The 115,343-nt window shown below is 41.9% G+C and carries 115 protein-coding genes and 2 tRNA genes (2 of these 117 cut by a window edge); 49 read left to right on the top strand and 68 right to left on the bottom strand.

Annotated features, from left to right (window positions below; translation table 11 throughout):
- Window positions 1-258: the 3' portion of a phage integrase SAM-like domain and Arm DNA-binding domain-containing protein gene (locus tag GO816_RS05285; protein WP_394350656.1), read on the top strand. It extends 336 nt beyond the left edge of the window; the window shows 258 of its 594 coding nt (coding positions 337-594); its start codon lies off the left edge, out of view; the stop codon is at window positions 256-258.
- Window positions 259-276: 18 nt separating this feature from the next.
- Complete coding sequence (locus GO816_RS05280) at window positions 277-924, top strand: site-specific integrase (protein WP_157540317.1); 648 nt, start codon at window positions 277-279, stop codon at window positions 922-924.
- A 232-nt stretch (window positions 925-1,156) separates the two neighbouring features.
- Here GO816_RS05280 and GO816_RS05275 read toward each other — a convergent pair whose 3' ends face one another.
- Entirely contained in the window at window positions 1,157-1,729 is a 573-nt protein-coding gene (locus GO816_RS05275) for an amidohydrolase family protein (protein WP_198171421.1), read from the bottom strand.
- Between the two features lie 793 nt (window positions 1,730-2,522).
- On the opposite strand from GO816_RS05275, the gene GO816_RS05270 reads away from it, so the two are divergent.
- The 3 genes from GO816_RS05270 to GO816_RS05260 are packed head-to-tail and all read left to right on the top strand — an operon-like array spanning window position 2,523 to window position 7,106.
- The gene (locus GO816_RS05270; RefSeq protein ID WP_157540315.1) at window positions 2,523-3,152 is read left to right on the top strand and encodes a hypothetical protein; all 630 of its coding nucleotides are present in this window, start codon (window positions 2,523-2,525) and stop codon (window positions 3,150-3,152) included.
- Complete coding sequence (locus GO816_RS05265; protein ID WP_157540314.1) at window positions 3,149-5,179, top strand: hypothetical protein; 2,031 nt, start codon at window positions 3,149-3,151, stop codon at window positions 5,177-5,179. The genes GO816_RS05270 and GO816_RS05265 overlap by 4 nt, the downstream gene beginning before the upstream one ends.
- 10 nt (window positions 5,180-5,189) lie before the next feature.
- The gene (locus tag GO816_RS05260) at window positions 5,190-7,106 is read left to right on the top strand and encodes a hypothetical protein (protein WP_157540313.1); all 1,917 of its coding nucleotides are present in this window, start codon (window positions 5,190-5,192) and stop codon (window positions 7,104-7,106) included.
- A gap of 62 nt (window positions 7,107-7,168) precedes the next feature.
- Here the strand turns inward: GO816_RS05260 and GO816_RS05255 are convergent, their stop codons facing one another.
- The 17 genes from GO816_RS05255 to GO816_RS05175 form a co-directional block, all read right to left on the bottom strand.
- Window positions 7,169-7,459 (bottom strand): hypothetical protein, encoded by a 291-nt coding sequence (locus GO816_RS05255; protein WP_157540312.1) that lies wholly within the window; start codon window positions 7,457-7,459, stop codon window positions 7,169-7,171.
- Window positions 7,460-7,580: 121 nt separating this feature from the next.
- Window positions 7,581-8,042 (bottom strand): hypothetical protein, encoded by a 462-nt coding sequence (locus tag GO816_RS05250; protein ID WP_157540311.1) that lies wholly within the window; start codon window positions 8,040-8,042, stop codon window positions 7,581-7,583.
- Between the two features lie 185 nt (window positions 8,043-8,227).
- The gene (locus tag GO816_RS05245) at window positions 8,228-8,698 is read right to left on the bottom strand and encodes a Mov34/MPN/PAD-1 family protein (RefSeq protein WP_157540310.1); all 471 of its coding nucleotides are present in this window, start codon (window positions 8,696-8,698) and stop codon (window positions 8,228-8,230) included.
- Window positions 8,695-10,488, bottom strand: a complete 1,794-nt coding sequence (locus GO816_RS18945; RefSeq protein ID WP_157540309.1) for a ThiF family adenylyltransferase — start codon at window positions 10,486-10,488, stop codon at window positions 8,695-8,697. The genes GO816_RS05245 and GO816_RS18945 overlap by 4 nt, the downstream gene beginning before the upstream one ends.
- Before the next feature lie 13 nt (window positions 10,489-10,501).
- The gene (locus tag GO816_RS05235; protein WP_157540308.1) at window positions 10,502-10,849 is read right to left on the bottom strand and encodes a hypothetical protein; all 348 of its coding nucleotides are present in this window, start codon (window positions 10,847-10,849) and stop codon (window positions 10,502-10,504) included.
- Window positions 10,850-11,018: 169 nt separating this feature from the next.
- Window positions 11,019-12,389 (bottom strand): DUF4236 domain-containing protein, encoded by a 1,371-nt coding sequence (locus GO816_RS05230; RefSeq protein ID WP_157540307.1) that lies wholly within the window; start codon window positions 12,387-12,389, stop codon window positions 11,019-11,021.
- Window positions 12,390-12,529: 140 nt separating this feature from the next.
- Window positions 12,530-13,168 carry an OmpA family protein gene (locus GO816_RS05225; protein WP_157540306.1) on the bottom strand — a complete coding sequence of 213 codons (639 nt, stop codon included), beginning with the start codon at window positions 13,166-13,168 and terminating at the stop codon, window positions 12,530-12,532.
- Entirely contained in the window at window positions 13,168-14,733 is a 1,566-nt protein-coding gene (locus tag GO816_RS05220; RefSeq protein ID WP_157540305.1) for a hypothetical protein, read from the bottom strand. Before GO816_RS05220 ends, GO816_RS05225 begins: the two co-directional genes overlap by 1 nt.
- A gap of 1 nt (window position 14,734) precedes the next feature.
- Window positions 14,735-18,298, bottom strand: coding sequence for a hypothetical protein (locus GO816_RS05215; protein WP_157540304.1), 3,564 nt, complete (start codon window positions 18,296-18,298; stop codon window positions 14,735-14,737).
- Window positions 18,298-19,752 (bottom strand): hypothetical protein, encoded by a 1,455-nt coding sequence (locus tag GO816_RS05210; RefSeq protein WP_157540303.1) that lies wholly within the window; start codon window positions 19,750-19,752, stop codon window positions 18,298-18,300. Before GO816_RS05210 ends, GO816_RS05215 begins: the two co-directional genes overlap by 1 nt.
- 5 nt (window positions 19,753-19,757) lie before the next feature.
- Complete coding sequence (locus tag GO816_RS05205) at window positions 19,758-20,204, bottom strand: hypothetical protein (RefSeq protein WP_157540302.1); 447 nt, start codon at window positions 20,202-20,204, stop codon at window positions 19,758-19,760.
- A 7-nt stretch (window positions 20,205-20,211) separates the two neighbouring features.
- Window positions 20,212-21,507 (bottom strand): hypothetical protein, encoded by a 1,296-nt coding sequence (locus GO816_RS05200; protein WP_157540301.1) that lies wholly within the window; start codon window positions 21,505-21,507, stop codon window positions 20,212-20,214.
- A 93-nt stretch (window positions 21,508-21,600) separates the two neighbouring features.
- Entirely contained in the window at window positions 21,601-22,671 is a 1,071-nt protein-coding gene (locus GO816_RS05195; protein ID WP_157540300.1) for a type I restriction endonuclease, read from the bottom strand.
- A gap of 321 nt (window positions 22,672-22,992) precedes the next feature.
- Window positions 22,993-23,202: a hypothetical protein gene (locus GO816_RS05190; RefSeq protein ID WP_157540299.1), complete on the bottom strand. Its 210-nt coding sequence runs from the start codon at window positions 23,200-23,202 to the stop codon at window positions 22,993-22,995.
- A 521-nt stretch (window positions 23,203-23,723) separates the two neighbouring features.
- Window positions 23,724-24,389, bottom strand: a complete 666-nt coding sequence (locus GO816_RS05185; protein WP_157540298.1) for a response regulator — start codon at window positions 24,387-24,389, stop codon at window positions 23,724-23,726.
- Between the two features lie 12 nt (window positions 24,390-24,401).
- Window positions 24,402-26,075, bottom strand: a complete 1,674-nt coding sequence (locus tag GO816_RS05180) for a tetratricopeptide repeat-containing sensor histidine kinase (protein ID WP_198171420.1) — start codon at window positions 26,073-26,075, stop codon at window positions 24,402-24,404.
- A gap of 105 nt (window positions 26,076-26,180) precedes the next feature.
- Window positions 26,181-26,345 (bottom strand): hypothetical protein, encoded by a 165-nt coding sequence (locus tag GO816_RS05175; protein WP_157540296.1) that lies wholly within the window; start codon window positions 26,343-26,345, stop codon window positions 26,181-26,183.
- A 375-nt stretch (window positions 26,346-26,720) separates the two neighbouring features.
- On the opposite strand from GO816_RS05175, the gene GO816_RS05170 reads away from it, so the two are divergent.
- From GO816_RS05170 to GO816_RS05140, 7 genes are all read left to right on the top strand, one after another.
- Window positions 26,721-27,752: a hypothetical protein gene (locus GO816_RS05170; protein WP_157540295.1), complete on the top strand. Its 1,032-nt coding sequence runs from the start codon at window positions 26,721-26,723 to the stop codon at window positions 27,750-27,752.
- Between the two features lie 628 nt (window positions 27,753-28,380).
- Complete coding sequence (locus tag GO816_RS05165) at window positions 28,381-29,142, top strand: hypothetical protein (RefSeq protein WP_157540294.1); 762 nt, start codon at window positions 28,381-28,383, stop codon at window positions 29,140-29,142.
- Window positions 29,143-29,354: 212 nt separating this feature from the next.
- Window positions 29,355-29,624: a helix-turn-helix domain-containing protein gene (locus GO816_RS05160; RefSeq protein WP_317163592.1), complete on the top strand. Its 270-nt coding sequence runs from the start codon at window positions 29,355-29,357 to the stop codon at window positions 29,622-29,624.
- Window positions 29,621-29,938, top strand: coding sequence for a hypothetical protein (locus GO816_RS05155; RefSeq protein ID WP_157540293.1), 318 nt, complete (start codon window positions 29,621-29,623; stop codon window positions 29,936-29,938). The genes GO816_RS05160 and GO816_RS05155 overlap by 4 nt, the downstream gene beginning before the upstream one ends.
- Before the next feature lie 143 nt (window positions 29,939-30,081).
- Complete coding sequence (locus tag GO816_RS05150) at window positions 30,082-30,324, top strand: hypothetical protein (RefSeq protein ID WP_157540292.1); 243 nt, start codon at window positions 30,082-30,084, stop codon at window positions 30,322-30,324.
- Entirely contained in the window at window positions 30,318-30,887 is a 570-nt protein-coding gene (locus GO816_RS05145) for a BfmA/BtgA family mobilization protein (protein ID WP_317163591.1), read from the top strand. The genes GO816_RS05150 and GO816_RS05145 overlap by 7 nt, the downstream gene beginning before the upstream one ends.
- Before the next feature lie 50 nt (window positions 30,888-30,937).
- Window positions 30,938-31,882, top strand: a complete 945-nt coding sequence (locus GO816_RS05140; RefSeq protein ID WP_157540290.1) for a DUF5712 family protein — start codon at window positions 30,938-30,940, stop codon at window positions 31,880-31,882.
- Window positions 31,883-32,176: 294 nt separating this feature from the next.
- On the opposite strand, the gene GO816_RS05135 is transcribed toward GO816_RS05140, so the two are convergent.
- Window positions 32,177-33,295: an HNH endonuclease domain-containing protein gene (locus tag GO816_RS05135; RefSeq protein WP_157540289.1), complete on the bottom strand. Its 1,119-nt coding sequence runs from the start codon at window positions 33,293-33,295 to the stop codon at window positions 32,177-32,179.
- A 111-nt stretch (window positions 33,296-33,406) separates the two neighbouring features.
- Window positions 33,407-33,766, bottom strand: a complete 360-nt coding sequence (locus GO816_RS05130; RefSeq protein ID WP_157540288.1) for a helix-turn-helix domain-containing protein — start codon at window positions 33,764-33,766, stop codon at window positions 33,407-33,409.
- A 131-nt stretch (window positions 33,767-33,897) separates the two neighbouring features.
- Here GO816_RS05130 and GO816_RS05125 point away from each other — a divergent pair, with 131 nt between their 5' ends.
- The 10 genes from GO816_RS05125 (at window position 33,898) to GO816_RS05085 (ending at window position 41,949) form a co-directional block, all read left to right on the top strand.
- Window positions 33,898-34,728 carry a sigma-70 family RNA polymerase sigma factor gene (locus tag GO816_RS05125; protein ID WP_157540287.1) on the top strand — a complete coding sequence of 277 codons (831 nt, stop codon included), beginning with the start codon at window positions 33,898-33,900 and terminating at the stop codon, window positions 34,726-34,728.
- Window positions 34,728-35,804 (top strand): hypothetical protein, encoded by a 1,077-nt coding sequence (locus GO816_RS05120; RefSeq protein ID WP_157540286.1) that lies wholly within the window; start codon window positions 34,728-34,730, stop codon window positions 35,802-35,804. Before GO816_RS05125 ends, GO816_RS05120 begins: the two co-directional genes overlap by 1 nt.
- A 264-nt stretch (window positions 35,805-36,068) precedes the next feature.
- A complete protein-coding gene (locus GO816_RS05115) occupies window positions 36,069-36,317 on the top strand; it encodes a hypothetical protein (protein ID WP_157540285.1) in 249 nt (82 codons plus the stop codon).
- A 306-nt stretch (window positions 36,318-36,623) separates the two neighbouring features.
- The gene (locus GO816_RS05110) at window positions 36,624-37,292 is read left to right on the top strand and encodes a tyrosine-type recombinase/integrase (RefSeq protein WP_198171418.1); all 669 of its coding nucleotides are present in this window, start codon (window positions 36,624-36,626) and stop codon (window positions 37,290-37,292) included.
- 47 nt (window positions 37,293-37,339) lie between these two features.
- On the top strand, window positions 37,340-38,347 hold the full coding sequence (locus tag GO816_RS05105; protein ID WP_157540283.1) for a hypothetical protein: 1,008 nt from the start codon (window positions 37,340-37,342) through the stop codon (window positions 38,345-38,347).
- Between the two features lie 86 nt (window positions 38,348-38,433).
- Window positions 38,434-38,709, top strand: a complete 276-nt coding sequence (locus GO816_RS05100) for a helix-turn-helix domain-containing protein (RefSeq protein ID WP_157540282.1) — start codon at window positions 38,434-38,436, stop codon at window positions 38,707-38,709.
- A 38-nt stretch (window positions 38,710-38,747) separates the two neighbouring features.
- A complete protein-coding gene (locus GO816_RS05095) occupies window positions 38,748-39,968 on the top strand; it encodes a site-specific integrase (protein WP_157540281.1) in 1,221 nt (406 codons plus the stop codon).
- Between the two features lie 3 nt (window positions 39,969-39,971).
- Window positions 39,972-40,739 (top strand): metallophosphoesterase, encoded by a 768-nt coding sequence (locus GO816_RS05090; RefSeq protein WP_157540280.1) that lies wholly within the window; start codon window positions 39,972-39,974, stop codon window positions 40,737-40,739.
- 364 nt (window positions 40,740-41,103) lie between these two features.
- Window positions 41,104-41,265, top strand: a complete 162-nt coding sequence (locus GO816_RS18675; RefSeq protein ID WP_198171417.1) for a hypothetical protein — start codon at window positions 41,104-41,106, stop codon at window positions 41,263-41,265.
- 12 nt (window positions 41,266-41,277) lie between these two features.
- Window positions 41,278-41,949: a hypothetical protein gene (locus GO816_RS05085; RefSeq protein WP_157540279.1), complete on the top strand. Its 672-nt coding sequence runs from the start codon at window positions 41,278-41,280 to the stop codon at window positions 41,947-41,949.
- Between the two features lie 141 nt (window positions 41,950-42,090).
- Here GO816_RS05085 and GO816_RS05080 read toward each other — a convergent pair whose 3' ends face one another.
- Both GO816_RS05080 and GO816_RS05075 read right to left on the bottom strand, forming a co-directional pair.
- Window positions 42,091-43,308, bottom strand: coding sequence for a site-specific integrase (locus tag GO816_RS05080; RefSeq protein WP_157540278.1), 1,218 nt, complete (start codon window positions 43,306-43,308; stop codon window positions 42,091-42,093).
- A gap of 253 nt (window positions 43,309-43,561) precedes the next feature.
- Window positions 43,562-43,635: transfer RNA gene (locus GO816_RS05075), tRNA-Asp, on the bottom strand.
- 267 nt (window positions 43,636-43,902) lie between these two features.
- Between GO816_RS05075 and GO816_RS05070 the strand changes: the two genes are divergently transcribed.
- Window positions 43,903-44,664: a hypothetical protein gene (locus tag GO816_RS05070; RefSeq protein ID WP_157540277.1), complete on the top strand. Its 762-nt coding sequence runs from the start codon at window positions 43,903-43,905 to the stop codon at window positions 44,662-44,664.
- 15 nt (window positions 44,665-44,679) lie between these two features.
- Here the strand turns inward: GO816_RS05070 and GO816_RS05065 are convergent, their stop codons facing one another.
- Window positions 44,680-44,940, bottom strand: a complete 261-nt coding sequence (locus GO816_RS05065; RefSeq protein WP_157540276.1) for a hypothetical protein — start codon at window positions 44,938-44,940, stop codon at window positions 44,680-44,682.
- A 181-nt stretch (window positions 44,941-45,121) separates the two neighbouring features.
- On the opposite strand from GO816_RS05065, the gene GO816_RS05060 reads away from it, so the two are divergent.
- A complete protein-coding gene (locus tag GO816_RS05060) occupies window positions 45,122-45,868 on the top strand; it encodes a hypothetical protein (RefSeq protein ID WP_157540275.1) in 747 nt (248 codons plus the stop codon).
- 56 nt (window positions 45,869-45,924) lie between these two features.
- Here GO816_RS05060 and GO816_RS05055 read toward each other — a convergent pair whose 3' ends face one another.
- From GO816_RS05055 to GO816_RS05035, 5 genes are all read right to left on the bottom strand, one after another.
- Window positions 45,925-46,500, bottom strand: a complete 576-nt coding sequence (locus tag GO816_RS05055; protein WP_157540274.1) for a DUF1543 domain-containing protein — start codon at window positions 46,498-46,500, stop codon at window positions 45,925-45,927.
- 46 nt (window positions 46,501-46,546) lie between these two features.
- Window positions 46,547-47,002 (bottom strand): ferritin-like domain-containing protein, encoded by a 456-nt coding sequence (locus GO816_RS05050; RefSeq protein ID WP_157540273.1) that lies wholly within the window; start codon window positions 47,000-47,002, stop codon window positions 46,547-46,549.
- 29 nt (window positions 47,003-47,031) lie between these two features.
- On the bottom strand, window positions 47,032-48,747 hold the full coding sequence (locus tag GO816_RS05045) for an FAD/NAD(P)-binding protein (RefSeq protein WP_157540272.1): 1,716 nt from the start codon (window positions 48,745-48,747) through the stop codon (window positions 47,032-47,034).
- A gap of 111 nt (window positions 48,748-48,858) precedes the next feature.
- On the bottom strand, window positions 48,859-49,329 hold the full coding sequence (locus GO816_RS05040) for a hypothetical protein (RefSeq protein WP_157540271.1): 471 nt from the start codon (window positions 49,327-49,329) through the stop codon (window positions 48,859-48,861).
- 139 nt (window positions 49,330-49,468) lie between these two features.
- Window positions 49,469-50,518, bottom strand: coding sequence for a helix-turn-helix transcriptional regulator (locus GO816_RS05035; RefSeq protein ID WP_157540270.1), 1,050 nt, complete (start codon window positions 50,516-50,518; stop codon window positions 49,469-49,471).
- Between the two features lie 204 nt (window positions 50,519-50,722).
- Between GO816_RS05035 and GO816_RS05030 the strand changes: the two genes are divergently transcribed.
- Together GO816_RS05030 and GO816_RS05025 are read left to right on the top strand one after the other, a co-directional pair.
- Entirely contained in the window at window positions 50,723-52,177 is a 1,455-nt protein-coding gene (locus GO816_RS05030) for an RtcB family protein (protein WP_157540269.1), read from the top strand.
- Window positions 52,178-52,235: 58 nt separating this feature from the next.
- Window positions 52,236-53,660 (top strand): hypothetical protein, encoded by a 1,425-nt coding sequence (locus tag GO816_RS05025; RefSeq protein WP_157540268.1) that lies wholly within the window; start codon window positions 52,236-52,238, stop codon window positions 53,658-53,660.
- A gap of 620 nt (window positions 53,661-54,280) precedes the next feature.
- Here the strand turns inward: GO816_RS05025 and GO816_RS05020 are convergent.
- Complete coding sequence (locus GO816_RS05020) at window positions 54,281-54,721, bottom strand: hypothetical protein (protein WP_157540267.1); 441 nt, start codon at window positions 54,719-54,721, stop codon at window positions 54,281-54,283.
- Window positions 54,722-54,727: 6 nt separating this feature from the next.
- The gene (locus tag GO816_RS05015) at window positions 54,728-55,300 is read right to left on the bottom strand and encodes a Panacea domain-containing protein (protein ID WP_157540266.1); all 573 of its coding nucleotides are present in this window, start codon (window positions 55,298-55,300) and stop codon (window positions 54,728-54,730) included.
- A 367-nt stretch (window positions 55,301-55,667) separates the two neighbouring features.
- Here GO816_RS05015 and GO816_RS05010 point away from each other — a divergent pair, with 367 nt between their 5' ends.
- Window positions 55,668-57,254: a TROVE domain-containing protein gene (locus tag GO816_RS05010; RefSeq protein WP_157540265.1), complete on the top strand. Its 1,587-nt coding sequence runs from the start codon at window positions 55,668-55,670 to the stop codon at window positions 57,252-57,254.
- 947 nt (window positions 57,255-58,201) lie between these two features.
- Here GO816_RS05010 and GO816_RS05005 read toward each other — a convergent pair.
- From GO816_RS05005 to GO816_RS04995, 3 genes are all read right to left on the bottom strand, one after another.
- A tRNA-Asp gene (locus GO816_RS05005) sits at window positions 58,202-58,275 on the bottom strand.
- Between the two features lie 62 nt (window positions 58,276-58,337).
- Complete coding sequence (gene prfA / locus GO816_RS05000; RefSeq protein ID WP_157540264.1) at window positions 58,338-59,411, bottom strand: peptide chain release factor 1; 1,074 nt, start codon at window positions 59,409-59,411, stop codon at window positions 58,338-58,340.
- A gap of 252 nt (window positions 59,412-59,663) precedes the next feature.
- Window positions 59,664-60,068 (bottom strand): hypothetical protein, encoded by a 405-nt coding sequence (locus tag GO816_RS04995; RefSeq protein ID WP_157540263.1) that lies wholly within the window; start codon window positions 60,066-60,068, stop codon window positions 59,664-59,666.
- Window positions 60,069-60,203: 135 nt separating this feature from the next.
- Between GO816_RS04995 and ku the strand changes: the two genes are divergently transcribed.
- Both ku and ligD read left to right on the top strand, forming a co-directional pair.
- Window positions 60,204-60,968 (top strand): non-homologous end joining protein Ku, encoded by a 765-nt coding sequence (gene ku / locus GO816_RS04990; RefSeq protein ID WP_157540800.1) that lies wholly within the window; start codon window positions 60,204-60,206, stop codon window positions 60,966-60,968.
- Window positions 60,969-60,971: 3 nt separating this feature from the next.
- Complete coding sequence (gene ligD, locus GO816_RS04985; RefSeq protein WP_157540262.1) at window positions 60,972-63,524, top strand: DNA ligase D; 2,553 nt, start codon at window positions 60,972-60,974, stop codon at window positions 63,522-63,524.
- Window positions 63,525-63,554: 30 nt separating this feature from the next.
- Here ligD and hisS read toward each other — a convergent pair whose 3' ends face one another.
- Window positions 63,555-64,922 (bottom strand): histidine--tRNA ligase, encoded by a 1,368-nt coding sequence (hisS, locus tag GO816_RS04980; protein WP_157540261.1) that lies wholly within the window; start codon window positions 64,920-64,922, stop codon window positions 63,555-63,557.
- A 116-nt stretch (window positions 64,923-65,038) separates the two neighbouring features.
- On the opposite strand from hisS, the gene trmB reads away from it, so the two are divergent.
- Both trmB and GO816_RS04970 read left to right on the top strand, forming a co-directional pair.
- Window positions 65,039-65,689: a tRNA (guanosine(46)-N7)-methyltransferase TrmB gene (trmB, locus tag GO816_RS04975; RefSeq protein WP_317163589.1), complete on the top strand. Its 651-nt coding sequence runs from the start codon at window positions 65,039-65,041 to the stop codon at window positions 65,687-65,689.
- Window positions 65,690-65,692: 3 nt separating this feature from the next.
- Window positions 65,693-66,028: an MGMT family protein gene (locus GO816_RS04970; protein ID WP_157540260.1), complete on the top strand. Its 336-nt coding sequence runs from the start codon at window positions 65,693-65,695 to the stop codon at window positions 66,026-66,028.
- Between the two features lie 2 nt (window positions 66,029-66,030).
- Here the strand turns inward: GO816_RS04970 and GO816_RS04965 are convergent, their stop codons facing one another.
- Both GO816_RS04965 and GO816_RS04960 read right to left on the bottom strand, forming a co-directional pair.
- Window positions 66,031-67,248 carry a DUF3999 family protein gene (locus GO816_RS04965; RefSeq protein WP_157540259.1) on the bottom strand — a complete coding sequence of 406 codons (1,218 nt, stop codon included), beginning with the start codon at window positions 67,246-67,248 and terminating at the stop codon, window positions 66,031-66,033.
- A complete protein-coding gene (locus tag GO816_RS04960) occupies window positions 67,229-69,616 on the bottom strand; it encodes a DUF2339 domain-containing protein (RefSeq protein ID WP_157540258.1) in 2,388 nt (795 codons plus the stop codon). Before GO816_RS04960 ends, GO816_RS04965 begins: the two co-directional genes overlap by 20 nt.
- Window positions 69,617-69,730: 114 nt before the next feature.
- Between GO816_RS04960 and GO816_RS04955 the strand changes: the two genes are divergently transcribed.
- Together GO816_RS04955 and GO816_RS04950 are read left to right on the top strand one after the other, a co-directional pair.
- Window positions 69,731-70,216 carry a DinB family protein gene (locus tag GO816_RS04955; RefSeq protein WP_157540257.1) on the top strand — a complete coding sequence of 162 codons (486 nt, stop codon included), beginning with the start codon at window positions 69,731-69,733 and terminating at the stop codon, window positions 70,214-70,216.
- Complete coding sequence (locus tag GO816_RS04950; RefSeq protein WP_157540256.1) at window positions 70,206-70,577, top strand: CoA-binding protein; 372 nt, start codon at window positions 70,206-70,208, stop codon at window positions 70,575-70,577. Before GO816_RS04955 ends, GO816_RS04950 begins: the two co-directional genes overlap by 11 nt.
- Before the next feature lie 4 nt (window positions 70,578-70,581).
- On the opposite strand, the gene GO816_RS04945 is transcribed toward GO816_RS04950, so the two are convergent.
- From GO816_RS04945 to GO816_RS04935, 3 genes are read right to left on the bottom strand one after another with little or no spacing between them, the layout of a single operon-like run.
- Complete coding sequence (locus GO816_RS04945; protein ID WP_157540255.1) at window positions 70,582-72,225, bottom strand: response regulator; 1,644 nt, start codon at window positions 72,223-72,225, stop codon at window positions 70,582-70,584.
- Window positions 72,200-72,856 carry a hypothetical protein gene (locus GO816_RS04940; RefSeq protein WP_157540254.1) on the bottom strand — a complete coding sequence of 219 codons (657 nt, stop codon included), beginning with the start codon at window positions 72,854-72,856 and terminating at the stop codon, window positions 72,200-72,202. The genes GO816_RS04945 and GO816_RS04940 overlap by 26 nt, the downstream gene beginning before the upstream one ends.
- 16 nt (window positions 72,857-72,872) lie before the next feature.
- Entirely contained in the window at window positions 72,873-73,316 is a 444-nt protein-coding gene (locus GO816_RS04935; protein WP_157540253.1) for a hypothetical protein, read from the bottom strand.
- A 138-nt stretch (window positions 73,317-73,454) separates the two neighbouring features.
- Here GO816_RS04935 and GO816_RS04930 point away from each other — a divergent pair, with 138 nt between their 5' ends.
- Window positions 73,455-74,459, top strand: coding sequence for a tetratricopeptide repeat protein (locus tag GO816_RS04930; RefSeq protein WP_157540252.1), 1,005 nt, complete (start codon window positions 73,455-73,457; stop codon window positions 74,457-74,459).
- On the opposite strand, the gene GO816_RS04925 is transcribed toward GO816_RS04930, so the two are convergent.
- The 5 genes from GO816_RS04925 to mutY all read right to left on the bottom strand — a co-directional run bounded on the left by GO816_RS04925 (window position 74,456) and on the right by mutY (window position 78,919).
- A complete protein-coding gene (locus tag GO816_RS04925) occupies window positions 74,456-75,358 on the bottom strand; it encodes a transglutaminase-like domain-containing protein (RefSeq protein ID WP_232336497.1) in 903 nt (300 codons plus the stop codon). The genes GO816_RS04930 and GO816_RS04925 overlap by 4 nt on opposite strands.
- Window positions 75,298-76,050, bottom strand: a complete 753-nt coding sequence (locus GO816_RS04920) for a peptidase (protein WP_157540251.1) — start codon at window positions 76,048-76,050, stop codon at window positions 75,298-75,300. The genes GO816_RS04925 and GO816_RS04920 overlap by 61 nt, the downstream gene beginning before the upstream one ends.
- A 375-nt stretch (window positions 76,051-76,425) precedes the next feature.
- Window positions 76,426-77,274, bottom strand: coding sequence for an aldo/keto reductase (locus GO816_RS04915; protein ID WP_157540250.1), 849 nt, complete (start codon window positions 77,272-77,274; stop codon window positions 76,426-76,428).
- A gap of 148 nt (window positions 77,275-77,422) precedes the next feature.
- The gene (locus GO816_RS04910; RefSeq protein WP_157540249.1) at window positions 77,423-77,845 is read right to left on the bottom strand and encodes a single-stranded DNA-binding protein; all 423 of its coding nucleotides are present in this window, start codon (window positions 77,843-77,845) and stop codon (window positions 77,423-77,425) included.
- A gap of 3 nt (window positions 77,846-77,848) precedes the next feature.
- Entirely contained in the window at window positions 77,849-78,919 is a 1,071-nt protein-coding gene (mutY, locus tag GO816_RS04905) for an A/G-specific adenine glycosylase (protein ID WP_157540248.1), read from the bottom strand.
- Window positions 78,920-79,096: 177 nt separating this feature from the next.
- Between mutY and GO816_RS04900 the strand changes: the two genes are divergently transcribed.
- The 6 genes from GO816_RS04900 (at window position 79,097) to GO816_RS04875 (ending at window position 85,881) form a co-directional block, all read left to right on the top strand.
- On the top strand, window positions 79,097-79,399 hold the full coding sequence (locus tag GO816_RS04900) for an HU family DNA-binding protein (protein WP_157540247.1): 303 nt from the start codon (window positions 79,097-79,099) through the stop codon (window positions 79,397-79,399).
- Window positions 79,400-79,411: 12 nt separating this feature from the next.
- Window positions 79,412-80,329, top strand: a complete 918-nt coding sequence (locus tag GO816_RS04895) for a tetratricopeptide repeat protein (protein ID WP_157540246.1) — start codon at window positions 79,412-79,414, stop codon at window positions 80,327-80,329.
- A 234-nt stretch (window positions 80,330-80,563) separates the two neighbouring features.
- Complete coding sequence (locus GO816_RS04890) at window positions 80,564-82,114, top strand: Rne/Rng family ribonuclease (protein ID WP_157540245.1); 1,551 nt, start codon at window positions 80,564-80,566, stop codon at window positions 82,112-82,114.
- A gap of 166 nt (window positions 82,115-82,280) precedes the next feature.
- Entirely contained in the window at window positions 82,281-83,717 is a 1,437-nt protein-coding gene (gene radA / locus GO816_RS04885; RefSeq protein WP_157540244.1) for a DNA repair protein RadA, read from the top strand.
- 152 nt (window positions 83,718-83,869) lie between these two features.
- On the top strand, window positions 83,870-84,865 hold the full coding sequence (locus GO816_RS04880; protein ID WP_157540243.1) for a quinone oxidoreductase family protein: 996 nt from the start codon (window positions 83,870-83,872) through the stop codon (window positions 84,863-84,865).
- A 2-nt stretch (window positions 84,866-84,867) separates the two neighbouring features.
- On the top strand, window positions 84,868-85,881 hold the full coding sequence (locus GO816_RS04875) for a ferredoxin--NADP reductase (protein ID WP_157540242.1): 1,014 nt from the start codon (window positions 84,868-84,870) through the stop codon (window positions 85,879-85,881).
- A gap of 72 nt (window positions 85,882-85,953) precedes the next feature.
- Here GO816_RS04875 and rsgA read toward each other — a convergent pair whose 3' ends face one another.
- A complete protein-coding gene (gene rsgA / locus GO816_RS04870; protein WP_157540241.1) occupies window positions 85,954-86,874 on the bottom strand; it encodes a ribosome small subunit-dependent GTPase A in 921 nt (306 codons plus the stop codon).
- Between the two features lie 131 nt (window positions 86,875-87,005).
- Between rsgA and GO816_RS04865 the strand changes: the two genes are divergently transcribed.
- The gene (locus GO816_RS04865) at window positions 87,006-88,331 is read left to right on the top strand and encodes a M20/M25/M40 family metallo-hydrolase (protein WP_157540240.1); all 1,326 of its coding nucleotides are present in this window, start codon (window positions 87,006-87,008) and stop codon (window positions 88,329-88,331) included.
- A 42-nt stretch (window positions 88,332-88,373) separates the two neighbouring features.
- Here GO816_RS04865 and GO816_RS04860 read toward each other — a convergent pair whose 3' ends face one another.
- From GO816_RS04860 to fumC, 4 genes are read right to left on the bottom strand one after another with little or no spacing between them, the layout of a single operon-like run.
- On the bottom strand, window positions 88,374-88,808 hold the full coding sequence (locus GO816_RS04860) for a low molecular weight protein-tyrosine-phosphatase (protein ID WP_157540239.1): 435 nt from the start codon (window positions 88,806-88,808) through the stop codon (window positions 88,374-88,376).
- 26 nt (window positions 88,809-88,834) lie between these two features.
- Window positions 88,835-89,629: a S1/P1 nuclease gene (locus GO816_RS04855; RefSeq protein WP_157540238.1), complete on the bottom strand. Its 795-nt coding sequence runs from the start codon at window positions 89,627-89,629 to the stop codon at window positions 88,835-88,837.
- Window positions 89,630-89,632: 3 nt separating this feature from the next.
- Window positions 89,633-90,163, bottom strand: coding sequence for a fumarate hydratase (locus GO816_RS04850; protein WP_157540237.1), 531 nt, complete (start codon window positions 90,161-90,163; stop codon window positions 89,633-89,635).
- 50 nt (window positions 90,164-90,213) lie between these two features.
- Window positions 90,214-91,611 carry a class II fumarate hydratase gene (gene fumC, locus GO816_RS04845; RefSeq protein WP_157540236.1) on the bottom strand — a complete coding sequence of 466 codons (1,398 nt, stop codon included), beginning with the start codon at window positions 91,609-91,611 and terminating at the stop codon, window positions 90,214-90,216.
- 180 nt (window positions 91,612-91,791) lie between these two features.
- Between fumC and GO816_RS04840 the strand changes: the two genes are divergently transcribed.
- The 3 genes from GO816_RS04840 to GO816_RS04830 all read left to right on the top strand — a co-directional run bounded on the left by GO816_RS04840 (window position 91,792) and on the right by GO816_RS04830 (window position 93,845).
- Window positions 91,792-92,400 carry a Crp/Fnr family transcriptional regulator gene (locus GO816_RS04840; protein ID WP_157540235.1) on the top strand — a complete coding sequence of 203 codons (609 nt, stop codon included), beginning with the start codon at window positions 91,792-91,794 and terminating at the stop codon, window positions 92,398-92,400.
- Window positions 92,401-92,508: 108 nt separating this feature from the next.
- Entirely contained in the window at window positions 92,509-93,078 is a 570-nt protein-coding gene (locus GO816_RS04835; protein ID WP_198171416.1) for a hypothetical protein, read from the top strand.
- A 188-nt stretch (window positions 93,079-93,266) separates the two neighbouring features.
- Window positions 93,267-93,845: a hypothetical protein gene (locus GO816_RS04830; RefSeq protein ID WP_157540234.1), complete on the top strand. Its 579-nt coding sequence runs from the start codon at window positions 93,267-93,269 to the stop codon at window positions 93,843-93,845.
- A 70-nt stretch (window positions 93,846-93,915) separates the two neighbouring features.
- On the opposite strand, the gene GO816_RS04825 is transcribed toward GO816_RS04830, so the two are convergent.
- The 4 genes from GO816_RS04825 to GO816_RS04810 all read right to left on the bottom strand — a co-directional run bounded on the left by GO816_RS04825 (window position 93,916) and on the right by GO816_RS04810 (window position 97,757).
- Entirely contained in the window at window positions 93,916-95,577 is a 1,662-nt protein-coding gene (locus GO816_RS04825; protein ID WP_157540233.1) for a hypothetical protein, read from the bottom strand.
- A gap of 22 nt (window positions 95,578-95,599) precedes the next feature.
- Window positions 95,600-96,286 carry a hypothetical protein gene (locus tag GO816_RS04820; protein WP_232336496.1) on the bottom strand — a complete coding sequence of 229 codons (687 nt, stop codon included), beginning with the start codon at window positions 96,284-96,286 and terminating at the stop codon, window positions 95,600-95,602.
- A 200-nt stretch (window positions 96,287-96,486) separates the two neighbouring features.
- Window positions 96,487-96,987, bottom strand: coding sequence for a MarR family winged helix-turn-helix transcriptional regulator (locus GO816_RS04815; protein WP_157540232.1), 501 nt, complete (start codon window positions 96,985-96,987; stop codon window positions 96,487-96,489).
- A 104-nt stretch (window positions 96,988-97,091) separates the two neighbouring features.
- Entirely contained in the window at window positions 97,092-97,757 is a 666-nt protein-coding gene (locus GO816_RS04810; protein ID WP_157540231.1) for an HAD family hydrolase, read from the bottom strand.
- A gap of 121 nt (window positions 97,758-97,878) precedes the next feature.
- Between GO816_RS04810 and GO816_RS04805 the strand changes: the two genes are divergently transcribed.
- Window positions 97,879-98,340, top strand: coding sequence for a phosphatidylglycerophosphatase A family protein (locus GO816_RS04805; RefSeq protein ID WP_157540230.1), 462 nt, complete (start codon window positions 97,879-97,881; stop codon window positions 98,338-98,340).
- Here GO816_RS04805 and GO816_RS04800 read toward each other — a convergent pair.
- The 4 genes from GO816_RS04800 to GO816_RS04785 all read right to left on the bottom strand — a co-directional run bounded on the left by GO816_RS04800 (window position 98,333) and on the right by GO816_RS04785 (window position 102,137).
- The gene (locus GO816_RS04800; RefSeq protein ID WP_198171415.1) at window positions 98,333-98,707 is read right to left on the bottom strand and encodes a response regulator; all 375 of its coding nucleotides are present in this window, start codon (window positions 98,705-98,707) and stop codon (window positions 98,333-98,335) included. The genes GO816_RS04805 and GO816_RS04800 overlap by 8 nt on opposite strands.
- Before the next feature lie 345 nt (window positions 98,708-99,052).
- Entirely contained in the window at window positions 99,053-99,682 is a 630-nt protein-coding gene (locus tag GO816_RS04795; protein ID WP_157540228.1) for an NAD(P)H-dependent oxidoreductase, read from the bottom strand.
- Between the two features lie 88 nt (window positions 99,683-99,770).
- Window positions 99,771-100,388 (bottom strand): rhomboid family intramembrane serine protease, encoded by a 618-nt coding sequence (locus GO816_RS04790; protein WP_157540227.1) that lies wholly within the window; start codon window positions 100,386-100,388, stop codon window positions 99,771-99,773.
- Window positions 100,389-102,137: a M14 family zinc carboxypeptidase gene (locus tag GO816_RS04785; RefSeq protein ID WP_157540226.1), complete on the bottom strand. Its 1,749-nt coding sequence runs from the start codon at window positions 102,135-102,137 to the stop codon at window positions 100,389-100,391.
- Window positions 102,138-102,281: 144 nt separating this feature from the next.
- On the opposite strand from GO816_RS04785, the gene GO816_RS04780 reads away from it, so the two are divergent.
- The gene (locus tag GO816_RS04780; protein ID WP_157540225.1) at window positions 102,282-103,067 is read left to right on the top strand and encodes a DUF1835 domain-containing protein; all 786 of its coding nucleotides are present in this window, start codon (window positions 102,282-102,284) and stop codon (window positions 103,065-103,067) included.
- Between the two features lie 24 nt (window positions 103,068-103,091).
- Here the strand turns inward: GO816_RS04780 and GO816_RS04775 are convergent, their stop codons facing one another.
- The 4 genes from GO816_RS04775 to GO816_RS04760 are packed head-to-tail and all read right to left on the bottom strand — an operon-like array spanning window position 103,092 to window position 106,488.
- A complete protein-coding gene (locus GO816_RS04775) occupies window positions 103,092-103,607 on the bottom strand; it encodes a shikimate kinase (protein ID WP_157540224.1) in 516 nt (171 codons plus the stop codon).
- A gap of 32 nt (window positions 103,608-103,639) precedes the next feature.
- Window positions 103,640-104,701 (bottom strand): ABC transporter permease, encoded by a 1,062-nt coding sequence (locus tag GO816_RS04770; RefSeq protein WP_157540223.1) that lies wholly within the window; start codon window positions 104,699-104,701, stop codon window positions 103,640-103,642.
- Window positions 104,702-104,705: 4 nt separating this feature from the next.
- On the bottom strand, window positions 104,706-105,902 hold the full coding sequence (locus tag GO816_RS04765) for a BT_3928 family protein (RefSeq protein WP_157540222.1): 1,197 nt from the start codon (window positions 105,900-105,902) through the stop codon (window positions 104,706-104,708).
- 40 nt (window positions 105,903-105,942) lie between these two features.
- Entirely contained in the window at window positions 105,943-106,488 is a 546-nt protein-coding gene (locus GO816_RS04760) for a DUF1599 domain-containing protein (RefSeq protein ID WP_157540221.1), read from the bottom strand.
- A 59-nt stretch (window positions 106,489-106,547) separates the two neighbouring features.
- Here GO816_RS04760 and folP point away from each other — a divergent pair, with 59 nt between their 5' ends.
- Window positions 106,548-107,411, top strand: a complete 864-nt coding sequence (folP, locus tag GO816_RS04755; protein WP_157540220.1) for a dihydropteroate synthase — start codon at window positions 106,548-106,550, stop codon at window positions 107,409-107,411.
- Between the two features lie 162 nt (window positions 107,412-107,573).
- Here folP and GO816_RS04750 read toward each other — a convergent pair whose 3' ends face one another.
- The 7 genes from GO816_RS04750 to GO816_RS04720 all read right to left on the bottom strand — a co-directional run bounded on the left by GO816_RS04750 (window position 107,574) and on the right by GO816_RS04720 (window position 113,206).
- A complete protein-coding gene (locus GO816_RS04750; protein WP_157540219.1) occupies window positions 107,574-108,536 on the bottom strand; it encodes a hypothetical protein in 963 nt (320 codons plus the stop codon).
- A 9-nt stretch (window positions 108,537-108,545) separates the two neighbouring features.
- On the bottom strand, window positions 108,546-109,655 hold the full coding sequence (locus GO816_RS04745) for a toxic anion resistance protein (protein WP_232336495.1): 1,110 nt from the start codon (window positions 109,653-109,655) through the stop codon (window positions 108,546-108,548).
- A gap of 115 nt (window positions 109,656-109,770) precedes the next feature.
- Window positions 109,771-110,385: a TerD family protein gene (locus GO816_RS04740; protein ID WP_157540218.1), complete on the bottom strand. Its 615-nt coding sequence runs from the start codon at window positions 110,383-110,385 to the stop codon at window positions 109,771-109,773.
- 7 nt (window positions 110,386-110,392) lie between these two features.
- Entirely contained in the window at window positions 110,393-110,947 is a 555-nt protein-coding gene (locus tag GO816_RS04735; protein WP_157540217.1) for a TerD family protein, read from the bottom strand.
- On the bottom strand, window positions 110,937-111,785 hold the full coding sequence (locus GO816_RS04730) for a phosphoribosyltransferase family protein (RefSeq protein ID WP_157540216.1): 849 nt from the start codon (window positions 111,783-111,785) through the stop codon (window positions 110,937-110,939). The genes GO816_RS04735 and GO816_RS04730 overlap by 11 nt, the downstream gene beginning before the upstream one ends.
- Window positions 111,757-112,473 carry an HAD family hydrolase gene (locus tag GO816_RS04725; protein WP_157540215.1) on the bottom strand — a complete coding sequence of 239 codons (717 nt, stop codon included), beginning with the start codon at window positions 112,471-112,473 and terminating at the stop codon, window positions 111,757-111,759. The genes GO816_RS04730 and GO816_RS04725 overlap by 29 nt, the downstream gene beginning before the upstream one ends.
- Window positions 112,474-112,627: 154 nt before the next feature.
- A complete protein-coding gene (locus GO816_RS04720) occupies window positions 112,628-113,206 on the bottom strand; it encodes a porin family protein (protein WP_157540214.1) in 579 nt (192 codons plus the stop codon).
- Between the two features lie 115 nt (window positions 113,207-113,321).
- Here GO816_RS04720 and GO816_RS04715 point away from each other — a divergent pair, with 115 nt between their 5' ends.
- A complete protein-coding gene (locus GO816_RS04715) occupies window positions 113,322-113,537 on the top strand; it encodes a CsbD family protein (RefSeq protein WP_157540213.1) in 216 nt (71 codons plus the stop codon).
- An 88-nt stretch (window positions 113,538-113,625) separates the two neighbouring features.
- On the top strand, window positions 113,626-115,343 hold the 5' portion of the coding sequence (locus GO816_RS04710; RefSeq protein ID WP_157540212.1) for a S41 family peptidase. It continues 7 nt past the right edge of the window; 1,718 of the gene's 1,725 nt are visible here — the first part of the coding sequence; it begins with the start codon at window positions 113,626-113,628; its stop codon lies off the right edge, out of view.

The following is a 115,343-nucleotide window of genomic DNA, read 5'->3' as shown; positions in this document are numbered from 1 at the left end:
AAAATGTTATCAATGGCTTGGGACTATCAATTAAATTATATAATCGGTTTGATAGGAAAAGATTACTCTAAGGCCACGTTGCAAAAGTATCAGTCGGGTTATAAATCTTTAAAAGCCTTTCTTAAACTAAAGCTTCAGACAAATGATATACGCCTTGATCAGTTAGATCATCAATTCGTTAAAGATTATGAATACTACCTCAAGACAGATTACGGAGTAAAGAATAATACTGCAATCCAACTCATTAAAAAATTGTGAACAATTGTTCATATTTCCATGGATTTCGGTTGGATCTCAAAAGATCCTTTTATAGCCCATAGAATGAAGTCGACGGAAGTTCACCGGGATTATTTAACAGGTGAAGAGTTATCTCGATTGGCTCTAAAGCGATTTCCTAAAAAGTTGGCCTTGGTTCGTGATATATTTTTATTTAGCTGTTATACGGGCTTATCTTATGCGGATACTATAAAATTAAATGTGGATGATCAGGTTTCTGATAACGGTGAAACCTGGATCCAGACTCATCGCGTTAAAAATAACAATCGTGTACGTGTTCCCCTTCTTCCGCCGGCCAAGCTGCTTTTATCACATTATAAAACGCATCCACGTCGACCGGAAAATAAGTTGTTTCCTAATGTGACCAATCAAAAAGCAAATGCCTATCTGAAAGATATCGCAAAACAACTTGGCATCACAAAACATCTCACTTACCATTGCGCCAGACATACTTTTGCCACTACGGTAACACTTACGAATGGCATACCTATTGAGACCGTTGGGCAAATGTTAGGACATAAAAGCATTCGCTCTACTCAGCACTACGCGCGGGTAACCGATACGAAAGTTCAAAACGACATGCAGCAGATTAAAGCAAAATACAGTGAACACCTTTGGGGTTTGGAAGATTCTATAAATGAATTGTGACGAGGCGTCTTTATACTATAGTAGGAAAAACACAATGGTGTACGATTGTTTTTCAAGTTTTGGCTAACAATATTACGCCAAAACCTCTTTTATTCACTTTTACTTTTGGCATAATATAGCGATTGGTATTGCGTCAAAACGATATCATTTGTATCACATAGAAATGAAAAATTGATATAATCGAGCAGAAAGCGTGTCTAGCGCACGAATCGCAAGCCTTAGAAAAAGACAATCAAGTAAATTTATATACTTGAGAGTTATAATCAAGTTTTTTTATTATATCGAATGCTTTATTATGATTGGTTCTACCGCTGTTAGTGAGGTAACAATAAATATTAGCAAATTCGTTAAGGATATTAGTTGCAAAGATGCCGGTATCATCAGTTCCTACAACGATAGGAGGCAAAGGACAGCCTTCATTTTCCCATTCCAACCAATTCCATAAATGATAGCTAGAGTAATCATTGTGATGCCCTATTCTGACGTTGCTAGTGGGCAAAGTTTCGATAACTATCTGCTTTTTGTGCATATAGTTCAATACTTCCTTTTGCAATAATTCAAGTTCAAATGAATTAAATGTTTCTTCTGTGTTGATAGTAATAATCTTTTCGTAATTAACTCTCTGGAGGTTTAAATGATATAAGTATAAAGATTGATAAACGTCGTCCGATATTGACAAACCTTCTGCTTTTATTTGTTCCCACTCATCGATGTCAAATACACTCGTCAATTTTGCATCCTCGATATCATTTTTAAATAGTGTAATCGGACAATACTTTCGAGCTAACCAGGATTTTTTAATCACACCTATCGAATAATGTCTATTATAAACCTCCCAATAATAGTGTTGTATTATTTGAATCAACTCCAAAATTTTTCCTTTTAATGTGTGCGGATGAGTTTGTTTGAAACAAAAAAACCGCTTAAAATGTTGATTTTAAGCGGTTTCGGTTCTGAATGAACCTTTAAAAGCGGAATGGACGGGACACGAACCCGTCCAAATAATATCCTATTTATCAATATTTTACAGCTCTGCAGTTGTGGCAATTCCCGAATTTTCCACAGTTATTCTGCATTGATTTGATTCCTAATGACTTATACTAATATAGCACATTCAAACTATAGTAGCAAGATGTTTGAATTTTTATCCATATGATATTTAATGGATTACTGAGTCAATCTTATGGTTATTTAACGTCTAAGTTTGCATAAATTCTTGTCACATTATACAATGATATCGTAGCAGTTTTTTGGCTCTCCAATTGAACGTAGTAGTGAGTATTGATTATTTATTGCCACAGGGGTTTGGGCTCTCAAAACATGGCTTGCTTTGCACTTCTCCAACAAGGGTAATGTTCCGTTATCCTTTATTCATCCCAAGTGTGCATAATGCAAGAATCCTATCTTATTGAGCTTTCAAATAATTGAAGCCATCGTCTCCTAACCTTATTTCGAGCCAATTTATGGATGTAATGAAATGCAAGTTGGAACGTTTTCCAATCTGCTTATATCATATATAATTCTTCTTTTTAAAATGCTGTCTTTATATTAGTTAATTGTATTTTTAATAATACCTGCCTTTATCATTACTTTTATAAATGTCACAAACTACTACAGTTCAAGATGCTATACGCTTACTTTATATTTTAGTAAGAGGGTCTGATCGAATTTCAAACCATCCCGATGGGTATGTTGGCTTTTTTGATGGTAAAGCAAAGTTGCATGCGTTGGACTTTTGGGTTCGGTATCCTGATTTTCTCGCGTATGAACTACTTAATAAATATGAAGAGACTGGAGAAGATAAATATTTACTGAAAGCGGAAAATATCATCGATGATCAGGAACCCGATCTACGCTCAATTCCTATGATCCGTTACCGTTTCGGCGCATTCGAAAATCTGCACGAGTCATTGTCGCTTTTGGTGTCTAAGGGCTTGGTTTATCAGGATGGCGATAAATCTGATGAAACTATAAAAGCTTATTATTATTATATAACACCCTTGTCAGTTCAGTTGGTTGATGATGTTACCAAGGAATTTCCATCGCTGGGTTGGTATGACGAACGAGCGAAGCTCGTGAAAGAAATAGCTGGATCGCTAGGTGGTAGTGCATTAAAAGAGCGGCAGTATAAACATATGAGTTATGCGACCACGCAACTTGGTACGCAAATTCCCTCCATAAAGAACGAAGTAATTAACAGACTTAATGCCCTAAACCGTATAAAATGAGTAAGAAAACAACTACAGCAATTGAAAAGAAAAAGGTGGGATGGCTCGATAGTATTGCTGAGAAATCCGGTTATGATAAAAAAATTGTCGAACGGTTTCTTAAAAAATACAATATCAAACAAGCCCCTAACACCGGTACCCCAAAGCGAGTGAATTTTCTTGACGTATCTTTTTCAGGTCAAAAAAAAGGGGAATATACTAATGACTTCAAATTTGAATTTGCTAATCTGAAAGCTGGAGTTTGGGGCATACTCTCCGATAAAAATGGCAAAGGAAAAACAACAGCCTTAGAAGTAATTAAGTGGTTGTTTAAAGGTAAAGCGTCAGCTGATTTGCAGTCAGGGGTAAAGAGTTGGATTAACGAAGCCGCGTTAAAGTACAGTGTAGATGATAAAAAATATCTGTTAAGTATGAAACAGGGCGACAATTCGGTCACAGGGCAGATCGAATTGCTAAAAGGAGAAACAAAAAACAGTATTGTTTCTGAATTCAATAGCGAAGATGAAATGGCTGAGGTCATTTCTGATTTTTGGCTCAATGAACTTGGGCTCAACCAGATCGCCTCTTTTCGCCAGTCGAGTTCTGAGGTGGAAGCAGGTAAAGAAGTTGTGCATGGCTGGCCCGCATTGGCTGCGGCTCTTTTTATCGGAACCGATTACGGAGCATTGTTCGGTGATACGGCATTAAGCGGCTTACCGACGAGAATCCTAAATATGTTTCTGGGTTTGCCATGGATATCGACACATGCAGCACTTAAAGCATTGGACGGACAATTGAAAAGTGAAGCCCAAGTTGAAACCGTCTTTGAGGATCGCGATAAAGAAAACAGAAGACAACGTTTAGGAGAAATTCAAAGCGAATTAAAATTGAAGAGAGAAGATCTGGCTTCAAAACCGGCACCGCAATTCAATAGTGACGGCTACAATGATTTACAAAAACAATATAACGCAAATTACGCCTCAGAAAAAACAGCATATATTGAACTTGTAGATGAGGAGGAAAAGGCAGAGCTAGTCAATAAAGAATGGATTCTAGATAAGAAAAAGCTCAACGGGTTTTTAGAAGACAAAGCAGCTAATGCAGTATTTAAACGACTAAACCCGACCTGTTGCCCCCATTGTGAAAGCAAGATCACAACAGAACAACTTGAAAAAGAAAAGAATGAGCACACTTGCGCGATCTGTGATAAAAAAATGATTGACACTGATGACTCAGATGCCATTTTATCAGAACTGGAGGAATCTGTGCGAGCATCAGCCGCAATGTGCGACCTTATGAAAAATAGTGTCCGGGCAAAAAAACTAAGGCATGGTAATCTTACACAATCCATAGCTGACTTCAAAGCTGCAATGGATGAGTATGAACAAAACCTACAATCGGTCCGTGTAGCGCAAACCGAATTAGATAGTCTTAAACACGAGGTGACACGTCTCGAAATATTGGAGGAAGAATATAAAACCACAAGGACTGTTGAGCCAACTAAACCAGCCGTGATAGAGGATATCACAGAGAAATCAGCAGCGGAAGTTATCGACGAGAACAAGATTTTACAGACTGCTATAAAAATCACACATGCAAGATTCAAAGATCTTCAAGAAGAACTGTTACAGGATGTCAATGACAGAATCTTAGATTTTTGTAAAAAAGTAGGTCTAAGTCAATACCAATCCGTTGCATTAACGAGCAATCCCCATCTTAAAATCGATAAAGATGGCAGCCCAACTTCTTACTCTAATGTATCTAAGGGTGAGCAGCTACGATTAAAAGTTATCGTTACCATCGCTTTGATAGCTGTTGCAGAGGAACGCGGTCTTGGCCGACATCCTGGTTTTATGGTAATTGATTCTCCCGCCGCCCAAGAGGTAAATCCGGATGACCTTAATAACTTGATTAATGGGTTGGAAGACCTTTGTAAAGTTTTGCCTTCATTACAGATCATTATCGCTTCCGTCGCATCGCCGACTTTACTTGCTCATATCGACGATAAGCAACGGTTGCATGCACAGGGCGATGACTTTTTATGGTAGGTACATCCCGATGAAAGAAATCGAACAATTATTGATTAAATCATTGCAAGCTGGCGAATCAGTCAGCGTAGATGACCTTGGGGGCTTAAACACCTACCATGATTCGATAGATGTCATTGCGAACTCAAAAATGATGGATGAGTTTTTGAAAATATTATTGGAAGATATAACCATTTTTGATCAGGCCGCCGAATCACCTTTAATACAAGATATTGTGATCAGGAGCTTCGCCAACAATAATGACCCGGTGGCAATCAGGAATGCAATAGAAACGCTTTGTACGCAGCCGGGAAGGTTAGCATACACATTTGATACTCTTTTACATCGTGCCGGTGATGCTTCTGGTCAATCGTTGAACCGGGGTTACTTTTTGCTCGGCGCTTTCGAAATTGCGATCAGGAATAAGGCGAAACTGTATAGCCTGATAGGCTATTTGATAAGTGTTAAAACATCGGATGATCCTAGATACCTTAAATACGTTGCCAAAATCATTGGTGTCTGCTTTACGGATTTTCAAACTGAAGATCTTGTAGATAAATTGACCGAATTTGTTGCAGCAAAAGTTGGGGAAGATGACGCACTTTATGAATTAGGTATGTGTTTTCTCACCAAGGCACTTAACTCAGCAACTCAAACCCAGGCCATTTCAAATTTTGATTCGGCCATGAAATTATTCAAGCAAGCCAGCTTATACGGCAGGCACGACGCGGATGTCTATACAGCAGCGATTTTGACACTGAAAAAGTTCGTTGATCGGGAAACTATATCAAGATTGAAAGAGCAGGTGGAAGCCTTAAAACGAGCTCTTTCGATTTATAATGCCTGGGATAATTATAACCAACAGATACATTGGGTAGGCCTGCGTAATACCGAAATATTTTATTGGTATGAGATGGCGGACTATTTAACCACGTTACTCCAACATTTCACAACACCCGCGTGGCTTGAGCCAATCGTCGTTATCGAAAAGTACTTGGTCAAAATATACGATTGTAGTCGCACTATATTTAAAAAGGTTGCAACCGGCGGCCTTGAATTATTAACCAGGCCCATCATCAAGGCAAAGTTCATTGAACAACCGGAAAAGGTTTTCCTGTTAGAGCAATGGCTTAATCTTAATAAGGATAAAGAATTGGCCATCATTGCTCAACAATTACAAGCTGATATTGAAATTTACAAATCATCGTGGCAAACGGGAAATGGTGAGGGGGCAGTATCTGGATCTTTAGCGGATGCTGTCCCCTCGCTAGCTCAACTTCCAACTCATATTTTAACGGAATTTGAAAAGTTTGTTATGGCTTACACGGCAGATCAAACCACTGACGTTTCATTGATTTTGAAAAAGCAATTCAACGATCTGACTAACGGATTAAAGGCTGTTGGTACTTACAATTATCCAGAGATAAATAATGCATTCAACACAATCCTATTTTATTCCCTTAGGTTTTTAGAACTTCGCATGGATAACACAGTGGCCAATCATTCTAAAGCAAAATATTTATTTCAAACCAAGCCCTTTCCAAAAGAGGATGTGCTTCAAGCTGACTATTTTGAGTACATGCAACCAGTTATGTTGAAGGGTAAAATAAAAGTGGAAGAAATGGATGTCGCAGGTGGCCGTGCTGATGTCTATTTTGAGTATCTTTCTTTTAATTTTTGCACTGAAGTTAAAAGGGAATTTAAAGACACCTCTTTTGACGCATTAAAGGAAAAATACCTGGGTCAGGCTAAGGAATATCAAAATACATCCGCGAAAGTCGGCATTTTGCTGGTCCTAGATTTGTTGCCAAAACCTAACGGCATAGGCTCGTTGGAAAGTAATATCAAGTTGGAGATAGTTTCTACGACTAAAGACCCTGAACCTCGCGGAATTGTAATTATCAAAGTTCCGGCAAATCGCATTACGCCTAGCTCTATAGTCTTTTAATCACAAAAGTGAATTGACGTGACCACTTAAAATGAGATAATACATATCTTTTGGATGCTAATCTAAGTTCGAACTTTTTTCCATTCAAGCTCAGAAATCCTTAAAAGATCTTTTAGCATTTCGCGTTCCAAATTTCTTAAATGTTTATACTTAACCACAGCGTAACCATCATCCATCAAAATGACTTTACCATAATAATAATCCTCAGCGTAAGTCGCCGATTGATTTTCCCGGCTTGTTCGTGTAATGATTTGTTTTTTGACTTTATCCCCGACATTTAGGTTTTCCCTATCATCATTGAACTTAATAATAGGCTCAACCGTACAATCTTCACTAGCCGATAAACGAAACAAAAAAACGAATTAATAAATTCATTTTATAATTATCAGCGTAAAGAAATTGTAATCAGTAAAAGGGCTTGCTGATCTTGCGCCATTGACTCCATTCAATAAAAACTGCATCCGTTTGATCAAACTATTTATTTCTTGGGATCAAATGTTCTATTGAAAAGAAATATTGGTCTGCCGTGATCGGCTCTCTGGTTTCGTTATCAAGAACTCGCACAGGAACCCTGAATTTATCTCCGATTAACGCGCTTGATTCTTCTCCGGCTAAAAATTTGTCGGTCATATTTTCACTTAATGAGCGATCTTGATCGGGAGTTTGCATGAAGAATTGTTCGACCGTGATCGTGGCATTGGTCCTTCCTTTCATAAAATCGAGCATTGCATAAGTTTTTTTCTTCAGCTCTTCATCGGTATCAATACGATAGTAAGGGGAGATGTAAAGGGTCGCACCTCTTCTGACCAATGCTGCGTTGAATTCCTCAACAAATTTTTTGGCATCATCGTAATTTGATACGATGAAAGTCGACATGAAATGCACCAGCGCATCATAATGCGTATCAAGAAAGCGGACGTCGTAAGCAAATTCCATAAATAAATAATAATATTAAAGTTACCGATTTTGGCTGGATTTTGATTCCAATTTATCTTTGAAAACGTCGAGTTGCCCCGGTAGTGTCGCCTGGTGAGCAAAATCCATATTTTCTTTGATAAACCATTGAGTAGCGTCCTTTGAATAAAATCAGGCATATTAATTAGTTGCCTATAATAACCCGTTTAATAGAAAATTACTTCTGCCTTATAATATATTGCACTTTTGTTTGGTCTACACACTCCGTATACCCAAGCTTTAAACTCTTTTTTAGGTGGTGCGGCGATCAACATGATTGGATTCGGTAATCGAGCCTCCTTGTAAGCCGCAATCTTTCTTACAGTAGCTTTATCTTGGTTGCTTAAATATGGGTAAGAATTAGGATGAGTATGCCAATCACCAAGATAAGTTATTCTTTGACCTGACTCCTCATATTTACGAGCAATTTCTTTTTTGTGGAAAACCTGATCAGGATGGAAATTATAATGTCCGTGAACTGCCTTTGAACCAGGACCTATAACGTCGGTAATTACCATTGACAAGCTATTAGCTCGATAGCCTAAGATTACACCCCCGGTTTCCTTTGGCAGCCATCGGTTACCGTTTTCATAGACAAAATCTATAACCGTCCTTTTAATCCAAATTTTGTATCTCACTTTGTTTTTGTATTACAATATGGACATTGAGGGTGCTTCTTTAGTTGGTATGATAGCCAAGAAGGGAATTTAGGATTTCCAAAGTCATCTACTAGTGACAAAATTCCAACATCTGCGTTTAAATCGTGGTAGCCGCCGCCTTCACCACTGCATAAGATGCCTACAACCTGGCGTACACCGGAATTAACAATGTTCGCTAACTCGAAACTGGCTCCCATAAAGGAAATATCGCCGCAGCCTGCAGCTTGTATGTCTCCATCACGGTTTAATGGTGGTACTGGAATTGTACCATCAACTAGCGAATACTGAAAACACATCCAGCAACCTTCAGTAATGCCGGGTACAATACGTAAACATACGCCACCCCAAACACCTGGAGTGCCATAAACACAGACATATGGGATTTTTCGCTGTTGTGCTTCGAGCGATAAAAAATGATTCACACCAATTTCCGCAGTTGCATCGTAAATCAGCGAAGTATCCGCTAAGATTTCCTGTAATTTTTGCTGATCTGGTGTATCTTCACCTCCAACCTTATAAACATAAGGACGAACCTCTGTGAACGGGTAATTACTATAAATATGTTCTTTAAGTGCATCTGCTTTGTACATTCCTGCATAAGCAACACCTAATGGCCATCTGACCGTAGTACCTGCATTGACTATATCATTATCAACAATTTTTAATTCTTTTACACCGTTTCTGGCAAATTCCAGAACAGATGGTCCACCTAATGCACCCAAGCCAAACACCGTTACCTTTTTGTTCACCAAGGGCTTTAAGGAAGATATTCTGAAACTTAGTTCAGCATTATTGATCCTGTTCGCCTTTGCATAATAATAATACTTCTCATTAACAGATACGATTTTCTTATTGATTATCTTCCTAACTGGCATAATGTATATTATGACAAAAAGCCACCCCGACGCTTGTTTCCCCGGCAAATGTTCTTCTGGAAAGGTCAATGCTATAACATTCTCTATCTTATAACCATCTTTAAGAACTACTGGATTTTTGGGCTTAAGAAGCTTTTCATTTTGATTGTCAAGCAAACCCAAAAACCATTTAAAATCTTTCATAACCTCTACATTGGGTGGTCGTTCATTTAATCTATAAACGCCACCGGTTAAACGTGGAGGAAACGATTCAGCTACTCCTTCTGGCAACCGGTCCAGTAATTGCTGGTCAATATCAAAACTTTCCAGGACAGTCATTCGGGTTGGTACAGATCCCGTTGGTGGTATACCTACTCGCATTGTTCCCAATAACTCTACTGTCATTTGTCCAAATGGCATAGAATCAAATGGTTCAGGATTAAAGGTAACAGATGCGTTTAAAACGCTGCGATAGTATTCAGAGACAGGTTCTGCTTGCTCGCCCTGAATTGATTCCAAGATGTGAGGATCTGTAATTTCGCCTTCAGCAAGTACTTTGGGAATCTGATCGATCAGAAAGTCAGCAAGTGTTGTCTCGGGCAACCAATTATTGGTTGCCCTGTTCAAGAGACATAAATTTTTGTGTAGAACATGCTGGTGTCTCGGAAGATTGAGCTCTGGCGCATAAACTTCCGGTCTGAAATAGGGGTAATTAGTCGGAAAGTTAACAGCTAATGAAAGCGGTAAAAATTTTAAAGGAACGGTTATCTTGCTTTGCTCGCTTATGGCGAGTTTCAACTGTAAAATACCCTTAGCTTCAAGTGCTGTATTTATTTGAAAGTTAATATGTGCTTCTTGAAGAGCCTGTTGCTCTTGTGCCCACCTTTCTGGGTACTTGTTATACCATGTTTCCACTTCGAGTCGATAATTAACCTACGTTACGAGTATCAGGAGGTACAGGCGGATTTTTAGGACCGGGACCAGGGTTAGGCGGAGGTGTGCCGCCACCAGAATGGTCATCGTCCAATCCTAAGCGTTTCATCACACAAGCAACGAATGTTTTTCTTGGCCGGGGTGCGGCAACTGAGTTGCAGCATTGCTTTATCGCACTACGGACATCCTCTTTTGATACGTCAGGATGATTTCTGTGGATCTTATTAATCAAATAATCTGATTCCCATGATTCCTCACATGAAAAATAACGAGCATCTTCCCGCTTTTTTTTACGGTCATCGTATTCTGACCAGTCTTCGTTTAAAAGTTTTTCTGTTGACATTTGAATAATTTTTATATATTATCCAAAGTTATCGGTTTAATAGACGGCGATTTACGGGAACCCGTATTTGCAAATTATTATCTACTAAGGCGCACTTGATGATCACTTTTGATCTTTAGTTCCTCTTAATTACAATGAATCCATAATCTTTGAATGGGTATCAATCTGATCAGCTAATGATCATTTTACTTTGCAAGTTTCCTATTTGCATTAGAAAGCCTGCAAATGCATCCATTGCACCTTGTTTAGATGTTGTCAGCACCTCGTAAATACCTGTATTAGAAGTAATTTCATACTGCGAATAAGCACAGATAGGAATTTGCCGGTTGTTATTGAAGCGCCGGTCTGGCCCTCCTCGCTTATTGACATAGCGCCAAGTATGATCTACAATTTGCGCATCCCGTGGAACACTTTCATCTTCAATAAAGCGCGAGGAATAGCCCTCAATCTTTATGTTCTTATAAAAGACAGCTGCAAATATATTTCCTCGTTTCACCAGCAACCGTTCTGGTAAAAAATATAATTCCAGGTTATTTAGTTTAATGGAGGGAATGGCTACATTAGTCACAAAGTAAGGTAGCGGAGCTCGGTTGCTAGAAATACCCCGAATAAGCGTTCTTTTGATTAGCTGACTAGCGCCAGCATTCCTTTTTAAATCAGATGTATGTTGCTTGTTTAGATACTGCCAGATTCTGGCGGAATTAGATAATGTAGCAAAGTGGCTACTAAATTGGTTGTAAAGATTTTTGAATTTTTCGTCCATGTCGTAGTGAAGCTCCGTTTCAAACCGCTCTCTGTCCTTTTTCTTTAGCCAAATGATTAGAATAGTGAAAATGACAGTAATTCCAACTAACTCATAACCAATATATAGGTCAGAGAATGTTGTATGGGTCTTGATTACCTCATCATAATGCACGTGTTCAACTTCAGCAAAGCGACTGCCAATGTAACCTGTGGAGCCATTGACGATCACCTTCAACCATTTATGTTTGGCTGAGTCAGCAAGCTGAAAGCGCTCATCACTTGTGGCGGATCTCAAGACAGTGGATTTTGCAGTAGGTGCTTTACGAATATAAACGCCAACAGGAGAAGTAATCCTTACAAATGTACTGTCTGTTCTGGGCTGAGTGGTCACACTTTGGGTACTGAATGAGGTGAAAAGTAGTCCCACAAGTAATATGAACATTGGAAAGTAGCCAAACCAGCGAGCATATGAAATCAGTTTAGCTTTCTGCTCCAACTCAGCGATAAAGTTTCCGGAATCTGTATCGGTCAACTGTTCAATAGCTGCGGAGGAAATGTGGTGCACATCATTTGAAGAGTCTAGCATCAATTCTGTAGACGGCACATAGCCTGAACTATGCTGGGAAGATATTTTCCGTCGATAGCTTATACCATGACTATTGAGATTTACGTAGGTACCTTTATGGCCAAAGTTAACGCGCGCTCCTTGTACGCCAACCGAATAACTAATGCCACTTTTCGAGAAATTAATTCGAAAAGGCCCGGCACCAAATGATTTGCGATAAGACCAGCTCATAAAATTTAGATAAGATTATGTTATATTAATTATAAGTGATTAAAGTGTTCAGCTTATTAATTGCAGTACAGCCTATCTTCTTAACATTCCTATTCGTAAGCAAAGCATTTTTGAGTAATTAGCATCCCTAAGTCGACAAATTATATTTTAAACTTCGGTGCGATTTGTATGGTAAACCTCCGGTTATTGTGTTCGACCTTGTCACGTGACTTGCCAAAGTAGCCACTGCCGACGATCAATATCTCACAGTTATGCAGCCCGTTGAAGCCATAACCGTTCTGTTGCCAGAAATTCTTTAGCGCCAAAGCCCGCGAATAACTAAGCTGATAACCTCTGTTGGGATCCAATTTAGAATTCGGTATACCGTGCCATAAGACAATCTCCGCATGCCCTTCAACCACCAGGATATAATTGATATTTGGGTCTTTTGCCAATTGCCGCATTTTACCGAAAAGTGCCTGTCCGGCTTCGCGTAATTGCCGAAGTTGATCAGGTCGCAGGGTTGCAATGTCTGCGCTATTTGGGGCAAAGTTTACGTCTATCATCAACTGGTAACGGTTGTTGACCGGGTCCAGCCGGAAATAGCGCCGGTCCAGTTTCTTTAGCGCGCTGTCGATCTGCCGGATGCGGGCCATCTGCTCTGCATTCGCTCTTAATTCTGTCTCGATCCGGTTAAAGTTCAGGTAACTGAGTACAAAGAGCACCAGCATAATGACGAACAAACTTGTCATGAGGTCGACATAGCTGGGCCAGAAATGGCTGCGGTTACTATTTTCCATCAAACTGTCTCCCTTTTTCCGAACCACCTCTGCCAAAGACTACGTTTGCCGTTCACCGGCCTCTGATGGGCATCCGGTTGAACAGTATTTTTGGTTAAAGCTTCATCTTCAGTGTGGTTGCTGCCGGACACAGCTTGCTCTACCTGGATCCAATTCGATTTTGGATGAGTCAGTGCGGAACGAGGCGTCTCCATAGGCGTGTTATCATGGCCGTTTTGAAGAGGCTGTTTAATCTGTGCTAATGAATTGACCTCTTTGTGTAGTTTAGTGATGCCTTCATTGATCGGTTTTAGATAAGTGAGATTTTGCATGAGGTTTCCTTCTGCATTAAAATCAAATGCCTGCTCGAAATCGATCTCGATCTTCCGTTTAAGCTCTGCTATTCGCTCGGCAGCACCTTTCAGGTATTGCTGAACCTCTCCGTAAGACTTGGACGCATACTCATTGATTAGGGCTTCCTTACTGTTGATGGCCGCCAACTGCTGTCGCACCAAGTTGATCGTTTCGCTGCCCAACATTTCAGAGTGCTGTATCTCCCTACCCAAGCCGTTGATATTATCTTCGAAGGCCGATACGCGGTTCATCAGTGCACCCAGCTTTTCCATAAACAGGTTCGAATCTTTAATCTGGGTGTTCAATGCCTGGTGCTCCCTAATGAATTCGGATAACATCGGTCCGGTATCCTTTAACTTGTCCAATACTTTGATATTAGCTTTGGCGATGCCCTGGTAGTCCATTTGCCTCAGTTCCTGCAGGAACTCTATCTGTGAATGGGTGTTGCTGTTGATATCCTTGATCTGCTCTGACATGCTCGATAATGCCGTCTGGAGGTTTTGAACGTTACTTCCAAAGTTTTGATCAAATGCCTTTAAGTTGCCCGCAAATTTTTGATTGAAGTCTACGATGTTGCTCTTTAACATGCTTAACGCCGAATACAGATTATTATCCAGGTTCGGCAGAAGTTCGCTCTGAAGGAAATTATAGTAGTTATTCTTATTCCGGTTACGCACTAAAACAGCGGCTTTGAAATCAACCACATTACTGTAAGTTGTAAGCGCCAGACCCACAAAACTGGCTATCATTGCAATACCTACCCCCAGTAATAATCCATTGATAGCTTGCCCCAGTACGGCGCTTTGTGCCAGCTGATCGCTACCCTTCGTGATGATGTGGCCTAGTCCCATGATCACTCCGATGAACGTCCCCATCAGTCCCAGATACAACGGAGTGGTAATCGAAGATGCAATTTGAGTTTCGTGAGATTCCGAAATTCGTTCAGATATGCTTTTGATAATGTTGAAATCCGCCGAACCTTTGTTGTTACGGAGGTAGGCGTTTGTTGCTGCCACGATCTGCTGGAAATCAGCAGAGGAATGGTCATCAGCCGTCAACTGCTCTACCGTGGAACCCTGGTAATCCAGCAGGATCAGATGATCGTCTTTTCGCAGGCTGCCAGGATACAAGTTGCCAAGTTTCCAGATGTCCTGCCGGGTTGAAGCGAACGTTTTGAACTGCCAGTAAACGATCACCAGCAGGATCATGATTTCTAAAGTATTCCAACCCATATCAATCAAAAGCTATTTTAAGTCGTTCAGTTACCACCCATTGGTCTCCGTCCCTCCTGAGTTGTCCGGGTGTTACGGTCTTCATCTGAATGTGAGTAGGATCGTCGGGAAATTTTTCACAAAAACAAACCGCTTTTAGCAATGAATCGAAGGAGTTGTAGGCACGCAGATGTATTTTAGGGTCTTCTATGATTTCAAAACTCGCGGAGTCTGGCTGACTGGTAGAAATAGAAATTTTAAAATTACTGTTGATACTCGGTTGTTCTGTGAGTGATTTTACTGAAAATAAATTGTCGCCGGCAGCAGCATTGGCAAACTTGACGATTTTAGGGGTGTGTTCATCCAGTTGCTTTTTACCGAGACGACTGATTTCAAACAGGAGGCCAATCAGCGGATAAAAGAATAAGCTGTCCGATACCTCTTCATCGTATTCAATTTTTTCCTTCCGGATACCGTAGCCCAAATCAAAATTACTTGCGGAGCGTGAAGTTACGAACTGCAAAAGCGCAGGCAGGTTAACATCTATGTTAAGATGGGATTTAAAAGGGATAATGGTATTCAGTTCCTGGATGACTGCGAACAAATTAAGAATGTTCCGATTGACACTTTCCTTGATCTCAGGTAAACGTTCCTGGATATCACGGTATTTTTTGACCGACTCAATTCCTTGAAAATCCAGTTCGGTGCCAATGTATGTTTCCGGTGTGAAACTGATATGCTGGTCTTTAAATATCCCTCCGAAACAGGTGGCCTCTTTGCGGTTTTCCAAAGGCAGGATCACTTGCAGCTTTTTTGAGCTGTTTTGGTAGACTTTATTGATGACAAATCCCGCAACCGTTGCTAACAACTCCTCGTCGCCGATCAGGTCTATAAACTTACTTCCATTGCCGCTAAAGATGATACAGCTCGGTGAAGGATGATTTTTTTGTTTTAACCATTGCGCGGTATGATAGATCAACGCACAATAGTGGATCAGGTATAATATTTTATAGGCAGGGTTCTTCAATTCCTCGACCACATGAAGTTTGTCATCGTTCGCGATCCAGAAGTTCAGGATCTCCTCAGAAGACATTTTGGAAAAATACCGGCTATTATCAGCAATTACCTTATCGTTGGCTTGCGCTACGTTATTTTGCATCGCATCCAATATCCCTAAATAGATGCCATTTTCCTTCGCATCTTTCGTTAGTTGATTGTGCCCGTTTGACCATAGCACATTGCCCGCAAAGTTAAAAGAGGTACCGATCCTGGGTAGATCGTTAATGAATAACATGGCGTCCGTTGATCCACCGCCAATGTCCAAAGACAACACTGAAGAAGGGTCTTTAACACCCGCACGTTTACGGAGATAATAGTATGGAGCTTCCGACTCAAATACCATATTTGTCGGTTGGCTGCTTCCCAAAATATTTTTTGAGTGGCGGTTCCAAATTTCTTTATAAGCGTCCCGGGCTGCATTAGACATGCTTTGCGGTATGAACCAGCTTAATTGCGTTGCGGCCAATTCACCATCGTTCAAAATCGTTTTATAACGAATCAGGTAACAAAGTTCTTTGATGAAGGAATCAACGCGCGCCTTTGACCCTTTATCCTTAGAATTGGTAATATCCCACTTGATATTTGAGATAATTTCCTGGGTCATGGCCGCATTGGTATCCAGAACGGCTTTCTGATAAGCAAAGTGGATGTTAAGGTCGCTGAATAATTCAAATCGATTAATGTCCTTTTTTTGGAGTACAGCTGTACGGAAGGGCATGCCGAATACACTGTTCTTTTCTTTGAGTAGCACCGGTGGTACGAACTCCTGGTTGATCACACTGTCATTCAGCGCAAACAGGTTGGAATTTCTAAAGGTGGATAACACGGTCTGACCGCCAACCTGTTTCTGCGGTTTTTGCAACATCACCATTTGCGAATCTGATTCACTTATATCAAAAGGAACCGGTGTGGATTGCTTTTGGGTATCATCCGTATAGGCAATGAAAGTATTGGTCGTACCAAAGTCAACGGAATAGGCAAACGCCTTCCGGCCAGGTGCCTTTTCAACCCATTTAGGTATAATCAAACCGTTTACCTGGCCCAGGTCAAAACCCGAAGGGAAATTTAATTTGATAATATCAAAGCTGGTGTTGTTCAGCTCATAGTAAATCGTAGCTATAGCATCCGGGGATTCGAAGCGACGCCGTTCTGCCCGTTTGGCGTTGTACAGGTCAGCCTCGGCATTAATTTTTTCGAGTTCGCCATTAGCTATTTTATAAAAATCCATAGAAAAGGCGGCCGTGCGAAGCGTACCAATGTCTGCTGAGCCTCCGTCAATACCGAATAACACTTTGTGGTAGTTATTTACTGTGCCATCAATCTGGCCATTAGCATCTTTGAGGCGGACAAAAGGGAATATTCCTACCGTGAAATTCAGACGGTAATCCGTTTGAATTTCAACGATTTTTCCGTCGCGTTTATCACTTCTGGACGCCGTGTAAACCTTTGATTTACTGGGCGTTGCCAGGCCACCTTCGTAGACCACCTTTACACTATCAGGACCGATCAGTTCGTAAGTGATCAAATCCGCTATCTTTCGAAAGTTATCCTGGTTCAGGAAACTCTCCGCTATAGGCAACAGGAAATCGAAATCCCGTTCAGCATCATCTGACTTGTATTTGGCTGTATAAAACCGCGTATCGTCAATGCGATAATTGACCTTCACAATATGATCATTGAAAATATCAGCGGCCCCAGGATCGTTGTTGGCTTGGAAAAGCTTGTTGTTTATCTGGAAAGGTGTTCCGCCTTTCGAAGATACCGGTTTTACCTGCGAACGTCGGTGGGTATGCATATCTTCTATTCCTTCAGCTTTCAGGTACGCCCACATATATCTTGCACTTTCCCTCAAAGAAGGATTCTCAGAAAAGAAGTCTAACAGGTACTTTTTAAAAGCGTCATTTCTTGCCTTGAAAGGCCTGATCCTTTTGAAATATCCGATGTTGGTACTTGGATTAATGAGGTCAAAACCATTTTGATAACGCTCACTGACAAATTCCCCTTTTATTTTGTCGAGATTAGAACTGGTGAACATCAAGGACATCGGGGAGGACGCACCGATAACCATTCCATTGTATTTAATGATCGAAAATCCGTTAAAGTCAGGTGAAAAATCCTGATTCAGAAATAGTTTAAGCGTTTTGGCAAATGCCTTCCGACCTTCACTGTTGAGCTGCAGCCGCTGAAGGTCATCCGCACGCCATTGTTCGATAGTTAATGCAGCTCTTTGTGATTCGTGATATTGCCAGTTAAATACCAGCTCCAAAGCGTCTAAACAATCTGACACCAATTCTTTATAAGCATGAGAGGAGCGGTCTTTCTTCTCCACAATGTCCTTGCACACAAAATTGAAGGCGGTTTCAAAAATATGTAGGCGCGAGAAAGGGGAAGGTATGGAGTTCAGGGAATTAGCCGATTTAGCAGCTTTATCCAGGATACCGGTAATCGCAGCCTCACTCAACTTTTCCGTTGGGGACCAACCTGAGGCGAACTCGCCTGTAGCATCGAATATATTAAAGGGCTTCATCAGTTGGCTTGAATTTTGAATTTATCTTTATTTACTTTTTCTATGGCTTGCTGCGACAGTACGAGGTATCGGCTGAATTTGGATTTTTCCGCGATGTCCGATACAGTACTGCGAGAGGTTTCCATGCTGTTGATATAATTGGAACTGTCCAGCTTATTTTTCGTAAAGAAATTTATCTTCTCGTCGATGGTATTACCTACAATGAGTTTATGAAAGCGGTCGTCGGGAATATCAAGATTAAGCGGCGAGAACCGACGGTCATTTTCATTGAGTTCCGTCATCCACTTTTGAAAGAACCCATTGATAAACTTCTCCAATGCAACTACGGCATCTGATCGGAAAAACTGCGTATCGAATCCTCCATTCTTAATAAATGTGGCGTCGGTATGATCCTTAAAGCTTTGGTGTACGCTACCGAAAATGTAGAAGTTGACCATTTCCAGATAAATTTGATCACGGAGCTTATTTCCTATATTAAAAAAATGTATGGGCGAGCTGTTTTCACCTGGCGTATAATGAAAATATTGAGTTTGGTGTGGGGTTTTGTCAACTTGATGGCAAAAGTCTAAAATTGCCGAAGCCCCAATGAGTTCAATAAGATGCGCTTTGTTTTCTTGAAGCTTTTCATCATTTTTATAAGGCCTTGACTGTTCGTGCAGATCAGCGAGGTAGTATAATGCGTTTACGCCGGTGAGATGTTTCTCATAATAGGACAGCGCAGATTTGGTCTTCGTAAAAAAGCTGTTCGAATCGATATCACGATGCTCAGCATCATCTTCAGGGTCGGTCAATTTAAAATAAGGCATGACCGGCAAGGCACCGATCGGCGCGTTCTTGATATATTTGTTATCACTCTCGCGAAGGTTTTTGACGAGCAAAGGAAATCCAGCAGCTCCGGTACCACCGAAGATTGAGCTTACAATAAAGATCTGATCACCATCCGAGAAGATTTTTTCGAATGTCGTATACCAGGAAGCTTCGTCAAATTTGTTCAGTACTACGGAGCCGATATTAGGATTACCCTTAAAACCGACCGACAACGGTGTGTCAAGGTTTCTCTCGCTATACAACAACTCCATCAGATCCCTATTGATATCTCCTCTTTCTAAAAGATCAATGCCTAAGAAATGTCCGAAGGTATGGTCAATACGTTCATCGAAATCGAAGCCTTTCGTAAAGCCGTCTTTCACAATATCATTTAAGGAAAGTATCGGCGTTTTGAAGAATGCACGATCGGCCGGCCTGAAGTTAGGATATGCCTGTTGACGGATGTCTGCGTAAAGACTGATAAGTTCCCGACAATCTTTAAATTCCGGCAGGTCTTTATGTGGATCGATAAAAATGGGGACGATTTCAAAGCCATTGCTGTCGACACCGGTAGCTAACAGAAGAGTTAGCGCTTTAAGCACCCGTGACCCGGTACCGCCTATGCCGAAAATAAATAATCTTGCCATAATTTTTAAAATGGTGTTCTGTTTGCTACGGAGAATTTTTTAACAATTAGAGAAGTGCCGAAAAAAAGAGCTGCTGTGTATAAAGCGTTAATTATCCCTAGTCCAAGACAATATTTGAGCGTATGAAGACTGTGGAAACGGCTTACCGTGGCAACACTTGTCAGCGTGGTCAAGGTGAACGTCAATAGAGCGGCCGTTAATAACGTGTAGATCCAATATTTTAGTTTAAAACCAAAACCGCTACCGCCACGTTTGTTCAGCATGAAATAGTAATAGAATAGTGCCCCTGCTGCAATAAAGAGCAGGTAACACATAGCGTACAGGTACAAATCCTGGATGAAGATGTTCCTGACGACCGTGGCGTCTTCCTGTCCCTCACTTGCCCCGGCTATAAAGTGTCCCCAGGTTGTACCGGCGATCCATTGAAGAAAGCTATCGTATAATGTTTTCATAGGCAGTCTATAAAGAATTTTTAGTAATGAGTAATTTTAAGGGACGAACCAACAGCCAGGGTTCCGTTCCATAGGCATTGTCTAGACCATTCACCAGTTTCGAAAAACCAGTGGTCCGTTTTCGTAAAGGGTCATCTACATTATCGTTGATTTCCTTTATCCAGGCTTGCGAGTGCTTTTGGATATTGATTGAAAGGACATTATCATCCTGTGTTAGTTTTTCAACTTTAAGCTTGATCAAATGTGTAGCCCCGGTTGAAAAAATCAAATTTCTATCAGTCGTACTCTTGGCATCGGGTTTAAGTGACACACCAACAAGACTGACCTTCCCGCCCGGGCACTCGACTCTGAGGTGTTTTTTGAGGTAGGCTGGCTGTTGGTATGCAGGAGGAAATGCACTTAGATTAATAGCGACCGGGATTATCATTGGGTCTTCAGATCCGTCCCATTCTGAGTAACTATAATAGTTATGATCAACCTCGCACTTAGTTGCCATTGCAGAGGCCACGGGTGAAATGTATGGAAGAATTGAATAAACAGGGGCGGTTTCAGTTATCCCATGAGTGACTGATTCAAAAGCAGAAAGACCTAGCTTAATTCGCCTACTAACCTCGCTCACTAGATCAGGAGCTCCTATAATCCAGATGTAATATGGACTGTTAGGTTGCAAACCTGATCTTGTGCGAAAGTTAAATTCAGAAGAAAGTTTGATAATTTCAGACGCCCAGGGCTTTTTATAGAATCTGCTCCGTACATCAGTTGTAATCTGCGTCAACAAAGCCGGTGACTGATCCCCCGGTGAGAAGATAAGGTCTGAAATCAAAATTGAAACCGTTTTCTTATTCCAATTATGAGTTATGTTGTCTATTATTTGTGGAATGTCCGTTTGTTTACCAGCCTGAAATGATCCGGAATTTAGCAATTTCTGGAAAGTCGTCAGTTTGACTGGTTGCGAAGCTTGGTTCCTGGTAGCGGTTTGAAAAATCCGAAAGTCCAAACTTTTCTCATTACTCAGACGTGATGCAATATCCCATACCGTTGATTGGAACTGAGTCTGCTTTTTAGGTAGCATGAAGCCGAACATGCTTTGTGACGTTTCCAGGTACAGGTCAATGCGGTACTTTCCCGTAACCTTTTTTGCCGAAACAGCATTTAGGCAGCTACCCATCTGCGTATCACCGGAATTAATCTGAGTGCTTTTACATCCCCAAACACAGAGGATAAGTCCGATCAGCCACATTGCATAATACTTATATGGAAATGGCAGACAATTACAATTCGGTGTAGTATTGTGTCTTTTCATTAGATCTCTTTTGTCGATGGATGTTTGTCAATATAGTTGCGTTGAAGATTATGGCGCTATGCGGTTCATGATCCATGCATCAATTTATTGAGGCTACTCTAAGTAATTTTTTACAGCTAGATGCAATTGCTCTTTTAAGGCAAACAAACCCTCTAAATCTGTTATATCATGACGCGTAAAATTCTTGTCGGCTCCGGCAATGCCCACGCTCAGCTTTTTGGTGTTGAAGTAAAAGCGGCAGATCGGCTTGCGGTTGTTGTCGTCCAGCAGAATGGCGCAGTAAGACTGGGCATCCCGCATCACTATCCTTTTGGTATCTATCACCTCGGCCAAAATGGATTTGACCATCATATGCCCCATGATCTCTTCCGGTGTGGTGACGATCTTGTCGTCAGTTTCCGGTAATGCTACTCCAGCCTGGGTTGGCTTTTCCAGCATGGCTTCGGGTAGCGCGTCCACTTGTAGTACGGTCTTTAGCTTCTCATTAATGATGTCACTCACATATACCGCACAGGCCGTCTTGGTGATAGACTTGAACTGTTCCAATACTTTCTGTGTCATGGCACTTGGATAGACTTTTTTCGCAAAATACCGGACAAAATCGTCTGTAGGCTCCGAGAAGTCCTGGTGCAACAGATGCTTGATCTGGTTGAGGAACTTCAGTTCGCTGGCCGTATTGGTGATGTTGTCGACGTTGAAATAAGACTTATGGAATTTTTTAAGTTCCCCGATCTCATTTTCTTTGATATCCGTGATCTTAAATTCAAAGAATGGTTTATCATCCATTTTATTGGGTGTAACCAGGTCAGTGTAAAACCGATAGTCTACGCCGTTCGTCAGCAGGCTGAACTTGGCGTCTGTCGTATGAAAATAACGGAACAACTGAGAATTGTGAGGATTCAGGTCCTGTGTATAGTGTTTGCACTCGATCAGGAGGATAGGCTTACCTTCACTGATGATGGCATAATCTACTTTCTCTCCTTTTTTAATGCCAATGTCGGCCACGAATTCCGGGCTGACCTCGAAAGGATTGAATACGTCGTATCCCAACAGCTGTATGAACGGCATGATCAGCGCGTTCTTGGTCGCTTCTTCCGTTTGTATTTGCGGACAAAGCTTGTCGACACGTGCGGCGAACTGGAGAATGGAATCTTTGAAATCCATGAGTTGTAATTGGTTGGTTTATGGTAAAGGATTTAATACGTTATATTATCTATTTGATAAGTGGGAGTGCATCGTTATATTAAAATCTGCCTAAAAAGTCACTTAGGGGAAACGCCAGGCGGTCAATTGCCGGCTCCATTATTTTCGTATGCGTAAAAATTGACGCTCTTGTAAATAGTAGCCAGCCAAGTAAAGTGTCCATACTGAGGCCGGCTATGAAGGAAGCAAATAGTTCCATCGTGATCAGGTGTTAGGTATTAGTATTTTAAGGTTATACTTATTTATTCCGTTGATGACCTTACTCTTTTCGCTTAGGCTGATCTAGTCTTCCCATTTACATAAAGTTTTCCCGGTGGTTTTTGCATCCTTCACGGTGACCTTTTTGATGCGGTAGTTGCAGTTGCTTAATCCGCGGCAGGTTGAGGTCAGGTGATACTTCTTGGCATATTGACTATCACACACATACACCTTTGAAGTATCCGTGGCAACAGGCTTCAAGCCGACCAGCAAAAACAGGAACAGTGTTTTCATAATTTATCTGACTGGACAAAATAGCTGTGATGAAATATAGATCGCCAACCTCAATGATTTAACTAAAAACGGGTTGATGTATAATCTACTAAGTTTCATTTCGGATTTGCGCTAGCTCTTGTGACAGGTCGGGGAGCAATAAGCGCAGCCGTCTGCGCTGGGGTAATGCTTTTTGGCAGCGGCCACCGCCGTACTGCATGTATCATGGTATCCCAGATCAATCTTGCTGATCACCAGAGGCAAATAAAAACAGCCTTCCTTGTGAACTTCATGGTCACCTATGATCGGCTGCGAATTGGTATTGACGTAATATTTTGGCATAACAGCTTGTGTTTGAATATTCAAAGGTAAAACAGCTGTCGCAGTGTGGTTTACGGGAACCCGTAAACCTTTAAATTTATTATCGCGGTGAGATGAGCGTGGAAATCGCGTGCAATTGTTATTATTTACCAATACCTAAAAGCAGCCATACTCTATAAAGTTGCGGCCTTCAGGCGGGCTTTGATGCTGTACGAGGATAATTATAGAAGACCTGCATCTTTACAGCAAGCCACCAATTGCTCATTGTTAGTGAAGCCCAAAGATTCCCTCATGGTATTCAATTTCTTCTCTACGCTACTCAAACTGGAAGGGCGTATATTTATTTCTTCTAAAAGCGCAGGTATCTCTTTCTGTCGGAAACCTTTAGAAAGTAAAGTAATGAGCCTTAGATCGTAGTCGGTAAATTGATATACCGGCCCTTTTCTTGGAGAACCACTCAGTTGCGATGGCATATAAATGCGTCCCTCACAAAGCTTTCGGAGCGCATCAGTAAGTTCCTTTGAATCTTGCCTTCCTTTACACACATAACCGTTGATCTGCAATTCATCAAATAGCGGCCGAATGATTTCCGGCTTATGTTCTCCTGAAAAGATCAATACCTTTGTCCCGGGTTGTAGTGCACGAACCTTTTGTATGAGTTCTTTGCCATCTTTGATGGCAGATGAACGTCCTTCATCAACAAAGGACAAGTCTGTGACCAGCAGATCATAAGGTTTTCCGTTGCGCTGACCGATCTGAACGCGCGAGTAAGCCTCATCGCAGTCATATACGTAATCCGCATCGGTTTCTGAAAAGTCTTTAATGATTTTCCGTAAGGAAATGCTGGTCATCTGGTGATCTTCAGCGATCAGAACGCTTTTGAACATAAGGTAAAAGTATTAGGCAATGGGTATTGACATCGTAATAACCAATCCCGCCCCATTGTTACTGTCAAAAGTAATGGAACCATTCATCGTCTTTATACGGTTTCCCGTATTATTCAACCCATTTCCAAATTTCGTTGGTTGGGGAAGCCCTATCCCGTTATCCTGATACCGGATATGTAAGCGAACATGGTCACGCTGGAATCTAAGGACCACCCGGTCAGCATGGCTGTGTTTTTTCATATTGATAAGGAGCTCTAACAAGATATTCTTGATCTCGTTAAACGTGGAAACACCTATGGCATCCCAGGTGCTGGCCTCATTCCCGGCGGTGATGATCGTAATTTGGGGATTACTGAACGATGTCAGCATGTCGGTTATTTCACGATCGAAATCTTGATAGTTGAATTCTAATGAATGGTTATAGGAGATAGCCCGGGATTGTTTGTAAAGGATATCGATTCTTGTGGCCAGTATTTCCTTGTCCAGCTCTGGCTGATGTTCGATCTCCGCCATCACCTGGTAGAGACCGTTCGCCACTACATCGTGGATCTTTTTGGAAGTGCTGAGTTGGTAATCCTGCAATTCTTGTTTGGCTTTCGCTTCTGTCTCCACTTGTTTTCTGCGGGATCGTTGCGCAAAAATGATCCCCCCTGCGATCGCCATGGTCAGGATAATGAATATGACTGCCCATTGTTTGGTGATCTGATAGTTCTTCTCGGAGTTTTCTTTTTGTAGTCTGAGCTTGTCCGCTTTGTGTTTTTCCGTATTGTAGCGGATCAAAGCAAATTGATTTTTTGCTGCATTCCGCACAGTCTGTAAGCTATCATTTAGCTGATTGTAGCGAGCAAAGTATGCTTTCGTTAATTGACCCGGGCTAAGCTTGATCAACTTTTGTAGCGCTTCGAGCTGATCGTCGGCACTGTGCAGGCGCTGTGCTATAGCATACATACGATCTGCATAATTAAGCGCGGAGTCCGGCCTTGAATTCATATAGTAATCAGCCAAATGGGCATAGCTGGAGTTTTGGCCCCAGAGATCTTTTTCACGCTGCCGAATGGCCAGGGCTTGCCGCAACTCAGGGGCTGCAGGATAAGTATGATCACTGAGCCATTTGGTCGTTGCCATATTGGTAAGTATCCGCGCATAAACTTTAGCTGTCGTGCTCTTTGACCTGATAGCCTTTTGGTAAAGCTCCAGAGCCGGACCATATTCTTTTTTGTGCCGGTAAGCATTGGCCTGGTTATTTAAAATAGTAGGAATAAAAGTGGAGTCTTTGTTCGAGGAAAGCGCCTGATCGTAATAATCGATAGCATCAGTATAGTTTCTGAGCTTGGTAGAGGACATCCCCAGTTCATTGTAATTGTTTGCCAGATCATTCCGCCCCTCGGCATCCCGGGCATTCAAAAACTTTAGAGAAGAGGTAAGACTTTCCTGGCAACCAAAATAGTCTCCGGCATCAGTTTGCAACATCGCCATGGTCGTGTAAGCGAGCGCGACCTGCTGGCTATCCGGAGATTCCGTGACGACCCTATTAAAATAGTAAAATGCAGAGTCCTGATCGGTACTTAAAAAAGCGTAAGCTTTATCATAATTTCTATAATCGGAAGCAGGTAACGGAGTCCCTCCCTTCCGGCAGGAGGACATCGTCAGTAGGATACTGCTTATAATTATAAATATTAATTTCAAGAGGGGAAACTTTGTTCCGAAAATAATAAATACTAAGTAGAGAAACGGAACATTAGAAAATAAAGTAAGGCAAGTGTTACCTTGCCTTACTGGGTACATTGCGTACTAATTGCGAATAGGATGCGGCGGCGGCGGTGGTGGAAGGTGTCCATCATCTCCACCAGTATCTTCATCGCCTTGAGTGGTAATTATTGTTCCCGGACCGTGAGGTAAATTTGGAGGCACAGGACATCCTAAAGCCAATAATATGGCAACTAATATTTCTAACATTTTTTTACTTTTTAAAGGGTTGATTACTATTGCAGTCCACCACGGCTCTGTCCGTGCGCAGCGCTGCAAACCGGGCAAGCATTACTGCCTGCATGTTTTTGGGAAGTAGTGAGCGTTGATGGCAGAAGTGGTCTCCCGCTTCCCAAGCCGGGTTTCCGCTGCTGCGCTCGCTGCTCACTGTTGTTACCGGTTGAGTGCACAAACCCCGCTAGCTATCGAGGTGTCATCCGATGACGAAAGCAAAAGTAGGGTGACATAAACAGCTTTCTATCAAACGTTTCCGGTCTTTCCAATCATTCCGGTTGCGTTCCTACGGAAATCCGTAAACACCGGTTTAATTCCTAGATTACCTTTAAAAAATATTTAAATTTGTTGATGACCTTTGCCGAATATCAGTCACAAGTGCTGGAGCATTACCAGAAAGAGCAGGCGGCTGGCAGGCTTTTTTTTGCTTTTCCGCACCCTACACCCGCCAGGATCAAAGCCGGGTGCATACAAGTATTGGAGACTAGGTTCGAAAGAAAAGATGAATCTTTTTTACGATCCTATTTTAAAATGGGGAACAGCCAGGATTTCGGCCCTGCCGTCCGAAAATTCGATACGGACAAGTTCCGTCCACTGAATTCTTATTTAAGGGACCCTGCAAGAAATCCGGGCCCTGAACATATACAATTACTGGCCTGGCTGATCGATTTTCCGGATAGACCTTACAGATCTAGTTATGAGTTATTAGTTGAACCACCAGCCGAAGCCAAAACATCAGACATGTGCACGTCTTTAATTAATAGCGAGGTAAATGATGGGTCAGGCAACGACGCAACAGAGATCGCGCAACCAGTGGTTCACGAAGAAGAAAAAAAGGCCTACCAGGTTTTCGAACCGTCGGTGTCCGATGGAATTAGAGATATGGTTGACCGCACCAATGTTAGCCATCAAAAAAAGTCAGTTTGGACAAAAAAAGCACTGTATGCATTATATGCCACCCTGTTGTTTTCAGTTGTTAGCGTGTTTTGGTATGTAAATACTGCTAAAAGGCTTCCGCAAACCGGGATGGTTGTTCCTGTAATAGGACAAAAGGGGTGTGTTATTTGGACGGATGATCATTACGAGCCGGTATCCTGCAAGCAGGCGGTTAATGGTCTTGGCTCTTTTGGCTTAGATGAAAGCACGGTAAGGAATTTAAAGAGGATCACGCTACCTGATACCATTACCTCTAAAAGTGTAAGAAAAGTTTGGTATGTGAAGATTGACGGGCATTTGGAATATTATACCGCTGCCGGTTTTCATCCGGTTCACACCGAACGGCGTTTAAAGCTACTAACATCCTACATGTATAATAAATACCTTTTTCATTACGCCGACAAGACGGATCAGCAAGCTGGCTTTTTGAATTGGTTTAGAAATTAAGTGATGCGTATCTGCGTACGGGAGACGTTTGCTCTGCCTCGGTTGGGGTATATCTGGACTTGTGGTGCAATTGAAACACTCTTCGTTCTACTCGAAGTTGCTGTTCCGCGATTAGCGTATTTAATATGTAAGGTGCGGTCGTCAAAGTATGTCTGTCCAACTCTCTGATCGCCAGCTATGACGGCATTCATAATTTATCCTTTAGTGAAACAAAAAATACCTAACATAAAATTACTGATCCCGAACGGTGTACCTAAAGGAATTGCAGAAACTGATCATCGTAGTAGTTGGGAGAATATCAGCCAGTTCGACAGGGACAAAATGAAATAATTATTTAATAGGCATGAATCCAATGACCTTGCGGCCATGTTGGGTTTGATTTAGCCACTCGGTAAATATTCTACGCTTCAGATCCTCTCGTTGTGATCAAGTGTTTTAACTCTCCTTTAACTGCCCTTGATCTGCCATTAATGAGTATAGTTTACCCCTGTAAAGAAATCCACAACATTTTCTGATCAATTGGATTTTCGTCATCGGGGCCACAACTAGTATGTTCAACGCAAAATTGTTAGCCATCTACAATACTATTGTTTAGCCAAGTTGTTAACTTTAGGTTAAAGACCAACCTATGCGAGAACAATACTTCAAACACCGCGCGCCTTTAGATTTTAACAAAGACACCCATGATATCGGCCGACCTTTCTTTTGGAACAAAAAAGTCGAGGATAACCACTTTCTTAACCGGTTATATCGTAACGATGAGCAAGAGTTTGATACCTTGTATAAATACCACCTCCAGTTCTTTCTATCGAAGTATGATAACGCAACCGAACAGGAGTTTTTCAGATATGTTTGGGAGGTCATACAGGATGCCATTGCACAATTAAGACATAAGGACAGGTATGCCTCCGGCCATGCACGCCATTTTAAGGACAAGTTTCATCTTAACAGGTTTACCGAATACCTGCAAAGCATCGACGAATGGAACCTCGGCCGTACCCAGGCTGAAATTATTGCAGACAAGGAAGGGCAAATTAAAATACTTAAAGAAGAGAATCAACGTCTTAGGGACGAACGCAAAGAGGCTGAGAAATGGGAAACCGATTTTCCTATCAACATTGCCAGTGGCCATTTTCTAACGGTAGTCGACTTGTTTAAGAAAATAGCAGAACTGAAGGTCGACGACAAGGAATTGGTATTTTCTCAGATGCCCATCACCTGGGCGAAACTGATCTGCCGGTACTTTCAGGAAGACGGGGAACCTATCAAGTTCGACCGGGTACGGCGCTACTATCCACGTGACCCCAATAAACCAAGCGGCCGCTCATCTGCTATTCCCTTCGAAAACCAACACTTCAACATCATTCCCGCAAAAAGCAGGGCGATTTAAGCCGGGGCTTCATTTGTGTTTTTCTTTTGTAGGCAAACATCACTAATTGCCGCTATACCATTCAGCGCCCTCTTTTTAGCACTATGCTTTGCTTGCCGTTACCATAGCTTAGCCTATGGTAATCACAAATAGCGCTTCGCCCACACCTTTGTTTCCGTATCCCGCAAGGATGGGACAAGTAACAATTAAACGATTTAACGAAGGAGGCGATTGTGCAAGCAAGTGAATTGATCACCAAAGAGGACTTAAAGGAATTTAAAAGCGAGCTGTTAACAGCAATTGAAAAGCTCGTTCAACTAAACGGACAGGGCCAGTCCAAAAAATGGCTCAAAAGTAACGAGGTACGAAAGCTGCTCAAGATATCACCCGGTACCTTACAGAACCTGCGCATTAACGGGACACTGAGTTATACCCGTATCGGCAGCATCATGTATTACAAGCTGGAAGATATTAACAAGCTACTGGAAGGAGGCATGCAATGAGTACCAATGGTATTGCCGCCAGCGAGCTTGCCGGTTACAGCAAATTACTCAAACGTATGAGCACCGACGAACGGCTGAACGCGACTCATGTCGGCCTCTTCAGCGGTCTGTTCGTCCACTGGCAGCGCAACGGTTTCAAAAGCCCGTTCTCTGTCACAAGAAAGACGCTGATGGCGTTTAGCCGGATTGCTTCCATTGCTACTTATCACAAGTGTATCAAAGAGCTGGATGAGTACGGCTATATCCGCTACCAGCCTTCTTATCATCCTAAAAAAGGTAGCCAGGTTTACTGGCCTGCCGGGTGGATGGCATAGCTATCGGTTCAGTTACATAGGTATACCGGTAGATAGCTGCGTAGGTATATAGCTATGCTGCTGCATAGTTATACAGAGGGATAGTTACATAGGTAGGTATTAGATAGTGATGTATGGCTATATCGCTATTGAGTTAGATAGCTATGCAGATGCATAGCTACTTATGCTGCTTAAAGCAGCATCAAAAGCCAAGCGGCAAAGTGTCGCTCCGCGAAAGCGGGGGGAGCAAGCGGAAGTCGGGCGCACCCGACTTTTTCCGCTTGCCCTGCGGGGCTAAGGCTGTTTTACGTATACCTGCGGTATACTTTGCCCCCCGCCTAATATCAAAAATGAGGATTTACGTATACCTGGCGGTATACTGGACTAAGGAAACGGAGGAATGGTAATGGATCACACCGTTAAAGATGAGAATATCAAGAGTGTACGCTTTTCGGTAGATACGGATGAGAAACTGACGAAGCTGGCTTTAAAAAGAGGGATGAGTAAGCAGCAGTTCGTGGTGTGTATGGTAGACTATTTCTATAAGACTAAGAAAGATCCAAAGGACTTAAACGATGAACTGTTAAAGAATGCCATTAACCGGAAGACCGATAATATCATAGCTTTTATACGGACACAGGAGAACGATTTGTTGATCCCAACAAGAAAAGATACTGAATTGGTGCTCCGTAGCCTGCAAGAGATGGTGAAGTTTCTAAATGAGTACCTGATCGGTCATAACCAGACACAAGCCGATATTCTCAAAGAGCAAAGTGAATATTTGGCGGAGGTCTTTAGGTTGGTGAAAAGGCTTGTTGAAGCCGAACAGGATAAGGCAACGCTAAAAGCTAAGTTCCTTAAGCTGCTGGGGTACTACATCGAACACAGGGAGCAAATGAATATGATGACCAGCAAAGCGGAAAAGGATGCTTTGGTAGCACATGTACAGGAGCAGGTTCGTAACCTGTGATGGCAGGTCATAAAATTAGATTTAGTAGAAAACAGAAAGGTTAATGAGTAATGCACATCAATATCACAAAAAGCGAGACCGGCAATAATAAAGGAAGCAGCGGTCAATTGGTGGCCTACCTGGAAAAGGAGAACCGTTTGGTTCAGCCAAACATGAACAAGCTAACCAATGACTTTAAAGGAACCTTGCTACTACAGTTACAGCAGCCGGAGTATTGGTTCAACCACGAGCGTAAAGATATCCGGCCTTATGAGGTAAGGCAGGGTATCGATCAGAATGTGGCTAAGCTTTCCAGGGATGATGCCAAATTCTTTTTGGTCAATATCAGCCCCAGTGAAAAAGAGATATTACATCTGAAAGCCTTGTATGGCGAGCAAGGTGCAAGGGAACAACTCAAGGCCTATGCAAACGAGGTTATGCACAAATATGCAAAGAATTTTAAACGGGATAATATAAATGGCAACCAGGATCTGGTTTATTTCGGCAAGCTGGAGAATAACCGGTATTATACCTATAAAGACCTCGAAGTGCGGAAAGGCAAAGCCAAGAAGGGAGAACCCAAACCGGGCGAACAAATGCATGTGCAGGTCATTGTCAGCCGGAAGGATGCCAGTAACAGTATCAAGTTAAGTCCGCTCAATAACTCCAAAGGCAGCAATGCTGAGCATAGTAAGAAGGTCGGGCAATTCGACCGGGTTGCTTTTAAGCAGGTAACGGAACAAGTATTTGATAAGCTGTTTGGGTATGACCGGGCGGTAAGTGAATCATTCAATTATGCAAATGCTTTGAAGAACGGCAGCTATGAGGAAAAGCAGGATGCGCGGTTAGCGAATAAGCAAGATGTGGCCACGCGTCAGGGTCAACTATTCAGCCCGATTTCTTCGGGTAGTTTGTTAGGGGAACTATTACAGCCCATTTATATCGCACCTGAACCGGAGCCTAAAAAACGAAAGAAAAAGAAGGGTTACGGCTATGGTGGCGGACCGAGTAGATAGTAGTAGGAATGCAGCTGCGGCCAATGGTGAGATGCATCACGCGCGTTGCGCAGGGTGCATCCCGCCATCAGCCTCGCCGCCCTTGCAGGAATGAAACTCGCTTCGCTCGTAACATACCTGCTTTCGCCGGATGAAAAAAGGCACTGCACCGCTGACACAAAGGTAACACCGCAGGAAAGCCGTCAAGGGTAAACAAGCTCGGCTATCGCCTCGCCCTTGACAGCGTCCCTGCTTAGTGTTGAGTAGCTGTTTACGCAGTGCAATGCCTACGTATGCGCAGGGATAAAAAATCAATCAAACAGCTGGCATCCACTCATCGAAGCCTCGCGTATTGATCAGGTAATTGCAGCTGTTCTTTAGTTGGGAGATAGCATGTTCCTGCCAATTAGGGTCTTTACTATCGCCGGATAGAGCTACACGCAATTCCGTTTGAAACCGGTTCGGTTTTGCATGATCCAACATCGACCAATAATCTTTTATTAGCGATTGTTGATTTTCAATAAGATTTATTGAGGGAATCTTATCACGTTTCTGATTATTCAAACTCGGATGAACAGGCAGAAGGTTCCAAAGATCATTATTTTTCCAAACAGTAAAAGGAATGATGTGATCTATATCATAACGTGTTAATTTCTTACCGCTCCAAACACAATATACTGTTGTTCTGCTTTCTAATAGACTTTTATAAAAAGCTTTGGAGGCAGACACTTCCCTTTCAGTGATAGGGCTTTTAAGAACTTCGCCCAGAACTTGTGGAATGGAGAGATTTTTACCTGATGCCTGCACAGAAAACTCTGCCCATTTAAAAAGGATTGCATCCTGACCTCCGATGAAACTACCCAATACCCTGAAAGCGTCAAAATACTCAATGGGAATCGAAAAACTTCCAAAATTGTCAATAAGGTAATTGATGTCAAACGTTATTGAAGCTTTTTTGCCTTTAGTGGGTTGGTATTCATAAAGGCCATATTCTTGCCCGGTAACTGACTTACCAATATAACGCATCGGCATTTTGGTAATCGTTTGAGCGATTTGTTGCGTTAGCGTTATTAAAAAAAGCTGCTCAGCTATTTGGAATTTGCTCCCGATTAGGTTAGTATAAAACGCCGATAATCCGCCATTCCCTTTATATGCATCCGTAAGCGCTTTTAAATTCTTTCCAAACGCAATATCGGTAGAGCCATTTATTTGCGGTATTATCGTTTCAGATTCAACAATAGGATAATAGTACAGCAACCATTTCTCGATCAGCAAGCCTAATGGAATATGGGCGCGGCCATCATAGGTCTTAATGAATGGTGAGTTTTCATTAATAATATCAATAGTCCCTCTAAGCAATGCGAGTTTGTAGGTTGTTGATTTGCTATCACGCTCAATGATCCGGCTGATATTGGCGAAAGTCTTATGATCCATTTGGCTATAGTTCTATAGCACGGAGACATGTATCCGCTCTATTTCAGTGATACCATGCGGAAAACCGCGAAAAAATAATTTGACCATCTCTTAGGTATACAACCCTTGGGCTTATTGCTTGCCTTTCAGTAGCTCGATTTTTTCTTGCTCGCTTTTGAGGAGGCGTTCATAAAGTTCAACTATTTTGTCAATTGGGTTAAATTGATAATTGATTAAATAGCTTGTATCGTTAAACGTATTGCTTATATTAGTGAATACAGCTTCCTCACTAAAGTTTCTTATAGCTTCTGGGCTAAGTCCTAAGGCAGTCGCAATTTTTATTAAAGATTCGTCTTCAACATTTTCGCTCTGTTCAATCTTAGAAATTGCCTGTTGGCTGATTCCTAATTGAGCAGCTAACGCATCCTGTTTCATTCCTCTTAACTCCCGAATGCGGCTAATTTTTCTGCCAATATGTATCGTCTCTGCCATAAATCAAATATAATTAAAAATTCGCTGCGTTCCATACAACCTGCTTGGTTGTATTAAACAACCCTAATGTTGTGTTTTACAACCCGTTTGTGGTTCGCTACACGGTGTACCCGAGGTAATTTGCGATTGCAATGCCACCAATACAACAAAAACCGGTCAAATATAATCAAGCGTTTCATAAACACTTTACTATGTTTAAAGAAGCGCAGGAAACCGGTTTTGCCTTTTTTTACCGGGAATTATATTCCAGGTACTATATCATGGCATTGCGGATGGTGAAACAGGACATCGCAGCTACCTGTGTCGCACAGGAAGCTTTTTTGCGCCTGTGGCAACGCAGGGAAAGTATCAATAGCCTATCACATCTAACAGATTTTCTATATAGGCAGATTAAGCAAGCCGCCTATGATTACTACGCGCAATCATCCACGAAGTTTTACCGTGGCCTTATTCAGATCGATGGCATAGAACATGCGGCTGAATACTTACTGCCTGATGTTAGCACAACCTATCCATCAGACAATCTTCCTGCATCGGATGACGAAACCTACAATGAGTTGGAAGCGCAACGCACACAATTATATGCCGTTTTGCCCGATCTACCAGAAAAACAACAGCAGGTTGTTGGCCTGTTATTACGCTACAGCTTGGACTATGAGCGTGTTGCCTGGCACTTAGGCGGTGTTTCTTGTTATGTGGCCGCCAAACAAATTGAGAAGACCATTGCCCTACTCAAAAGCATATTGGTCAATGGCGCTAATCTTTCCGGCAACCAGATCGCTAAAAAACAACTGGTAATTAGCGGAGAGCTAACCGAGGAACAGGCTAATATTCTACGCTACCGATATGAATTAAGCTATAGCTTTCAAGAGATTGCTGAACTGATGAATATCCGGCAGGCTGAGGTACAACGTTCATTTGTTCAGGCCCATCAAAGGATGAGAAAGGAGAAAGCTGCCTGATGTATACGCAAAAGATCCAAATATTCATTGACCGCAATAATGAAGCGGAGGTTAAGGCGTACCAGGAAAAGCTATATAGCTGGCAAAAAATCGCATTCAAAGGCGCGAACTACATCTATACGCACCTTTTTTTGCAGGAACAAATAAAGGAAGTATTGTATATTAATGAAGGTACACGTGCCAAACTTTGCAGTATTAACGTTGATGAGGACGGGATATTAACGAGCTCACAAATGAACTCCACATACAGGTTATTGTCCGACCGGTTTATGGGTGAGATCCCTACGGATATATTAAATACATTGAATGGCCGGTTACACGTCACCTACCAGCAGGAGCGAAAACTCTACTATACAGGTGAGCGGTCATTGACTAACTTTAAACGTGATATCAATTTGCCTTTCAGCACCGTCAGCATAAAACGGTTCGACATGGCCGAGGACGGCAAAAATTTCCGGTTTAACTTGTTCGGGGTGCCGTTCATCACGTGGATAGGCAAAGGTTACGACAAGCGTGATTTCTTACGCGATGTATTCAGGGGAAAGACTAAAATATCCGGGTGCTTTTTGAAGCTGGACAAGACCAGGATATATTTATATGCTTCTTATAAACCAGAAGCGGCAGCTCATCCCTTAGATGAGGCCGTCATTGCCGAAGCCTCACTATCTCCTCAACAACCAATCACAGTAAAGATCGGTAACCAAAGTTTTGCTATCGGAAACAAAGAAGAGTTCTTTTACAGGAGGTTGGCTATACAAGGAGCTTATAAACGGGCGCAACAAAGCGTCAACTATAACCGCAGCGAAAACGGTATGAGACGGCAGCATAAGAATTTAGAACGCTTTAAAGGTTTGGAACACCGGTACTGCGAGCAGCAGACCCATAAATACAGCAAACGGCTGATCGATATTTGTGTCCGAAACGGTGCAGGAACCCTTTTATTGGTTGGTCAGGAAAATAAGGAGGCTACGGCAAAGGAAGATGCCCTACTGATCCGCAACTGGGGTTACCAAAGTTTAAAAGATAAAATTGCCTATAAGGCAGCTGCGGCAGGTATTATCCTGATCGTTGAATAAAAATTGAAAATTAGCAAATTGAATATAGGTAAGATAAGAGTTCAGTTAATAAATAGTGAGGCTGCCTGTACAGCCGTAGGGTGAGCAATGATTGTCTCACTAAACGCACCATGAGCTTCGGCTATGGTAAATGTATACAGTTCCGCCGGAGTGATCCTACCTAATATTGTTTGGGCATTACGATTACTTGAGCAAAGCGTTTTGTAGTTTCACATGGTTATGAATATTAAGGAACTTTTTTCAGCCCTTAATCTCAGCGATGAGATGGTTAGTCAAATATTTGAGGGTATTAACGATTATAACATTGGGAACCCATCGGCAAAAATGCGTAAGCTTCGTCCCGAAGACCACATTGATGTGATCAAGATGAGCCATATGCCGTTCATTGGAAAAGCATTAGCCCAAACACAAAACCGGCAGTTTCTGGACGATGAAAAGGAGCGGCCTTTAAATAATATGGTTTATGCCGCAATTTTCGCCTCCCTGGAACTAGAGAAATATTACCGTACTTAATACATGTTTGGAACCAACTATACATGACAACTTCTTCCTTTAACTTTTTAATCACCAAAAGGCGATCTATGCCCAATGAATGATATAGCTATAAACGACAAATCTACCGGCACACTATTCCGCCGGGCACTTGACAAAAAACTCACTTCCGGTATTAGTAGGCAACATCAGGATAGCCTTCGCTATGTTTACAACCACTTCATGACTTTTTTGGGTGATGAAGGGCGGGAGAAACCGCTCAAAAGCCTGACCACAGGGCAGATCGAGATCTTTCTTCAGCAATTCAATACTTCGGCCACGCATTACATGAACAAAAGACGTGACCTGAGTGTGCTTTTTAATACCGCTTGCAGGTTGATCGATAAAAACCTGATGACGATCAGGAAAACAGAGGTACGGCGCATTAAGGCCACCCTTCATTTGGCGTATGAAAGAGAGCAATTGCAACCCGTGCTTGATTTTTTGAAAGTGAACCATACCAACCTGTACCGCTGTGCACTGATGACCTACGGCTGTTTGCTCCGTCCGCATGAAGAAATACGCTTATTAACCAAAGGCCACTTTAAAATGAATAACACGGAGATTCACCTGGATGGTACGGAAAACAAGGGTGGCCGGGTAAGGACCGTTTTTGTGCCTGATTACGTGAGGGAGGAACTGGAGCCGGTATTAAATACTATTGGCAGGGATGACAACATTTTTAGCCTGAACAAAGAGCCATTTAATAACAGCTACTTCGCCAAGCAATGGTCCCGTGAAAAAAAGAAACTGCTAAGCCATGGGTTGATCTATCCCAAGCAAACGCTATACTCATTCCGGCATACAGCAGCCATTGATGTCTTTCGACGTACGAAGGATGTTTATATGGTGCAGAAGATCATGGGGCACTCTTCTGTGCTGGTCACGCTCAAATACCTGCGAAGCCTGGGCGAATTCAATACGGAGGAACTCAGATCAGTAGCACCGGTATTATGATCAGGTTAACACGTGAAGACCTGTACCAAATGGTTTGGGAATCGCCAATGACGGATATCGCTCAGAAATATACCATATCCGATGTGGGATTCAGAAAGCTCTGCATCAGGCTAAATATTCCCTTCCCTAAAAGTGGCGATTGGACGAAGATCAGGTCAGGTCATCTGGTGGAGCGTCCGGTGTTGCCTGTTAAGCATAAAGGAAAAGGCTATGCCGAACTGGAAGAGCGCCCAGCGGAGAAGTCTGTTAAACAAGTTTCGGAACTGGACTTGCTCATTAAGCAGATCAGTCGCGAAAAATTGCCTTTTAAAGTACCGGATAGATTGACAAGGCCCGACCCACTAATTGTTGCCGCCAAAGAAAGCTTAGCTAAGCTTACAGATATTAATCATCCAGGAATGGCTGTAACTGGAAAGGGTCAATTAGATATTCGGGTAACTACCGCGAATGTTGGCCGGGCACTTCGATTTATGGATACGCTGATCAAGTGTGTCAGGGCAAGAGGGCACATTTTTAAAGCTGAAAGCGATGGCAATTATGTGGTTATTCACAAATTGAGGCTTCGGGTAAATTTTCGAGAGCGCACCACACGAGTTAGGGTGCTCGATAAGCCTTACCAGGACTACGAATGGCAGCCAAACGGTAAACTGGTTTTTCGACTGGACAGCAGATTAAAAGCCGAATGGCAGGACTTGAAAACCCAGCTGTTGGAAGATCAGCTCCCGAAAGTGTTAGCCAAATTGGAGCTGGCGGCTAAACAGGAGGAGGCTTATTTGACCAATGCACAGGTATGGCAGCAAAACTGGGAACGGCAGCGAAAGGCGCAAGCGGAATGGGATGCAGAGCAGCGTAAGGAATTAGGAGATTTCAAGGAACTCGTTAGCCGCGCAAAGCAATGGAAGCTCGCTCAGTTACTCAGGGAGTATATCGCCACGGTTCGGGAGCCTGATAATGACTGGCTGGCTTGGGCAAAACAGAAAGCAAATTGGCTTGACCCGATTATCATGGCTGAAGATGAATGGATGAAATCAGTGAACCGAAATGATTTTCTATAGTGTTAGCTAATGGGCGTATTGTCGAAGAAGTGCCCATTCGGCCTCGCACAGCTTGTTATTATTAATGATACTAAACAGACTTATTAATGCAATTGGATGAATTATTAACAAAAAAGGATTTGCAGGATTTTAAAGCAGAACTCTTTGAATTATTGAAACCGATATTAGAAAACAAAAACCTCTATCAAAAGAAATGGCTAAAAACAAAAGATGTCAGGGAAATACTGAATATATCGAATAATACCCTTCAGAATCTTCGTGTTGAAGGAAAACTTGGTTATACAAAAATAGGCGGAATATTCTACTATAAGCCGGAAGATATCGATGCCATGTTGGCTAAGGCTGAAAAAAAAAGCCCATAGCAATTGTTGAAAAAGCCGGAGTCTACACCTTTGGAATCTTGTTTTATCTTAAGAAAAGAACAGGGGAAGACAAACCAAATATCCCGATTTACATGCGTATCACCATGGGCGGTCGGCGTACTGAGTGGTTCACTGGCCGACATTGCACAGAAAGTGAATGGGACGGGGGAGCAAAGCGGATCAAAGGCACAAAGGAATACGCTCGATCTATTAATAGCTGGCTCGACCTGCTGTATTCTAAAGCACATTCTTGCAGGCAGGAGCTTTATGCAACTGGTAAGGCATTTTCGCCAATGCACATTAAAAAAATGTTGGTTGGCGAAGAGCTTGAACCACCCAAAATGTTGTCTCATGCCTGGGACTACCACACCAACCAGATCGCAGGGCTTTTAGGCAAAGGTTTTACACCAGCGACCTTACAAAAGTATAAGTCGACTTATAGGGTCTTAAAAAAATTTCTATTGCTGAAAACCCAATCGGAAGATATCAGATTAGACGATATTGGCTTCCAATTGGTGAGAGATTTCGATTATTATTTAAAAGCTGATTATGGTGTGAAAATTAATACCGCAGTGCAGATGGTTAAGAAATTAAGAACGATTATGAAGGTTGCCAATGAGATCGGCTGGGCTAAGCGGAATCCCTTCGTAGCCTACCGGGCAAAGAAAGAGGAAGTTTTCCGGGAGTTCCTAACAACTGAGGAACTTCGCGATCTCACAATCAAAAAAGTAAAAAAGCGGTTGAATCTGACACGTGATCTTTTTCTATTTAGTTGTTATACAGGGTTATCCTACGCAGATATCATAAAGCTTAAGAGTGGTGATATTTTGAAAGGAGATGACGGAGGGATATGGCTTCAGACACACCGCGTGAAGAATAATAATCGGGTACGGCTGCCTTTGCTTGCACCCGCATTAAAGCTCATTAACCATTATAAAGATTTTCCCCGTTATCTGGATGAGGATTTTTTGCTCCCTAAGATCAGTAATGGAAGAGCAAATTTTTACCTTAAAGAGATCGCAAGATCAATGGGATGGACAAAGTGGTTGACTTTTCATTGTGCAAGACATACGTTTGCAACGACGGTAACCCTAACTAACGGCGTACCGATCGAAACTGTAGGACAAATGCTTGGTCATAAAAATATTCGCTCAACTCAGATCTATGCAAGGGTAACTGATACCAAGGTAAGTGTAGATATGAAATCATTAAAGAAAAAACATGCCGGTCAGGAGCTAGTATTAACCACTGAAGATTAATTTATGAAAATACAATTTGCATCCGACCTCCATTTGGAGTTTGCGGAGAACAAAACATTCATTGCGAAAAACCCACTCGAGCCAGCTGGTGATATATTAATCTTGGCCGGCGATATAATTCCGCTACGTGACATCGATCATTACAAAAGTTTCTTTGATCTTCTTTCGGACAGTTATAGCCATGTTTATTGGGTACCTGGGAACCATGAATACTATGGATTTGATATCGCTAACAAACGTGGCTCATTTCATGAAAAGATCCAAGCGAATATCAGTCTCCTTAACAACGAGGTGGTTTTATTGAATGGAACCCGTTTTTGCTTTACGACATTGTGGTCTAATGTTTCAAAAGAAAATGCCTTTTATATTGAACGGGGATTATCTGATTTTCACCAGATCAGGCTTGAAGGTAAAAGACTTACGATAGAGCTTTACAATCAAATGCATGCTGATGCTGTATCTTTTCTCGAAGCAGCATTTAACTGTAGTCTATTGAGCAATCAGAAAAGCATTGTCGTCTCACATCATGTACCGACCTTTCAGCATTATCCAAGCAAATACCGCGGTAGCGTTTTAAATGAAGCGTTTGCCACAGATATGGATAGGCTGATTGAATCGTCCGGTGCAGAATACTGGATCTATGGTCATAACCACGCTTTAACGCCGGAATTTAAAATTGGTAAAACTAAGCTGGTCACCAATCAGCTTGGCTATGTGTTGCAGAATGAGCACCGGAAATTTAATCAGGCTAAACTGCTTCACTTTGGGTGAAAATGCAAACATTAAAAGTATTTAGCAAGACGAACCCTAAAGCATGTATTCAGTTAGGATTATTTACCCTCACTTCATTACAGGTTTTTCAAATTTTTACCCTCACTATGTTACATGGCTAATATTCAAACTTAATAGGCGAGCCTTAGAAATCCATTTTAATATTACAGATGTTTAAACTAAGGAACTTTAATGTACTTTATTATGAGGGAAGTGTTTCTGGTAATTAAAATAAGAGAATAGGTCTTGCTGTTTCGTTTATACAAGTGATCATAGGATAGAAGATGCTAATTGTAAGGACAAAGATGTTGCATGTATAGAACCTAATGATTAGATTTGTGTTAATAGGAAAGAAAGAGATCCAATGAGTGATAAAGATATTGAATTACTTATTGAGTTAGCTAATGCTAAACTTGATAAAGGTGTTTCTGAACAAGAAGCATTGAACTCTTTTGTCAATGCAGGTATCATGGATAATGAGGGTGCTTATACCGAACCGTATAAGGAACTTGAGGAAATAGCCTAATAATACTCTCCTATGTATGACATCCGCCCCAATTTAGTTATTGGATTCCATGGATGTGACAAATCAATTGCGGATAAGCTTGTTGCTAATCAAGCTGTGATTGAAAAAAGCGAAAAGCCTTACGACTGGTTAGGACATGGAATGTACTTTTGGGAAAACAACCTAGAACGTGCATGGTTATGGGCCAAAGATAAAGAACAGAGGGGCCAGATTAAAGAAGCCTCCGTTGTTGGCGCTGTGTTGCAACTTGGCAACTGCTTGGATTTTCTTGACAGCAAGTATTTAAGTCTTCTTTCTGTTTATTATAAGTTGATGGTAGCTAATTTTGAAGCACTTAAGAAACCTATCCCTAAGAACAAGGACGTAAAGCAAGATGAGCATAAAGATAAACTTATCCGGGAATTGGACTGTGCGCTAATTGAATTCATGCATGAACAGATCTTTTCAGATTACCAGCAGGAGATCGTTGCCAACGGAGGATATACCAATGTAAAATTGTTCGATTCAACCCGTGGTGTGTTTACTGAAGGCGGGGAGGCGTTCCCTGGTTCCGCTATACAGATGAAGAGTCATATACAGATCTGCATAAGAAACTTTAATTCTATAAAGGGTTTCTTTTTACCCCGTGATGAAAAAGATTTTGTTACTGTTCTCAAAGAAGAATACGCCAGAAAAGCTGAATAATTATTGGTAAGTGGTCTATTGATTTTATTCATTCATGTGGTCAATATTTGCAATGTTTTGTCAGAAGTCGATGTAAGTATAAGAGAGCTTATACAAAATCGTCAACTACCAAGGATCTCTCGATAGTTGACGTAAGACAACTTAGCCTACAGCTAATTTCTTCCTTAATTGTTGCATATCAGAACTGATTTTATGATCCATGACCTTAGCGTAGATTTGTGTAGTTTTAATGCTGGTATGTCCCATCATCTTTGCCACGCTTTCAATAGGAACGCCGTTATTTAGCGTTACAGTAGTAGCAAAGGTGTGCCTTGCAATGTGAAAGGTCAAAGGCTTTTCAATTTTGCATAAATCAGCTATCTCTTTAAGATAAGCATTCATTTTTTGATTGCTCATTACTGGAAGCAGCGTGTCCTTAATTACGCACTGCGGATGATACTCATAGGTGTGAATAATTGATAGGGCAACCGGTAAAACTGGTATTCTGGAAAGCGTGTCTGTTTTCTGCCTGTTGGTATAAATCCACAAGTCGCCATCTACGCCCTTAATAAGTTCCGAACGTTTTAACTTATGGACGTCCACATAAGCCAGACCAGTATAACAGCAAAATACAAACATGTCTCTAACCGTATTTAGGCGCTCTATGCTGAATTTCTTTTTACTTAGCCTGCTAAGTTCCTCTTTGGTGAGAACTTCTCTGTGTACGGCCTTTTGTTTGGGCTTATAGTTGAGATAGGGATCGATGGTCAACCATCCGTTACCGAGGCAGATGCGCACGATCTTACCTAAATTTTTAAGGTACTTGATTGCTGAATTATTTCCGCATTTCCGAACGCTACGTAAATAGTATTCAAAATTATTTAAGAAAGCAAAGTTTACTTTGGTTACCGGTATATCTGAAACGTTATATTCTAGCTGAATAAAGTCTCTGACGTGCATCATGCAAGTTTCATAACGCTGTAACGTGCTTTTCTCAAATTCTTGTCCAACGAGGTTTTTCATCTTAGCATTGTGGTCTTCAAATACTACGAGTAATGTACGCGCCTTTTCAGCTTTACCAATAAATCGGTTCTTTAGTGTTTCAGCAGTGATCGTCTCATCAGATTCAGCCATTCTACGCTGAAGCTCCTGAATCTTAAATTGAATATTGTCTAAGTAAGCGTTTAAAGTTTTGGCGTCTGCCTTCGTCCCAGATGCTCTTCCAGTTACAACATCCCAACTTTTAGGATTACATTTTCGACTTACAGCGAACTCTGTGCGCTGGCCATCCACGGTTATGCGAAGATAAATGGGCATTTCTCCTGACGAATAATTTTTAGGCTTTCTCAGTGAGAAAAGCAGGGAGAGTGTGGTTCTCATGACTTTTGATCAATTAAAAGTTAAACAAATTTGATTAATTGATCATCAGGAATCAAGATGTTCAGTGTATGAACACGCTGTATATTAGCTCCTTGCAAGCTAATTCGGGAGTTCTTTTTGCAGACTTTGAATGACTCCCGAATTACTCGCATATACTATGTGATTTGCTGAATAATTTGGTATGCCTTTAAAATGAAAAACCCCTTAGATGGTGTCATCTAAGGGGTTTTTACTGTTTTTGATATTGAAAAAGCGGAATGGACGGGACTCGAACCCGCGACCCCATGCGTGACAGGCATGTATTCTAACCAGCTGAACTACCACTCCTCCCGTTTGGGACTGCAAATATAGAAATATATTATGCTCATGCAAGCAAGAAAATGTTTGATTTTAGAAAATTGATTTAACAGCTAAGTAGTAACGGAAATATATACCCTTTAATAAAAAGTGTAAACCGTTTAGTTAACTCAACAATGAAATTTAAGGTAGTTGATAGATGTATTTGAGTTCAAGATTGTAATACTACAAAGTTTAAAATCAAGGCTTAGATTAGATAAAGAGATTTTTAGCTAATTTCAATCATTGGTATAGCATATGATATCCCCTAAACCTGACGATTTCAAATTAATACTTTGCGTTTTTCGAGAAGGATTAGTTCGGCAACTTGTTCTTCTTGAAGATGTAAGATCATGGGCTGATCAAATTATCTTGAATACGGAAGAGCCAGATTATTTCTTTAAAGAATTATCTTTGGCTAATACTGAAAATGAAGTAATCCAACTATTAAATGTTTACGTTAGAGAGTTTGAAAATGCCATTTGTACTAGGGTATTGTTGGCATTACTATATCAAAAGTTAGTTGCTAATAATTTTCAGTTCCTCAATGAGATTGCATTACAACAGCTTGGAAGTTTAAACATTTACCGTCTTTTATCGCCTTTTGAGATAGACAGGATTGTGGAACTTGAATATTATGATGTTTATTATGGGAATGATATAACCCAGCTGCAGGTAGATATGATTGATTTTCTTACAAATTATGAGGCATTGAATTTAAACAACTTTGAGGAATGGAATCAAATAAATAATCAGATCGAAGCTGTCTTTAATACTAAACAAGATGAACAAGAATTAATCAACGCTTCCTTTGCGAAAGCTTGGGATGCTCAAAAACGAAAGACAAGAAATAAAAAGCGACTGAAAATTTCTTTTATTTTGATGAGCTATTTAGCTTTTGTAATAGTTGTTGCAGTAATGTTAAACGCATATTTAGCTAACGGATCTTCATTTCTTATCGGGTTTATAGTTTCAACCATCGCTATTTTAAGAAACATTATTGATGGACTTGACGACTAGTTTTTGATTGCAAAATTACCTGCCTGAAAGGAAGCCAACTGATTTGTGTTCCTTTATTTCCGTTGCAAAGCCTTCTAAAAAAAGCTGATCATTTACATACTTCACGCGTAGAGTATTCTCGTCTACCTTAAAGTTCTGAAGTTTGAGTTTCTCGTTAATGATATCTATTACTGCTTTTGTTGCAAATCTTTGGGTTATCTGCAGGTTTTCGTCAATTGCATTAAGCGTAACTTCGGTTACTTTGTATGAAAATCCAAGTATGTTCTTCTCACTCATATGTCTTACTTTATGTTTAACAAGGTAACTATAGTATGGCAGTTTAATATCAATTTTTTAGCCATTGTTTATAATTAAGCATCAACTTAAATTTTGCCGTTTATTAAATCTTATAAAAGACTCTTTTGGTTTAGTGTATAGCAATCTTTTTTTGGTTCATTTACTTATTTATCCTGCAAAAATGTTAAGAATCCTGTTTTTCATATTGTTTTGTGCCACTACAAACGCTTATGCCGGTTGGTATGAATGCTATAATTTCGAAGGCACCATTGGCAAGTTTCCAATAACACTATCTATGCAGGTGCGTAAAGGTTACTTTGGCGAGCCTGCTAAAAAGAAGTTTAACGTTATTGGCGTTTATAAGTATAACAAATACAATTCTCCAATCAGGCTGGAGGGTATATTTGATGAGCGTAGTAAGCAGGTAACGCTTTATGAGGTGTCTGGTAAAAGTTATTCTGCCGTACTGCAGTTTGTTTTTTCCGAAAAGCAATGCCCTGGCTCATGGCAAAATAAGGCAACCGTTAATAAATTGCGCGTGAGTTTAACGTTTGTGTCCAAGCTTTTGGATTTAGAACCTGAGCAAGTATTTTCTGGTGTCGATATACTACAAGCGCAGTCGCTGACACGGTTTTACTTTATAGCATGTTATAACAAGGTTAGCGGTGCTGACAAAGCGGTACTGAGTGAGTTGAAAATTTTCCAAAAAAATAACGGTAAGATATTTCAGGTTATTGATCTATCTAATGTTGAAGATGCTATAGGAAACATAATGACTATTATTTATGATAATTTAGAGGTTGTAGATGCAGAAAAGCAGAAAGTAGGACTATCGAGAAACGTAGGTAACGATCAAGCTCCTTTGATTATTGAGTGGAATGCTTCGTCCAAACGTTTTACGTTAGAGAAGTCTTCAATACATGAATAAGTGCTCGTAAAACTTTTTAAATTGACGGTTATAAACTACTTTGATAAGATCGTCGCTTATAATTTATCCAGTTTAAAATAACCTAAATGTATTTGATCATGTTGGCCATCTGCACACTTGCTAAGTACGATATCATACTTTGATCTGGTTTCGTCAGACAGTACATCGTCAACACGATAAACATCATCTACGTCGATGCCGTATTTTTCATCAATATGAGCACTGGCACTTTTTACACTTGCAATGCTGGCCTCTTTAAAAAAAGGAGTCATAGTTGATGTTTTAATAGCGCCTTTGCGGTCGTCTTGTACTGTAAGCAGCGTGTAGTGTTGCTCTTCCAGTTTACCGCTTTGATAGCCGCCTAAATTAACAAAGAATAGACGTTTGCTGCTTTCAGATGTCTTTACATCAGACTTGGCATTTACCGTAACCGAATAGCCATCAACGTGATTGATTTCACGCCAGCCATCAATGTGTAAGCTGCTCCCGGCCTCCGGCCAAAATTCAATCATTTGAGGCACCAGTTCCTGAAGCGACTTGGCAATTCCGAAGAAATAGTCATGCTGCTCAACTGTACGTTTTAAAGGCTTGGAGCCTAAAAGCACCATAAAAAGTTTAAGTGGTTCTTCCATATAAAAAAAGCTGCGTACTACCGCAGCTTTTTAAGTATTTTGTTATTTATTTAGAGGCATCTCTTAATCCTCTGATGGCATCATGTGCAGCATTAATATCTTGCGATTGTGCGGTTACTGTTTGTAACGCTTCGCCCGAAAGCTGGCCTTCAGTTAACGCAGTTTGATATGCTTTCTTAATTGCATCTTCGCCACGTTCAGCTTCTGAAAGGATGCTTGCACGGTCGCTGCCGCCAAATAATGATTTTACGTCAATCCATGCGCGGTGTAAGGTGCCGCTTACACTGTTGCCAGTTTCTGCTTCGCCACCACGTGCTGCTGTCAATGCAGTTAACTCTTGGCTAAACTTACGGCTTTGTGCCGAGTACTCCTGAAAAATGGCTTTTAAATCAATGTTCTCATCATTAATATCAGCAATAGCTTTTTCAAAACCAGCTACGCGGTCATTATTAATTTCAATAAGATCCTGTAATACGTCAATTGTTTTTTCTGTAGATTCCATAGGTATGTTTTTTTATTAGTTAACAGTAATTATGCCAATAGTGTTTTTACAATTGCTACTGATGCGGCCTCGCCAAAGTCCAAACCCGAATAATCAGGGTTGTAACCGCCAATAAATGGCACGGCCATTACGTATATACGCTCGTTGAGTGCGTTGTACTCGTCAACAGCCTGAAAGCTATCATTAATGGTAATACCCGGAACGGTTAGGTAATACCGCCCATCCCTGTCCACACCAACCTGGTCACCTTGTTTTTCCTGCTCTTGCTTTCCTTGCTGCTGATCTCTAAAGTATAGTTTAGCTCTGCTAACTGTTTTGCCATCTACCAGTCCTTTAAAGGGCAATTCATCAAACGACAAATGGGGCTGACCAATACAATCAACAAATGTTTGATAGTGTTCATGATGCTCACCCTGTTCATCAGTATAGTGATAAATGATGCCACCTGTATCTAATGCTTCAACCTTACTGTCATCACCAACCGACACTATATCGAGGTGCCCGGCCTGGTGCATGGCAAGCATTTCTGCAGCTGAGCTTTGAGGTACGTAAGCAATTACGACAGATATTAAAGGCATTAATTCACGTTTTAGACGAAGCATGTCTTCTGCTGAGAAGTATTTGGCCGGATAGTTCATTGCAAAGCTTAAAACGCCGAGCATTTCTTTCCAGTAAATAGATTCGCGACGCTTAATCGATCTGTCTGCTTCGGTGTATTCGGCTGCAAGCAACTTAAAAGCATCAACCCGTTCACGTAGCTCCATAACCTTGCCTACAAACCCTTCAATAGAGAGGTCTTTAATTTCTTCATAATAAGCCGGATCATTTTGTTGTACGCCGGCCTTAAAGTTTTTGTCAAAAACATAATCTAACGGCAGGAAACCGTCGTTTTCTGCTCTTACAGCTGCAATTTCATCTGCAGTAAGTATGGTGTCTTTACCCAGATGAGAATCTTCCAGGTGAAAGCGTAAGGCAGGTAACAAACCGTTGCGCGAGTGCATTTGAATTTTAAAGTCGGGCGAGTCGGCTTTAACCTTATACACAACTTTGCCACGCTCATCTTTATTAAAGGTTCCGTTATATCGGCCTAATGTGCGTATAGCATCAATTGCAGTTAATGATGACCCGCGAACCGCTACCGGATGATTAGCCTTAAAAGTTAATTTTGATGGGGGATAAGGCGAATCATAATAGCCCTCAATTTTACCTTCATGTTTTTTAGGCCACAAATGCCCGGTGCAAATAATTACTCTATCAAACTCAGCACCGCTATCCCCATTCAAGGTTACTGTTACTTTTTCATTTGCAGTGTTATCTGCTACGTCGGTTACTGTGCAGTTAAAGTGAACATTGGTTACTATGCCGGCCTCTTTAGCTTGTTGTTGCAGCAGCTTAAACTGATCGCCCAAATACTGCCCGAATAATAGGCGTGGTAGGGTTTTATACTCGTTAAACTGCTTTGGGTCAATACGAAATTTGTCGAGCGTATCTTTAGGTACAGTGCATATCCACTCGGCAACGAGTGTAACAATATCAGGTATTTCATTGCCTGATACGTTTGTTATATGTTCATCATTAGCGCCATCGGCACTGTAAGGCATGCCCGCACCTAACCGGCCACCTTTTTCAAAAATGTCAATTTCTATATTGCTTCTGCCTGATTCGACTAGTCGCTTGTAAATGAACAATGCACTTGGTCCGCCGCCCAATATTGCTATTTTTAAATGAGGTGTATGACGTGTCAATGGGTAGATATGTTGCTTTTTTTAATAGCAACCATATCTTAACTTTAAAAAATGCTCATTGTGTCGGGAAATTAATGGTTAAACATGTTTTACACCTACACGGAATGCGATTTATCTTTTGATGATGTATCCCGACCCGCTAGCTGCCAGTTCTGACCCATTATACAAAACGTTGTAGAGCGTTGTATAAGGGCAGTCTCCATTCACATTTTTTACCGAGTAAATGATGGCATCATCTGCGTGGTTTCCGGTTTTCATAATCAGCGTATCGCCGGTGCTTTGTATTTTTAACGGCACAAGGAATACTTTTACGTTCGCGTTGCCATACACGGTAGGGCGGATGGTATCTTTTCTATTAACATCGGCTTTACGGAAAAAGTAAAGGTCTTTAACCTGATACCGAGGTGTAGCAGAAAAAAACAGATTTTCTGATGTTGCAGCATCTACTATGTTTAGCGGCAACACCAATTGTGGTCTTGGTTCGCAGCCTATTACCGGTTCATCGGCTTCTTTAATACATGAAGAAACTGAAACTAAAATACCTGCAATTATAGTAAGGGTAAAAATGAAACTATGCCGCATGATACCTGCTTTAAGTTTGTTAAAGGTTACTTAAACCAATACGCGGACTTTTTATGAAACGTAACACATCATGCTCTTAAATATATTAAGAAATGAATATATAAGGAAGGGAGTGTTTACAGGAGAGCTACAGTTGCATTTACCTTGCCGTTTCTTCCGCCTCATCATCACGCTGCTCCTGTTTATATCCTTCCAAAGCTTTCCAAAACTGCTCCTTTATTTGTTTAACCAATATGCGCGGGCCTAACACCCGTATCTTAGCGCCAAAGCCTAACAGTTCACGCTCCAGTTCAAAATTTAAAATAACACGTATGCTGAATATTTTGCCGGTTTGATCCTCGCTCAGCAGCTTTTGCGTGTGGTGCAGGGGCTTGGTTATAATATAGGGCGCATTGTCTTTATCTATCCAAAAAACCACCTCACAGTCACGTTGATTAGGGGTTTTGGTTACACCTATAACATCGTTATAATAAGTGGTCAAGTCTAACTCGGTGTTCTCGCGGTAATCGTCAGCGTGTTCTTCAACGGTTTGTATACGATCTAAAGCCAGGGTAAGCAAAGGCGAATTACGCTGGTGTGATTGCCCCAGCACAAACCAGCGGTTACGATACTCTTTAAGCAAATAACCGCTGATGCAAAACGTACTGGGACCACGGGCCTTGAACGATTGATAGGTAACACACAGCGTTCGTTTAGCAACAATGGCTTTCCTAATTACCTCTAGCCACTCCAGGCCTTTTAAATTATCGTTCTTTTCAAAATCAATAACCGGGGCGCTGTGCGTTTTTTGGGTGTAAATTTTGTCTTCCAGTTTGCTTACCATTTCGTTAACGTCGGCAAAGTGACCAAAACCTTTAAACTGCTTTAACAAACCCGAAACCTCGCTCAGTACCTGCATATCCTGTTGATTTAGCGGGCTGTTGGTAATGCTGTACGTTTTATCGGTATAAGTGTAATACTTTTTATCAATTACTGCTATGGGCGCTTCGTAACCCAGCTTGTTGCTGCGCATCATTTCAATATCGGCCTGCACGGTACGGCGGCTTACGCCGGTATCAATACCTTGGTATTCATAAATGGCATCGCTGCATGCTTCAATCAAATCGTCCAGCGTCCACCTTCTTTTGCGATTTTGCAGGCACTGGTCAATGGTACGGTAACGGATGAGGGCATTGCGGTTAACAGGCATTCTTGATTTTGGATGTAGGAAGTTCGATTTCGGACTATTTTTTGATGAAATTATAAATTAATTTTTACTGCGCAAATACGCTGCGCAGTTGTTGTTTCTCTTTGTATTGTTGAAAGGCCAATAGCGTTTAAAACGCCCCCTCTCTCTTAAATTGGAGAGAGGGTTTCCAGCCCGGAGATTATAAATTCAATTATTGCTACAGATATGGAAAAGCATAAAATAAGCAACAACGAATTAAATGCATTAGGCATTGATGATGTAGAAATACTGGTAAACTTTAGCCGCGTGGCTAACGGTTTGCTAAAACACGGCGTAATGGCCAAGCCCGAAATACTGGCCAACTTAGAAGCCTTGATTAACGACCCTATGCCTTATGCCTTAAAGAAAGGCGGTAAGTTCAAAAACCTGGCCGAAGACGTAATAGCCCTGCGTAAAAAAGGGAAATTTATAAAGCAGGAGCGCACCAACTTTAAGCTGAAAGAAGAGATTGCCGATTTCCCGGTATGGGGATTGGAGCATATTGAAGTAGGTGCGCTGGCGCAGATGAAAACTGCGGTACAATTACCTATTGCTGTTGCCGGCGCACTGATGCCCGATGCGCACCAGGGCTATGGCTTGCCTATTGGCGGCGTTTTGGCTACTACGGCCAATACCATTATACCCTTTGCCGTAGGTGTTGATATTGCCTGCCGTATGTGTTTAAGCATTTTTGATTTACCTGCCGAAGCGGTGGATACTGAAACGGACAAGCTGAAAAACATATTGGTAGACAACACTTACTTTGGGATGGGCTGTACTACCAAATCTTACTTTGACAGTTCATTGTTTGATAGCAAAACCTGGAACGAAACCAAAGTTATTCGCTCGTTAAAAGATAAGGCTTATGCGCAGTTAGGCACCAGCGGAACCGGCAACCACTTTGTGGAATGGGGCGAACTGACTATTGCCGAAGGCGCTATGGCTGGCATCCCGGCAGGTAAATACCTGGCTTTGTTGTCACACTCTGGCTCGCGTGGTTTTGGTGGCAGCGTGGCCGACCATTACAGTAAGATAGCCATGACCAAAACCAAGCTGCCTACAGAAGCCAAGCATTTGGCCTGGTTAGACCTGGATAAAGACGAAGGACAAGAATACTGGATAGCCATGAACCTGGCCGGCGAGTATGCCAGCGCCAATCACCACGAAATCCACAATAAAATTGCCCGTGCTTTAGGCCTTAAACCCATGGCAATGGTAGAGAACCACCACAACTTTGCCTGGAAAGAGCAACTAGCCGATGGTACGGAGGTAATGGTACACCGTAAAGGTGCAACCCCGGCCGGCGAAGGTGTGTTGGGTATTATCCCCGGCAGCATGAGTACGCCCGGATTTTTGGTACGCGGTAGAGGTAATACCGAAAGTATTAATTCGGCCAGTCATGGTGCCGGAAGGGCCATGAGCCGTAGCGCCGCCTTTAAAAGGCTGGATAAAGCTTTGATAGCCGCCAACCTGGTTGATAAACGAATTACCCTCATGGGTAGCGACATGGACGAAGCCCCTATGGCCTACAAAGACATCCACGCCGTAATGGCCGCGCAGGAAAATTTGGTAGAGGTACTGGCCAGGTTTGAACCAAGAATTGTAAGGATGGCGGATGCAAGGGAGAAGCCGGAGGATTGAGGCTTTCAAAGTGATATTATTTAAATATTTTTATTAATTAATAATGATACATTATGTTATGGAAAATAAACCAGAAATAATAAAGCAAGCAAACTATGATTTACAACTTCGTGAATTTGAAGGTGGGCTTATAGATTTTTTAGAACAACACAATTTGCCATCAGATAATATATTTGTTAATGTACCGGAAAGAGTTAAAGTTTTTAAAAACCTTGAATCTGTGATTTCACAAATTGATCGCAAAGAAAAAGAGCAATCCTTGTATCTGTCAAAATTTATAGCCGGAGTAGCGTCTGGATTATTTGATGCGGCTTTAAACTATTTATGGGATGAAACAATTATTCAAATCCGAAAAAGAGTTGTTCAATATGATTTGGAATATTTCTACGATAATGCCGTTTCTGGAGATAAAAGAAAAAGACTCAGAGATGAAAGTGATCTTAATAAAGTTGATGATTATGATTTAATTAAAGGGGCTAAAGAAATTGGCCTTATATCGGAATTAGGAGCTAAGCATTTAGAATATATCAATTATATGCGAAATTGGGCAAGTGCTGCACATCCTAATCAGAACGCAATAACTGGTTTACAATTAATTTCGTGGCTCGAAACATGCGTAAATGAGGTTATCTCTTTACCAATATCAAATCAAACCACGAAAATCAAGCAACTCTTAGCTGGGATAAAAACAAGTAGTATATCTTCACAGGAAGCCCAAGAAATCGCAGTTTTCTTTACAAATTTAACACAAGAGCAAGTTAACAATCTGGTCTCTGGCTTCTTTGGTATTTACACTAAGCCTGATACTAATAGTCAAACGCTTCAAAACATTAATCGCCTACTTCCTCTGATTTGGAATAGAGTTGATGAAGATACAAGAGACACCTTTGGATTAAAATATGGAAATTTTGTTGCTGCAAATTACCAACATGAGAAGAAATTATCAAGAGAGTTTTTACAGATTGTTAATGGCGAAAGTTATATCCCTAATGATTTAAGAGGCGTCGAAATTGAAACATCAATTAACAATTTATTAACGGCACACAGGGGCATGAATAATTTTTATAATGAACCCTCATTTGCCAAACAATTACAACGTGTTGTTGGCGACCCTCCAAAACTACCTAAGCAAATAAGTAAAAAATACGTTCTTGCTTTAGTTGAAGTATTTATTACAAATGGCAACGGTATCACTATGGCAGCACAACCAATTTATATTTCTCTTTTATCACAATTGGATTCACATCAAGCAAATGTAGCAGTGTTATCGTTTAATGATTCTAAAGTGTCAGATAAGCTACAGCACAGCTTATGTGCAAGGAAATTCAGAGCAATGATCGAGCTTGTGAAACCAATAGTAACATCCCCTCCAGTAAAAGAATTGATTGAGAAGATTGAGAAATTTTCAAGTAATCTTGATAATTTGAAAAACGATAAATCTATAAAGAATTCTGTTGATAGCTTAAGGATTCTATTGAAATAATGTCAAACGGCTCAATTTCCTCTTTACTACTCTTAAACATAATGCAAGCACTGTCCTATCATTTACAATTAACCTTGAGAGTTAGCTAAAAAACTTAATCTAACTCTTAGGGTATTATACCGTAAAATGAAGTTAAAAAAATAAAAAAGGGGCAGAGCCCCATAAACTAATGTTTTATTATCTGGTGTATTTATGGACATTACTCCAAAGGGGGATATTGCTATCCTACCTTCAATTCATTCCCTTAACCTCTCGGTGAATTTTTATTATTGTCAATAAAATTCCTAATCCGTAGTAAACTACTTTTAGTAGGGTAATTGTAATTACCATTAGGACAAAAATAGAAAGTTTTTCCTCAAGGTGAAATTGAAAATAGCTATTAAGTGAATTTTATTATCTGCAATTTAACCATCATCCCCCTGATAGCGCAAGGATGCCGCATGTGCCCCGCTACCGCAAGGATACCGCTTATGGTCAAGTTATAGATTGACAAAGAAAACGCGATAATCTACAGGGGTTCAACCACAGGCGGGACGCTTGCGGGAGGTGAGGATTAAAGGGTGATCATTATGAGTATACTTATGTGCCAGCTAAGAGCAATGACTTCTTTATAGTGGTTGTTATAGATCAAAATCTGGAAATTGACCCAAGATAATTTCTTTATCATCCTCTTCAACAAGGACACTTATCGAAATTCCGTTTTTAACTTCATATTGTTCGGATTTTGTAGTCGTCCCGTAGAATGAAAATTTACTGTATGTAAAAAGTGAATTAAAATCATGGGTCTGCACATCATTACAATTAATGTATGTATCAGTTGTTAACTTATTATCTTCTGAAGGACGTATTCTTACCAAGGTCTCGTAAGGTAAACCGACTAACTCGAAATAGCGTTTTCTCTTCTCAAATTGAGAAGTACCACAAATTAAAAAAGCAGATTTGTCATCTTTATCACCTACATATAAATGCGGGTGAGGTTCTTGAGAGTTGATCTGTGGGTTAATGAAATAATAGATATTACCGATAACCAAACTTTCTACAAGCACATTAAGAGGTACCATAAAAGCTTAATACATGTTTTGGTAAACCTCTTTGCTCATAGCCAAGAGTTCTTCATTTTGAGATAATGTTCTATCACTATTCAATGGTAAAAACAAATCATCCGAAATTATTGGAAATGCCCTGTTCCGATCAGCAGTCAACTGTGATTCAAAGCGCTTCCATTCAGGGAACGTATGGGTGTAATCACTCAAATCGAACTCATTTAGATGTCCGTATTCATTGTAAACCTGCTCCAAAAGAGCAAGGTCCGTTTGTGAAAACACCTTACTCTCTAGTTCGCCTATTGAAGAAATATTATAACCTTCCGGCCTAGTTAAATACATATTAGAGTACTCAACTATATCATGCCCAAACCATTCTGATTTAAGGATAATATCTTTTGTCCTCGAAGGGACAGGCCCATTTTTCATTGCCACATAAGTATCATTAGTGATTGATCGTCCATATTTACGTAAGTGCAATTTATCAGCTAAATAAACTAATTTGCCAGCTTTCATGTAGTTGATAGTACCTCCTTCTTTTTGAGCAAAAAAAGTTACTGATTGCACTGACTTTTTAAATTTAAATGAATTTGACATAAAATGTGTTCACAATTGGGATTAATGGGGGTATCAAATATACTAAAAATTTTAGTAAACTACAAGTTATTAACAATATTAACTAGTAAAAGTTCTGCAAGTTACTCATTTCTAGTAGTATTCCTAATGTACGCCCTCCTTGCTGGCGTACGTGTCGCGTGTGCCTTTATCATAATAAGGTTCCCTACTAAATTCGGCAATTCGCAGTACCCTGAACGAAATTCGAACTCGTACAACTCAAAGAATCCGAATCTATCTTTGGTCTAGAAAAAATTTTAACTTTTTTTCAAAATTATTCACCTACGCAAATACACTGCGCAGTGCCACTATTTCTTTGTATCAACATAAAAGAAAAAGGAGGTTCACAATGAAATTCAACCTGTTAAGCAAATTCAAAAACCAGACCGTTAACCACGCAGGTGAAATAGCATATACGCTATCGCCCGAAATGGAGCTGTATACCGCCGTGGTTACCTGGAGCTTAAATGATTCCTTTTATGAAAAAGATGAGACGCGTTTAACACGCCTGCGCCAACTAATATATGCGTGTAAGCCCGAATTTGTGGGTAAGCTGGCCGTATATGCCCGTACCAAAATGCACATGCGTTCGGTACCACTGGTACTGGTAACTGAGTTAGCTGCGCTGCACTCGGGCGATAGCCTGGTTGCCCGGGTTGCCGATGGTGTAATCGGCCGTGCCGATGAAATTACCGAATTACTGGCCTGCTACGAAATGCTGAACAAGCGTACCGGCACTAAAAAGCTGAACCGCCTGAGCAAGCAATTGCAAAAAGGATTAAGCACAGCCTTTAACCGTTTTGACGAATATCAATTTGGTAAATACAACCGCGATGGCGCCATTAAACTGCGCGACGCCTTGTTTTTGGTGCACCCTAAAGCAAAAGACGAATTGCAGCAACTACTATTCAATAAAATAGTGAACGGAGACTTGCAAACGCCTTACACCTGGGAAACGGAGCTGTCGGCCTTAGGTCAGTTTAACTTTGATAGCAACGAGGCCAAGGTCATAGCGTTCCGCACCAAGTGGGAAGAACTGATAGACAGCGGCAAGCTGGGCTACATGGCCCTGCTGCGTAACCTGCGCAACATACAGGAGGCCGGTGTAAGCTACGCGCACTTTGAAAAAGTATGCGTCCGTTTAGCCGATGCCAATGAGGTGACTAAAGCAAAGCAGTTTCCGTTTCGTTATTTGGCTGCCTACCGCGAGCTGGTTAACCCCGCAGTTACCAAAGTTCCTGCGCAAAGCCTGGCAAAAAAACTAACTGCTTTAATTCACGGCGGCAATAAGGGTTATACCGGCGAACTGTTGAATGCATTGGAAAAAGCCGTACAGGCAAGTGCTGCCAACATTAAAGGTTTCGGTTATGAAACCCGCGTACTGCTAGCCTGCGACGTTTCTGGATCGATGCAAACACCGGTATCGGCTAAAAGCAAGGTATTGCTTTACGATGTGGGTTTGATGCTGGCCATGTTACTGCAAAGCCGCTGCAAAAATGTAGAAGTGGGTATGTTTGGTGATACATGGAAAACCATTGCTGTACCGCGTAATAACATTTTAGGTAACGTGCAGGAGTTTTATCGCCGCGAGGGCGAGGTGGGTTACAGCACCAATGGCTACCTGGTTATCAAAGACCTGTTACAGCGCAAGGTAAAAATGGACAAAGTGTTTATGTTTACTGATGCCCAGTTATGGAACAGTTCGTCAACCACCGGCGATTACATACAACCCTTGTGGTTACGCTACAAGGCAGAGGTATTGCCAAGTGCAAAGCTCTACCTGTTTGACCTGAAAGGTTACGGACAAGCGCCTTTGCAAATATTGCGCAATGATGTATACCTGATAGCCGGCTGGAGCGATAAGGTTTTTGAAGTGTTAGCTGCTTTAGAAAACGGAGGTTCGGCATTGGATGCTATCCATAATATAGAACTATAAACCAAGTATGAGGAAGCTAACGCCTCATATTTTAAAAAGAAATAAAAAACATAAGGATGCCGTAGAAACGGGTTACTTCGCTCACCATTTCAGGGGCTGGTCAGTATTGTTTAACTAAACTGTGGGTTCGAGTCCCAAGGCGTGCCCCGGTCCCGCGTTCGCCTGTTGCTCCTTATTACAAAGAAGGTGTCGTAAATAAGTCTTACTTCGCTTGGATCCGCGGCCGGGGCCTTGCTTACGGACGGATAGGAATGGCTTATTGCTTTTTACCCTTCTTTTAAAAAGAGGTGTCGTGAAAAATTATTATTTTGAGTCAGAACCTGAGATGCTCGTCAAATTCATTGGTGTATGGTTAAAAAAAAGTAGGGTGGAGTTAACTACTGAGGTAATTGCCCCTCTTACATATAAAAAAAGGTGTCGTAAATGAGTGTTACTTCGCTGTTAACGTCCAGGTCGCCGGTTCGAGTCCGGTCATTGGCTTAGGCCAGTGTAGCTCAGTTGGTAGAGCAGGAGCACCGCAAGGTGCATTTCACTTGTTGCCTGTTACCCTTTTTTAAGAGATTGAAAAGTTAAGGTGAGTTAAATATGCGCTACTTTGTCTCGCCGGTTCGATATCGGTCGTTGTAATCGAATAATAACTTCATTAGTTGCCTTCTGTCATTTAGCTTATAATGAGAGATGCCGTAGGCGGATGATACTTCGCAGGTTGAAAACATGTAGCAACACATGAACCCGGGTTCGAGTCCCGATACACATCTGCCGATTGTTGCTCTTTCACTTATAGTTTATGCTTTAGTTTAAAATGATCAAAAAATCTACATGGCAAATGGATAAACAAATCCATATAGCAGAATTCCCCTGATGATAAGAACCGACACCTTTGCGCACAAAAAAAGCGCCTAAATCATTGATTTAAGCGCTTTCGGTGTGCCTTGCGGCTCTTTTAGCGGAATGGACGGGACTCGAACCCGCGACCCCATGCGTGACAGGCATGTATTCTAACCAGCTGAACTACCACTCCTCCCGTTTGGGACTGCAAATATAGAAATCACATTTGCTTTGTGCAAGAACTTTTTTTAAAAATTATGCAACTGTTCCTTCTTTCAGTTTTTCGGCATTTTCAGCAAACTGTAATGATTCCATAATCTCTTGTAAATCACCGTTCATAACGTTTGGAAGGTTATAAATAGTTAATCCAATACGGTGCTCGGTAACACGGCCCTGTGGGTAATTATAGGTGCGAACCTTGGCCGAGCGGTCGCCGGTTGATACCATGGTTTTGCGTTTTTTCGACGTTTCTTCCAGGTGTTTTTGAAGTTCAACCTCGTAAATACGTGAGCGAAGTACCTGTAAAGCCTTGTCATAGTTTTTCAACTGCGACTTCTGATCCTGGCACTGCGCCACAATACCGGTAGGTATGTGGGTTAAACGCACCGCCGAGTAAGTGGTATTTACCGATTGCCCACCCGGACCAGACGCACAGAATAAATCTTTACGTATATCGCTTACCTTAAGGTCAATATCAAACTCGTCAGCCTCTGGTAGCACAACTACTGTTGCGGCCGATGTATGAACACGACCCTGCGTTTCCGTATCAGGCACACGCTGCACACGGTGCACGCCCGATTCATATTTCAGCGTACCGTAAGCATCCTCTGCATTTACGTTAAACACAATCTCTTTGTAGCCGCCCGATGTTCCCTCGGTAAAATCAACCAGTTCTGTTTTCCAGCCCATGCGCTCGCAATACCGCATGTACATGCGGTAAAGGTCGCCGGCAAAAAGAGCAGCCTCATCACCACCGGTGCCGCCACGTATCTCAACAATAGCAGGGCGCGCATCTTCCGGATCTTTCGGAATCAGCATTAAGCGTATTTCTTCTTCCTTCTCCTCGCGCTGTGTAATTAATTCGTCCAGTTCCATTTTAGCCATCTCACGAAACTCCTCGTCTTTTTCGGTAGCTAAAATTTCTTTGTTTGTATCAATGTTGCTCAGTATGTTTTTGTAAATTTTATACTGCTCAACAACGGCGGTAAGATCTTTATATTCCTTGTTAAGCTGGGCAAAGCGTTTCATATCAGCCATTGCATCCGGGCTGCTTAGTTCGTTCTCTACTGTTTGCCAGCGGTCACGTATCAGTTCTAATTTATCTAACATGATGTATTATCTCATTTTTTGAAGCCATTATTGCAACTGAGGGATAGCATAGCTTACCCTTAACCTGCAAATGATTGCTTGTTTAAGCGAAGGATTAATATTTACAAAGGCGTTATACGTTAGCCTTTAGTGTAACTGTTAAACCAATGCAAAAAAGTTTACAAAGGTACAAAATGCAGTTCATTAATCATGCAGTTACCTCAGGCTTAACCCGTAAGGCCAAAGTAAAATTGAAGGGGCAGTACGCGTGTACTACGAATTGGCAGCAAAGGCGGTAATAGTTTGATAGTTGCTCTTCATACTGTCGCAAAGCTCAAATACGTTTTGCAGGGCAACCTGCGCTGCTCCCTGGTTTCCCCAACGGCTCAGGCATCGTTCCCAAATAGTTGTAAAGTTGGTTATACTGGCAATTATTTGCACCACATATTGTACCGATGCTTCTGAGCTTTCAAACTCAATTTCATCCAGCACATGCAAATGCTTCATCAAATCGTATACTGAAAAAGGCAGGCGTTTATTAGCAATAACCCTTATGTTGGTTTCGGCAGCGTTAACCCTGGCATCGTATGATGATTCTATATCCACCTTTTGTGCTTCAATATAGGTGAGTACCATCTCTTTCAATGCGCTTTGTATTTGTTGTAACTGAGCATTCATACAGGTAAAGGCAAAGAGTAGTATAACTACAGTTGAAACGATATATTGTTGTATATCAACTTAAACATTCGTTTGTTGATGCAAAAACTCATTGAGCAGTTTAACGGTTATATATACCTAAACGCTGTTGTTATGATGAGGTCTATATGGAAAGGTTCAATTGGTTTCGGTTTGGTAAATATACCGGTAAAACTGTACTCCGCCGTGCAAAGCAGCTCTCTTGACCTGGATATGCTCGACGGGCGCGACCACGCCAAAATCCGTTTCTTGCGCGTTAATGAACATACACACAAGGAGGTGCCTTATGATAAAATTGTACGTGCTTACAAGCTTAACGATGATTATGTAGTGCTTGAGCAGCGCGACTTTGAAGATGCCAGTCCTGAGAAAACGAAGCTTATTGAAATAGAAAGTTTTGTGGAGGCGCAGGATATTAACCCTATGTACTACGAAACATCGTATTACGCCGAGCCCGATGCAAAAAACAGCAAAGCCTATAACCTACTGTTACAAGCCTTAAAAAAGACAGGCAAAGCCGGTTTTGGCCGCTTTGTGCTGCGTAATACCGAAAGCTTATGCATTATACACCCGGTAGAAAACGCTTTGGTGGTAAGTAAGATACGTTTTGCCCAGGAGTTGCGTAATACTGATGACCTTAAACTGCCTGATGCTAACGTAAGTAAAAAGGAGCTTGATATGGGACTTGCCCTCATAAAACAGTATACCGAAGATTTTAACGTATCGAAGTTTAAAGATGATTACACCGACGAACTTTTAAAAATTATTAAAGCCAAAGCTAAAGGCAAACGCCCAACCATTAAAAAGCTTAAAGTTGCCAAAACTAAAGGCGATGATTTATACGAACAGCTAATGCAAAGTCTTAACAAAAAAGGAGCTTAAGCCATGAGTTTAGAAAAGTATGAAGCCAAGCGTAACTTCAAAAAAACATCGGAGCCTAAGGGTGGTAAAAGCGATAATAAAGAACTGCGTTTTGTAGTGCAGCGGCATCATGCCTCGCATTTGCATTATGATTTCAGGCTTGAGTTAGATGGTGTGCTCAAAAGCTGGGCAGTGCCCAAAGGTCCTTCGCTAAACCCCGGTGATAAACGATTGGCTATGATGGTAGAGGATCATCCGTACGACTATCAGTACTTTGAAGGCATTATACCTAACGGTGAGTACGGCGCGGGTATAGTAATAACATTTGACCAGGGTACTTATGAGTCACTAGCCGAAAACCGTAGCGATGATGTGAAGGAGTTACACAAAGGATTGAAGGCGGGTAACTTAAAATTCAGGCTTAAAGGAAAAGTGTTAAACGGTGAATTTGCATTGGTAAAGTTACACAATGCCGATAAGGATGATGACAATTCATGGCTGCTCATAAAGCATAAAGATGAGTATGCCGTAACTAAAAAATTCAGCAGTGAAGATTTGATTCCTGAAAACATTAAGGAACTGAAAAATAACAAGGATGGTAAAGTAAAAAAACTGCCTAAGCATAAATTGCTGAATATTGACTTACCTAAAGCCCAGCCAGCAGCAAAAAAAAAGGAAAATAAGGTAGCAGGCAGTAATGCTGAAGAAAAGGACGTAACTGCCCGCAGGTATAAACCTATGCTGGCTAAACTCGAGCCAAAGATCTTCGACGACAAGAACTGGTTATACGAAATGAAGATAGACGGTTACCGTGCGCTGGGCTATACAGGTAAAGATGCCGCCCTTATATCACGTAACGGCATTGAATTTAATGGTAAATACGAAAAGGTTTTTGAAGACATTAAGGCTTTGCCAAAAGGCGCCGTGCTGGATGGTGAAATTGTATTGGAAGACAACAATGGCCGCAGCGTTTTTCAGGACCTGCAAAATTACGACAGCCAGAAAAACAAGCGCACACTTAAATACTATGTATTTGATTTATTGCGGCTGGATGGTCATGATTTGCGCGAACTGCCGTTGATAAAACGCAAGGAACTGTTGAAGGCTTTTGTTGATACCTTCCCTGATGATACTTCCATTTTTTATATGGAGCATACCGTAGGTAAGGGTAAAGACATGCTGATAAAAGCGCAAAAGCAAGGCTGGGAAGGCGTGATAGGTAAAGATACGCAGAGCGCATATGACGGTGGTCGCCGTTCTGACCGGTGGTTGAAGTTTAAGTTACAAAACTCGCAGGAGGCAGTTATTTGCGGGTTTACCGAGCCAAAGGGAAGCCGTAAGCATTTAGGCTCGCTGGTACTGGGTTTGCAGCAAGGGGAAGATTTAAGATACATTGGTAATTGCGGTACCGGTTTCAATACTGAAAGCTTGAAAGACTTATATGAAAAGCTTGAACCTTTAATTACCGATGAGCGACCCTTTGCCGACAAAATTAATTATCACGGCAAGGTTACCTGGGTAAAGCCCGAATTGGTGTGCGAAGTTTTTTATTCGGAGTGGACAGAAGACGGAAGCATGCGCCATCCGGTGTTTAAAGGTTTGCGTATGGACAAAGAAGCCGGCAACGTTTTACAGGAAACCCCCGACAAGCAACTGGCCGACGAAACTACCGTGACTTACGGCCGCAAAAAAGTTAAGTTAACTAACCAAAATAAGCTGTACTGGAAAAAGGAAGGCATAAGCAAAGGAGAGCTTTTAAACTATTACCGTGACATAGCACCTTATATGCTACCTTATCTTAAAAACAAAGCCTTATCAATGCGCAGGCAGCCTAACGGCATTGATGACCCTGGTTTTTTTCAAAAAGATGTGGATGAAACGCACCTGCCTTCGTGGATAAAAACCGAAAAGCTTTACTCGGAAAGTAATGATAAAAACATAAACTACATTGTTGGCCATGATGAGGCTACGTTATTATATGTAGTAAACTTAGGCAGCATAGAGATTAACCCATGGCTAAGCAGCTATCAAACACCCGATAAGCCTGATTATGTAGTAATTGATGTTGACCCGCACGACGTGCCTTTTACCGATGCCGTAGAGGTGGCCCTTAAAACCCGGGAAATATTTAAACGCATGAAGCTTGAAACGTTTATCAAAACATCAGGCTCAAAAGGACTGCATATTTACTGTTATCTGGGTGCTAAATACGATTATGATTTTGTAAAAATGTTTGCCGAGTATGCAGCAACGCTGGTGCATGCCGAGCTACCCGATATTACCAGCATAGAACGTAGTCCGGCTAAGCGGCCAAACAAAACCTATATTGATTTTTTGCAGAACCGCCGCGGACAAACCATTGCTGCGCCATATTCGGTACGGCCTAAACCTGGGGCAACGGTGTCAACGCCGCTGCACTGGGATGAAGTAAATGATAAGCTTTCTCTTGCTGATTATACTATTTACACCATGCCCGACAGGCTTAAAAACATTGACGACCCCTGGAAAGACATCCACAAAACCAAAGCTGATTTAAAGAAGGCGCTGGAATATTTAAAAGAGCAGGTAGAGGAGTGATGTTATTAATATACATCGCTGCTATTTGCTTTATTTTACGGCCTCTGATACCTGGGCAGCAGAAACTTTTTGCTGCTCGCCGGTTTGCATGTTTTTAAGCGTAATTTCTCCGCTTTGCACTTCATCGCTGCCTATAACCACTACATACGGTATGTTTTTATTATTGGCATAATCAAGCTGCTTTTTAATTTTGGCACCCGCAGGGTATAGTTCAGCATTAATACCGGCAGTGCGCAATTGCTGCAATAGCGGCAGCGCAAACGTTTCGGCCGAAATATCAAACGGGCAAATTAAAACTCGTGTGGTTTGGTTACTTGCTTCGGGGAAAAGCTTAAGTTCTTCTAATACGTCATATATACGGTCGGCGCCAAAAGAAATGCCTGCACCGGTTAATCCTTTAAGGCCAAACATGCCGGTAAGGTCATCATAACGGCCGCCGCCGCCAATGCTGCCCATAACGGTTTCATTAGTTTTAACCTCAAAAATTGCTCCTGTATAATAATTCAATCCGCGGGCAAGGGTAATATCAACTTCAACAGTGGCTTTAAGCAGCGTAAAGCTTTGCAGGTAACCAAATATTGTTTCCAATTCGGCAATACCCTTAAGCCCAGTTTCAGATGCCGAAAGAATGATTTTTAGTTTTTCCAGCTTTTCGGCATTGGCACCCTGTAGTAATATAACCGGTTGCAAACGGTCAACATCTTCCTGGGTAAATCCTTTGGTCAGTAACTCGCTTACCACACCTTCAAGTCCAATTTTATCAAGCTTATCAATGGCCACCGTCATGTCAACTATAAGCTCGGGCTTACCTATAATTTCGGCAATACCGGCCAGTATTTTACGGTTGTTAATTTTGATAGTAAAATCAGTTAGTCCAAGCTTGCTCAACACTTCATCATAAATCAAAATAAACTCGGCCTCATTTAATAACGAGTTTGATCCTACAACATCAGCATCGCACTGGTAAAACTCGCGGTAACGGCCTTTTTGCGGCCTGTCTGCGCGCCAAACCGGCTGCACCTGAAAGCGCTTAAAAGGGAAAGTAATTTCATTTTGGTGCTGCACTACATAGCGGGCAAAAGGCACGGTAAGGTCGTACCGCAGTGCTTTTTCTGATATATGATTAGTAAGCTTGGCATTAGTTGTTGCCAGCCACTCGGGTTGTGCTTTACTTAAATAATCGCCGCTGTTAAGAACTTTAAATATCAACCTGTCGCCCTCATCGCCATATTTTCCCATCAGCGTGGCCGAGTTTTCCATAGTTGGGGTTTCAATTTGCTGATAGCCAAATTTACGGAAAACTGATTTTATGGTGTCGAAAATATAATTGCGTTTTACCATTTCGGCCGGCGAGAAATCGCGCATGCCTTTAGGTACCGAGGGTTTAACAGAAGCCATGCGGCAAATGTAATAATTTTTAACATGCAGGCTGTTTTTACGTTTGGCAGGCTTTGCTGGCAATGCAATGTTTGCGCTTGTTATATTCTTTGTATTTTTGACGTTTTTAAACACAAGTGGGAAAAGATAAATTAAAACGTTTTGCCGAGGTTGACACATTCAGCAATGTGGTACAGTTAGATGCAGGTATTCCTTATAAAGGCAATTGGGCTGCTGAATTTTTTAAAAATAACCAGCCCGTAGTACTTGAGCTGGCCTGCGGTAAGGGCGAATACACCGTGAACCTTGCACAGTTATTTTCGCAAAAAAACTTTATTGGGGTAGATTACAAAGGTAACCGCATATGGCGGGGTGCCAAAACTGCGCTTGAAGAAGGTATTACCAACGTTGGCTTTTTGCGTATCCAGATAGAAAACCTTACTGATTTTTTTGCCCCCGGAGAGGTTGATGAAATATGGATTACCTTCCCTGATCCGCAGCCACAAATAAGCCGGGAAAAAAAGCGGTTAACCGCTCCTCGTTTCCTCGAAAAATACAAGCAGCTGCTTAAACCGGGAGGTTTTATTAACCTTAAAACTGATAACGACGGGCTGCATGCCTACACTGCCGAAAAAATAGAAGAGTTAGGCCTTAAGCTGCATGTAAAAACAGAGGACCTTTATCACTCCCCGTATGCAGATGAAGTGCTTAATATTAAAACTTACTACGAAAAGAAGTATTTAAAGGATAATAAGAACATCAACTACCTTAAATTTTCGTTTGATTAATATATGTGTGCCGCCGATGCAAACTTTAACAATCACGTTTTTGAGGTTGCCCGCCAGGTTCCGCCGGGAAGGGTAACTTCATACGGTGCCATTGCCCGTTTCTTGGGTGCGGGCAACTGGTCGCGCAAGGTGGGTAAGGCAATGGGATTGCTTGATGGTGTTACACCACCCGTTCCTTTTCAGCGGGTGGTAAACAGTCAGGGCCGCCTAACCGGTGACACGGGTGGCATTGAGCACCGCAAAGCCCTGCTGGCAGCGGAGGGTGTAATGGTAACCGGTGACAAGGTGCAAAACTTTAAAACCGTTTACTGGGACCCAGCCAACGAGCTTGATTACTAAAACTACTTATTGCCTTTACCAATTTCCCTCGTCATCTTCAAGGTTAACAGTAATAGTATAAGCAATGCGGCTGCACCTGCTACCCAAATAATCCAAACAGGAATTGTACTTTCCGGCTTTTTAGTACTGTTAATTGAACCGTAAGGTGTAATGTCACTATATCCCACGGCTGGCAGCACATGGTCAATGCTATCTGTGAAATATTGCAGGTCGTAACGCGGGGCAACTGCATTGGGGTTACCGGCAAGTAAGGTATACTTTACACCCTTTTCTAAATAAGCAACTATTGACTGTTGCAGTTGGTAAGCCTTTACTGCCTGTAATGTTAACGCTGGGTTGTCTTCGTTGTAAATTACTAACTCCAGTTTTCTACTTTTAGCTACAAAAAGCAAATCACCAGTATTGGCTGCACTCAGGTTCAACTCGCCAATCCATTCCCTGATTCTTCCGGTAATACTGTAAACCTGCACGCGACGATTGTAGTACTTTGCACCTTCGAACTTTAAGTTCAGTTTATCAACCCGGTAAGGCTTATCAAAATTAATACTTACATACGTAGTATCAGCACTGTTTTTTTGCGTGAAATGGGGGTTGGGCAATTGATCATATTGCGGCCTGCTTTGTTGTTTAAGATAAATGCCGGCCTGTAAAATGTATATGGGAGCTTCTTTCTTATCATTTACCTGTATTTTTATATACCGGTAAGTGCTTGCCGGAAAGTTGAGTAATTGCTCTGTAACGCCATCTTCTGCATTTGATGATGCATCTAGAAGCACATGCTCTTTAATAGCAAACCAGTTTTGCAAATCATCGCTTCCTAAAATGTTTATAGTACGGGTAACGGCAGTATTGCGAAGCTTAATCCACAATTGCCTGATACTTACTTTGGCCGTGTTTTCGGCAATGTAGCATGTTAAAGTATCGGGGCTGGGATTTTTTACTGCCGGTAATGTTTCGTAAGCAGTTTCTTCCTTTACCGGCAAACTATTCCCTGTTATATAGGGTACAGGTTTGCCACGTTCATCGCTTAGCCTAATGTCGGCCATATCTATACGGCACAGTGCCATCAAATTAGGGCCAATACCTATGGTATAAAACCGCGATGTATCAATAGTGGCCAGCTTGGCTTTATACTTATGTTGTTGCTGGGCCATTGCGGCAAAAGCATTTAGTAACAGCAGCAGTAGCCAGGCATATACTTTAACTTGTAGGTGTTTCATTATCGTCGGCAATGATCTTTTTAACTTTTTGATACATAAATGAAATAATGAGCAGCAATACGCCCAAACAGAAAAAGGCAGCTATTTTGCCCGCAGGCGGTATATTGCGTATATCAAAAATAAACAGCTTGAGCAATGTAATTGAAAACAGCGTAAGTGATATAACACGCAGGCTACGCAGTTTATGTCGCATACCCAGCCACATCAGTGCAAAAGAAATAAGTCCCCACAATACAGGCAGCCCGGTTTTAATATAAATTGTTTCAATATGGCTAATTGTTGTAGCCGGTGAGTAAAATATGCTGTTGCTTAACAAACACACCTCGAAACTTAAAAACAGCGTTATAGCAGCAGGCATTAACCATGTGGCAGCAGTGATAGCGCTTTCTTTCAACGTCTCACTAATAGATGTTGTAAGCCTGTAAAACATCATGCCGATGATAACAGCGCTTACCCAATGAGCCGCAAAATGTAGCCGCGATGCACGGTGATGTACCAACAAATCGGCTTGGGTGTAAAAGTAAGATGGTATGTTTAGCAAGTACACTACAATAGCAACCGTAAATATTATAAACCATACCGCCTTGCTTAAACTAACAAAGGCGGCCTTTCTCAATACCAGGTATAACAAACAAGCAAAGGCTGGCACATAAAGCATAAGGTATGTAGTGTTTAGCGATGTGTTACCATATCTGTTTAAAAACTGGTGGTTAATTTCAAGCAGGCCGCTCATAAACAATAGTATAATTGCCGCGTACTTGAAGTGGTTGTGATTTAGGCGCAAGCTGTAAATCTCGGGATGATCATCTTTGGCCATAAATATGCTTACCCCGTATGAGCCCAAAGCTGTAACCAGTGTAGTAATAAAGCCTTTATTAGCAATTACATTCAAGGTAAGCAGTGGTGATGAATATAAAAGAGACCAATCCAGCAACAGGCTAATGAGCATAGCTCCCCACAAAATGATTGAGGTTAGCCGCATAAGCTTGATGCCAGATTTTAGGTACAGCCAATACAACAATACGGTTTCGGCAGCCCAAAACATAGTAATATAATGTCCGTGCAACTGTATAGGGGCTGTAAGCGAAATAAAGGTTAACGTAATGCCAATAAGCAGGTAAAGCACATTGCTATCGGTTTTACGCAGTTTAAATAATATAAACGATAGCGCAAGATTCATAACTGCAAGGCTTGCCGAGAATAAGCCGCGCAGTTCTGCGTGTTGCATAGCAGTAAGCAAGTACAGCCCGGCAGCAAAGTACAAGGAAGTATTGATTAGCAAAATGCTGAAATCAACCCCTATGAAGGCTTTGTTTTCTTTAATGTTGTTAGCAACGTTTATTGCAAAAAACATTAGATACAAAACAGTGCAATACCAAAATGCAGCAACGTAAACTGTAGCAGGCATGGCTAACAATACAGCGCTGCAAATAATAACGGTTAGGGCAAATGATACAATGTTAAGTATACGCCAAAGCTTGTAATAGGCAATGGCGAGTAGCCCGGCGTTTAATATAATAAGGTAAATGAACAGCGCATGATAGTTGCCGCTGCCATTGCTAACCATAAACGGGCTGGCTAAACCGCCCACCAGCGCAATAACAGCCAGTTCCTGCCGGTTGTATAATAGAGATAGTACTACGGCAAAAACGGTAATTATAATAAGAATGATGAATGCTGCCGTTTGGTTAAAGAGGTGAAACTGATGGTAAGCCAGCGTTATAGTAAAGTAAAATACCGCCAGGCCTCCGCCTACAAGCACCGAGCTAAATGATTTAAAAGTGTTGCGTAGCCTATGCGCAATGCCTACAAGTATTGCACCGCACAATACGCCAATTCCAACGCGGCCTACCGGGCCAACCCAATTATTGTCAATAGCATATTTTACAAAGTAGCCAATAGCTAAAACCAATATGGCAATGCCAATTTTGTTGATGAGGTTTTCGCCAATAAATTTTTCAAGATCGGGGTGGCGTTCAAAAAAGGATGGTTTGGGTATACGCGGCTCTGCAACGGGCGGCTGAGGTTTTGGTTCTTGGTAAACAGGTGGCTCAATGCGAGGCGCAGGTATGCTTTCCTCCTTCGGTTTGTAAATTTCCTGAGGTGTTGTCTGCGGAAATATCGGCGTTTCCGGAACCTGAGGCTTAGGTTGAGGTGCAGGCACGGGCACGGGCTCTGGCGCCTTAACTTCAGGTTTTATTTCAGGAACCGGGGGTGGGGTATAAGGCCGGTCTATAAGTTGTTTAATTAAACGCTGTAATTCTACTACCTGAAAATGGAGCTGCTCAATTTTTAATTCGTAAGCGCGCTTTTGCGAAATTATGAGGTATATAATGAAGATGATAAGAACGGTATACAGAAATTCCATGTTTAGGATAGGTTTATTTATAAAGATAGGAAAGTTATTAAAGAGCTTATTGTTTTATTATTTTGCCTGTATAACAGTTGGTGTAATGTAACACCACATTTGCTTATTAAGAATATGAATATTGCCGGTAAACTGCAGCACCAATTAGAAACCGTTTTTGTTGGCCAGCCCTGGTACGGTACGCCCATTAGTACTATTGTAACCGAGGGTAGCTGGATGGCGGCCTTCAACAAGCCGCATGGCTCGGTGCATAGTATTGCTCACATTGTACTGCATATGACCACCTGGACAGAGGAAACCATCAGCCGGTTAAAAGGTAATGAGGCGCAGTTACCTCAGCGTGGCGACTGGCCGGAACCGGGAGAAGCATCTGAACAAAACTGGCAGCAATTGGTTATTGATTTAGATGAAGCCAACAGCAATTTAATTAAAACATTGCAGGCATTTCCTGATGAGAAATGGAATGATTTAATTAACGATAAACGCAATATGGGCGAACCCGTTACTACGTATAAAGACTTGGTTTATGGGCTTATTGAGCACCAGGTTTATCACGCCGGCCAAATTGCATTATTAAACCGTATTAACCATGCTTACTAGCCAAAAGAAAACACTCATATTAGGAGCCACGCCCGACTCTAGCCGTTACGCCTACCTTGCCGCCAACAGGCTGGTGCGCACCGGGCACCCCATAGTAAACGTGGGTATAAAAAAAGGGGAAGTAGCTGGTGTTGCCATTGAAAAGGCAGAAGAGATACATGCAGATATTGATACGATAACTTTGTACGTTGGTCCTCAAAATCAACCGCCATTATATGATTACATATTGGCTACCAACCCAAAGCGTATCATATTTAATCCGGGTACGGAAAATCCCGAATTGCGCAGTCTGGCCCGTGAACGCGGAATTGAAACACTATCGGCCTGTACGCTGGTTATGCTATCAACCGGAGACTATTAATAGTCTAAACCGGAATATTCTCTAATACCGACATCAGCGCTTCCAGCTTTATGGGCTTGGTTAAAAAGTTATTCATACCGGCATCATAGCATTCCTGCCTGTCTTCAACCATTGCATTGGCCGTCATGGCAACAATATGCGGTTGGTGCCTGTGGTGCTTACGTATATACCGCGTTGCTTCAAGCCCATCCATCTCCGGCATTTGCACGTCCATCAATACAACATCATAATGCGTTTGGGCCAATGCATCAACAGTCTCTTTTCCGTTACAGGCCAGGATAGGTGAGTAGCCAAGGCGTTTAAGCACCTTTAAAATAACCAACTGATTCATTTGGTTGTCTTCGGCTACTAGAATGCTTAAAGGGTGCAGAGCGGCAAATTCTTCTTTTAACAAGGCATCTGACTTACTAATGCCAGCATCTAAATGCGTTTGTTTAAAAGCTTTGAGCAGTTCGCGTATTAGATGGTTTTGCTTAACGGGTAGCGTTAAAACACCAAAAACAGGATAGTGCTGATTGGAAAGGATTTCAAAACCTGCTTTACTAAGCAATATGACCGCGGCATGTGGGTGTCGTGCGTTAACTAATGCAGCTAGCTTAATTTGATCAGGTTGCAGAAGCGAATAATCAATGATGAATAAGTCAATATTAGGAGCGCTGTAAAGGTCGCTTTGAGCTTGTGCGACACTTAATGCGGATATAACATTGAGACCGCACTTCATTAAACGTTGACTTAAAGCCTTATTAAATTGTTGATTAGGATAAATAACCTGCACGCTTTTACCGTTTAATACTGTAAGGTCAATGGCTTTATCAAGCTTGCGTGTAAATTGATACTCAATACTGAAACTGAAACATGAACCAACGTTTGGCTCACTTACCACTGTAATTTCACCACCCATAAGCTGCACCAGTTTTTTGCTGATGAGCAAGCCAAGCCCAGACCCACCGTACTTGCGGTAGGTAGCAGCATTGGCTTGGGTAAATTCTTCAAAAAGCTTGGGTAGGTTTTCGGTAGCAATACCAATTCCGGTATCGCTTACACTAAATTTTAGTTGTGGCCTTTCTTCCTGTTGCTGCCCCTGTGTTACCGTCAGCATAATTTGGCCCTCCCGGGTAAACTTTACAGCATTGCCAACCAGGTTTACCAATACTTGCCGCAAGCGTGAGCTATCAGCTACAATAAGTTCGGGTACTGTATCGTCCATTTCATAAAACAGCTCAACCGGTAGTTTGGAAAGCTTTGCTGCAAACAGGTCAAGCGCGTCTTCAATGCAGGTGCGAAGATTAAATTCGTGCAAATCAATCTCCATCCGCCCCGATTCTATTTTGGAGAAATCGAGTATATCATTAATAACGCTTAATAATGCTTCACCGCTTTGAATAATGGATTGGGTAAATTCGCGCTGCTCGGTGGTAAGTTCGGTTTCTTTAAGCAGGGCTGCCATGCCAAGCACGCCGTTCATTGGTGTGCGTATTTCATGACTCATGGTGGCCAGAAATACACTTTTTGCCTGGTTGGCTTTCTTTTGGCGCAGCGCATCAAGCTGCTTGCGATTCAAAACAATTAAAAAGCAAACAACAATGGTGAATGAACACATCATTGCTGTTATAACCAGTACCTCAATGTTGTCGCTTACTTCGTTCATTTAATATAGCAGCCAAAAAAAACAGGTACATAATTACAACCAGGATGGCATGCAAAATCCATATTGTTTTCTTTACATCTTTAGATACATGATGGCTTACCACGTTTGAAAAAATAAACTGGAATAACGAACTGCAGAAGTATATGAGAAAGCCGGCGGCAACAATCCTACCCGATGTAGTTATAAGGTCGGTGCGCTTAAAATCGCTTTGAACGGCAAGGTAAAGTATGCTTGCTACAATTACAAAGAGCGCCCCCAGCGGCCTTGTGTAGGTATTGAACTCGTAGATGCTCTGAAAAAATGAGAAATTAACAATACAAAGCAGCGGGAACGCTATTAAAATTACGTTAATCCATTTATTTGCACGCTCACTTTCAAAAGCATGTTTAAAATACCACATTAAGGTTACCACCTCTAATATGGTGTACACATGCAGGCCCGGCAAGTTGTTTATTTTAAAGCTAGCCAGGGTTATACCTATAATATTCATTATAAGGGCCATGCCCAGGTATAAAAGCAGCGTGCGCAGTGGTTTGTTAATTTGTTTATAGTAAAGCAGTCCGGCTCCTAAAGGTAATAGTGTGCTCGCAGGCACAACGTAAGTCATAAAAAAAAGCCAGAAAGCCTTCATAAACAAAAATCAATAGTTAAGGGTGCTCACCGCGGTACAACGGACTATCGATGTCGCAAAAATCAGGGCATGGCCTTGTATAGTCATATATACCTGAATCGTCAATACTGCCGTTTTCACCGTCGGTGCTGTTAGGCAAATATATAACATCTTTGCCGCATCGCTTGTCTTCGCATGATCTTACCATTACCATGCAAAAGGTAACAACATTCTTTTCAGCTTCGGCTTCAGTGCTGTCTAAGCTGAAATAAGCACGCGCGCCCACTACAGATGGATCTTTTAAGGCATCGGCCATAGCCAAAATATCAGCGCGAGACATGTAAACGGCCTTTGGCACCATGTTTTCATTGGTACCCTGCAAATTCACGTTCATAAATTCGCGCCAGTTGGTTGTGCGCCTGATAGCTTCCGAAACCGAGATTGCAACAGACGTTCTGGCTGTAAGGTCGGTGTTTTTCATAAAAATTGCTTAAGTGATAAATTTTTAACTTATTTTAATTTCAGCGATCAATGCGTACTTATACGGTAAGAAGTGCCTTAATAGTTATAACCTTATCCTTGATTTTACAAAAGATGTTGAATGTTAGCTTAGTGGAAAATGATTAAATCACTCAGAAATAGCCTGTTGCTGTTGTTGCTGCTGCCAGCCTTTTTTGCAGCAGCCCAAAATGTGCCCGATTTGCTTAGGGAGGCCTCCGACCTGCAGAAAAGCAAAAACTATGCGGCTGCCATTGAAAAATACAAAGCGGCCCTGGCTGTCGACCCGGCTAACGTTACAGCAAAGTATCAGCTGGCGTTTGCTTTAAATACCGCAGGCAGGGGAGCCGAAGCTTTACCTTATTTACAAGATGTGGTTAACGCCGCCCCAACGGCGCCTGTGCTATTGAGTTCTTATACGCTAATGGCGGGGATTTATGACCGTATTGGGCAGGCCGCCAAAGCAATAAGTGCTTACAAAACAGCTATTGAATTAGATTCGGCAAGCTATGATTTAAATTACGGCCTGGGTTTAACCTATTTCAGGAATAAGCAATATGTGGAGGCAGAACAACGTGCCGTAAATGCTCTAAGATTGAATGCGAGGCAGCCTGCCAGTTTAAGATTATACGGCCTGGTAACTTTTCATCAAAATGAACGAGCTCCCGCGTTGTTGAGCCTTTGCAATTTTTTATACCTCGACCCTAAAGGAAGCCGGGCTGATGAGGCCTACAGTAATATTCAAAGTATAATTCAAGGAGGCGTTTTAAAAACTGAACCGGGGCAAAAAGCACCGCAGCCAGGTGCAGAAGCATTGGCATTGAACCAGGCTATAACAAGTGCTGTTGCCGGGGTAGAAAGTAAAAAGCCATACAAATATGCCGAAAAGTTTTCCGATCAGCTTAAAGCTGTTTTTACTGCTGTAGGTGCCCTTGCGCAAAAGCAATCGGGTAATCGTTATTTCCGTACGCAGTTTGCTTTAACATATTATAAGCTCAGTCAATCTCCGCATATGCAGGCATTTGCCTTTTACATTAGTCAGGCAAATGATAAAAGAGCAGCAGCATGGGTTGCGGCCAATGCACAGCAGGTTGAAAGCATGGAAAAGTGGATGGCAGCGAATTAAAGATAGGTTAGGCCATGGCTATCATTTCCGTTGTAAAATACGGGCTCAAAGTTATCATCGGCCAATTGGCATGATGCTGATATTCCCATAAAGTTAACCTCGCCAAATATGCTGGCAATGGCGGCGTCTGCAGCATCACGCCCTGTTGCTATTTTAACCAAGCCATTAAGCGGTACAAGTCGCGTAGCGTCAAATATTATCCACTCGTTGCCAATAAAGGCTTCAAAGCACGCATGAAAATCCGGTGGGTTAAGCTGGTAGGCATAACCGGTAAAATACCTTGCCGGAATATCGAGTGCGCGACAAAGGGTTATGCCCAGGTGCGCAAAGTCGCGGCATACACCGGCAAGCTCGGCAACCGTATCATAAGCCGAGGTTTGTGAATTTGTTGAGCCGCTTAAGTACTCAACATTATCATGTATCCAGTTGGTAAGGGTTAATACCTTTTCAAAGGCATTATCAATTTTACCAAATTTGCTATGCGCAAAGCGGTACAATTTGTCTGACTGGCAATAGCGGCTTGGAAACAGGTATGGCAATACCGAAGCATCCATAGCAGCAACAGGCACATGGTTTAGCTGGTTACAAGGTGTTTGCTTAAACGAGGTATCAATTATTGCGCTGTAGCTGATATTAACCTTCGCCGGCTCGGGCACTTCAAGGCGTATAAAGCGGCTTTCATTATGTTGGGGTGCCAGTTCTTCAAACTTAAAATATGGCTCAACTGTAAAGTTTTCTTCAAGTACCGCCTGGGCCGGGGTACGCAGGGCATGTATGTTTAAAATAAACGTTGTTGGTGTAATAACCTCGTAGCCCAATGTGCCGGCAACCCTTAGCTTCATGCTTTCTTTCGTTTTTTTGATGTTTTGCTCATTTTCTCCAACACGGTATCCATCCATTGGTTTGGTATGTTTTTAAGCGCTGTTTTTAATTCCTTATCCCACCTGGCCGATACTGCTGCAAGATCGTTTTGTTCGTAGTGCTGTTCAACCATGTCAAAGCTACCGTTTTTATACAAAGCAACATCAATAGGAAAATCAACATCAGCAGCACTTATGCGTGTAGAATCAAAAGAAAGGAAGCCGGCTTTTAGGGCCAGTTTCATGCTGGTATTCTCATTAAGTATGCGGTTAAGTATGGCTTTGCCCTGTGCGGCGTTACCAATAATAACGTAGGGTGCCCCGTTACCCAGTTCAACCCAGTTACCCTCGGGGTAAAGCAAAAACAGCTTATGCTCTTCATCATCTTTCATTTGACCGCCAATTATGGTATTGAGGTTAAACTTAAAGCCCGATTTTTCCAGTGTTTCCCGGTCTTCCTCGCCTACACGTTTAACCTGCTCGCCAAAGGCATTCACTACTTTGTAAAGCTTGTTGTATTCATCAATATTGCCCTCCAGCAGTTCGTCAAAATAAACAATAGCTTTATCGCGTACAGAGCGAAGCCCGCTGGTCATGATAAACAATGAGCAATCGGGTTTTTGCAGCGTGGTTAATTTCTTCTTGATGGTAACATCTGTACCTGAGGTAATGCGTGTATCGGCAATGGCAACCAGCCCCTCTTTCACTTTAATGCCTAAGCAGTAAGTCATAACAAATAGTATTCAATCAGAGATTTCTGATACGTTAAGGTGGCAAAGTAGTGCAAATTAATGCGCTAATCAAAAAAATAAAGGGAAGCTTGATGATTTAAACGGGCAAAAAAAAAGAAGCACATGATAAACACTCGCTGCTATCTGTGCTCCTATACCTGTTGTTAACATGCTATTACTCCTAAAGGGATCTACTACTTCTATTTAGGAACACTATTAACTTAATTGCAAAAATGTAGCATGCCGCAGTTGTTCACAATACCCGATTCCGGTGATTTTATGCTATAACTTAAAGTGTTGACTTTTGATAGTATTAATGAACATAAAAAGGCCATTGCTTAGCAATGGCCTTTAATATTAACAGGTATTTTTTAACTATTGCTTTGATAAAGCTTCAAACTCATCATCACTTAAGGTGATGTTTGCGGCGGCGAGGTTTTCATGCAGGTGGGTTACAGATTTTGTACCCGGGATAAGCAATATATTGTCAGAACGCCTTAGCAGCCATGCCAATGCAATTTGCGCTGTGGTTGCTTCATGTTTTTGAGCAATATGCTGTATTCTTTCTGCCATTTTATCGGGGCCTGATGCAAGTGGGTACCATGGTATAAACGCCAGGCCTTGCTCTGCGGTGTAATCAAGTACATCTTCCCACTTACGCTCGCCCAGGTTGTACAGGTTTTGTACCGATACAATTGGAAGCAGTTTGCGTACGCGCTCAATTTGCTCAACATCAACCTCCGAAAGGCCAACGTATTTAATCTTACCCGCATCAACAGCTTCCATTACCGGCTTTAAGGTTTCCTCAACATCAACATTGGGGTCAATGCGGTGTAATTGCCATAGGTCAATAGTATCAACCATCAAACGTTCCAGGCTGCCTTCAATGTTTGACTTTATGTATTCGGCATTGCCATTTGGCACCCACTGGTTAGGGCCGGGGCGGTTGAAGCCACCCTTGGTAGCAATTACCAATCCTTGTTTATACGGATGCAAGGCATCGGCAATAAGGCTTTCGTTAAATTTAGGGCCATAAGCTTCGGCTGTATCAATGAAGTTTACGCCGCTTTCTACAGCTGTTTTCAGTACTTCAATAGCATTATCTCTATCGCTTACCTCGCCAAATACGCCGTTGCCGGTAAGTTGCATGGCACCGTAACCCAAACGGTTAATCTCAATATCGCCACCAATTTTATAAGTTAATGATTTTTCTGTTGCAGACATTTTGTTTGTGTTTTTTTATAACAACACAAACAGATTTTAAAAGTTCGGCAGGCCGCCGCTACAACTTAATTTATGTACTTAAGCTGACAAAAAGGTACAAAAAAAGCCCCTTGCAATACAAGAAGCTTACTATAAAATATCGTGAAATTTAAAACGGCAGGTTATCAGCCTCGCTGTTATGGTCATAACCGGCATCAGCATCTTCAGTGCGTACAGCCTGGCGGTTTTCATTGTCAAAGTCGCTTTTACGGCCTAGCAGCGTAAAGTTTTCGGCAACAATCTCTGTTGTGTATTTTTTAATGCCTGTTTTGTCTTCAAATGAGCGGGTACGTAACTTACCTTCAATGTAAACCAATTTGCCTTTTTGCAAATACTTAGCAGCAACATCGGCCAATCCACGCCACATTACTATATTGTGCCACTCCGTTTGTTCAATTTTGCGTCCGTCCTTACTAAAGGTCTCCGAGGTAGCCAGCGGAAAGCTAACAACCGATACATTGCCCTCCAGGTAACGTATCTCGGGATCCTTGCCTAAGTGCCCTACTAAAATTACTTTATTTATTCCAGACATGTTTTAGTTAGAAAAAAGAGAATTGTTTTCAAATTTAAAAAAATTAGTTAGAAATTTAAAAATGATTTTGGGAAGTGCGAGTTTATGAAGCTTTTCTATATCAACATAGAACCAATCCGGTTCAAAAAGCACCGGTTTGCTTTTAACTTTAACGAAACGTACAATTAACCTTTGGTGCGTGAGTACATGTTTTTGCAAGCCAAAGGCCTCTTCAATTTCCAGTTTAGGACCAAAATAAGCCTTCACTTGTGGCAATGTAACAATTTCATGGGTTTCTGGCAACGTCGGTGTTTCAACTAAAGGTAAATCGTAAAGACCTGTCCAAATGTCGTTGCCTGTTCGTTTATTCATCAAAATACGGTTGCCATCTGTTATTAAGAAATAGTTAAAAAAGCGCTCTTTTACTTTGACCGTTTTTAGCTTTACAGGCAGTTGTGTAGTTGCGTTAGTTTTAAAAGCCTCGCAGCCTAACCGCACCATACATATACCACAGGCAGGGTTTTTTGGCTTGCAAATTACTGCGCCAAATTCCATCATGGCCTGGTTGTGTAAGCCGGGTTGCTCTTTATTAAGTACTTCATCGGCAAGCTGCTGAAAAAGCTTTTTACCTTTTGTGCTGTTTATAGGTTCATCAATGCCAAAGTACCGGGCAAGTACGCGGTAAACGTTCCCATCAACAACAGCCCTGGCTTCATTTGCTGCGAATGATGATATTGCAGCTGCCGTATACTCGCCAATACCTTTAAGTTTTATGAGCTCCTGGTATGTATCAGGAAAGTTTCCTTTATACTCATCGCGCACAAGGCGTGCTGTTTTAAGCATATTGCGGCCACGCGAGTAATAGCCCAGTCCCTGCCAAAGCTTTAATATCTCATCTTCACTGGCGTTGGCAAAATCAGTTACTGTTGGGTAGGCTGCTAAAAAGCGGTTAAAGTAGGGTAAACCCTGTTCAACACGGGTTTGCTGAAGTATAACCTCAGACAGCCATATAATATAGGCGTTGGTTGTATGGCGCCACGGTAAATCGCGTTTATTTTCATGGTACCATTGTACCAGTTGATTTGCAAAATTCATGAAATTCAAAATTAAGCATAAGGCAGTTGCAATTGCTATTAGTAGTAGTAGTTTATATAGGTGTTATAACACATTGTAAAAAAAAGCACATTTATTTCAAACTTTCCAATTAAAGCCATACTTTTGCAACCCCAAAACAGTTAAGTATTTACATAAAATTATTAACAGAAAACAGATATGACTAAGGCGGAAATTATAGCTGAAATATCAACTAAGACCGGGATTGAGAAAGTTGATGTTCAGGAAACTGTTGAGGCGTTTTTTAAAGTAGTTAAATCGTCAATGGTAAGTGGCGAAAATGTATATGTTAGAGGCTTCGGTAGCTTTGTTGTTAAAAAGAGAGCTAAGAAAACTGCACGTAACATTTCAAAAAATACAGCTATCATTATACCTGAGCACTTTGTGCCCAGCTTCAAACCAGCAAAAACATTTGTTGAAAAAGTAAAAACAGGCAACAAAACTAAAACAGCAAAAGCTTAATACATTAAGTATATGAAAGCAAAACAAATAGTTACAATGGTGGCCGTTATTGCGGTTATGGGCTATTTGTATGCGCAGCCCGTAAAAGGGTTAATTAAGCCAAAAGAAGAACGCACCGCGCCGGGCAAAGCCGGACAGGACGAGCATGAAGGCCATGATCATGATCATGATCATGAAACTGCCGTGGTTGATGTAACTACCGTATCGCAACCTGCCAAAGCTGCCATTGGCGGCGAAGCTTCTGAAAAAATTACTGCAATGGAAGCCGAGCTTGTAAAAGCCTCGGCTCCGGCGCAAAAACAAAAATTACAATTAGAACTGGCTAAAGCATGGGATGCTGCACATCAGCAAGCTCCTGCTGCTTTTTATTATAAGGCACTCGCTCAAAGCAATAACAGCTTTGAAAACTGGGTAAACGCAGGTAACCGTTTTAACGATGCCTACAAGTTTACCCAAGATACTGCAGTACAACCGGCAATGGTTAAAAATGCTATTGAAGCATTTAAAGCAGCAAAAGCAATTAAACCGGCCGACCTGGAAGCACAAACCGGCTTAGGTATAGCTTATGTAAACCAAACCAGCCTGGGTATTACTGATGCTGAAGGCGGAAGCCCAATGCAAGGTATTACCTTGTTGCTTGATGTAGTAGCCAAAGAGCCTGACAACTGGAAAGCTAACCTGAACTTGGGTCAGTTTGCCATGAAATCGGGCCAGTACCAAAAAGCAGTTGACCGCTTTAGTAAAATGGTGGCAATGCCCGAAAGTGCGCAAAGAAGTAAGGTTGAGCCTTACTTTTACCTGGCCGAAAGCTATAAGCAGCTGGGCCGTAAAAAAGAAGCCATTGAGGCTTACCTTAAATGTAAGGAATTAATGGGCGACCCGACCATGGGCCAAACCATTGACAACTATATTAACGAATTAAAAAATTAACCCTTTAAAAAATTATTATTATGCCAAGCGGTAAAAAACGTAAAAGACATAAAATGGCTACTCACAAACGTAAAAAACGTTTAAGAAAAAACAGACATAAAAAGAAATAAGCCGTTACTACGGTGGTTTGCCTGCGGCTGCTTAAAGGTAGTGGCAGGCAATTTTTTTATTGAAGTTTTTATCCTCATATTGTACGCGGCTTTTTAGCCGCAATTTGAAGAAATGGAGTAGCAGTTGGTAAAAGAATTAATTATCGATTCATCCCCTAACGGGGCAACTATTGCCCTGTTACAGGATAAACAACTCGTTGAACTTCATAAAGAGCAAATAACTAACAATTATACTGTTGGTGACATTTACCTGGGCCGTGTTAAAAAAATTATGCCCGGGCTTAATGCTGCCTTTATTGATGTTGGATACGAGAAGGATGCTTTTTTGCACTACCTGGATTTAGGTCCGCAGGTGCAAAGCCTGCTCAAATTAACCAAACAGGTACGTGGGGGTAGTTACCAAACCAAGTTATTAGATGATTTAAAGCTGGAAGCCGATATTAATAAAGCGGGTAAAATATCCGAGGTGTTAACTAAAAACCAGCTTATACCGGTGCAAATTGCCAAAGAGCCTATATCAACAAAGGGCCCGAGGCTGAGTTCCGACCTGTCAATTGCCGGCCGCTATGTAGTGCTGGTGCCGTTTTCTGATGTAATCTCTATCTCAAAAAAGATAAAGAGTAATACAGAGCGTACGCGCCTGCGCAAAATTGTAGAAGGTATTAAACCGGCAAACTTTGGAGTAATTATCCGTACCGTATCAGAGGGTAAGGGTGTAACCGAAATGCAAAAAGACCTGCTTGATTTAATATCAAAGTGGGAATCTTTCATGACGCGTTTACCCGCAACAGAGCCTTCAAAAAAGGTATTAGGCGAAATAGACCGCACATCAACCTTGTTGCGCGATATATTGAACGCCGATTTTCAGCACATATACGTAAATGAAAACTCAATATTTGAGGAAGTAAAATCATACGTGCATGAAATATCGCCTGATTTAGAGAGCATTGTTCGCCTGCATAAGCACCGCGACCCTATATTTGAGCATTACGGCATTGAAAAGCAAATTAAATCGGCCTTCGGTAAAACCGTAAATCTGGCCGGTGGAGCTTATCTGGTAATAGAACACACTGAAGCCCTGCACGTTATTGACGTAAACAGCGGTAACCGCACGGCTAACAAAGAAAACCAGGAAGACAATGCCCTGCAGGTAAACAAAGAGGCTGCGCGCGAAATCGCCCGCCAGCTGCGCTTGCGCGATATGGGCGGTATTGTGGTTGTTGATTTTATTGACATGCACAAGCCAACCAACCGCAAAGATTTGTTTGACTACCTGCGCGAGCAAATGTCGCACGATAGGGCCAAGCATACCATTTTGCCGCCAAGCAAATTTGGTTTGGTGCAAATTACACGTCAGCGTGTAAGGCCCGAAATGAATATTGTAACCAGCGAGGTTTGCCCTAGCTGTCATGGTACTGGCACCATAAGGCCAACCGTTTTGCTGATGGATGATATTGAAAATAACTTCAATTACATTCTGGTAGAACAAAACGAAAAAGGTATTACGCTTTGTGTACACCCGTACATTGAAGCTTATATTAAAAAGGGCATTGTAAGCCGCCAAATGAAATGGTACTTCAAGTACGGACAATGGATTAAAGTAAAAAGTAACCCTTCTTACCAAATCACGGAGTTCCGCTTTATGAACGCCAAGGATGAGGAAATTAAATTATAAGTTCGAAAGCCGGTCGTTCGATTTCGGATTTCAGAAAACAAGAAAAGGCTTCATATTGAAGCCTTTTCTTGTTTAAGCCATTATCTTTTAAGCTAATATTATTAGTAAATTTATACCTTTACAAGTAAACCCGAAATCGAACATTCGACTTCCGAAATCAGAAAAAATGGCTAAAACCAAATCAGCATATTTTTGCCAAAGCTGTGGCTACGAATCGCCAAAATGGTTGGGTAAATGCCCGGCCTGCCAGCAATGGAATACTTTTGTAGAGGAAGTAATTGAAAAGCCTAATGCAGCTATTCCTGATTGGAAGGCACCCGGCAGTGGCTCAACCTCTATGCAGCGCGCAAACAAAGCCGTGCCTGTATCAAGCATTACGTTTACCGAAGAACACCGCATTTATACTCCTGATAAAGAACTTAACCGTGTTTTAGGTGGTGGCATTGTTCCTGGTTCACTGGTACTCATCGGCGGCGAGCCGGGTATCGGTAAATCAACACTGATGCTGCAACTGGCGTTGAGTATGCCTGCAGCTAAAATACTTTACGTATCGGGCGAGGAGAGCGACCGGCAAATTAAAATGAGGGCGGAACGGATTACCCCCCTGCCCCCTGAAGGGGGAATAAGCGGATACAGCGGCACAGGTTGCTTTGTGCTTACCGAAACCTCAACTCAAAATATTTTTAAGCAGATAGAGCAATTACAGCCTGATATGGTGATTGTGGATTCGATACAAACGCTTTACTCTGCGCATATTGAAAGCACGCCGGGCAGTGTATCGCAGGTGCGCGAGTGTACAGCTGAACTGCTAAGGTTTGCCAAAGAAAGCTCAACCCCTGTTTTCCTGATAGGCCACATTACCAAAGACGGTATGATAGCTGGCCCTAAAATACTCGAACATATGGTTGATACTGTGCTGCAATTTGAGGGAGACAGGCATCATGTATACCGAATTTTGCGCGCTATTAAAAACCGTTTTGGCTCAGCCTCGGAGCTGGGTATTTACGAAATGAAGGGTGCCGGCTTACGTGAGGTATCAAATCCATCAGAAATATTGCTTTCGCAGCGCGATGAGGCTTTAAGCGGCATAACCATTAGTGTAACACTAGAGGGCTTAAGGCCCATGCTTATTGAAACGCAGGCCTTGGTGAGCACATCGGCTTATGGTACGCCTCAACGTTCGGCTACGGGCTTTGATACGCGCCGTATGAACATGTTGTTGGCAGTGCTGGAAAAGCGTTGTGGTTTTCGCTTAGGCACGCAGGATGTTTTCTTAAATATCACGGGTGGCATTAAGGTGGAAGATCCTGCTATTGATCTGGGTTTGGCTGCGGCCATTATTTCTTCACATGAAGATATGCCTATATCCTCAAAAACCTGTTTTGCGGCAGAGCTGGGTCTTTCAGGAGAAGTACGTGCTGTAAACCGTGTTGAGCAACGTATTGCCGAAGCACAAAAACTAGGCTTTGAGCAAATATTTATATCAAAATATAACTTACCATCAGGTAAGGCCGACAAAAATCAGTTGGACTTATCACACTATAAAATTGAAATTAAAGCGGTAAGCCGTATTGAAGAGGTATTTGGCTTACTGTTTGGTTAAAGGGGAACTTTTTAACGTAGGGCCCATTTATGGGCCAGGCGACAGTAATGCCCCAAACTTATAAGCACTTTAAAAGTTAATTTAACAGCCGGCCTCGGCATTGCGCTGTTTATTGGTAACAGGGTATAAAACTTGGCCGAAGTTTAAATTTTATGAAAGCAATGGTATTAACGGGGCCTGATGAGCCTTTGGCATATAAAGACGTTGAAAAGCCGGTTTTAAAACAAAACGAGGTTTTAGTACAAATAAAAGCGGCGGCACTGAACCGTCGTGATTACTGGATAACTATAGGTAAATATGCAGGCATCAAGTACCCAACCATATTAGGGTCAGACGGTGCAGGCGTAGTGGTTGAGGCTGCAGACGAAGCCGGCAGGCAATGGCTCAACAAAGAAGTAATTATTAATCCCGGACATAACTGGGGTAACGATGATCAATACCAGGGAGCGGATTTTAAAATATTAGGTCTGCCTGATGATGGAACACTTGCAGAATATGTACGGGTGAATGTTGAATATCTTCATCCTAAGCCGGCTCACCTTACCTTTGAACATGCTGCAGCCATACCTTTAGCAGGTTTAACGGCGTACCGTGCATTGTTTACCAAGGGCGGTATAACAGCCGGTAGCAAAGTATTGGTTGTTGGAGCCGGTGCCGGTACGGGTACGTACGCGGTGCAATTTGCCGTTGCGGCTGGTTGCCAGGTATTTGTTACCTCTGGCTCGGGCGAAAAAATTGAACGCGCCCGGCAATTGGGTGCTGCGGCAGGTGTAAACTATAAAGCGCAAGACTGGGCCGAAGAGTTGAAGCATATGTGCGGTGGGTTCGACGTAGTAATTGACAGTGCCCTGGGTAAAGATTTTGCTAAAATACCCGAGCTAAGTAATCCGGGAGCGCGCATTGTGTTTTTTGGTGCAACTGCAGGATCAATACCTGAGCTTAATCCGCGTACGCTATTCTCCAAGCAAATACAACTATTAGGTACCATGATGGGCTCGCCCGATGATTTTAGCAATATGCTTGAATTCATTAACACGCACAAAATTGTTCCGGTAGTTGATGAGGTATTTCCATTGACACAAACGCAGCAGGCGGTAGAGAAAATGGGTAGCTCGTCTCAATTTGGTAAACTGGTAATAACCGTTTAACAATGCAGCTTAAGGTTGAGCATATAAAGCAGGAAACACCTGATACCCGCACATTTTATTTAAGCAATGTATCGGGCAACAAGGTAAACTACAAGGCGGGCCAATTTATAACGCTGGTTGTTAATCATCATGGCGAGGAGATACGGAGATCTTACTCTCTCAGTTCATCGCCTGATGAAGAACTGCTTTCTATAACCATTAAACGCATTCCAAACGGCGAAATAACACGCTACTTGCATACTTACAGCAAGCCGGGCGACGTTTGGAATGCTGTTGAACCGGCCGGCCGCTTTGTACTGCCTGATAATTTACAGGGGAAAACACTTTTTTACTTTGCGGCTGGCAGTGGCATTTCTCCTGTTTATGCGCACATCAAATACGTTTTAAATCATCAGCCTTCAAGTCGTATCATTGTTGTGTATAGTAACTTAACGCAGCAATCGGTCATTTTTAAAAACGAGCTGAATGAGTTAAGTGAACGTTACCCAAGCCAATTGACGGTAGTTAACCTAATAAGTGATGAAGGGAAACGACTTAACAATCTGGTAGTTGAAAAACTGGTAAAACAATACTTGCCACAAGGCTTTACCGAAATTGATTATTACCTGTGCGGTCCGTTTGCTTATATGCGTATGGTGCGCCTAACGCTGCTTTACATGGGCGTGGATGCCGAAAAAATTCACAAGGAAAACTATGTACTTGAAACGGTGCCGGTAAGCACCTCGGGCATTACGTTTGCGCCTCAAAAGCTGCGGATAAACTTTCAAGGCAAACTGCATGATTTGCAACAGGGCGAAAATCAAACCGTACTACAGGCTGCCCTGCAAAATAACCTGCATTTGCCATACAGCTGTGGCGCGGGTGTGTGTGCGGCATGTGCTGTAAAATGTACCCGCGGTAAGGTAACTGTTGTTAAAAACGAAGTGCTTACAGATGCTGAGCTAAGCCAGGGCTGGATACTCACTTGTACCGGATATGCCGTTACAGATGATGTAGAGCTTGACTTTGGGAGCTAAAGGCCGTAAAACGCTTATTACAGGCAAAATCAATGCTATAAAACTTAAGTGTGCGATTAACCTGTGCTGATCTTAGCTACGGGTATCATTGCCATGATATATGCTTAAATAGCTCTCGTATCTTGAAGGTTCAATCTCGCCGTTTTCTAAAGCTTCTAAAACTGCACAGCCCGGCTCATTTATGTGGCGGCAATTGTTAAAGCGGCAATCATGCATGCGCTGCCGCATCTCGGGAAAAAAGTGACTAAGCTCTTGTTGTTCAATGTCTATGATGCCTAACTCGCGTATACCCGGGGTGTCAATGATGTTTCCGCCTCCGGGCAGGTCATACATTTCGGCAAAAGTTGTAGTGTGCATACCCTTGTCGCTCCAGTCTGATATTTCAGTTGTGCGCAACTGCAAATCAGGGAGTATGGCATTCATTAAGCTTGATTTACCAACACCCGAGTGGCCCGAAAAGAGAGTGATTTTATCTTTAAGCAGGCTGGTTAAGTGTTGTATGTTAGTACCTTCAAGTGCCGAAACCTGGTGGCAGGGGTAGCCTAAGTTTTCGTACATGGCTTTATACTCAGCCAAAATTTCCAGGCCCTCGTCACTGAACATATCCAGCTTGTTAAAAACCAGTGATGCTGGTATGTCATATGCTTCGGCAGTAACTAAAAATCGATCAATAAAGCCCAGTGACGTACGTGGCGACGCCAGGGTAACCACCAAAAAAGCCTGATCAAGATTGGCCGCAATTATTTGTGCTTGCTTGCTAAGGTTAATTGATTTACGGATAATGTAATTACTACGATCATAAAGTTTGGTAATAACGCCTTGATCCTGATCAGGTTCAAGGTCAAAGTCTACCTTATCACCAACGGCAACCGGGTTGGTTGTAGTAAGCCCTTTAATACGGAATTTTCCTTTTATACGGCAGTCATAGCGTTTGCCATCGGCCGTTTGCACCTGGTACCAGCTGCCTGTTGATTTGGTTACAATTCCGTGCATAAGTAAAAATTCAAAGTTAACAGTTTACCGGCCTGTTGGCGGTAAAAACATAACAATGTTATTATAAAGCTGCTTTTTGATTTTTTAATTTATACTTTTCAATACAGTAACAGTACGCAACCACTCCATGCATGAAGAAACACTTACTTAAAACCATGTTTTTAATAGCTGCAACATTCAGCAGTCAATGCCTATTTGCACAGGAAGAAGAAACGCAAAAGCCCAATACAGCCGTTGCAACTAAAACCTACACCAGGCAAATTAATGATATTGCGGGTAAGCTGCTTGTGAAAAAAGCATTTCAAACCATAGTTGACTTGCAACCCGAAACGCTTAAAGATCATATACTGCTAACGGAAATACCTGCACCTCCTTTTAAAGAAATGGAACGTGCAAAGAAGTATGCCCAACTGCTAAAAATGGCAGGAGCCGACTCGGTTTGGATTGATAACGTTGGAAATGTGATAGCCAGGCGAAAGGGCAAAACCGGTAAAAAGGTAGTTGTACTGGAAGGCCACCTAGACACTGTTTTCCCTGAAGGTACAGATGTTAAGGTGAAGCATAAGGCCGATACACTATATGCTCCCGGCATTGCTGATGATACGCGCGCATTAGCCGTAGTACTTACGGTACTTAAAGCCATGGAGAAAAACAGCTTAGAAACTGAGGCTGATGTACTGTTTATAGGTGCTGTTGGTGAGGAAGGACCAGGCGATTTACGCGGGGTGAAAAATCTGTTCAGTGACAAAGGCCCTGGTAAAATTGATACCTATATTGCGGTGGATGGTACAGGTATGGATGGCATTGTTCATCGAGGCTTAGGATCGCACCGTTACCGCATTACTTATAAAGGGCCGGGTGGACACTCATCAGGTGCCTTTGGCATGGCAAATCCACATAATGCGCTGGCCCGGGCAATTCATTACTGGATAACTGATGCTGATAAACTGGTTAGGCAGCCCGGCGCCCGCTTAACTTATAACGTTGGCGTATTTGGGGGCGGTACATCGGTTAACTCAATTCCATTTGAATCATGGATGGATGTTGATATGCGCTCAGAAGACCCGGCAAGGGTGGCTGCAATTGATAAGCTTTTACAAGCCGCTGTAAAAAGAGCCTTAAATGAAGAAAATGCAATGAAGATGCGTGGTGCAGACCTCACATTAGACATAAAAATGACCGGAGACCGGCCATCGGGCGTTGAGGATGCAACAATTCCCTTTGTGCAGCGCGCAATTGCTGCAACCAGCTATTTTGGAGCATCGCCCATGTTGGCAGTAAGTTCAACTAATGCCAACATACCAATCTCAAAAGGGATCCCCGCAGTAACCATTGGTAGCGGAGGTAAATCGGGCGGAGCGCACGCCTTGGGCGAATGGTTTTTAGATGATAAAGGATACCAGGCAACACAACGTGCCTTGCTGTTATTACTTGCCGAAGCAGGATTAGCTAAATAAATTTTTAAACAAAAACGCCGGTTATTTAACCGGCGTTTTTTGTTAACTATATTCTTCAATTATTTTCTTACAACCGTCCTCTACCAGCTTGTAAACAGGGTCAAACGAGTTGTCATCATAGTAAGGGTCGGGCACCTCCTGCTTGTTTAATAACAAGCGCACCTTTGCCTTATCCAGGTCATTACGTGCAAGGCTTAAAACATCGTTTAAATTGTTTTTATCCATGGCAAGCAACAGGTCGAAGGTGTCAAAATCGCTTACGTTAAATTGGCGACAAACCTGCTTGCTTATATCTACTCCGTAACTTTTTGCAACCCTTACAGACCGGTAATCAGGGCATTGCCCAACATGCCAGCTGCCGGTTCCGGCCGAGTCAACCGTCCAATCAAGCCCTCGCTGCTGTACAAGATGCTGCATAATGCCCTCTGCCAATGGTGAGCGGCAAATGTTGCCAAGGCATATCATCAATATCTTCATGCTTTTATATACAGGTTGCGCAAAGACTAAGCAAATATTTGATTCAGCAAACCGGCTAAGTGTACACCGCCTTTAAGCAGTTGCTGGTTCAATATACCTACAAACTGAAAGTTATACTTGTAGCCTATCTTTTCATCACGCTGGGTACCGGCATATATTTTCTCGGCAATTTCCTTGCTGTCAAATAACCATTTGCTTATAGGCTCTTTTTGCCATTCGGTACGTTGCGCAACTGTAGTAAAATTAATGGCCGATGCATATTCGGTATAACTCAGGTTTTGAAACTCAATTAATTTGCTATCCCAAACCGAGTGCAGGTTTGATGGCTCGTTAAACCATTGCACTTTATAATCATTACCACCCTTATCATCGGTGTGAGCGGTATGCATAGGTTGATGCACATCTTCAACCACATGAATCAGCATACGCAGGTAAAGTAGTTTCTTCTCTTGCGGAAGCGACTTTTTCTTAAGCTCACCTATCATAAACTGCATTTTTGTATAAGCATCAACGCTGGTGTCCTGCTTTAAAAAAGATTGCAGTTCGGGGTAGTTAAACGGTTTATCGAAATCAATATAATGCCATGATGATAGGTAACTGTAAGATGGGTCTGACTTTATAAAATCGGCCCAGGTACTGGTCATGGCAATACTCTCGTTACCTAAAATAGCTTTTACCGCGGCCCGTGCTTTAGGAGTTAAATAGCTGGAAGCTATTTGGCCAACTATACGGTGCCCCTTATCGCCCCAGGCCATACTTTGCAGTGGAGCATAAATAATGGCGGCTCCAATCAATAGTTTTTTTAATAAATTAGTTTTCATGTTTTATAGTGGTTTGGGAACACAGTTTGTGCGTTTAACCAAGTGTAAAGTTACAGGCAAAACGCTTGATGTTGGCGTAAGCCTGAGTAACGTATCTGCTACGTTTTCAACTTTAAAATAAGCTTCGTAAACGCCTGATCTGAAGCAACCGCCAGGATTTTTAAGACTATAGTTTGGATTACAAAAGAAGCCTCTCATCCAAACCGTATCTTTTGTTTGCTGATAACGACCCTTTACATACTCTGTCCATTGGCCTTTGTTCATGCAGGTGTCGGTACCGTAGTTAACGCGGCTATGGGTTTGCATGGCCACAAAAAACGAATCGCAGGTAAACTTAAAGTTATATAAAGTATAAGTTACTAATTGGTTATTTACGGCTTCGGGTACTTGTTTCCATTCGCCCTGCATAGCATCGTTGCCACGGCCCTGCATGTTGGCATTAGGTGCGCAAGATGTGAGTGCTAAAAGCCAGCAGCTAAAAGCTACGAGTAACAATACGGGCAAAAAAGGATGAATAAAAGGCTTTTTTAGCATAAACAAAAAAAAGTCCCTCTCCATTTGGAGAGGGATTTTAAGGATAGCGTTTATTTTAAACTTCCGATCATATCTTCGGGGCGTACCCACTGGTCAAACTGTTCGTTGGTTAACAACTCAAGCTTAAGGGCAGCTTCGCGAAGTGATAAGCCTTCTTTTAATGCCGTTTTGGCAATTTTAGCTGCGTTGTCGTAACCAATGTGCGGGTTAAGCGCGGTTACCAGCATTAACGAATTTTCAAGGTGTTTTTTAATGCCCTCGTAGTTTGGCTCAATACCAACTGCGCAATGGTCATTGAATGACACGCAGGCATCACCAATTAAACGAGCCGATTGCAGGAAGTTTGCAGCCATAACCGGTTTAAATACGTTTAATTCGTAATGACCGTTTGAGCCGCCTATTGAAATGGCAACATCGTTACCCATAACTTGTGCAGCTACCATAGTAACAGCCTCATTTTGGGTAGGATTAACTTTACCAGGCATAATTGATGAGCCTGGCTCATTATCAGGAATATGAATTTCGCCAATACCTGAACGCGGACCAGAAGCCAGCATACGGATATCGTTAGCAATTTTCATTAAAGCTACTGCAATTTGTTTCAGTGCACCGTGGGTTTCCACAATAGCGTCATGAGCAGCCAATGCCTCAAATTTATTTTCGGCAGTAATGAATGGTAAGCCGGTAAATTGTGCAATGTACTCGGCAACTTTAACATCATAACCTTTAGGTGTGTTAATACCGGTACCAACGGCAGTACCACCCAAAGCAAGCTCTGAAAGGTGATCTAACGTGTTACGCAGTGCTTTTAAACCATGGTCTAATTGTGATACATAGCCTGAAAACTCCTGTCCTAAAGTTAGGGGAGTTGCATCCATTAAGTGCGTACGGCCAATTTTAACCACACTTTTAAAAGCTTCTGATTTTGCTTTTAAGGTATCGCGTAATTTTTCAATACCCGGAATGGTAACATCAATTAATATTTTATAAGCTGCAATGTGCATTGCAGTAGGGTAGGTATCGTTCGATGATTGTGACTTGTTTACATCATCATTCGGGTGAATAAAGGTTTTGCCTTCGCCCAGGGTGTTACCTTGTAAAACATGTGCACGGTTAGCAACAACCTCGTTAACGTTCATGTTGCTTTGGGTACCCGAACCGGTTTGCCATATTACTAATGGAAACTCACCTTCAAGTTTGTTATCTAAAATTTCGTCACAAACCTGGGCAATCAGGTCGCGTTTTTCGGCAGCTAATACGCCTAAATCGGTATTGGTGTAAGCAGCGGCCTTTTTAAGATAAGCGAAAGCAGCAATAATTTCTTTCGGCATCGAAGCTTCGGGGCCAATTTTAAAATTGTTGCGTGAACGCTCTGTTTGTGCGCCCCAGTATTTATCGGCCGGTACCTGTACCGCGCCCATGGTGTCATGTTCGGTTCTGAAATTCATAGTTTTTGCTATAATTTTTGCTGGGCAAAGTTAGGTATAAACCACAAAAATGACGAACGAAGAAAAAAGAGATTTTGGGCGTGTGTTGATGATGTTAGCAACCTACACTATACTGTAAAATATGCAGGAATGCCACGCCCATATAGTGCCGTAATACTATCTTAGTTTTTTGCCCGGCACATGAACAGCAAACACCAGTTTTTAAGAGATGTACTCATACCCTTTGCTGCCCTTACCGATAACGATGTAGCGGTAAGTTTAACCTATTGGCGCAGCCGCAAAATTGCCAAAGGCGAGTTTTTTAACATTCAGAACTTTGTATGTACCGATCTGGCGCTCATCGTTAGCGGGATATTCAGGGTTTATTTTATACATCCCGAAACGCAGGAAGAAAAGAACATGTACTTTTTTTCGGAGCAGCAGTTCCTGGTTTCGTTCCGTAGCTTTATTAACCAGTACCCGTGTTACTACTTTATTGAGGCATTGGAAGATGCGGAAATACTGTCCATCCATTACACCGATCTGCAATACCTTTACAGCACGCCAACCGGATGGCAAAAGTTTGGCCGCTTAATAGCCGAGCTGTTCTTCAACTACTCCCAATCGCGTACGGAAGAATTTTTATTTAACACCCCCGAAGAGCGCTACCTTAAAATGCTGAATGAGCATCCTGGTATTGTGAACCGGGTGGCAGCTTACCACATCTCATCGTATCTGGGCATAAAAAACCCATCGTTAACACGTATCAAAAAGCGCTTGCAGCAAAGCAATAGGGGGCTGGGCAGCTAAAATTATTTCAGGTTGACATAAATGCCGTTCAATTTTTCACTTAAGTGAAAATTTGCGGGTTTTTAAGTTTTCACCTTTGTGCATACAAAGATCACAAACGTTAAAACCATGTCAACTACAACAACAACATTACCCAATGCGCTGCCAACTGCACGTGCATTGCGCTCACTTTATTTTACCCGCACTATATTTTCAGTAATATGGGTTACGCTGGTAGCGCTGTTTGCTAAATCATCGCCGGGCCTTGCTACCGTGCTTTTAATAATTTATCCCGCCTGGGATGTGGTAGGCACGTTGCTGGATATCCGTGCCAATAAAAACGCGGGCATCAGCCTGTTGCCACAGTACATTAATACGGTAATAAGCATACTTACCACCATTGCTGTGGCTATTGCCATACAAAAAGGCGTTCCCGAAGCATTAATTGTATTTGGCGTATGGGCCATGCTTACCGGACTAATTCAATTGGTGCTGGGCATTAAGCGCAGACGGGTTTTGGGCGGGCAATGGCCTATGATCATAAGCGGCGGGCAATCGGTCTTGGCCGGGGTTTCCTTCATTGCCATGGCACATTCGCCAAACATGGGCATTGTAAATCTGGCGGGATATTCGGCCTTTGGGGCTTTTTACTACCTGCTGGCGGCAATCAGGCTAAACAGGACCAACACGGTGGAATAGATAAATGTTTAGCTATTCTATACAAGGTTGCCTTTCTTAAGGCAACCTTTGTTGTTTAAAACCAACTCGATCTATTTTGGCCGCAATGCTAAGGTATAACCCACCCCATTGAAATGCTAAAAAAAATAGCAAAAAACATTTTTGTTTTATGAAAATAGAATTATTTTAGCGCAAACAAATCACTTAAAATGAAAAAAATCTTTACCTTATTACTTATGGCCGGCTTGTTTTCATCTTGCGGCTCAAGCACTTCATCTTCTTCATTGTCAGATTCTATAACTGTCGACACCTCTGCTGTAATAGAGACGGATTTTTCGCAAGCAAAAGAAAAACCTGCCGAAAATACTTCAAAATGGACTTACAAAGAAGAAGAAGATAAAATGACGTCGAAGAAGAAGTATTTTGCAGACATTGAGGCAAATAATGAGCTTAATTTTGATTTTCCTTATGATGGAGGGTCTACAGGCAGCATTATGATACGCAAAAAAAATGGTGAAACCGATGTAATGCTTAGCATTTCGAAGGGACAATTTAATACAGGCGTTGATGGTACTTCCATTACGGTAAGATTTGATGATGATAAACCTGTTACTTTTGAATGTAGCGAAGCATCTGATAACAGTTCGGATTTACTTTTTATAAACAACACAAAAAAATTTATAAGCCGTTTAAAAAAATCTAAAAAGATGAATGTACAAGCTGAGTTTTACGAATCTGGTTTGCAGATAATGGAATTTACCACGGCTGGTTTTGTGTGGGCTCATTAATAAACATGATATGTAAACAAATAAAGCCGATGGTATCATCGGCTTTATTTGTTTACAACTATTTATAGGCTTAATTACAATCTGCCAGTACAAATTTAGCCTCAACCGTAATGGCATCAGCGGTTTGGTCGTAGTTAGCCGTTCCACTTAAGCCATCAACTGATGGAATATTGATACCCGCCGTTTTGTCAAGCTTAAATGAAGCAGAGTTATAATTTTTACCTGCAAAAGTAGTGCTGATGCTGTAAGTATGTCCGTTTATAAGGTTGGCCGATGATACACCATCAGTCATATAAATGTTAATGCTTTGGCCGGTTGTATTGTCTTTTAGCGTTAACCAGGTTGATGGCTGAGCTACTACCCGCTGATTGGTACAACGCGCGCTTATCTTAACTGTGGTTTGTACATAATCAATAACAGTTATGCCTGTAAGCGTTACATCAACAGATCCCTTGCCGCAAGCCTCAAAAAACGATGTTTCGCCTAACTTGTTAAGGCCGTTAGCTGTTTGTGCATATACTACAACTTTTAAGTTGCCGGCATCTGATGGAAAGTTGCTTAAAACGGCTTTAAAACCATTTCTTATGGAAGATGTAATGGCGCTTGCTACCGGCTGGTCATTTGCTGTAACCAGGCTTATTTGGTAATCACCGTTTATATCTTCGTCGGTATTTGGTATACGTACGTTTACATTTAAGTCAGAATTGCAATTGGTTGTGTACCAGTTTGCACTCCAGGCCGATAGATGGGTGATTGGAAAACTTACTGAAAGCTTGTTACTGCTGTTATAGGTAATTGTAGTATTGCTTTCATACTTCCACTGGCCGGTTTGCTCGTTAAGGCTCCAAACAGGTATGGCGTCGCCCGCTTTAACCGCTTTTTTTGTTTGCGGGTTTATAAGATCAGGGTTAATTTCCATGGTAACATTTACCGGCTTTGAAAAGGCTTTCACTGCAGTTGATCCTGCAGTCATGTCAATAGAAAGCAGTCCGGCGGTAACAAATGTTGCTCCGTTATTAACCGGCTGTCCGTTGGGGCCAATAGCATTAATCAAATCAAACCCACCAGGAAATGCAGCTGCCGCGTTTTCATTCCCCGTACCAAAGTAAACTATTTTTGATGATAGCTGAGAGGCGTTAATTGGGTTGTTATCGGCATCAAGTAATTTGGTGCCAGTGGTTATATTAATGCGGCTGGCTTCATCTACGCCATTGCCGGTTGGTGTGTTTATATTAATGGTAGCAGTAGTACCTGCTGTAACACTGTTTTCGCGGGTGATGGCGGTGGTGCCGTTTACCGGTTTGGCGTACTCAACTAATTTTATAACCGGCGCCGATGGAGTAGAGCTGGTTAACGATATAGTTTGCGATATAGGTGCATAGCCCGGCAAAGTAGCCGATATGCAAAAAGTAATAGGGTTGTTTTTAGTGGGTACTATTCCTTTTACCAAACTTAAAGGCAGGTAGCCTTTTAACGCAGTAAAATTTTTTCCGCCGCCATCAACCTGTAGGTATTGCGCTCCGGTACCGTTGACGGTTACCTTGAAGGCATCAGGCAGTTTAGTTGTGCTTGTTGTGTTGGCATTAACAAACTGCACCAGCATAGGTGTGGTTGATAGTGTGCCGGTATTTACAATAATGTCCAGATCGTCAATTGGCTTTTTACAGGCCTCAGCACCAATCAAAACAACACACGCAACGGCAACCAAAGCAGATTTGGTAAATAATTTCATAGTATAAATTTTATCAGGATTTTTAGCGTAAACGGAAATTGAAGTTCAGTTGAGCAACAGGCAGCCAGCGGTAACCTTTCATGTTGGCATTAAGTTGCGGCTCAAGTTTGTAGTTATCGGCCAGCATTTCGGTGCCGGTAACTTTTGATTTGGGTGATGACAAGTAGTATGTACCTAAATCAAGGTTTACATTGAAGCGGTTTTTAGGAAATCCTTTAAATAAACCAAGCCCAAGGTAAGGCGCAACACCCCGCCAGCTCATATCAATGTTAAGAGATCCTAAGTCGGCAGGAGTTAATTTATAGTTGCCTACCGAGTAAGTTCCGGTTGGCAGCACATTAATGTTGCCGTTGGCCTTAAACAGGTAGCCCGCGCCGGTTATCAGGCGTAACCCCTGAAGTTTTTTAAACGGAACAACATCAGCCCAAAGATGAACATTGGAGAACTTAACCGACAGGCTGTTATTTGAGTCAAACCCCGAGAAAGTGAAAATGTTATTGGCTTTTACAGGTATAAACGAGGCGCCGCCTCTTAGCGAAATGCGGCTGGTTAAACCGTAACGCAAATCGCCGCCAATGCCCTGCGTACCAGCTTGCAGCTGAAAAGAAATTTTATTGGCTGGGGCAACCGGTGCCACCGGTTGCGATTGAGCATGTACAAAGTAAGAGCAGCATGAAAGATATAAAGCAACAATAAAAATAATTTTCATTTGTAAAATGCAGTTAGTCAGTGGTTTGATTTTAAAAAACCCACTTATTTGGTGTTTTTAGGAATCTCTGACTTATACTGCTTTGCCGTTTAAATGGTTACAACCAACCGGACTTATTTGAAAATATATTACTTATAGCTTGAAGTTGTGACTTGCTGATAACAAAGATGAGCGTCAAATTGCGGGAACAAAATGTGTAACTATAATATCGGGGCTTGTATTGGCGGCTCTAAACGTGTTTTAATGCGCTCATACATGTTTTTTTCTTCCAGTGCTTTTTCTAATTGTGCTATGGTTACCAGTAAATTGTTATCAGCCTGGGTGAGCCAGTTCTCATTTTCAATTTTAATGGCCTCAAGTACCGGGGCAAGCTCCCGTAATAGCTTTTTTCCATTAGCCGACAGTGATACCAGGCGTTTCCTGCCGTCGGTTTTGTCTTTGTGGGCATTTATGAGCTTAGCGCTCAGCATTTGATCAACAAACTGCACTATGGCCGGGTGGGTAAGCTTAAGTTCTTCGGCAATATCAACTATTGACAGGGTTTTTCTCCGGTTAAGTAACTCAAGTACCAAAAACCACTTTGATTCAAAGTTAAGATTGAGCTCTTTGTAAATTTTATTTACATCGTGCGCCAAACGGTCGCTCAACCTTTTTAAACGCGTAGCCAAAGCCAGCTCCGCCAGTTCAGAGATAAGATCCATGTCAGTTAAATAGTGTAACCAATATACAATATATAATTGCTATACTAAACGCTTGGATGGTTTTTTTGGTGTAATACGGGCTACAATACTTACTATGCTTTTATTTAAGACAGCAGTTCAGAAAAAAAGCTGCCGTTAAAATCGGGCGAGTAATGGATGATGTTTGGCAGGTGCGTAAACTCATGTTGCTCATGCGTAGTGGTTAGTATAACCGCAGGCATTTGGGCGTTTAAAGCAGCTTCGGCACCTTTTGGTACATCTTCAAATACCAGGCAGTTAGTTGGGGCAATTTGCAGTTGTTGCGCTGCTTTCAAAAAGGTTTCGGGGTGAGGCTTGCTTAGCAAAACATCATCGGCGCTTACAATGGCTTTAAAGTAATGGCGTATGTTGAGGTTATCAAGTACAAAGTCAATATTAAAGGGAATAGCTGCCGAGGCTACCGCCATGGGAATATTGAGTTGATAAGCACGTTCCAAAAATTCGGCTAAGCCGGGCAGCAGGGCTAGTTGTGGCAGGTACTCCTGCTGGTATCGTTGTTCTTTAGCCAATGATAACTCAATTTTTTCGGCTTCGGTAAAACGCTGCGCGCCAAATACACGCTCTAAAACTTCGGGGTTTTTGCCATACATCTGCACTTTAACCTCATCCCAAGTAAAGTTGCCGCCAAGTTCCTCATTAAATATACGTTGCCAGGCTTTGGTATGGAAATCCATATCATTAATCATGGTTCCGTTCATATCAAATATCAGGGCGTGCGGTTTTCGTATCATGGGCGCAAATAGGGTAAAATGTTTAAATCAGCCAAAATAAGTTTAATCATTTACAAACGCATGGTGTGTAATGTTTATGGTGCTGCTAACACCTGGTTTTTTCTAACTTCGCAACATTAGTATGAACCTCAATAAAGTCATAGCCTCGTGGGGAGGCATAGGATATATTAAAGGTGGCGGCACCATTGCGGCCATAGTAACTTGCCTGCTTATTTATTTTGCAAACCAGCAGCTATTGTTGCAGCAGGTATGGGTATTACCTTTAGCTACGGTATTAATTACTTTATTGGGCATATACGTAGGCAACCAGGTTGAGCCCGACTGGGGTAAAGACAGCTACCGTGTTGTTATTGACGAAGTTGCCGGACAAATGGTTACCCTGCTTTTTATTCCGCTTACCACGCAGAATTTAATTATCGGCTTAATATTATTCAGGTTTTTTGACATGCTGAAGCCTTTGGGCATACGTAAAATGGAAGACCTGAAAGGAGGAACGGGAGTTATGATGGATGATGTATTAGCGGGTGTTTACGCCAATATAGTTTTGCAGGTAATAGTTTTTGCAATAGGCAGACTTAGTTAGCTATAAAGCGGTATTCTATTTTGTTAAGCAGCACCTGTGCATTTATGGGTTTCATTATAAAATCATCCGGGGAGCAATCGGCATTTTCGTAAAGCTTAACCAACGATTGCTTACTGCCAAGCACCGATATAACCGGTATTTTACTTGTTAAAGGAGCTGATTTTAAAGCTGCACAAATCATAGCTCCGTTTGAACCATGGCTTAAAGCGCCCAGTAAAATTAGGTGCGGATTGAATGCTGTAACTTCTTGAAAGATATATTCTGCTTCGGTTAAAGTTTGCACCTCATATCCATGCTGCATTAGCAGCGTGTATAATGATGATAATGTTTTGCGGTCATCTTCAACCACCAAAATTTTTTTAAACATGGTTTTAGTCATATATAGGTATTGGCAATTGATGTGCCATATGCATTAATGCCCTTTATGCAATATTTAACCATTAAGTAAATTCATGATGTATAAGGTTAACCTCACAAAGGGGAGTTGTTTCCACAACTATAGGTGATGTAATAAATAGCAGGTTAGGAACAAAAAAATGCCGGCCACCCCTGGCCGGCATTCACAACCTCAACTTTATTAAAAACACTAATGATTGTTCTGCCGGAGGTGGGAGTCAATTCTCCCCGCTATCTTATTTACACTCATCGATTTCATCCCCCATTCAGAACTCATCACTAACTTTGCCTCATTTTACTGAGGCCTCAATCACACTCATATTTTTATAAACAAGTCTGATGCCGATTTACGTACTTTAGGTAATTTGCTGTACTCGTCATCTTCTGCACGGTAACCAATTGCTGATATTACAGAGGTGGTTAAGCCAAGTTCTTTTAAACCTAAAATTTCATCAAACTTAGCCGGATCAAAGCCCTCCATCGGGCCGCTATCAACGTTTACTTCAGATGCAGCAGCCAATAAAACGCCAAGTGCTATATATGCTTGCTTATGCGCCCACACTAAACTTTCTTCGGCAGAAAGCGATGAAACTTTATTTAACAGCATGTCTTCAAAACCGGCAAGGGCCGAACGTTCCATATTGCGTATATGAGCAACTTGATCTACATACCGTTTCACATATTCCTCGTTTATATTGGTTTCTGCAGCAAACACAATCAGGTGTGAAGCGTCTGTAACCTGCGGCTGGTTATAAGCGGCTGCCTTAAGCTGCTGACGTATGGCTGCATCCTCTACCACAATAATTCTGTAGTGGTGTAAGCCATATGATGATGGTGCTAACTGTACGGTGTTTAGTATATAGTCTAAAGTATCCTGACTTATTTTTTTTGACGGATCAAATTTTTTGGTGGCGTACCGCCAAGCTAGAGCTTCTTTTAGTGCCATGATGTTTGATAATTAAGATTATACAAAAATATATGTTTAAACATTTAATAGTGTAATCTTAGTGTAACATCGCTGGTAAGTATATTGTTTAAAATGAAGCTCTTATCTGCTCAACAAAATTCAGTAGCACATCATGATAAAGCAAAACGGTGATCATAATACCGCTTAATGCTCCAAAAAAGTGTGCATCATGATTGATAGTGCCCCTTGCCTGACGCGAAGCATACACGCAATAAATAAGATAAAGCACCCCAAATAAAACGGCAGGTATACCAAACGGAATTGGGAAAACACCAATGCGGTTCATCGGGAAGAAGAGAATATAGCTGAATAGCACAGCACTTATTGCGCCCGAAGCGCCGAGGCTATGATAATTGTACGCTTCCTTAAACTTGCTAACCGTAGGCAAATCGCTTAAAATTAAGCTGCAAAAATACAGTAGTGCAAATTGCCAATGCCCAACAAGCGTTTCAAGGGTAGGGGCAAATATAAAATAAGACCACATATTGAACAGCAAGTGTGCCCAATCACGATGGATAAAGCCGCTGGTAACAAGGGTCCATACGCGCTGACCGCGGGCCACGCTGTAAGGGTGCAGCATAAACTCACCGTAAAGGCGCTCATTTGAAAAAGCCCATAAAGAAAGTGCAATAGTAATAATGAATATAAATGAGGCTACCGGAGCCGCTTGTAAGTATTGTTCCATTTATTGTAAATCGAGTTTGGTGTCGGTAAGTAAACGTGCAACAGGGTAACGCAGGTATGTGTTTTCGTAAAAAGGTGAGTTTTTATATACAAACTCCAACTGCGCCCCAGCGCTTTTGGCAAGTTGCGGGTTACGCTCCTTTTCCTTGTCCAGTTTTTGCTGTAATTCCGGGTGGGCTTTAAGGTATTGTGCGGCAATGTCTTCAAAAACGTAATCGGAGTAATGCTCTTTCTGGCTCAGCATCGAATCAAAAAAGTTCCAGGCAAAAAAAGAGTCAACAGCTTGCGGTTCCAATGTTTCTACAATATACCTGTTTATAGGCTGGTTTGTGTACACCACATAATCCCCCTCATAAAATTTAATCTTGTTATTGTTAACCACATTAAGCTGTACGCCGCTGTGCAGGTAATGGCCTTCATAAGGGCGCGGAACTGTTTTATAATCGGTTATATAATAAGTTTGTACGTTTAAGGTGGTATCGTGCTTTAAGCGCTTCATGGCAACCTTATTAAGTTTAAACAAATCAATTATTTTACCCCAGGCTTGCGGAACAACGTAGGCCACAGGCTTATCGGCTGTAAGTGTTGCTTTATAAGTATTGTAGTATTTAATGGTTTTTGTCCAAGGCTTAGCTCGGTCATAATACAAGCGCGGCAAACCACTGATGTCGCTGTTCTTATAACCCGCTTCGTAGCCTTTAAAGGTAATATTGTTAAACTTCTGCTCGTCTAAAGCCCAGGTTAGGGCAAAGGTTTTTTGCTGTGTTACCTGTTCATCGGCTTTGTGCTTAAGCTCACCAATTTGTTTGGCATCACGCTGGCAAACATCAATAAGGTGGTGCATAAATTCATAAGTGGCATAAACTTTTTTGTCGTAGGGTTTAAGCATATGCGTTTCGGTTACATAGCTTATAATATTATGCTGAACGGTGTGGCCGGTTGAAAAACGCGGCGTCTCTAAAAAGGCCACAATACCCGAATCGGGCGAGCGTTTTAAACTTTCAACGTACGGAATCATCTCATAACCGCTTTTCTCCATGCGTTTATAAAGTTTGGGAGATAACGTCTTGGCAGTGTATTCTGCCAGTATAGGGTGCTGCTTATCCTTTTGAGTTTCAATAAGCGTCATTACATATTGGTAGTCTGATCCATTGCTGGCGTGGTTATCTAAGAAAACTTCCGGCTGCCAGGTATTCAGTATCTGCAAAAAGGCAAGTGCGTTGCGGCTATCAGCTTTAATAAAATCGCGGTTAAGGTCAAGGTTGCGGTAGTTTCCCCTAAAACCATACGCCCTCGGTCCGTTTTGGCTCACACGAGATTGTCCACGGTTTAAGCTGCCGTCAATATTATACAGGGCAATAAAGCACACTACCACATCATTGGGCAATTGCTTTTTTTTAAGCATATCACGCACCAGCATCATACTGGCATCAATGCCTTCGGGCTCGCCCGGATGTATGCCGTTGTTTATAAGGATAACCCTTTTATTCTGTTGTTTGATTTTGGTTGGGTCAAAGTTGCCGTCTTTTGATAGCACTACCAGTGTTAAGGGTTTGCCGGCATCAGTACTGCCATAATTAAAAAGTTTTACCTGCTGCGGAAACTGCTTTACCAGTTTAGGGTAATGAGCCATAACCTCAGCATAAGTAGCTGTGGTATTTTTATCGGTACTTTGCTCAAATGGGGTTAACTGGGCGTGGGCTTTACCAAACAGCAAGGCCATGCTTAACAGGGGCAGCAGTTTTTTCATTGGTGGTAAATTTAATAGTTTTAATTAACGAGCGAGGGAGTGATGGTGTGAATGACCGAATTTAAAACATTCGCTGAACACAATTGCTATATATGGGAATAGGCAAATTAATTACTCTCTAATTCAGTAAATCACTTATTGCTCATGTCTCAGCTTCATATTCTTAACGGCGATGCCACCTTCCAAGAATTCAATGATACAGGTATTGACGGGGATGTTTTAGTTTGGCGTGAGGTGTTTTCTGAAGGACCGTTAGCTGTAAAGTTAGATGCAGATTTTTGGCATGAAAGACAAAAATTTACCGGTCTTACTTTTAATGATACGCCCGATGGTTACGAGCATAAGGTGCTGCATGAACTGGAAAAGTTAAATCAACCTTACACCGATATTACTCTGTGGTTTGACTTTGATTTGCATTGCCAGGTAAATATGCTTGGTGTAATGCAATTGCTTCAACAGCAAGTCGACCTATCGGGTCCGGAAATTTACCTTATTTGTCCTGATTGCTTCCCAGGAGTATCAAACTTCAGAGGAATGGGGCAACTGACCGGCAAGCAACTGGAAGTGTTATATGACAACCGCCTGCACCTTGGCGAATATGATTTTAAATTAGCTAGTGAAGCCTGGCGAGCTTACAATACTTTTAATGCCGACAAGTTAGACCGCTTTATTGATAGCACTCCATTTTGGGGTGGGCTTCATCAACTAAAATTTGCCCTTGAGGCACAGATGCGCAGGCTAGAGGTGAATGAACAAGGTTTAAATTATATTGAAGAAAAACTACTACTTATTTACCAAAATGGAGTAAACAACCAGGAGGCAATTTATGAAGCCTTTTGGCGCGATGAAGCAATTTATGGTATGGGTGATGCGGAGATTAATACTTACCTCAACCGTTTGCAACAAAGAGGGTTAATTAGGTTGGTTTAATTAGCTTCTTAAAGCAATAGGATGCTATAATTCAGTTTTTTCGGCAATCAATGCAGCTGCCCTTTCAGCTGTGAGGTTCAGGCCATCCGCTATTAGGTTTGCTTTTAGGTAGAATGCATTTCTTTCTTCCAGCTTCTCGGTAATAAATGCTAATAGCTCATCGCCATGTTTATCACGTAAAATGGGGCGGTCGTCTTTATTATTGCCTAAACGGCTTATTAATGCTTTTGGGTTAAGGTTTATATACAGCGTGGTACCATTCGCGTTCATCCACTCCATATTATCAAAAAAGCACGGCAGGCCGCCACCGGTTGATATTACTGCATTTTCGGGATAGGCGGTGCTTTTTAATATTTCTGATTCCGCCACGCGGAAAGCAGTTTCGCTAAAACTGGCAAAGTATTCGGCAATGGTCATACCGGCTTGCTCTTCCAGCACATGGTCCAGATCAATAAATTGATAATTTAGGCGGGTTGCCAGTTTGCGGCCAAGCGTGGTTTTGCCGCTGCCCATATAACCAATTAAAAAAATGCGTGCCATGTAAAAATTATTAAGCTGATTATGTGTGGCTGTTACGAGTTGAACTTTACACGTGGGTCAATCCACACATAAAGTAAATCAACCAAAATATTTATAACCACAAATATAAAAGCAATAAATAGTATAGAACCGATGATAACCGGAAAATCTGACATTTCGAGCGCATCAACCGTTACCTTGCCCAAGCCGTTATAACCAAATACATATTCTACAAAAAATGAACCTGCCAGCAGCGAAGCAAACCAGTTTGCAATAGCGGTAATAACCGGGTTTAAAGCATTGGGTAACGCGTGACGATAAACAATGGCGTTCCGACTCAATCCTTTTGCTTTTGCGGTGCGAATATAATCCTGAGCCAGCACTTCGAGCATTGAACTGCGTGTAAGCTGTACAATAATGGCAAGCGGGCGCAAGCCCAGCGTAACAGCCGGTAAAATTACATTGCTCCAGGTTAGTACTTCGCCTTTGAACGGATCGTAGCTGTACAAACTACCGGTCATGTTGAGGCCGGTATAGTGGCTCAATACAAAACCAAATAGCCAGGCTATTATTATACCCGCAAAAAATGATGGTGCCGAAATACCCAATACCGAAAAGCCTACGGCAAGGCGGTCTATCCATGTATTTTGATGCACGGCACTCAGCACGCCAAGTAACACCCCAAGTATAACCGCCATAGTCATAGCCAAAACGGCCAGTATCAACGTGTTTGGTATAACATCGAGCAATAGCTCACCAACCTCTTTATGGGTTTGGTATGACCGGCGCAGATATGGCCATTTTAGGGCAATTACATGTGTATTTGATACCGGGAACAACTGCACATAGCCATAACGTTCCCGCTCTTCAAGCGTGCGGGCGTGTAAGCCAACAGGTGATAGATCATTCAGATAATAGGCAAATTGAACCGGCAAGGGCTTATCCAGGCCAAATTCCTTACGCACTGCTTCGAGCGATTGTACATCGGCACGCTGCCCTTGGGTCATGCGGGCTGGGTCAACCGGTAAAATGTTGAACAGAAAAAATACTACTACCACAATGCCCAGCATTACTGCCGCACTATAACCAATTTTGCGGATGAGGTAGCGTAGCATTATTTTACTGTTTTTGCAGATATTTTTTTACCAGCGCATCGTAATCGGGCATCGTATGGTGGTGCCATTTGTTAATTACGGTGCCGTTTTTTAGCAGCATAATTCCAGGGTTGGCCCTCACCATGGTTTTTAAAGGCACGCCGTCAGCATGAAATATTTCAAACGCCAAACGATGCTTTTTGCTGAAAGCCTGAGCATCCGCAGGGGAGGCTGCTGTTAGCAGCACCGTGCGAATATTATAGTTTTGGGTAAGATTAATAGCCAAGGCATTCAGCCTGCCCAATGCTTCAACGTTAGTATGCCTTAAATCATAAGCCACAACCATAAGGTTATAAAACGGGTTGCTGAGCAATTCCTGCGTATAATCGTTGCCTTGCCCGTCTTGTATGCCCAGGTCGCGTATTTTGGGTTCGAAACCTTTTTTAACCAAGCGGCGTTCAGGGTCGCCTTGTACTTCCCAGCTGGCATCCTTCCAAATGCCGCTTTTAAGATATTCTTTGTCGCTAACGGTTTTTGTAGCGCCCGATTTTTTGTTTTTAAGCAGGTAGGTCAACTCAAATTCATCAGGCACAGCTCCTGGTGGAGTTTTCATCTCGTCAGGAATGTTGTTGCCAATTTTGTAGGGCAAAAAATCTATAACGGGTAAAAAATTGTAAGTATAAAAACCAACGCCTAGTGAAATAATAACGGCCGCAACTAACCACCGCACTTCGGCCTTATGGCTTACCAGCGGACGTATTTGATGGCGGTTAAAGAACAGCACCAACACCAAAACGAGCAAGGCCATATCCTTACCAAAGGATTCCCAGGGTGTAAGCGGAATAGCATCCCCAAAACAGCCGCAGGTTTGTACAACCTTAAAAAATGCAGAATAAAATGTAAGGAAGCCGAAAAAGATAATCAACAGCAGCAAGCCCCAAACAATTGCATTAACACGGATGCCTATAAGCAGCGCAAACCCCAGTATCATTTCCAGCGCACACAAAATTATTGACAGGCTTAGCGCAAGATCATTTAAAAAAGTTACATGAAATACTTCAAAATACTCCTCCAGCTTATAAGAAAAACCCAAAGGATCATTTGCCTTTATTAAGCCCGAAAAAATGAAGAGGAGGCCAACCAAGAGGCGGCAAAGCCATACCCCCCAGCCCCCTGAAGGGGGAGTAGAAGTTGATGTATATTGTTTAGATGCGGAGGTCATTATAAAAGGGAATATATTTAAGCGAGTCAACACTCCCCCTTCAGGGGGCTGGGTGGCTAAGTTTGATTAGTGCAAAAACAGAATAATTCAGCATGTCCTGGTAGTTAGCTTTTACGCCTTCTGATACTACCGTTTGGCCCTGGTTATCTTCTATTTGTTTAACACGCAATATTTTCATGAGTATTAAATCAGTAAGTGAGCTAATACGCATATCGCGCCAGGCCTCGCCATAATCATGATTTTTAGCAAACATCAGGTCGCGCGTTTCGTTCACGTATCTATCAAATAACTGGCTTACCTGCTCAACCGGAAGCTCATAGGGGGCATCGTCATTAAGTTCCAGCTGCATCATGGCAATAATACAGTAGTTAATAATGCCAATGTATTCGCCGGTAACATCATCACCTACTTTTGATACCTTTTTTTCCTCGAGGGTACGAATGCGCTGCGCTTTTATAAATATTTGATCGGTTATGGATGAAGGACGAAGAATGCGCCATGCAGTGCCGTAATCGCTTGTTTTTTTAATAAAAAGCGACCGGCAGTTATTTATAACAGCTTCGTATTCGGATGCGGTATTGCTCAAAACGGTAGAAATTAATTTTTGTAACGATATTTACACCCGGGCAGTTAAACCCGTAGTAAATGGCTAAAGATACAGTTTTTAATAAAAAGGCAACCATTAACGCAGGCGGCAGGCTTATTGATTTAAGCACACCGCAGGTTATGGGCATTATAAACCTAACGCCCGATTCTTTCTTTGAAGGCAGCAGGAAGCCTGACGTTGAATTGGCCGTGCAGCAAGCCGGTAAAATGCTTGCTGACGGGGCATTGATGCTGGATTTGGGGGCATATTCATCCCGTCCGGGCGCTGCAGATATTTCAGTTCAGGAGGAGCTTGACCGTTTACTGCCAGCCGTTTATGCAATTGTTAAGCAATACCCCGAGGCTGTACTTTCTATTGATACCTTTCGTGCTGAGGTTGCCGAAGCAGCCATCAAAGCAGGGGCACACATTATTAATGATATTGGCGGTGGCGATTTGGATGCTAATATGTTTGACACCGTTGCCCGCCTGCAAGTGCCTTATATTTTAATGCACATGAAAGGCACGCCGCAAACCATGGTACAGCAGGCGCAATACCGGGATGTATTTAGCGAAGTGTTTGACCATTTGGTTTTACGTTATGAAAAAATACGCGCGCTGGGCGTGCATGATGTAATACTTGATCCGGGCTTTGGCTTTGCCAAAACAGCCGAGCAGAGTTATGCGTTGATAAACCGTTTACAGGATTTTGATATGTTGGAATCGCCTGTGTTGGTGGGCATATCGCGTAAGCGTATGATTTATGGTTTACTGGGTGGTACTGCCGCCGATGCCTTGAACGGTACTACGGTTTTAAATACAATTGCCCTTACTAAAGGAGCTAATATTTTGCGTGTGCATGATGTGAAGGAGGCTGTAGAGGCGGTGAAGATTTGGGAAATGGCGAAGAAAAATTCTTTATAAACTATGTCGTTTCGACTATTAGGAGAAATCTTGTTAGAGCGGACATGCTTTGCAACACGAACAGGATCTCTCACTATCGTTCGAGATGACATGAGGGGACAGATAGCTTAAAAAGCTTTTAAAAAGTCTCCCCCTCCGAGGGCGGCTTAGAAGTGGCTTTTATCACATCAAATCTGTATTCAGCATAGCCTTTAGCACATTAGCCTGCGTATCAAAATTGCTCATGTTTTGCAGGAAGTTAATGTCGGAGATTTTTTTGTAGTGGTCGGCCAGTAAATTACGGATTTCGTTGGGTAAAAAAGTTTTGGTTATGGCTACGCTGCTGTGCAATTGGTCGTTACGGTTTTTTAACTCTTGTACCAGCGTATCGGGCTTATCAAGGGCAATGCTGTTATTAATATCCTGTATCTCGGCAGCATCGCACAATAAAAACAAGTTGCGCGACGGATAAAAGATGTAATAAATATCAGGTTCCTTAATGCGGAATACTTCTATAATTAAGCTTCCGCTTTTAAGCCCGCTGTAAAACTCGCTTTTAAAATCATATTTGCACAACAAGCCCATTAATTTGCGCTGAATTACAGCATGGGCATTAGTGTAAACCTCATTAGGCTCGTATTGAGTGAGTTTAGCCAGTACATCGGCTTCAACGGTTGGGTAAAAGCCCGAGGCAAAACGCGCGCTGAACGAGTTGATGTTTTTAGAAAACGGGTATTCGCTGCTATCGTGACTCAAAACCTCGTATAGCTTGCGTAACGAGTTATTAATTTTGAGAGCCTGCCGCTGTTTTTCTAAACGGTAATCGTTTTCTGAGTAGCTGGAAGCTTCCAAGCGTGTGATCATATCGGCGTTAACCTGTATTTCATCAAAAAGCAAACTTACGTTGCGCTCGTTGCTCTTTTTAATTTTACGAAGCAGTTCAATTACCGTATCAGTAAACTGCAAATGAAAAAGCTCGAGTTTGTTAACATCGAGCTCTGAATTGTTTTCAAACAGCTGATGGATAACCTGGCTCCTTACATATACTTTCATCACAATCTCATCGGCAAAAAATGCGGCAAGCAGGTGCAGCTTGCTTAGTGCCCGGGTAGATTCAATTAATATATTTCGCCTGTTCTCATCCATCAGCGTTTGTTAGCTGGCGTTGGTTACGCCCTTCTTAAGTTCTGTTTCAAGCGTGGCAAGCTCGGTGTTTAATACCTTGCGATTTTGAGCGCCTTGCTCATGTATTTGCTTAACCTCGTTAAGGGTTTCTATTAATGATTGGGTTGTGCGTTTCAATGTATCGATTGATACTACTGTTTTCTCGTTTTCGCGCGCAACATCAATACTGTTTTGTTTAAGCAGCTCGGCATTCTTTTGCAAAATGGTATTGGTAGTGTCCGATATTTTTTTCTGCATCTCCACGTTTTGCTTTTGGCGATGCAAGGCCACGGCAATAGTAAGCTGGTTTTTCCATACCGGTATGGTGGTAGTAACTATTGATTGGGCCTTTTCGGCAATTGATGTATTGTTGCTTTGCACCACGCGTATTTGCGCTAATGATTGCAGCATAATAAACCGCACCACTTTCATATCGGCCAGACGTTTGTCAAGTCGGTTCACAAAATCGCGCATATCGGCAATTTCGTAATCTTGATACGCTGCCGGGTTACCATCCATTACTGCCAGCTTTTCGCTTAGCTCCTGGTATTTGATCTGTCCGGCTATAATCAGCTCCTCCATTTGTTTAATGTAGCCTACATTGCTATCAAACATGGTTTGCAGCGAGGCATTATCTTTAATGGAGTTTACACGACCGGCTTTAATTTTATTGGTGATTTTATCGATATTGTTAACAACGGTGTCGTATTTCTGAAAAAGCTTTTTAGCATCAAATACCATTTTTTTAAGAAACGGTATACCGGCTATGAAACGACTGAACGCATTTTGATTCAGCTCATCAATATCAATATAATTAAGCTCGGTAAGCAGTTCGTTCACCAGTAAACCAACCTCGCCCGAGTTATATGTACGTACCGATGACAAGAACTGGTTACTGTACTTTTCCATTGAGCCTTGTATGTCGGCACCATAGTTTAATATGGAGTTTACATCGGCCGGGTTAAGGTCTTTGTTAACGCTCTCATATTTTTTAACGTCGTCGGTAGTGATTTGGTCAAGGTTTACGTTACCCTCTTTATCTATTTTATTACTAACCAAGCTCGTTTCAGGAACGGGTGGCAGGTTGTTTTCCATTTCCATAATATAGCCCCCTTTAATCTCCCCCGGGAGGGGAGACTTTTAAAAGTTGCGGGGATAAACTTTTTAAGTTATAAATTATAAAAAGCCCTCCCTCCCGGGGAGGGTTGGATGGGGCTTACAAATACTGCTGCATTACCGTATTTACGGTTTCCTGCAGTTTTTTGTCTTTAGTAGGCTCGCCAATGGCGTTAAACTTCCACTCGCCGTTACGTTTGTAAAATACGCCCATAACCATACTCACGTGACCGGCAAAACCTGGCCCGTTGGCAATATCATATTTAGCAAACACCTCGTTTACACGTGTAGGTGTACCTTCGTAAATTCGTATAGAGGCAAACGGAATTTTACCAAAATCATGTCCGCGGAAACTGTTGAGTACAAAAGCTACATATGTGGTGCTTTCATTAAGTTTCGACAGATCGAGCGTTATTACCTCGTTGTCAATACCATCGTCGCCGCCCATATCTCCGGTTAAATCGTCGCCGCTATGTTTAACCGAGCCGTTTTTTGATTTCAGGTTGCCAAAGTATACTACTTCTTCCAGTTGCTTGTTGGCGTTAAACAGGGCGCAGCTGCCGTCAAGGTCAACCGCTTCTTTGCTGCCGCCAATGCCAAACAGGCCTTTTTTTTCAATAGCACCCCAGTTAATGCCTACACATATATTTTGCAGCTTGCTACCATTGCTTTTTTCAAGACTAATGCGCTGCCCTTTTTCCAGATTAATTGCCATATTAGGTTTAGTTGTATTTATTTAAGTAATCCTGTAATCCGCCTTTCATACCTGCACCAACGGCTTCAAATTTCCACTCGTTGTTGCGCTTGTAAATACGGCCAAATTCAACGGCTGTTTCTATTGAAAAGTCTTCCTCTAGTTCGTATTTCAGCAAATCGGTGTTGGTATCGGCATCAAAAATGCGGATGAACGAGTTACGCACCTGCCCAAAATTCTGGCGGCGGCTTTCGGCCTCATGTATGGTAATCACGATGCATATCTCGGTAACGCGCGAATCTATTTTCGACAGGTCAATTTTAATTTGCTCGTCGTCGCCATCGCCTGCGCCGGTAAGGTTGTCGCCGGTATGCTCAACAGCTCCATCCGGAGAAGTAGTATTGTTGTAAAACACAAAAAATTCATCGGCTAATATTTTTTTGTTATCGCCCATGATAAAAACAGAGGCATCCAAATCAAATGCTGACCCTGTGGAAGAACTGTTGGTATCCCAGCCTAAGCCAACAACAAATTTTGGTGCGTTGATGGTTTCGCGCTGTCCTTTTTGCAAGTTAATTGCCATGGTGTACTAATTTTGTTTCGTGATCTAATAAAAGGTTTCTTAAGTAATTCAAATTTATAGAATAATTATCCATAGTGTGATAACCATTTCCTAAAGCCATATCATATAACTGATTTATGAAAGCTTTGCTTTGATATTCTATAAAAATGCAAAAATCTTTATGGTCATAATTGAGTATGTACTTTACAATACGCGTATTAACAATAAAATGGCCGCCGTTAATAACGCGGTCTAAGTCAAAAATGGTTTTGACCTCATGGTAGTTGAGGTAATTTTCAATGGTTGGCGGAATATCCATGTTAACCAACTCGGCAAAATAAAGCATGTAGGTTTCATTATGCAAATTGTACTCCCTGATCATTTTTGAAATCATGCGCTCATGGCTGCCGGTTATCTTTATATCATCTAAAAATATGAGCACCTTACCGGTTAAAAAACCGGCATCTATATGAAATGAGTCGTTACTAATGAGGCTCATGCGCTGCTCGGCATCTAAAGCGCCATAATCTTCTTTGTAAGTTATAGTGCGATGCACTTTAGCTTCTTGCACCACAGGTATGCCGTTTTGAGCCAGCCACCGGTTAAGCCTGAACACAAAATGATTTTTAAGGGCAAACGTTGCAGTAGGGATGAAAGAGTACGGACTTGATATAACTACCAATTGTTGCGTAGGTGGGTTTTTGCTCAATACGTCTTGTATAAAACCATCGGCCAGGGCGGTACCGTAGCGTGCGGCAACGGCATCATCACCATATTTAAAACGGCTGTAATCAGCGGCATCGAAGCCAAAATTTGTACTGCTGTGTATTTTATGAAGGGAATAAATGCGATGGTTCATGGTTGGATAAAGATGTGATAGATTTTTGGTTGGAATTAATAAGTATGGCGTTTAAGCCCATCGCCTCGGCACCGGCAATGTCGGCAATAGGGTTGTCGCCTATGTGTACTATATCTTTTAAGGTTATAGATGTATTTAAAATAGCAGCCTGATCAATCATCAATTGAAAAAACTTTGGATTAGGTTTGGAAATGCCTAACTCATCAGAGTATAAATGAAAATCAATATACTGGCTAATACCCAGCTGTTGCAGTATCTGCCGCAGTGTACTGCCTTTAATAAAGCCTGTGTTACTTAAAATATTAATTGATGCTCCACTATCTTTTATAGCCGCCAATACTGCTACCGTATTATCACAATATACTTTCGGCAAATTTTCAAATAATAGCGCCTCCATTCTTTGGTAAAGTTCATCGGTGTTGATGCTATGCAGATTTATCTGGTTGTTATGCATTTGGCTTATTACCATGAGGTACATCTCGTCGGCATCAATATTTTTACCCGTACGCTCATTAATGCAATTGCACATTACATCAACTTGCCTGAAAATAGCTTCAACCTCTGAAAGCGTTTTTTGCAATGAATTATAGTTCTCGTAAAAATACAGGCTCCGGCGTTGTTTAAACAACGGATTTGACTTGATGAGCGTTAACCAAAGGTCAAACGAGTAATGCTTATAGTGCGGCATAAGACCTGTATTTTCGTAGCAGATAAATTATGGTAAGGTAAATATAAAATTGTAATGAGCAATATCAAAAGCCGCTCACGGCTAAAAAAGGCTGTAAAACAATAAGGCCGCCTGCAAAAGCAGGCGGCCTTATTGTTTATATAAAACTTGCTAATTACAGAATTTTAAAGCCAATGCTTAAGGCCCATAAATTTGCACGCTGACCGTAGCGCTCGTTAATTTTGGTTAAGCCACCTTCGTATCGTAAATCGGCAGTTATGTTGCCAATATCAATACCGCCGCCAACCTGGAAACCCAGGGTGCTGTTTTTGTATTCGCCAAAATCGGCAATAACTGAATTTACCTTGTTGTTTTCGCTTAGATTATAAGAATAAACTGGTCCGGCCATTGCCCGTACGTTCAATGAGCCTACTGATACCAATTTACGGCCAATAAGTACAGGCACGTTAAGTGTGGTAAAGGTTACCTTTCCGCTGGCTGATGCGCTGTTGCCGCCAGTACTGCCCTCAAACTTACCACCGCGGCTACCAAGGTAAAGCTCGGGTTGTAAATACCAGCTGTTTCCTACACGTGCAAATAATCCTGCCTGGTAACCCGCTACTGATGATTCGCTAATATTGTCGGTATTTATTTTAGAGAAATTTATACCCCCTTTGATACCTAAGGTTGCCTGTGCCTTGGCACCTGCAACAGTAAAAGCCAATATGGCTAAGCTTAAAATGTACTTTTTCATAAGTTTTGTTTTGTTTAGTAATGAGTTAAGATGCGTTTAACCAGTAAAAGTTTAATAGTAAACTGAATTTTTGACGAAACCGTCTTGGATGCTCTTTTTTTATATTTTTGTGATTATGGCATCAATAAACATAAGTAACAAAGATTGGCCGCGCGTTAAAATTAAACTTAAGCGCAAATATAATCATCTCACTGATGAAGACCTGCAGTATAACGAAGGCCAGGAAGATAAATTGATAAATACCCTTGCAGAGCGTGTAAACCGCAATACCGAATATGTATTGTTTACATTGAAGAAAGCTTTGGTTAACATTGACAATAATCGCCTGTAACAAAATTTTTTACTCTTCGTTTAAAACCGCGGGGCATACTTATGCCTTTACTGATATATCGCCTTATAAAGCAGTGATTTGAAGGAAAATGAGTGTTAGAAATTTATACCGTAAAGCAGGGATGGGGATTGGAGCAGCTGCTTTGGCTGTTGGCTTGTGGAGCTTTAGTGATGATTTATTCCAGATTTCAAAAAATCTGGATGTATTTGCTTCGGTATATAAAGAGGTAAATTTAAATTACGTTGATGATATAAATTCGGCTAAAATGGTTAAAACCGGTGTTGATGCCATGCTTAGCGGTTTAGATCCTTACACCGAGTTTGTGCCCGAATCAGAAATTGAAGATTACAAGCTTCATTATGTAAGCACCCAATACGGTGGCATAGGCACCAGTATTTTTACACGCAATGGTAAGGTGTATGTATCTGAAGTTTTTGAAGGCTTTCCGGCTCAAAAGGCTGATATACGCCCCGGCGACCAAATTGTTAAAATAAACGATATTGAATTAACCAGCCGTAACAATGAACAGGTAAGCCAGCTACTTAAAGGCAGTAAGGGAGCCGGTATAAAGATTCAACTCAAACGTGGTGATGCCCCTGCGTTTGAAAAAAGCCTGGTACGCGAAGAAATAAAGCAACCCAATGTATCATACTACGGCATTGTAGATGGTAATATTGGATATATAAAACTCGACAAATTTCTTGAAAACTCTGCCGATGAGGTTACCAACGCACTTACTAACTTAAAGAAAAGCAACCCTACGGGTATTGTGCTTGATTTGCGCTCTAATGGCGGTGGTATTTTGCAGGAGGCCGTTAAAATAGTGAACCTGTTTGTACAAAAAGATGTTGAGGTGGTTTCGCAAAAAGGCAAAATACGCGAAAAGAACTTTACCTATCGTACCGTTACCCAGCCGGTTGAAGGCAACTTGCCGCTGGTAGTGTTGGTAAACGGGCGGTCGGCATCGGCGTCTGAAATTGTTGCAGGTGCCCTGCAGGATCTTGACCGCGCTGTTGTTATAGGGCAGCGCAGCTATGGTAAAGGGCTTGTGCAGCAAACGTTTAGCCTGCCATATAGCAGCCTGGTTAAAATTACTATTGCTAAATACTTTATCCCATCGGGCAGATGTGTTCAGGCTCTTGATTATGCCCACCGTAAAGATGACGGCAGCGTAGTGAAAATGGCCGATTCATCGTTACACGAATTCAAAACCCGTTCAGGAAGATCAGTTTATGATGGTAGCGGTGTTTTCCCTGATGTGCCTGTAAAGCAAGAACGCTTTGCCGATGTTACGCAAACACTAATAAGCAAACTGTTAATTTATGATTACGCTAATGATTACAGGGCGGGTCATCAAAAAATTCCGGCAGCAAAAGCATTTACTTTAACTGATGCTGAGTATGCTGACTTCGTGAAATACCTGTCAAGTAAAAACTATACTTACAGCACAGCCAGCGAAAAGATACTTACTGCGCTAAAAACAGAAGCTGCAAAAGACAAGCAATATGCCGAACTACAGCCCGAGCTTGAAGCACTGCGCAATAAGCTATCAAGCACTAAAAAGAATGATTTGCAGGTACACAAAACCGAGATAAAGCAGGTTTTGGAGAATGAAATAGCTGCGCGTTATTATTATGAGAAAGGCAGGTATGAAGCCAATTTCAAATACGACAAGGAGATGGCGCAGGCAGTAAAAACATTGCAAGACCGTCCCTTATTAGCATCAATATTAAAAGGCGAAGGCAATTACCGTATAATTGGTAAACCACAAACCACATTGGCGGCAGCCAGGTTAGATGGCGACGC

This window comes from Mucilaginibacter aquatilis (assembly GCF_009755275.1).
In the GTDB taxonomy this organism is placed as follows: Bacteria; Bacteroidota; Bacteroidia; order Sphingobacteriales; family Sphingobacteriaceae; genus Mucilaginibacter; species Mucilaginibacter aquatilis.
This window is presented reverse-complemented; position numbering and strand designations above follow the sequence as displayed.

Bases quoted from the DNA above. Each gene is read 5' to 3' on its own strand.
- GO816_RS05040 (WP_157540271.1), bottom strand. From the start codon at position 49,329: ATGCGGCATAGTTTCATTTTTACCCTTACTATAATTGCAGGTATTTTA.
- GO816_RS05025 (WP_157540268.1), top strand. From the start codon at position 52,236: ATGGAAAATAAACCAGAAATAATAAAGCAAGCAAACTATGATTTACAA.
- GO816_RS05225 (WP_157540306.1), bottom strand. From the start codon at position 13,168: ATGGAAAATAGTAACCGCAGCCATTTCTGGCCCAGCTATGTCGACCTC.
- GO816_RS04865 (WP_157540240.1), top strand. From the start codon at position 87,006: ATGAAGAAACACTTACTTAAAACCATGTTTTTAATAGCTGCAACATTC.
- GO816_RS05185 (WP_157540298.1), bottom strand. From the start codon at position 24,389: ATGTTCAAAAGCGTTCTGATCGCTGAAGATCACCAGATGACCAGCATT.
- GO816_RS05200 (WP_157540301.1), bottom strand. From the start codon at position 21,507: ATGAAAAGACACAATACTACACCGAATTGTAATTGTCTGCCATTTCCA.
- GO816_RS05110 (WP_198171418.1), top strand. From the start codon at position 36,624: ATGAACAAAAGACGTGACCTGAGTGTGCTTTTTAATACCGCTTGCAGG.
- GO816_RS05190 (WP_157540299.1), bottom strand. From the start codon at position 23,202: ATGAAAACACTGTTCCTGTTTTTGCTGGTCGGCTTGAAGCCTGTTGCC.
- GO816_RS04925 (WP_232336497.1), bottom strand. From the start codon at position 75,358: ATGGATGGATACCGTGTTGGAGAAAATGAGCAAAACATCAAAAAAACG.
- GO816_RS04810 (WP_157540231.1), bottom strand. From the start codon at position 97,757: ATGATACGAAAACCGCACGCCCTGATATTTGATATGAACGGAACCATG.
- GO816_RS04725 (WP_157540215.1), bottom strand. From the start codon at position 112,473: ATGCCGCACTATAAGCATTACTCGTTTGACCTTTGGTTAACGCTCATC.
- GO816_RS04910 (WP_157540249.1), bottom strand. From the start codon at position 77,845: ATGTCTGGAATAAATAAAGTAATTTTAGTAGGGCACTTAGGCAAGGAT.
- mutY (WP_157540248.1), bottom strand. From the start codon at position 78,919: ATGAATTTTGCAAATCAACTGGTACAATGGTACCATGAAAATAAACGC.
- GO816_RS05070 (WP_157540277.1), top strand. From the start codon at position 43,903: ATGATATCCCCTAAACCTGACGATTTCAAATTAATACTTTGCGTTTTT.
- GO816_RS05030 (WP_157540269.1), top strand. From the start codon at position 50,723: ATGGAAAAGCATAAAATAAGCAACAACGAATTAAATGCATTAGGCATT.
- GO816_RS05175 (WP_157540296.1), bottom strand. From the start codon at position 26,345: ATGTTAGAAATATTAGTTGCCATATTATTGGCTTTAGGATGTCCTGTG.
- GO816_RS04880 (WP_157540243.1), top strand. From the start codon at position 83,870: ATGAAAGCAATGGTATTAACGGGGCCTGATGAGCCTTTGGCATATAAA.
- ligD (WP_157540262.1), top strand. From the start codon at position 60,972: ATGAGTTTAGAAAAGTATGAAGCCAAGCGTAACTTCAAAAAAACATCG.
- GO816_RS05235 (WP_157540308.1), bottom strand. From the start codon at position 10,849: ATGTCAACAGAAAAACTTTTAAACGAAGACTGGTCAGAATACGATGAC.
- GO816_RS04820 (WP_232336496.1), bottom strand. From the start codon at position 96,286: ATGAAAATTATTTTTATTGTTGCTTTATATCTTTCATGCTGCTCTTAC.
- GO816_RS04805 (WP_157540230.1), top strand. From the start codon at position 97,879: ATGAACCTCAATAAAGTCATAGCCTCGTGGGGAGGCATAGGATATATT.
- GO816_RS05210 (WP_157540303.1), bottom strand. From the start codon at position 19,752: ATGGCAAGATTATTTATTTTCGGCATAGGCGGTACCGGGTCACGGGTG.
- rsgA (WP_157540241.1), bottom strand. From the start codon at position 86,874: ATGCACGGAATTGTAACCAAATCAACAGGCAGCTGGTACCAGGTGCAA.
- GO816_RS04900 (WP_157540247.1), top strand. From the start codon at position 79,097: ATGACTAAGGCGGAAATTATAGCTGAAATATCAACTAAGACCGGGATT.
- GO816_RS05130 (WP_157540288.1), bottom strand. From the start codon at position 33,766: ATGGCAGAGACGATACATATTGGCAGAAAAATTAGCCGCATTCGGGAG.
- GO816_RS05080 (WP_157540278.1), bottom strand. From the start codon at position 43,308: ATGAGAACCACACTCTCCCTGCTTTTCTCACTGAGAAAGCCTAAAAAT.
- GO816_RS05250 (WP_157540311.1), bottom strand. From the start codon at position 8,042: ATGGAATTTGCTTACGACGTCCGCTTTCTTGATACGCATTATGATGCG.
- ku (WP_157540800.1), top strand. From the start codon at position 60,204: ATGAGGTCTATATGGAAAGGTTCAATTGGTTTCGGTTTGGTAAATATA.
- GO816_RS05035 (WP_157540270.1), bottom strand. From the start codon at position 50,518: ATGCCTGTTAACCGCAATGCCCTCATCCGTTACCGTACCATTGACCAG.
- GO816_RS04785 (WP_157540226.1), bottom strand. From the start codon at position 102,137: ATGAAAAAACTGCTGCCCCTGTTAAGCATGGCCTTGCTGTTTGGTAAA.
- radA (WP_157540244.1), top strand. From the start codon at position 82,281: ATGGCTAAAACCAAATCAGCATATTTTTGCCAAAGCTGTGGCTACGAA.
- GO816_RS05195 (WP_157540300.1), bottom strand. From the start codon at position 22,671: ATGGATTTCAAAGATTCCATTCTCCAGTTCGCCGCACGTGTCGACAAG.
- GO816_RS05215 (WP_157540304.1), bottom strand. From the start codon at position 18,298: ATGAAGCCCTTTAATATATTCGATGCTACAGGCGAGTTCGCCTCAGGT.
- GO816_RS05105 (WP_157540283.1), top strand. From the start codon at position 37,340: ATGACGGATATCGCTCAGAAATATACCATATCCGATGTGGGATTCAGA.
- GO816_RS04955 (WP_157540257.1), top strand. From the start codon at position 69,731: ATGAATATTGCCGGTAAACTGCAGCACCAATTAGAAACCGTTTTTGTT.
- GO816_RS05145 (WP_317163591.1), top strand. From the start codon at position 30,318: ATGGTAATGGATCACACCGTTAAAGATGAGAATATCAAGAGTGTACGC.
- GO816_RS04740 (WP_157540218.1), bottom strand. From the start codon at position 110,385: ATGGCAATTAATCTGGAAAAAGGGCAGCGCATTAGTCTTGAAAAAAGC.
- GO816_RS04930 (WP_157540252.1), top strand. From the start codon at position 73,455: ATGATTAAATCACTCAGAAATAGCCTGTTGCTGTTGTTGCTGCTGCCA.
- GO816_RS05085 (WP_157540279.1), top strand. From the start codon at position 41,278: ATGTATGACATCCGCCCCAATTTAGTTATTGGATTCCATGGATGTGAC.
- GO816_RS04860 (WP_157540239.1), bottom strand. From the start codon at position 88,808: ATGAAGATATTGATGATATGCCTTGGCAACATTTGCCGCTCACCATTG.
- GO816_RS05170 (WP_157540295.1), top strand. From the start codon at position 26,721: ATGACCTTTGCCGAATATCAGTCACAAGTGCTGGAGCATTACCAGAAA.
- GO816_RS04735 (WP_157540217.1), bottom strand. From the start codon at position 110,947: ATGGCAATTAACTTGCAAAAAGGACAGCGCGAAACCATCAACGCACCA.
- GO816_RS04945 (WP_157540255.1), bottom strand. From the start codon at position 72,225: ATGAACGAAGTAAGCGACAACATTGAGGTACTGGTTATAACAGCAATG.
- GO816_RS05010 (WP_157540265.1), top strand. From the start codon at position 55,668: ATGAAATTCAACCTGTTAAGCAAATTCAAAAACCAGACCGTTAACCAC.
- GO816_RS04825 (WP_157540233.1), bottom strand. From the start codon at position 95,577: ATGAAATTATTTACCAAATCTGCTTTGGTTGCCGTTGCGTGTGTTGTT.
- GO816_RS04855 (WP_157540238.1), bottom strand. From the start codon at position 89,629: ATGAAAACTAATTTATTAAAAAAACTATTGATTGGAGCCGCCATTATT.
- GO816_RS04920 (WP_157540251.1), bottom strand. From the start codon at position 76,050: ATGACTTACTGCTTAGGCATTAAAGTGAAAGAGGGGCTGGTTGCCATT.
- GO816_RS05270 (WP_157540315.1), top strand. From the start codon at position 2,523: ATGTCACAAACTACTACAGTTCAAGATGCTATACGCTTACTTTATATT.
- fumC (WP_157540236.1), bottom strand. From the start codon at position 91,611: ATGAATTTCAGAACCGAACATGACACCATGGGCGCGGTACAGGTACCG.
- GO816_RS04795 (WP_157540228.1), bottom strand. From the start codon at position 99,682: ATGGCACTAAAAGAAGCTCTAGCTTGGCGGTACGCCACCAAAAAATTT.
- GO816_RS05090 (WP_157540280.1), top strand. From the start codon at position 39,972: ATGAAAATACAATTTGCATCCGACCTCCATTTGGAGTTTGCGGAGAAC.
- GO816_RS05015 (WP_157540266.1), bottom strand. From the start codon at position 55,300: ATGTCAAATTCATTTAAATTTAAAAAGTCAGTGCAATCAGTAACTTTT.
- GO816_RS05100 (WP_157540282.1), top strand. From the start codon at position 38,434: ATGCAATTGGATGAATTATTAACAAAAAAGGATTTGCAGGATTTTAAA.
- GO816_RS05260 (WP_157540313.1), top strand. From the start codon at position 5,190: ATGAAAGAAATCGAACAATTATTGATTAAATCATTGCAAGCTGGCGAA.
- GO816_RS05205 (WP_157540302.1), bottom strand. From the start codon at position 20,204: ATGAAAACATTATACGATAGCTTTCTTCAATGGATCGCCGGTACAACC.
- GO816_RS05115 (WP_157540285.1), top strand. From the start codon at position 36,069: ATGGTTAGTCAAATATTTGAGGGTATTAACGATTATAACATTGGGAAC.
- GO816_RS04800 (WP_198171415.1), bottom strand. From the start codon at position 98,707: ATGTTTAAAAAAATTTTGGTGGTTGAAGATGACCGCAAAACATTATCA.
- GO816_RS04790 (WP_157540227.1), bottom strand. From the start codon at position 100,388: ATGGAACAATACTTACAAGCGGCTCCGGTAGCCTCATTTATATTCATT.
- GO816_RS05280 (WP_157540317.1), top strand. From the start codon at position 277: ATGGATTTCGGTTGGATCTCAAAAGATCCTTTTATAGCCCATAGAATG.
- GO816_RS04730 (WP_157540216.1), bottom strand. From the start codon at position 111,785: ATGAACCATCGCATTTATTCCCTTCATAAAATACACAGCAGTACAAAT.
- GO816_RS04935 (WP_157540253.1), bottom strand. From the start codon at position 73,316: ATGAAAAACACCGACCTTACAGCCAGAACGTCTGTTGCAATCTCGGTT.
- GO816_RS05165 (WP_157540294.1), top strand. From the start codon at position 28,381: ATGCGAGAACAATACTTCAAACACCGCGCGCCTTTAGATTTTAACAAA.
- GO816_RS04745 (WP_232336495.1), bottom strand. From the start codon at position 109,655: ATGGAAATGGAAAACAACCTGCCACCCGTTCCTGAAACGAGCTTGGTT.
- GO816_RS05055 (WP_157540274.1), bottom strand. From the start codon at position 46,500: ATGGAAGAACCACTTAAACTTTTTATGGTGCTTTTAGGCTCCAAGCCT.
- GO816_RS04835 (WP_198171416.1), top strand. From the start codon at position 92,509: ATGTCAACTACAACAACAACATTACCCAATGCGCTGCCAACTGCACGT.
- GO816_RS04840 (WP_157540235.1), top strand. From the start codon at position 91,792: ATGAACAGCAAACACCAGTTTTTAAGAGATGTACTCATACCCTTTGCT.
- GO816_RS04750 (WP_157540219.1), bottom strand. From the start codon at position 108,536: ATGGATGAGAACAGGCGAAATATATTAATTGAATCTACCCGGGCACTA.
- GO816_RS04965 (WP_157540259.1), bottom strand. From the start codon at position 67,248: ATGAAACACCTACAAGTTAAAGTATATGCCTGGCTACTGCTGCTGTTA.
- GO816_RS05050 (WP_157540273.1), bottom strand. From the start codon at position 47,002: ATGGAATCTACAGAAAAAACAATTGACGTATTACAGGATCTTATTGAA.
- folP (WP_157540220.1), top strand. From the start codon at position 106,548: ATGGCTAAAGATACAGTTTTTAATAAAAAGGCAACCATTAACGCAGGC.
- GO816_RS04950 (WP_157540256.1), top strand. From the start codon at position 70,206: ATGCTTACTAGCCAAAAGAAAACACTCATATTAGGAGCCACGCCCGAC.
- GO816_RS04970 (WP_157540260.1), top strand. From the start codon at position 65,693: ATGTGTGCCGCCGATGCAAACTTTAACAATCACGTTTTTGAGGTTGCC.
- GO816_RS05135 (WP_157540289.1), bottom strand. From the start codon at position 33,295: ATGGATCATAAGACTTTCGCCAATATCAGCCGGATCATTGAGCGTGAT.
- GO816_RS05125 (WP_157540287.1), top strand. From the start codon at position 33,898: ATGCCACCAATACAACAAAAACCGGTCAAATATAATCAAGCGTTTCAT.
- GO816_RS04915 (WP_157540250.1), bottom strand. From the start codon at position 77,274: ATGTCTGCAACAGAAAAATCATTAACTTATAAAATTGGTGGCGATATT.
- hisS (WP_157540261.1), bottom strand. From the start codon at position 64,922: ATGGCTTCTGTTAAACCCTCGGTACCTAAAGGCATGCGCGATTTCTCG.
- GO816_RS18675 (WP_198171417.1), top strand. From the start codon at position 41,104: ATGAGTGATAAAGATATTGAATTACTTATTGAGTTAGCTAATGCTAAA.
- GO816_RS04715 (WP_157540213.1), top strand. From the start codon at position 113,322: ATGGCATCAATAAACATAAGTAACAAAGATTGGCCGCGCGTTAAAATT.
- GO816_RS04830 (WP_157540234.1), top strand. From the start codon at position 93,267: ATGAAAAAAATCTTTACCTTATTACTTATGGCCGGCTTGTTTTCATCT.
- GO816_RS05150 (WP_157540292.1), top strand. From the start codon at position 30,082: ATGCAGATGCATAGCTACTTATGCTGCTTAAAGCAGCATCAAAAGCCA.
- GO816_RS04995 (WP_157540263.1), bottom strand. From the start codon at position 60,068: ATGAATGCTCAGTTACAACAAATACAAAGCGCATTGAAAGAGATGGTA.
- GO816_RS04850 (WP_157540237.1), bottom strand. From the start codon at position 90,163: ATGCTAAAAAAGCCTTTTATTCATCCTTTTTTGCCCGTATTGTTACTC.
- GO816_RS04770 (WP_157540223.1), bottom strand. From the start codon at position 104,701: ATGCTACGCTACCTCATCCGCAAAATTGGTTATAGTGCGGCAGTAATG.
- GO816_RS05120 (WP_157540286.1), top strand. From the start codon at position 34,728: ATGTATACGCAAAAGATCCAAATATTCATTGACCGCAATAATGAAGCG.
- GO816_RS05060 (WP_157540275.1), top strand. From the start codon at position 45,122: ATGTTAAGAATCCTGTTTTTCATATTGTTTTGTGCCACTACAAACGCT.
- GO816_RS05220 (WP_157540305.1), bottom strand. From the start codon at position 14,733: ATGGGTTGGAATACTTTAGAAATCATGATCCTGCTGGTGATCGTTTAC.
- GO816_RS04720 (WP_157540214.1), bottom strand. From the start codon at position 113,206: ATGAAAAAGTACATTTTAAGCTTAGCCATATTGGCTTTTACTGTTGCA.
- prfA (WP_157540264.1), bottom strand. From the start codon at position 59,411: ATGTTAGATAAATTAGAACTGATACGTGACCGCTGGCAAACAGTAGAG.
- GO816_RS05265 (WP_157540314.1), top strand. From the start codon at position 3,149: ATGAGTAAGAAAACAACTACAGCAATTGAAAAGAAAAAGGTGGGATGG.
- GO816_RS04895 (WP_157540246.1), top strand. From the start codon at position 79,412: ATGAAAGCAAAACAAATAGTTACAATGGTGGCCGTTATTGCGGTTATG.
- GO816_RS05155 (WP_157540293.1), top strand. From the start codon at position 29,621: ATGAGTACCAATGGTATTGCCGCCAGCGAGCTTGCCGGTTACAGCAAA.
- GO816_RS04960 (WP_157540258.1), bottom strand. From the start codon at position 69,616: ATGGAATTTCTGTATACCGTTCTTATCATCTTCATTATATACCTCATA.
- GO816_RS05230 (WP_157540307.1), bottom strand. From the start codon at position 12,389: ATGAGCTGGTCTTATCGCAAATCATTTGGTGCCGGGCCTTTTCGAATT.
- GO816_RS04775 (WP_157540224.1), bottom strand. From the start codon at position 103,607: ATGGCACGCATTTTTTTAATTGGTTATATGGGCAGCGGCAAAACCACG.
- GO816_RS04875 (WP_157540242.1), top strand. From the start codon at position 84,868: ATGCAGCTTAAGGTTGAGCATATAAAGCAGGAAACACCTGATACCCGC.
- GO816_RS05140 (WP_157540290.1), top strand. From the start codon at position 30,938: ATGCACATCAATATCACAAAAAGCGAGACCGGCAATAATAAAGGAAGC.
- GO816_RS04780 (WP_157540225.1), top strand. From the start codon at position 102,282: ATGTCTCAGCTTCATATTCTTAACGGCGATGCCACCTTCCAAGAATTC.
- GO816_RS04815 (WP_157540232.1), bottom strand. From the start codon at position 96,987: ATGGATCTTATCTCTGAACTGGCGGAGCTGGCTTTGGCTACGCGTTTA.
- GO816_RS04940 (WP_157540254.1), bottom strand. From the start codon at position 72,856: ATGAAGGCTTTCTGGCTTTTTTTTATGACTTACGTTGTGCCTGCGAGC.
- GO816_RS04765 (WP_157540222.1), bottom strand. From the start codon at position 105,902: ATGACCTCCGCATCTAAACAATATACATCAACTTCTACTCCCCCTTCA.
- GO816_RS05020 (WP_157540267.1), bottom strand. From the start codon at position 54,721: ATGGTACCTCTTAATGTGCTTGTAGAAAGTTTGGTTATCGGTAATATC.
- GO816_RS05065 (WP_157540276.1), bottom strand. From the start codon at position 44,940: ATGAGTGAGAAGAACATACTTGGATTTTCATACAAAGTAACCGAAGTT.